This window comes from Pseudomonas sp. o96-267, assembly GCF_003935465.1.
Classification (GTDB): domain Bacteria; phylum Pseudomonadota; class Gammaproteobacteria; order Pseudomonadales; family Pseudomonadaceae; genus Aquipseudomonas; species Aquipseudomonas sediminis.
The window spans coordinates 113,897-207,701 of sequence record NZ_RHQP01000004.1; the positions used below are offsets into that span (position 1 = coordinate 113,897).

Annotated in this window: 84 protein-coding genes, 3 pseudogenes and 3 riboswitches (1 of these 90 only partly in view); of the genes and pseudogenes, 30 read left to right on the forward strand and 57 right to left on the reverse strand. The window is 62.8% G+C overall.

Features of this window, described 5'->3' with window-relative positions; genetic code table 11:
- The 9 genes from EGJ86_RS03970 to cbiE all read right to left on the reverse strand — a co-directional run.
- Positions 1-289, reverse strand: the 5' end (the start) of a protein-coding gene (locus EGJ86_RS03970) for a DUF692 domain-containing protein (protein ID WP_125834144.1). It extends 557 nt beyond the left edge of the window; 289 of the gene's 846 nt are visible here — the first part of the coding sequence; its start codon is at positions 287-289; its stop codon lies beyond the left edge, outside the window.
- Positions 290-345: 56 nt separating this feature from the next.
- Entirely contained in the window at positions 346-603 is a 258-nt protein-coding gene (locus EGJ86_RS03975) for a hypothetical protein (protein ID WP_099525107.1), read from the reverse strand.
- Between the two features lie 114 nt (positions 604-717).
- Positions 718-1,725, reverse strand: a complete 1,008-nt coding sequence (locus EGJ86_RS03980; RefSeq protein ID WP_125834145.1) for an iron ABC transporter permease — start codon at positions 1,723-1,725, stop codon at positions 718-720.
- Complete coding sequence (locus EGJ86_RS03985) at positions 1,722-2,693, reverse strand: ABC transporter substrate-binding protein (protein ID WP_125834146.1); 972 nt, start codon at positions 2,691-2,693, stop codon at positions 1,722-1,724. Before EGJ86_RS03985 ends, EGJ86_RS03980 begins: the two co-directional genes overlap by 4 nt.
- Entirely contained in the window at positions 2,693-3,460 is a 768-nt protein-coding gene (locus EGJ86_RS03990) for an ABC transporter ATP-binding protein (protein ID WP_125834147.1), read from the reverse strand. Before EGJ86_RS03990 ends, EGJ86_RS03985 begins: the two co-directional genes overlap by 1 nt.
- Entirely contained in the window at positions 3,460-5,568 is a 2,109-nt protein-coding gene (locus tag EGJ86_RS03995) for a TonB-dependent siderophore receptor (protein ID WP_125834148.1), read from the reverse strand. Before EGJ86_RS03995 ends, EGJ86_RS03990 begins: the two co-directional genes overlap by 1 nt.
- 333 nt (positions 5,569-5,901) lie before the next feature.
- Positions 5,902-6,096: riboswitch (cobalamin riboswitch) on the reverse strand.
- A 118-nt stretch (positions 6,097-6,214) separates the two neighbouring features.
- A complete protein-coding gene (locus tag EGJ86_RS04000) occupies positions 6,215-6,907 on the reverse strand; it encodes a ferredoxin (protein ID WP_125834149.1) in 693 nt (230 codons plus the stop codon).
- Positions 6,908-7,074: 167 nt separating this feature from the next.
- Positions 7,075-7,794, reverse strand: coding sequence for a cobalt-precorrin-6A reductase (locus EGJ86_RS04005; protein ID WP_106734101.1), 720 nt, complete (start codon positions 7,792-7,794; stop codon positions 7,075-7,077).
- Positions 7,791-8,993 carry a precorrin-6y C5,15-methyltransferase (decarboxylating) subunit CbiE gene (cbiE, locus tag EGJ86_RS04010; protein ID WP_125834150.1) on the reverse strand — a complete coding sequence of 401 codons (1,203 nt, stop codon included), beginning with the start codon at positions 8,991-8,993 and terminating at the stop codon, positions 7,791-7,793. The genes EGJ86_RS04005 and cbiE overlap by 4 nt, the downstream gene beginning before the upstream one ends.
- A gap of 56 nt (positions 8,994-9,049) precedes the next feature.
- A riboswitch (cobalamin riboswitch) is annotated at positions 9,050-9,255 on the forward strand.
- Positions 9,256-9,347: 92 nt separating this feature from the next.
- Between cbiE and cobG the strand changes: the two genes are divergently transcribed.
- The 6 genes and pseudogenes from cobG to EGJ86_RS04040 all read left to right on the forward strand — a co-directional run bounded on the left by cobG (position 9,348) and on the right by EGJ86_RS04040 (position 15,669).
- Positions 9,348-10,661 (forward strand): precorrin-3B synthase, encoded by a 1,314-nt coding sequence (gene cobG / locus EGJ86_RS04015; RefSeq protein WP_125834151.1) that lies wholly within the window; start codon positions 9,348-9,350, stop codon positions 10,659-10,661.
- Entirely contained in the window at positions 10,654-11,280 is a 627-nt protein-coding gene (locus EGJ86_RS04020) for a precorrin-8X methylmutase (RefSeq protein WP_059391055.1), read from the forward strand. The genes cobG and EGJ86_RS04020 overlap by 8 nt, the downstream gene beginning before the upstream one ends.
- Complete coding sequence (locus tag EGJ86_RS04025; RefSeq protein WP_125834152.1) at positions 11,280-12,020, forward strand: precorrin-2 C(20)-methyltransferase; 741 nt, start codon at positions 11,280-11,282, stop codon at positions 12,018-12,020. Before EGJ86_RS04020 ends, EGJ86_RS04025 begins: the two co-directional genes overlap by 1 nt.
- A 298-nt stretch (positions 12,021-12,318) precedes the next feature.
- Positions 12,319-13,974, forward strand: a complete 1,656-nt coding sequence (cobJ, locus tag EGJ86_RS04030) for a precorrin-3B C(17)-methyltransferase (RefSeq protein WP_125834153.1) — start codon at positions 12,319-12,321, stop codon at positions 13,972-13,974.
- Positions 13,975-14,164: 190 nt separating this feature from the next.
- A pseudogene (locus EGJ86_RS04035) lies at positions 14,165-14,999 on the forward strand (AraC family transcriptional regulator).
- A 64-nt stretch (positions 15,000-15,063) separates the two neighbouring features.
- Positions 15,064-15,669, forward strand: coding sequence for a LysE family translocator (locus EGJ86_RS04040; protein WP_177432765.1), 606 nt, complete (start codon positions 15,064-15,066; stop codon positions 15,667-15,669).
- 6 nt (positions 15,670-15,675) lie between these two features.
- Here EGJ86_RS04040 and EGJ86_RS04045 read toward each other — a convergent pair whose 3' ends face one another.
- Entirely contained in the window at positions 15,676-16,659 is a 984-nt protein-coding gene (locus EGJ86_RS04045) for a GlxA family transcriptional regulator (protein WP_125834155.1), read from the reverse strand.
- Positions 16,660-16,753: 94 nt separating this feature from the next.
- Here EGJ86_RS04045 and EGJ86_RS04050 point away from each other — a divergent pair, with 94 nt between their 5' ends.
- Positions 16,754-17,365 (forward strand): LysE family translocator, encoded by a 612-nt coding sequence (locus tag EGJ86_RS04050; protein WP_125834156.1) that lies wholly within the window; start codon positions 16,754-16,756, stop codon positions 17,363-17,365.
- Positions 17,366-17,377: 12 nt separating this feature from the next.
- Here the strand turns inward: EGJ86_RS04050 and EGJ86_RS04055 are convergent, their stop codons facing one another.
- Entirely contained in the window at positions 17,378-17,947 is a 570-nt protein-coding gene (locus tag EGJ86_RS04055; protein ID WP_125834157.1) for a flavin reductase family protein, read from the reverse strand.
- An 83-nt stretch (positions 17,948-18,030) separates the two neighbouring features.
- Positions 18,031-18,774 (reverse strand): SDR family oxidoreductase, encoded by a 744-nt coding sequence (locus tag EGJ86_RS04060; RefSeq protein ID WP_125834158.1) that lies wholly within the window; start codon positions 18,772-18,774, stop codon positions 18,031-18,033.
- Between the two features lie 141 nt (positions 18,775-18,915).
- Between EGJ86_RS04060 and EGJ86_RS04065 the strand changes: the two genes are divergently transcribed.
- The gene (locus EGJ86_RS04065; RefSeq protein WP_125834159.1) at positions 18,916-19,827 is read left to right on the forward strand and encodes a LysR family transcriptional regulator; all 912 of its coding nucleotides are present in this window, start codon (positions 18,916-18,918) and stop codon (positions 19,825-19,827) included.
- Between the two features lie 101 nt (positions 19,828-19,928).
- The gene (locus EGJ86_RS04070) at positions 19,929-21,233 is read left to right on the forward strand and encodes an MFS transporter (RefSeq protein WP_125834160.1); all 1,305 of its coding nucleotides are present in this window, start codon (positions 19,929-19,931) and stop codon (positions 21,231-21,233) included.
- 4 nt (positions 21,234-21,237) lie between these two features.
- Here the strand turns inward: EGJ86_RS04070 and EGJ86_RS04075 are convergent, their stop codons facing one another.
- Genes EGJ86_RS04075 through EGJ86_RS04085 form a run of 3 tightly spaced genes read right to left on the reverse strand, consistent with a single transcriptional unit; the run spans position 21,238 to position 25,124 of the window.
- Entirely contained in the window at positions 21,238-23,499 is a 2,262-nt protein-coding gene (locus EGJ86_RS04075; protein WP_177432759.1) for a TonB-dependent receptor, read from the reverse strand.
- 22 nt (positions 23,500-23,521) lie between these two features.
- Positions 23,522-24,751 carry an MFS transporter gene (locus EGJ86_RS04080; protein ID WP_125834161.1) on the reverse strand — a complete coding sequence of 410 codons (1,230 nt, stop codon included), beginning with the start codon at positions 24,749-24,751 and terminating at the stop codon, positions 23,522-23,524.
- Positions 24,735-25,124 carry a hypothetical protein gene (locus EGJ86_RS04085; protein WP_125834162.1) on the reverse strand — a complete coding sequence of 130 codons (390 nt, stop codon included), beginning with the start codon at positions 25,122-25,124 and terminating at the stop codon, positions 24,735-24,737. Before EGJ86_RS04085 ends, EGJ86_RS04080 begins: the two co-directional genes overlap by 17 nt.
- Before the next feature lie 146 nt (positions 25,125-25,270).
- Between EGJ86_RS04085 and EGJ86_RS04090 the strand changes: the two genes are divergently transcribed.
- From EGJ86_RS04090 to EGJ86_RS25065, 4 genes are all read left to right on the forward strand, one after another.
- Positions 25,271-26,224 (forward strand): AraC family transcriptional regulator, encoded by a 954-nt coding sequence (locus tag EGJ86_RS04090; RefSeq protein ID WP_125834163.1) that lies wholly within the window; start codon positions 25,271-25,273, stop codon positions 26,222-26,224.
- Between the two features lie 118 nt (positions 26,225-26,342).
- Positions 26,343-26,831 carry a carboxymuconolactone decarboxylase family protein gene (locus EGJ86_RS04095; protein WP_125834164.1) on the forward strand — a complete coding sequence of 163 codons (489 nt, stop codon included), beginning with the start codon at positions 26,343-26,345 and terminating at the stop codon, positions 26,829-26,831.
- A 178-nt stretch (positions 26,832-27,009) separates the two neighbouring features.
- On the forward strand, positions 27,010-29,169 hold the full coding sequence (locus EGJ86_RS04100) for a TonB-dependent receptor domain-containing protein (protein ID WP_125834165.1): 2,160 nt from the start codon (positions 27,010-27,012) through the stop codon (positions 29,167-29,169).
- A 70-nt stretch (positions 29,170-29,239) separates the two neighbouring features.
- On the forward strand, positions 29,240-29,527 hold the full coding sequence (locus EGJ86_RS25065) for a DUF3800 domain-containing protein (protein ID WP_177432763.1): 288 nt from the start codon (positions 29,240-29,242) through the stop codon (positions 29,525-29,527).
- Positions 29,528-29,553: 26 nt separating this feature from the next.
- Here the strand turns inward: EGJ86_RS25065 and EGJ86_RS04110 are convergent, their stop codons facing one another.
- Positions 29,554-30,417, reverse strand: a complete 864-nt coding sequence (locus EGJ86_RS04110; protein ID WP_125834166.1) for an AraC family transcriptional regulator — start codon at positions 30,415-30,417, stop codon at positions 29,554-29,556.
- Between the two features lie 129 nt (positions 30,418-30,546).
- Positions 30,547-31,512, reverse strand: coding sequence for an XdhC family protein (locus EGJ86_RS04115; RefSeq protein WP_125834167.1), 966 nt, complete (start codon positions 31,510-31,512; stop codon positions 30,547-30,549).
- Between the two features lie 76 nt (positions 31,513-31,588).
- On the opposite strand from EGJ86_RS04115, the gene EGJ86_RS04120 reads away from it, so the two are divergent.
- Positions 31,589-32,365 (forward strand): alpha/beta fold hydrolase, encoded by a 777-nt coding sequence (locus EGJ86_RS04120; RefSeq protein ID WP_125834168.1) that lies wholly within the window; start codon positions 31,589-31,591, stop codon positions 32,363-32,365.
- Positions 32,366-32,554: 189 nt separating this feature from the next.
- Here EGJ86_RS04120 and EGJ86_RS04130 read toward each other — a convergent pair whose 3' ends face one another.
- The 7 genes and pseudogenes from EGJ86_RS04130 to EGJ86_RS04160 all read right to left on the reverse strand — a co-directional run.
- Positions 32,555-33,796: a benzoate/H(+) symporter BenE family transporter gene (locus tag EGJ86_RS04130; RefSeq protein ID WP_125834169.1), complete on the reverse strand. Its 1,242-nt coding sequence runs from the start codon at positions 33,794-33,796 to the stop codon at positions 32,555-32,557.
- Positions 33,797-33,879: 83 nt separating this feature from the next.
- Positions 33,880-34,683 carry an enoyl-CoA hydratase/isomerase family protein gene (locus EGJ86_RS04135; protein ID WP_125834170.1) on the reverse strand — a complete coding sequence of 268 codons (804 nt, stop codon included), beginning with the start codon at positions 34,681-34,683 and terminating at the stop codon, positions 33,880-33,882.
- A gap of 24 nt (positions 34,684-34,707) precedes the next feature.
- A complete protein-coding gene (locus EGJ86_RS04140; protein WP_125834171.1) occupies positions 34,708-36,237 on the reverse strand; it encodes an AMP-binding protein in 1,530 nt (509 codons plus the stop codon).
- Entirely contained in the window at positions 36,230-36,754 is a 525-nt protein-coding gene (locus EGJ86_RS04145) for a (2Fe-2S)-binding protein (protein WP_125834172.1), read from the reverse strand. The genes EGJ86_RS04140 and EGJ86_RS04145 overlap by 8 nt, the downstream gene beginning before the upstream one ends.
- The gene (locus EGJ86_RS04150) at positions 36,738-37,565 is read right to left on the reverse strand and encodes a xanthine dehydrogenase family protein subunit M (protein WP_125834173.1); all 828 of its coding nucleotides are present in this window, start codon (positions 37,563-37,565) and stop codon (positions 36,738-36,740) included. Before EGJ86_RS04150 ends, EGJ86_RS04145 begins: the two co-directional genes overlap by 17 nt.
- Positions 37,562-40,537 carry a molybdopterin cofactor-binding domain-containing protein gene (locus EGJ86_RS04155; protein ID WP_125834174.1) on the reverse strand — a complete coding sequence of 992 codons (2,976 nt, stop codon included), beginning with the start codon at positions 40,535-40,537 and terminating at the stop codon, positions 37,562-37,564. Before EGJ86_RS04155 ends, EGJ86_RS04150 begins: the two co-directional genes overlap by 4 nt.
- Before the next feature lie 221 nt (positions 40,538-40,758).
- Positions 40,759-41,077: pseudogene (locus EGJ86_RS04160) on the reverse strand (precorrin-6A synthase (deacetylating)); the annotation flags it as partial.
- A 126-nt stretch (positions 41,078-41,203) separates the two neighbouring features.
- Between EGJ86_RS04160 and EGJ86_RS04165 the strand changes: the two are divergent.
- From EGJ86_RS04165 to EGJ86_RS04175, 3 genes are all read left to right on the forward strand, one after another.
- Positions 41,204-41,635: a UPF0158 family protein gene (locus EGJ86_RS04165; RefSeq protein WP_125834175.1), complete on the forward strand. Its 432-nt coding sequence runs from the start codon at positions 41,204-41,206 to the stop codon at positions 41,633-41,635.
- A 78-nt stretch (positions 41,636-41,713) separates the two neighbouring features.
- Entirely contained in the window at positions 41,714-42,283 is a 570-nt protein-coding gene (abiEi, locus tag EGJ86_RS04170) for a type IV toxin-antitoxin system AbiEi family antitoxin (RefSeq protein WP_125834176.1), read from the forward strand.
- The gene (locus tag EGJ86_RS04175) at positions 42,270-43,166 is read left to right on the forward strand and encodes a nucleotidyl transferase AbiEii/AbiGii toxin family protein (RefSeq protein ID WP_125834177.1); all 897 of its coding nucleotides are present in this window, start codon (positions 42,270-42,272) and stop codon (positions 43,164-43,166) included. The genes abiEi and EGJ86_RS04175 overlap by 14 nt, the downstream gene beginning before the upstream one ends.
- Before the next feature lie 60 nt (positions 43,167-43,226).
- Here EGJ86_RS04175 and cobF read toward each other — a convergent pair whose 3' ends face one another.
- From cobF to cobW, 5 genes are all read right to left on the reverse strand, one after another.
- A complete protein-coding gene (cobF, locus tag EGJ86_RS04180) occupies positions 43,227-43,994 on the reverse strand; it encodes a precorrin-6A synthase (deacetylating) (RefSeq protein WP_125834178.1) in 768 nt (255 codons plus the stop codon).
- Positions 43,991-44,758 (reverse strand): VWA domain-containing protein, encoded by a 768-nt coding sequence (locus EGJ86_RS04185; RefSeq protein ID WP_125834179.1) that lies wholly within the window; start codon positions 44,756-44,758, stop codon positions 43,991-43,993. The genes cobF and EGJ86_RS04185 overlap by 4 nt, the downstream gene beginning before the upstream one ends.
- Positions 44,683-45,684, reverse strand: a complete 1,002-nt coding sequence (locus tag EGJ86_RS04190; RefSeq protein ID WP_125834180.1) for an ATP-binding protein — start codon at positions 45,682-45,684, stop codon at positions 44,683-44,685. Before EGJ86_RS04190 ends, EGJ86_RS04185 begins: the two co-directional genes overlap by 76 nt.
- A 349-nt stretch (positions 45,685-46,033) precedes the next feature.
- On the reverse strand, positions 46,034-49,780 hold the full coding sequence (gene cobN / locus EGJ86_RS04195) for a cobaltochelatase subunit CobN (protein ID WP_125834181.1): 3,747 nt from the start codon (positions 49,778-49,780) through the stop codon (positions 46,034-46,036).
- Positions 49,781-49,871: 91 nt separating this feature from the next.
- Positions 49,872-50,921 (reverse strand): cobalamin biosynthesis protein CobW, encoded by a 1,050-nt coding sequence (gene cobW, locus EGJ86_RS04200; RefSeq protein WP_125834182.1) that lies wholly within the window; start codon positions 50,919-50,921, stop codon positions 49,872-49,874.
- A gap of 94 nt (positions 50,922-51,015) precedes the next feature.
- Positions 51,016-51,211, reverse strand: a riboswitch (cobalamin riboswitch).
- 86 nt (positions 51,212-51,297) lie between these two features.
- On the opposite strand from cobW, the gene EGJ86_RS04205 reads away from it, so the two are divergent.
- The 3 genes from EGJ86_RS04205 to cobM are packed head-to-tail and all read left to right on the forward strand — an operon-like array spanning position 51,298 to position 53,074.
- Positions 51,298-51,723, forward strand: coding sequence for a cobalamin biosynthesis protein (locus EGJ86_RS04205; protein ID WP_092379009.1), 426 nt, complete (start codon positions 51,298-51,300; stop codon positions 51,721-51,723).
- A 15-nt stretch (positions 51,724-51,738) separates the two neighbouring features.
- Entirely contained in the window at positions 51,739-52,284 is a 546-nt protein-coding gene (locus tag EGJ86_RS04210; RefSeq protein ID WP_092379012.1) for a hypothetical protein, read from the forward strand.
- Between the two features lie 34 nt (positions 52,285-52,318).
- Positions 52,319-53,074 carry a precorrin-4 C(11)-methyltransferase gene (gene cobM, locus EGJ86_RS04215; protein ID WP_090335903.1) on the forward strand — a complete coding sequence of 252 codons (756 nt, stop codon included), beginning with the start codon at positions 52,319-52,321 and terminating at the stop codon, positions 53,072-53,074.
- 233 nt (positions 53,075-53,307) lie between these two features.
- Here the strand turns inward: cobM and EGJ86_RS04220 are convergent, their stop codons facing one another.
- A complete protein-coding gene (locus EGJ86_RS04220) occupies positions 53,308-53,538 on the reverse strand; it encodes a hypothetical protein (protein WP_074677152.1) in 231 nt (76 codons plus the stop codon).
- 174 nt (positions 53,539-53,712) lie between these two features.
- Here EGJ86_RS04220 and EGJ86_RS04225 point away from each other — a divergent pair, with 174 nt between their 5' ends.
- The 4 genes from EGJ86_RS04225 to EGJ86_RS04240 all read left to right on the forward strand — a co-directional run bounded on the left by EGJ86_RS04225 (position 53,713) and on the right by EGJ86_RS04240 (position 57,677).
- Positions 53,713-53,925: a ParD-like family protein gene (locus tag EGJ86_RS04225; protein WP_090335904.1), complete on the forward strand. Its 213-nt coding sequence runs from the start codon at positions 53,713-53,715 to the stop codon at positions 53,923-53,925.
- Positions 53,922-54,701, forward strand: coding sequence for a type I methionyl aminopeptidase (map, locus tag EGJ86_RS04230; protein ID WP_090335906.1), 780 nt, complete (start codon positions 53,922-53,924; stop codon positions 54,699-54,701). The genes EGJ86_RS04225 and map overlap by 4 nt, the downstream gene beginning before the upstream one ends.
- A gap of 697 nt (positions 54,702-55,398) precedes the next feature.
- Entirely contained in the window at positions 55,399-57,252 is a 1,854-nt protein-coding gene (locus tag EGJ86_RS04235; protein ID WP_090335907.1) for a DEAD/DEAH box helicase, read from the forward strand.
- On the forward strand, positions 57,249-57,677 hold the full coding sequence (locus tag EGJ86_RS04240; protein ID WP_055986080.1) for a hypothetical protein: 429 nt from the start codon (positions 57,249-57,251) through the stop codon (positions 57,675-57,677). Before EGJ86_RS04235 ends, EGJ86_RS04240 begins: the two co-directional genes overlap by 4 nt.
- Positions 57,678-57,951: 274 nt before the next feature.
- On the opposite strand, the pseudogene EGJ86_RS04245 reads toward EGJ86_RS04240, so the two are convergent.
- Positions 57,952-58,134 (reverse strand): annotated as a pseudogene (locus tag EGJ86_RS04245) (ATP-binding protein); the annotation flags it as partial.
- Between the two features lie 95 nt (positions 58,135-58,229).
- On the opposite strand from EGJ86_RS04245, the gene EGJ86_RS04250 reads away from it, so the two are divergent.
- Positions 58,230-59,324, forward strand: coding sequence for an efflux RND transporter periplasmic adaptor subunit (locus EGJ86_RS04250; protein ID WP_055986078.1), 1,095 nt, complete (start codon positions 58,230-58,232; stop codon positions 59,322-59,324).
- Positions 59,325-62,393, forward strand: a complete 3,069-nt coding sequence (locus EGJ86_RS04255) for an efflux RND transporter permease subunit (RefSeq protein WP_055986075.1) — start codon at positions 59,325-59,327, stop codon at positions 62,391-62,393.
- A 44-nt stretch (positions 62,394-62,437) separates the two neighbouring features.
- On the opposite strand, the gene EGJ86_RS04260 is transcribed toward EGJ86_RS04255, so the two are convergent.
- From EGJ86_RS04260 to rpmH, 24 genes are all read right to left on the reverse strand, one after another.
- Positions 62,438-63,205, reverse strand: coding sequence for a YoaK family protein (locus EGJ86_RS04260; RefSeq protein WP_055986072.1), 768 nt, complete (start codon positions 63,203-63,205; stop codon positions 62,438-62,440).
- A 33-nt stretch (positions 63,206-63,238) separates the two neighbouring features.
- Positions 63,239-63,469, reverse strand: a complete 231-nt coding sequence (locus EGJ86_RS04265) for a hypothetical protein (protein ID WP_055986069.1) — start codon at positions 63,467-63,469, stop codon at positions 63,239-63,241.
- A 10-nt stretch (positions 63,470-63,479) separates the two neighbouring features.
- Positions 63,480-65,342 (reverse strand): glutamine--fructose-6-phosphate transaminase (isomerizing), encoded by a 1,863-nt coding sequence (glmS, locus tag EGJ86_RS04270; RefSeq protein WP_125834183.1) that lies wholly within the window; start codon positions 65,340-65,342, stop codon positions 63,480-63,482.
- 10 nt (positions 65,343-65,352) lie between these two features.
- Positions 65,353-66,123: a DeoR/GlpR family DNA-binding transcription regulator gene (locus EGJ86_RS04275; protein WP_045733556.1), complete on the reverse strand. Its 771-nt coding sequence runs from the start codon at positions 66,121-66,123 to the stop codon at positions 65,353-65,355.
- 73 nt (positions 66,124-66,196) lie between these two features.
- Complete coding sequence (locus EGJ86_RS04280) at positions 66,197-66,808, reverse strand: LysE family transporter (protein ID WP_125834184.1); 612 nt, start codon at positions 66,806-66,808, stop codon at positions 66,197-66,199.
- A 56-nt stretch (positions 66,809-66,864) separates the two neighbouring features.
- Positions 66,865-68,223: a bifunctional UDP-N-acetylglucosamine diphosphorylase/glucosamine-1-phosphate N-acetyltransferase GlmU gene (glmU, locus tag EGJ86_RS04285; RefSeq protein ID WP_125834185.1), complete on the reverse strand. Its 1,359-nt coding sequence runs from the start codon at positions 68,221-68,223 to the stop codon at positions 66,865-66,867.
- Between the two features lie 123 nt (positions 68,224-68,346).
- Entirely contained in the window at positions 68,347-68,781 is a 435-nt protein-coding gene (locus EGJ86_RS04290) for a F0F1 ATP synthase subunit epsilon (RefSeq protein WP_017676260.1), read from the reverse strand.
- Between the two features lie 79 nt (positions 68,782-68,860).
- Positions 68,861-70,237 carry a F0F1 ATP synthase subunit beta gene (gene atpD / locus EGJ86_RS04295; protein ID WP_064493638.1) on the reverse strand — a complete coding sequence of 459 codons (1,377 nt, stop codon included), beginning with the start codon at positions 70,235-70,237 and terminating at the stop codon, positions 68,861-68,863.
- 30 nt (positions 70,238-70,267) lie between these two features.
- Positions 70,268-71,131 carry a F0F1 ATP synthase subunit gamma gene (gene atpG / locus EGJ86_RS04300; protein ID WP_072425164.1) on the reverse strand — a complete coding sequence of 288 codons (864 nt, stop codon included), beginning with the start codon at positions 71,129-71,131 and terminating at the stop codon, positions 70,268-70,270.
- A gap of 48 nt (positions 71,132-71,179) precedes the next feature.
- On the reverse strand, positions 71,180-72,724 hold the full coding sequence (atpA, locus tag EGJ86_RS04305) for a F0F1 ATP synthase subunit alpha (protein ID WP_021487437.1): 1,545 nt from the start codon (positions 72,722-72,724) through the stop codon (positions 71,180-71,182).
- A gap of 15 nt (positions 72,725-72,739) precedes the next feature.
- On the reverse strand, positions 72,740-73,276 hold the full coding sequence (locus tag EGJ86_RS04310; RefSeq protein WP_074677173.1) for a F0F1 ATP synthase subunit delta: 537 nt from the start codon (positions 73,274-73,276) through the stop codon (positions 72,740-72,742).
- A gap of 12 nt (positions 73,277-73,288) precedes the next feature.
- Complete coding sequence (locus EGJ86_RS04315; protein ID WP_072425161.1) at positions 73,289-73,759, reverse strand: F0F1 ATP synthase subunit B; 471 nt, start codon at positions 73,757-73,759, stop codon at positions 73,289-73,291.
- A gap of 86 nt (positions 73,760-73,845) precedes the next feature.
- Positions 73,846-74,085, reverse strand: a complete 240-nt coding sequence (atpE, locus tag EGJ86_RS04320) for a F0F1 ATP synthase subunit C (RefSeq protein ID WP_224490516.1) — start codon at positions 74,083-74,085, stop codon at positions 73,846-73,848.
- A gap of 54 nt (positions 74,086-74,139) precedes the next feature.
- Positions 74,140-74,958, reverse strand: coding sequence for a F0F1 ATP synthase subunit A (gene atpB, locus EGJ86_RS04325; RefSeq protein WP_059391032.1), 819 nt, complete (start codon positions 74,956-74,958; stop codon positions 74,140-74,142).
- Positions 74,959-74,982: 24 nt separating this feature from the next.
- Positions 74,983-75,372, reverse strand: coding sequence for a F0F1 ATP synthase subunit I (locus EGJ86_RS04330; RefSeq protein ID WP_045733559.1), 390 nt, complete (start codon positions 75,370-75,372; stop codon positions 74,983-74,985).
- 130 nt (positions 75,373-75,502) lie between these two features.
- Entirely contained in the window at positions 75,503-76,372 is an 870-nt protein-coding gene (locus tag EGJ86_RS04335; protein WP_125834186.1) for a ParB/RepB/Spo0J family partition protein, read from the reverse strand.
- A gap of 11 nt (positions 76,373-76,383) precedes the next feature.
- A complete protein-coding gene (locus tag EGJ86_RS04340; RefSeq protein ID WP_125834187.1) occupies positions 76,384-77,172 on the reverse strand; it encodes a ParA family protein in 789 nt (262 codons plus the stop codon).
- A gap of 11 nt (positions 77,173-77,183) precedes the next feature.
- The gene (rsmG, locus tag EGJ86_RS04345; protein WP_177432767.1) at positions 77,184-77,831 is read right to left on the reverse strand and encodes a 16S rRNA (guanine(527)-N(7))-methyltransferase RsmG; all 648 of its coding nucleotides are present in this window, start codon (positions 77,829-77,831) and stop codon (positions 77,184-77,186) included.
- Positions 77,828-79,720 carry a tRNA uridine-5-carboxymethylaminomethyl(34) synthesis enzyme MnmG gene (gene mnmG / locus EGJ86_RS04350; RefSeq protein ID WP_125834189.1) on the reverse strand — a complete coding sequence of 631 codons (1,893 nt, stop codon included), beginning with the start codon at positions 79,718-79,720 and terminating at the stop codon, positions 77,828-77,830. The genes rsmG and mnmG overlap by 4 nt, the downstream gene beginning before the upstream one ends.
- A 712-nt stretch (positions 79,721-80,432) precedes the next feature.
- The gene (gene mnmE / locus EGJ86_RS04355) at positions 80,433-81,800 is read right to left on the reverse strand and encodes a tRNA uridine-5-carboxymethylaminomethyl(34) synthesis GTPase MnmE (RefSeq protein WP_125834190.1); all 1,368 of its coding nucleotides are present in this window, start codon (positions 81,798-81,800) and stop codon (positions 80,433-80,435) included.
- Positions 81,801-81,957: 157 nt separating this feature from the next.
- Entirely contained in the window at positions 81,958-83,703 is a 1,746-nt protein-coding gene (yidC, locus tag EGJ86_RS04360; protein ID WP_125834191.1) for a membrane protein insertase YidC, read from the reverse strand.
- Between the two features lie 2 nt (positions 83,704-83,705).
- Entirely contained in the window at positions 83,706-83,951 is a 246-nt protein-coding gene (gene yidD, locus EGJ86_RS04365) for a membrane protein insertion efficiency factor YidD (protein ID WP_061238809.1), read from the reverse strand.
- Positions 83,944-84,348 (reverse strand): ribonuclease P protein component, encoded by a 405-nt coding sequence (gene rnpA, locus EGJ86_RS04370; RefSeq protein ID WP_166432402.1) that lies wholly within the window; start codon positions 84,346-84,348, stop codon positions 83,944-83,946. Before rnpA ends, yidD begins: the two co-directional genes overlap by 8 nt.
- Before the next feature lie 13 nt (positions 84,349-84,361).
- Positions 84,362-84,496, reverse strand: a complete 135-nt coding sequence (rpmH, locus tag EGJ86_RS04375) for a 50S ribosomal protein L34 (protein WP_002551315.1) — start codon at positions 84,494-84,496, stop codon at positions 84,362-84,364.
- 519 nt (positions 84,497-85,015) lie between these two features.
- On the opposite strand from rpmH, the gene dnaA reads away from it, so the two are divergent.
- Genes dnaA through gyrB form a run of 4 tightly spaced genes read left to right on the forward strand, consistent with a single transcriptional unit; the run spans position 85,016 to position 91,176 of the window.
- The gene (gene dnaA / locus EGJ86_RS04380) at positions 85,016-86,506 is read left to right on the forward strand and encodes a chromosomal replication initiator protein DnaA (RefSeq protein ID WP_106734038.1); all 1,491 of its coding nucleotides are present in this window, start codon (positions 85,016-85,018) and stop codon (positions 86,504-86,506) included.
- 38 nt (positions 86,507-86,544) lie between these two features.
- Positions 86,545-87,648 carry a DNA polymerase III subunit beta gene (gene dnaN / locus EGJ86_RS04385; RefSeq protein ID WP_125834192.1) on the forward strand — a complete coding sequence of 368 codons (1,104 nt, stop codon included), beginning with the start codon at positions 86,545-86,547 and terminating at the stop codon, positions 87,646-87,648.
- Positions 87,648-88,751 carry a DNA replication/repair protein RecF gene (gene recF, locus EGJ86_RS04390; protein ID WP_125834193.1) on the forward strand — a complete coding sequence of 368 codons (1,104 nt, stop codon included), beginning with the start codon at positions 87,648-87,650 and terminating at the stop codon, positions 88,749-88,751. The genes dnaN and recF overlap by 1 nt, the downstream gene beginning before the upstream one ends.
- A 4-nt stretch (positions 88,752-88,755) precedes the next feature.
- Positions 88,756-91,176: a DNA topoisomerase (ATP-hydrolyzing) subunit B gene (gene gyrB / locus EGJ86_RS04395; RefSeq protein WP_106734034.1), complete on the forward strand. Its 2,421-nt coding sequence runs from the start codon at positions 88,756-88,758 to the stop codon at positions 91,174-91,176.
- A 122-nt stretch (positions 91,177-91,298) separates the two neighbouring features.
- On the opposite strand, the gene EGJ86_RS04400 is transcribed toward gyrB, so the two are convergent.
- Together EGJ86_RS04400 and EGJ86_RS04405 are read right to left on the reverse strand one after the other, a co-directional pair.
- Positions 91,299-92,030, reverse strand: a complete 732-nt coding sequence (locus tag EGJ86_RS04400) for a M48 family metallopeptidase (RefSeq protein ID WP_125834194.1) — start codon at positions 92,028-92,030, stop codon at positions 91,299-91,301.
- Positions 92,020-93,630, reverse strand: coding sequence for a hypothetical protein (locus EGJ86_RS04405; protein WP_218565869.1), 1,611 nt, complete (start codon positions 93,628-93,630; stop codon positions 92,020-92,022). The genes EGJ86_RS04400 and EGJ86_RS04405 overlap by 11 nt, the downstream gene beginning before the upstream one ends.
- Between the last annotated feature and the right edge of the window lie 175 nt (positions 93,631-93,805).

The window sequence follows — 93,805 nt, forward strand, 5'->3', positions numbered from 1 at the left end:
GATCAGAGATCCATGCCGGTTGCACGCGCGTGGCGAGGTGCTTGAGCTGGCGCAGGTAGTCACGGTCCAACTCGTGCGGGCCGCCAATCGACAGCGACACGCCATGCATCACCAGCGGGTATTGCTCGCCGATGGCATCGAGAAAGTAGAGAGCCTTGCCGCCCGCCACCAGGTAATTTTCCGAGACGATCTCGAACCAGTCGATGGCCGGCTGCTGCTCGAGAATGGCTTGGTAGTAGGTGCTGCGCAGGCCCAGGCCGAAACCCAGATTGCCGCGTTGAGCATTCATCGCTGGCTCCTTGCAGGGTGATGCGGGGCAACCGCACGGCGGCCGCCCCGGCTCACTTACTCGCCGACAGTACCTTTGGCGGCATTGCACTCAGCGAGGGTCATCGACTTGAAGCCGTGACCTTTGCAGGCACCCTGGCCTTTGCAGCTGTTTTCGGCGGTTTTGCAGTCATTCTGGCCTTTGCAGGACGTGACGCCGTAACAATGTACTTTGGCTTCCTCAGCCACTGCTACGGTGCTGGAGAAAGCAGCGAACATGCTGGCAGCAGCGAAGGCGATGGCAGCACCAGTAGCAGCGGTGGATTTCATGGTCATGTGCGTATCCTCGGATGATCTGGGTTAGCCGGGCTAAGGTGTTTTGCGTGCCGGCATTGAACTAGAGCAACGAGGCGAACCAGCGTTACAGCAGGATTGAAAAATTTCAGCGCCTCAGCGCCGACGCAGTAGCGCGACGAAGAACACCCCGCCGATGGCGGCAGTGACGATGCCGATGGGGAGGTCCTGCGGCGCCAGCCAGGTGCGCGCGGCGACATCGACCCAGACTAGGAACAGCGCCCCCAGCAGCGCCGCCACCGGCAACACGCGACGATGCTCGGCACCGACCAGAAAGCGCGCCACGTGCGGCAGCATCAGGCCGACGAAACCGATGGCGCCAGACAGCGACACCAGCACGCCGGTAAGCAACGACGCCACCACGAACACCAAAAGGCGCACGCGGCGCGGTTCCAGACCAAGACTCACCGCGCTCTGCTCGCCAGCCATCCGCGCGTTTAGCGCGCGGCCCAGGCCGAGCAGCACGGCCAACGCCAACGCCAGGCACAGCGCCGGCAGCCAGAGCAGCTCCCAGCGCGCCAGACCGCGGCCGCCGAGCATCCAGAACAGCACCGAGCTGGCCGCGTGTGGGTTGCCCAGGTACAGCAGCAGGTTGCTCGCCGCCATCATCACGAACGACACCGCCACTCCGGCCAACAGCAGGCGATCACTCTCCAGCCGCCCACTGCGACTGGCGATGGCCAGCACCAGCAGCATGCTCGCCAGCGCACCGGCGAAGGCTGCCAGCGGCAGGCTAAGCAGGCCGGCGAACTCGCCCAGGTAGAGCACCACCACCACCGCACCGAAGGCCGCGCCGGAGCTGACGCCGAGCAGGTGCGGATCGGCCAGCGGGTTGCGCGTCACCGCCTGCAGCGCCGTCCCCACCAGCGCCAGCCCGGCGCCCACCAGCGCGCCAAGCAGCACCCGCGGCGCGCGCAGTTGCCAGACGATACTGTCCTGGCCAAGGCTCACCGCTGCCTCGGGCACGATGCCGAACAGGTGCTGGCCGAGGATCGCCAGCACCCGCTCGAGCGGCACCTGCGCCGCGCCGAAACCCAACGAGACCGCGCAGGACAGCGCCAGCAGTACGCTCAAACCGAGCAACAACAGACGAAATCGACTCACCGGGCGAAGACCTCGGGATGCAGCGCCGTCGCCAGGGTCTCGATGGCCGTCGCGTTCTCCAGGCTCGGCGTGACGGCCAGGTAGGACAGCACCACGAAGCGTCGTTCGCGGATCGCCGTCACGCCTTGCAAGGCAGGATGCTGCAGGAGGAAATCACGCTTCTGCGCCGCCGTGCGCTCGCCGTAATCGACGATCAGGATCAGTTCCGGGTCCTGCTCGACCACCGACTCCCAGCCGACCTTCATCCAGTTGGCCGCCACCCCATCCATCACGTTGCGCCCGCCGGCCGCCTCGATCAGCGGCTGTGGCATGCCCAGGCGTCCGGCGCTGAAGGGCACGTCCTCGCCACTGTCATAGACGAACACCCGCGGCCGTGTGGGCTGCTGGCCCAGGCGCGCACCGACAGCCGCCACGCGCGCCTGCATGGCGTGCACCAGCGCATCGGCACGCGCCTCGACAGCGAAGATACGGCCGAGGTTGCGCAGGTCGTTGTAAACGTCGTCGAGGCTGGCGACGCGGCCAGGCGTGACGTGCGCGCAGGACTCGCTGAGTTCGTACACCGGAATGCCGAAGCGCTCCAGGCTGGCCGGGGTGACCTCGCCGCCAATGCGCATGCCGTAGTTCCAGCCGGCGAAAAAGAAGTCAGCGCCAGCATCGAGCAGGTTCTCCAACGAGGGGTAACGCGAGGCCAGTTCGGGCAGATCATCAAGATCGGCTTGCAGTTCTGGCGTCGGCGTCTTCCAGCCGCTGACGCCGCTATAGCCGACCATGCGTTCTTTCAGGCCCAGGGCCAGGAGCATGGCGGTCAGGGTGATGTCGTGGCTGACCGCCCGCTGTGGCGGCTGCTCGATGGTTACCTGACGGTCGCAGCTGGTGACGGTGACGGCCCAGGCGGGGCTGGTCAGCAGCAGCGCCGAGAGCACAAACATAGGTAGGAGCGGTTTCAGCCGCGATTTGAACACACTCATCAAACAATCCAGGTAATACGCGGGTAACCCGCCAGTGGATGGGTATCGACCAACGCCTGCACGCCGAACACCTGCTGCAACAGCTCGGCGCTCAGCACCTCGGCGGGCGTGCCGGCGGCCACCAGACGGCCCTGGTCGAGCACGCACAGGCGGTCGCAGAAGGCCGCTGCCAGGTTCAGATCATGGAAGCTGGCCAGGGTCGCCAGGCCCAGCGCCTTGATCTGCCGCAGCAGCTCCAGCTGGTAGCGTGGGTCGAGGTGGTTGGTCGGCTCGTCGAGGATCAACAGTTGCGGCTGCTGCACCAGAGCGCGAGCCAGCAACGCGCGTTGCTTCTCGCCACCGGACAGTCGCGCGAACGGCTGTTGCGCCAGGCCGCCGAGGCCAACGCGTGCCAGCGCCTCGTCGACCAGACGGCGATCCTCGGCATCGTCGCCATCGAACAGGCCCTTGTGCGGCGTGCGGCCCATGGCCGCCACCTCCTCCACACGCAGGCCGAAGTCCTGGGGAAACTCCTGCAGCACCACCGCCACCCGCTGCGCACTCCAGCGCGGCGAGCGCTGCCACAGCGCCTCGCCGTCCAGTTCGACGCTACCCGCACTGGGCCGCTGGAAGCGGTAGGCGCAGCGCAGCAGGCTGGTCTTGCCGCTGCCATTGGGGCCGATCAGGCCGAGCAACTCGCCGTCGCCAACCTCCAGGTCGATGCCGTCGAGCAGCGGCCGCTGGCCGTCGGGCGACCAGGCCAACTCGCGGATGCGCAGGCGCGGCATCAGAAGCTGTAGTCCACAGTGACGAACAACGAACGCGGCGCACCCAGGTACCACTGCTCGCCAGCACTGCCGGCGGTAGTGGCGTACTGGCGGTCGAACAGGTTGTTCAGCTCCACGCCCAGGCGCACGTCGGGCAGCGCCTGCCAGGCGATAGTGGCGTCGACCAGGGTGTAGCCGGGCACCTCGATCTGATTGGCCGTATCGGCGTAGCGCGCATCGACATAACGCGCGCCCATGCCGACATCCACGCTGCTGCCGAGCGCCTTGTTCAGCCACAGATTGGCGGTGCGCCGCGGCACGTTGCTCGGGCGATTGCCGCTGCGGTCACCGCCACCTTCGACGAAATCGTCGTACTCGGCGCGCACGAATGCGGTATTGGCCGATACCTGCCAGCCGTTGCCCAGGGCCAGCTCCAGCGTGGCTTCCAGGCCATCGGAGGACTGCTGGCCGATCTGCTCGGTGGGCGAGGTCGGCGTGGCGCGGCTGAGCAGCTTCTTCTTGACGATATGGTAGGCGGCCAGCGTCCACTCGCCCTGCCCGCCCCAGAACATCTGCTTGAGGCCGATCTCGCTCTGCCTGGCTTCGCTGAGGTCGAACTGCTGCTGAGTCGGGTTGAGGGTCAGCAGGTTGTTCACCCCCTCGGTGCTGGTGGCGTACTGGCCATACAGCGACAGCTCGGGGGTCAGGGCGAAAACCAGCCCGGCGCGCCAATTGTCGCCACTCAGGCTGCGGTCGGCGCTGCTGCCATCGATCAGGTTGTCGCGCTGCAGATGCACCTGATCGCGGCGCACCCCGGTGACCAGCGACAGGCGCTCGGTCAGTTGGGTACGGTTCTCGGCGAACAGCGAGAACTGCCGCGCCAGGTTGCGCTCGCGCGGGCCGTAGCCGAGCGGGTCGGTGCTCTGGTACTGACCGCCGCCGGAGCCGTTCAGCGGCACGCTGTCGCTGAAGCTGCTGGCGAAATCGTGCTGGCGGGCGAAGTGGATGCGGTTGTAATCCACACCGACCACCGTGCGGCTATCGAGGCCGAACAGGGTGTGGTCCAGGGTGAAGGTCTGGCGGTCGCCGACCTGTTCCTGAGTGTGCTTGATCTCATAGAACTCGCCGCGCTCGACCCTATCGCCCGGCTGCCAGCGATAGGCCTCGGCATTGCGCCAGTAGCGCTGGGTTTTGATGTAGTAGAGCTGGTTGCTGGCACTGAGCACGTCGCTGATGCGCCAGTCGGTCACCAGGCGGGTGATCTGGTCGTTGTAGCGAATGTCGGCATTGGCGACGTTGTAGTTACGTTCGCGGATGCTCTCGCGGTACTTGCCGGCCACCAGCGGCGTACCCAGATAGCGCTCGGGGCTCTGGTCACCGTGGTCGTGGGACAGGGTGAAGCTCAGGTCGTCACTGGCATCCCAGCGCAACGCAGCGCTCAGCGCCAGGCTCTCGGAATCACCGCGGTCGACCCAGCCATTGCTGGCCTGCTGATTGAGATTGAAGCGGTAGCTCAGGGCCTCGCTCAGCGAGCCGCCGCTGTCCAGCGCGGCCTGGCGGCGGTCATCGCTGCCATAGCCGAGGCGCATGTGGTTGCGGATGTCACCCGCGAAGGGCTTCTTCGGCACCACATTGATCACCGCGCCGGTTGCACCTTCGCCATAGAGCACCGACGCCGGGCCGCGCAGCACGTCGATGCGCTCCACCGACCAGGTGTCCACCGGGAATGTCACGGTGCCCGCACCGATGTACTGACGCGTGCCGTCGTACAGCTGCATGGTCGAGGCGTGGCCGCTAAAGCCACGCGCCGACAGCGCCGTGCCACCGTTGCCCGGCGTGCCGATGGTGCTGATGCCCGGTGTGCGGGTCACCGCATCCTGCACGCTGCGGTTGTTGCGCTCGCGCACTTCGGCACCGCTCAGGCTGCTGGTGCTCGCCGGGGTTTGCAGGGCCGACAGGTCGAGGCGCGAGCCAGCCGTGGTCGCCGTATGCAGGCGGGTCTCGCCCTCCTGCGCGGCTTGCGCCTGGACGGTGACAGCGGGGAGATCGACAGCGGACTCGTCGGCTAGGGCGGTACCGCCAGCCAAGACCACCAATGGCAGAGAGCAGACGCGAAAGAGGTGTTGCACGTGAACAATTCCGGGGCGTTGAAGAAGCTCGTCGAGTCGCTTCGAGGCGTTGGAATCGGGGCTTGCAACGGCCAGTGACGACCGCGGATGACTCTGGCCTGAAGCGATAATGTTATTGTTATAACATAACAATATCTTGTTTTGCAGGTAGCTGAAACCGAGCCCCGGCCCTTCCTTCAGGCATGACGAAAAGAGGTTCTTGTAGCGGAAATGGCGCGCCATATTGCTTCCATCGCAAAGAGAAAAGGCACGGCAATCCGATGGAAAATGCGCAACAGCAGACAGGGGCACGGGGCGCCCTACTGGAGTCAACGCCCGCCCACCGCGGGTTGCCAGACACAAACGACTCCAGGCCGGTCTCCGGGCTTGCGAGGGTCATGAACGCATCGCCTTCCCATGCGCGTGGCGCACAGTGGCGTATCGATGCGGTCGCTCGCTTACCGTTGCGGGGGCAGCGTCGGACTTGAACCGACTTCCCGTTTCACCTCACGCGCGGCGGCGTGAGACACCTGAAGCGGGGCGGATATGACCACCCGTCTCCGCTCAAGTCAAGGCGCGGGACATGTTGTGGGAGGCGCTTTAACGGCGATTGCTCTTCTGTAGGAGCGGCTGGCCGGCATTGCGCTTCAGCCGCGAAAGGTGGGCGTTAAGCCTGCTCGTCGATACGCAATTCCGGCAACGCCCTACCCGCCACCAGGCGCTCGTCGACCAGACGAATCACCGCCGCCTCGTCCTTGATGCCGTACCACTCGCCCTGTGGATAAAGGCTCGCGGTCGGCCCCAGGTCACAGGGAAACTGGCACTGGCTGCGGGTGATATGCACGCCGCCCTCGCACTCCAGCTTGCCGGCGGCCTTGAGCCGCTGGCGCAAGGTTTTCCACAGGCCCAGCGCGCCCTTGCGCGTGCAGCGCGTGCCGTTGCACAGCAGCAGGCGCTGCGCATGCGGCGGAATCTGCGACCAGGCGTGGTGCTCCGGAACGGGCGGTACGTCGCTGCAGGGGAGATGCGCTTCGTGATGCGCCAGCAGCGCGCCCAGTCCATCGAGCCAGCTGTCTTCCAGCGCCGTGCAGACCACAAACACTGCGGCTCCGTCGCCCCGTTCGGCGATGCACTCGCGCAGCCAGTCGCGGTGCGCGGCATCGGCGCGCGGCTCCAGATCGACCACCAGCAGCGGACGTGGCGCCTCATCGATGGCCAGCCAGAAACCATCCTGCTCCGTGTCGTGCAGGTGCGCTTCACCGAGCAGCATTTCGATGCGCTGCCGCAGACGCTCGGCCGAGGCTCCACGACCCAGGCCGAGGCCGATGAACAGAACGCGGGCGTAGGGAGTTTGGCTCATGACAGTCTCCAGAACGGTCCGGCAGTCTAGCAGCGTGCGTAGGGTGGACGTCGCTTTTCACGTCCACCAAAGCGGTGGATCGATAAAGCGCGATGCAACCGCCGCGACGATCGCAAGCGTAGGGCGGGTGCAACCCGCCAGACCGGCGTTGGCGGGTTTCACCCGCCCTACAGGGACAGCGCCTCGTAGAGAGCGTCCAACTCCGCGAACTCCCGCGTTACCGCCGGCAACTGCGGCCGACGTAATAGCAACACCGGCAATCCAAGCTCACGGGCGACTTGCAACTTCGGTTCGGTGGACGCGCTGCCGCTGTTCTTGCTCACCAGCACGTCGCAACACAGGCGGGCGAACAGGGCGCGTTCCTCGTCCAGCGAGAACGGCCCGCGCGCACCGATAATCTCGGCGCGCGGCGGCGCCGGCTCGGCCTGCAGGCAGCGCACCGTCCAGTGCTGGTGTTCAGGGATTTCATGCAGATGCGCCAGCGGCTCACGCCCGGAGGTGAAGAACGGCCGTTCGAATGGCGCCAATGCGCGGATCAGCTCATCCCAACCGTCCACTTCGCGCCAGTCGTCATCCGCGCCGGCCTGCCAGCCAGGGCGACGCAATGCCCAGCACGGCACGTCTGCGATTTCTGCGGCGCGGGCCGCGTTGTGGCTGATCTGCACCGCATAGGGGTGGGTCAGGTCCAGCAGCAGTTCAATGCCTTCGTCGGCGATAAAGGCTGCCAGGCCCTCGGCACCGCCGAAGCCGCCGACGCGCACGCGGCAGGCCAGGTCGTCCGGCACCCGACCAAGACCGGCCAGGCTGTACACCGTCTCCGGACCCAGCCGACGCGCCAGACGCAGCGCTTCGGTAGTGCCGCCAAGCAGCAGGAGTCGCGCGCTCACGGCTTGCGCACAGTCAGCAGGGTGATCGGCAGCGCCGCACGCCAAGTGTCGAAGCCGCCCAACGGCTGCGCCTGGGCCACGGTCAGACGCAGCAGCTCACCGCCGTGCTGCTCACGGAAGGCGACCAGCGCCGCCTCACTCTGAATGGTCACGGCATTGGCCAGCAGACGCCCGCCCGGCTTGAGCGCGGCCCAGCAATCATCGAGCACGCCTGGCACGGTGACGCCGCCGCCGATGAAGATCGCATCCGGTGCCGGCAGTCCATCCAGTGCTTCGGGCGCATGTCCAGCGACCAGTTGCAGACCGGGCACGCCGAGGGCATCACGGTTGTGGCGGATATGATCCTGACGCCCTTCGTTGGCCTCGATGGCAATGGCCAGGCAGGTCGGATGGGCGCGCATCCATTCGATGCCGATGGAGCCGCAACCGGCGCCGACATCCCACAGCAACTCGCCAGGCAGCGGCGCCAGCCGAGCCAGGGTGACGGCGCGCACGTCGCGCTTGGTCAGTTGCCCGTCGTGGCGGTAGGTCTCGTCCGGCAGGCCGCAGGTCGGTGGCAGCAGTTGCGCGCCGGTGTCGGCCAGGCACTCTACGGCCAGCAGATTGAGATCGGCACCGCGTGGCAGGTTCCAGCTCGCGGCCAGGCCCTCGATGCGGCGCTCGTCAGGCCCGCCAAGGTGCTCCAGCAGGGTCAGGCGGCTGGCGCCGAAACCACGTGCGCACAAGGCTTCGGCGACCTGCGCAGGGGTGTCACCATCAGCGCTCAATACGAGCAGGCGCGTACCGGGATAGAAACGGGCATTGAGCGTGGCCAGCGGCCGGCCGACCAAGGAGACCACCTCAGCCTCCTGCAACGGCCAGCCCAGGCGCGCCGCCGCCAGCGACACCGAGGACGGCGCCGGCAATACCTGCAACTCGTCGGCCGACACCTGGCGCGCCAGACTGGCACCGACGCCGTAGAACATCGGATCACCGCTGGCCAGCACGCACACCGCCTCGCCGCGTCGGGCCAGCAACGGCTGCAGATCGAACGGGCTCGGCCAGACTTCCCGTTCGCCACTGATGCACGGCGGCAGCAAGGCCAGCTGGCGCGGCGCACCGACGATGCGCGTGGCCGCCAGCAAGGCGCGACGCGCGGCCTTGCCCAGGCCGGGATAGCCGTCTTCGCCGATGCCGACCAGGGTCAACCAGGGTTTCATCCAATGTCCTCGCACAGGCCCGACGGACCGCCTGTCCGCGCTCCGGGCAAAGCGGGCATAATAGCGCCTTCGTCGGTGCCCTTGAGTCGATACGACTCAACAGCGGGCCTAAGAGGGAATCCGGAGCGATCATTGATCGCGACCGAGCTGCCCCCGCAACTGTAAACAGCGAGTCCAACGCAATCGGCCACTGGGTAACCGGGAAGGCGCGGCGGATGAAGACCTGTTAGCCAGGAGACCTGCCGACGAACGCTGGTCGCGAGTGCCAACATCGGGCGGGGTGTACCGATGCCATGGAGTCCCCTATGGGATTTCGCTGGTTCGGTCGCCGCGTCGTTATCCACAGGTGACCGTTTGAACGCCTCCATCCGCCCTTCCGCCTGCCCCGGCCTGCTGCGCATCGTGCCTGCGCTGGACGGTGGCATCTGCCGGGTCAAGCTGCCCGGCGGCGTGCTGCGCAGCGCCCAGGCGCGGGCGCTTGCCGAGGCGGCGCGGCGCCATGCCAGCGGCGTGCTGGAGCTGACCAACCGCAGCAACCTGCAGATCCGTGGCGTGCTGCCCGGCCAGGAAGCACCGCTGATCGATGCCCTGCTCGGCGCCGAACTCGGCCCGCGAGTGGCCGCCGCCGACGATGTGCGCAACCTGATGCTCAGTCCCGCCGCCGGCCTCGACCCGCAGGCGCGGATGGACGTGCGTCCGCTGGCCGGCCAATTGCTCGACCTGCTGCAGGACACCCCGGCGTTGCATGCCCTGTCACCCAAGTTCGCCCTGCAACTGGACGGCGGCGAAGCCCTGGCCATGCGCGAACACCCCCACGACCTGTGGCTGGCCGCCGAAGACGACCAGCACCTGCTGCTGGGCCTGGCCGGCTGCCCCGGTGACGAACCACTGGCTCGCATCGAGGCGACGCAGGCGCTCGACGTGGTGCGTGAACTCCTGTTGCTGTTCCTCGAACAGGCCACACCCGAACAGTCGCGCATGCGCCAGTTGCTGGCACACATCGCCCCTGGCGACCTGCTGCAACGCCTGCAAGCTCGACTGGATTTCCCTCTGCAACCGGCACCGGCCAACTGGCAGCCCAGCGCGACGCTCATGCGCCCACCGGCAGGTATTTATCCACAAGCGCAGAGAAGCCTGTGCATGGTCGCAGCCGGCGCTCAGTTGGGCCGTCTGCATGCAGAGCAACTCCTCGCCCTCGCCGATCTGAGCGAGCAGCATGGCGACGGCGAGCTGCGCCTGACCCCCTGGCAAGGCGTGCTGCTGGGCAATGTGGCGGAGGAACAGGCCGACGAATTGCTGGCCGCGCTGGGTGAACTGGGCCTGTTGAACCATGCCGACGAGCCACTGCTCGGCCTGGTCGCCTGCACCGGTTCGGCGGCCTGCGCCCGCGGCCTGGCCGATAGCAAGCACCACGCCCTGCACCTGGCCGACCTGCTGCGCGAAAGCGGCGCCCGCCCCCAAGTGCACCTCAGCGCCTGTCCGCGCAGTTGCGCCAGCGCCCGCGTGCAGCCCTATACCCTGCTGGCCAGCACGCCCGACCACTACCAACTCTATCGACGTACGCCCGAGGCGCCCGGTTTCGGCCGCCTGCTGGCGCCGGCCATGACCATCGACGAGGCCGGCGCCTGGTTCGCCCGCCAACACCCCGCAGGAACCCCCGATGCTTGATTACATCCGCGACGGCCAGGAAATCTACCGCCGCTCCTTCGCCACCATCCGCGCCGAAGCCAACCTCGATGGCATCCCCGCCGACCTGGAAAAACTCGCCGTGCGGGTGATCCACGCCTGCGGCATGGTCGATGTGGTCGAGGATCTGCGCTTCTCCCCCGGCGCTGGCGCTGCTGGCCGCGCCGCGCTGCTGGCCGGCGCGCCGATCCTCTGCGATGCACGCATGGTCGCCGAGGGCATCACCCGCCCGCGCCTGCCGGCTAACAACCAAGTGATCTGCACCCTGCACGACGCCGGCGTACCGGAGCTGGCCCGCGAAGTCGGCAACACCCGCTCGGCGGTGGCCCTGGAACACTGGCGTGAACATCTCGAAGGCAGCGTGGTGGTGATCGGCAATGCGCCCACCGCGCTGTTCTACCTGCTGGAAATGCTCGACGCTGGCGCGCCGAAGCCGGCGCTGATCATCGGCATGCCGGTGGGCTTTATCGGCGCAGCCGAGTCCAAGGACGCGCTGGCCGCAGACAGCCGCGGCGTGCCCTACGTTATCGTCCGTGGCCGCCGTGGCGGCAGCGCCATGGCGGTAGCGGCGGTCAACGCCCTCGCCTCGGAGGTGGAGTGATGGCTGGCCGTCTGCTTGGTCTGGGCGTCGGCCCCGGCGACCCAGAGCTGCTGACCCTCAAGGCCCTGCGCCTGCTCAAAGGCGCGCCGGTAGTGGCCTATTTCGTGGCCAAGGCCAAGCACAACGCCGGCCATGGCGGTAATGCCTTCGGCATCATCGAAGAGCACCTGAACGTCGCCCAGCAGCGCCTGCCGCTGGTCTACCCGGTGACCACCGAGAAGCTCGCCCCGCCGCTGTCCTACGAGGATGTGATCGCCGATTTCTACGACACCTGCGCGCAGCAGATCGCCCAGTTGCTGGATGCCGGTCAGGACGTGGCAGTGATCTGCGAAGGCGACCCGTTCTTCTACGGCTCCTACATGTACCTGCACGACCGCCTGGCCGACCGCTACGAAGTGGAAGTGGTGCCCGGCGTGTGCTCGATGCTCGGCTGCGCCTCGGTGCTCGGCACCCCGCTGGTCTACCGCAACCAGAGCTTGAGTGTGCTCTCCGGCGTGCTGCCGGAAGACGAGCTGGAACAACGCCTGCGCGACGCCGAAGCGGCGGTGGTGATGAAGCTCGGGCGCAACTTCGAAAAGGTGCGCCGCGTGCTGCGCAAGCTCGGCCTGGACGACCGCGCCCACTACGTCGAACGCGCGACCATGGCCAGCCAGAAGATCGTCGCGCTGGACGAGGTGGAGCCGATGGATTCGCCATATTTCTCGATGATTCTGGTGCCCGGCCAGAAATGGCGGGGGTGAACGAGCTGCTGCGCGTCGGCCCTACGGCGTTAAAAACAGGCTCGGAATGCTCATGTACAAAAGTACACTCCGCTTCCTCCCCTGTTTTTGCCTTGTAGAGCTCTAGCTCGCGAGCTCGTTCGAATCAGTTTGCAGGGTGCACGGTCATTGTGGGAGGGGCTTCAGCCGCGACAGTCGCCGCTGAAGCGCCTCCCACAGATGGCAGCCGGGTGGCCCGGATGTAATCGCTCGAACGTAGCCCGGATGCAATCCGGGAAACCCATTCCCCGGATTGCATCCGGGCTACAGGATTTACCGTATGAACATCGTCATCCTCGGCGCCAGCGCGCTGGCCACTGCACAACGTCTCAAGACGCTTTATCCACAGGCCGTGATCCATGGTCTGCGCGGGCGTGCCGATGGCGCCGAGCGCCACTACGACGAGTTCGGTGAACACCTGCGCGCCCTCTACCGCGCTGGCCAGCCGCTGGTGGTGCTGTGCGCCGCCGGTATCGTTATCCGCAGCCTCGCCGCGCTGCTGGCGGAAAAAGGCGCTGAACCGCCGGTACTGGCCCTGGCCGAAGACGGCAGCGCCGTGGTGCCGCTGCTCGGTGGCCTGGCCGGGGTCAATCGCCTGGCCCGCGAGATCGCCGCGCACCTGGGAGTGGCGCCGGCCATCACCACCAGCGGCGAGCTGCGCTTCGGCACCTGCCTGCTGGAGCCACCGGCCGGCTACGCCCTGGCCGACCTGCAGCAGGGCAAGCGCTTCGTCAGCGACCTGCTCGGCGGCGAGACGGTACGCATCGAAGGCCAAGCGCCCTGGCTGGAAGCCGCGCAGTTGCCTGTGGATAACGCCGCCAGCCGGGTCATCCATATCACCGCGCAGGCACGCCCGGCCCAGCCCGATGAGCTGCTGATTCACCCACGCTGCGCCGCTGCGCTGATCGAACGCCCCGATGCCGATCTACCGGGGCGCCTGCAGCAGGCGCTGAGCGATGCCGACCTGGCACCACAAACACTGGCGGTGCTACTCGCGGACAAAAGCTGCATGGCCAACGCCGACTTGCACGCAGCAGCGCAGGCACTGAACCTGCCACTGCGCTTTATCCACAACACCACCGAACTGCCGCCCGAGCACCATGCCGGCGGTGGCCTGCGCCTGCTGCTGAGCAAACGGCCGCTGGATATCGAGCGCCTCGGCCAGCGTCGCGGCCGTCTCAGCGTGGTCGGCCTCGGCCCCGGCGCCGCCGAGCACATGACCCCGGCCGTACGCCGCGCCCTCGACGAGGCCGAAGACCTGCTTGGCTACGACACCTACGTGAAGATGGCCGGCCCGCTGCGCGCCGATCAATGCCTGCACCCCAGCGACAACCGCGAGGAACTGCAGCGCGCCGCCCACGCCTTCGAACTGGCTGCCAGCGGCCGCCGCGTGGTGATGATTTCCTCGGGCGACCCTGGCGTGTTCGCCATGGCCGCCGCCGTGATGGAGGCGCTGGAAACCCCGCAGAGCGAGGCCTGGCACGGCGTCGAACTGGAGGTGCTGCCGGGCGTCTCCGCCGCCCTGGCCACCGCTGCCAAGGCCGGCGCGCCGCTGGGTCATGACTTCTGCCTGATCTCGCTATCGGACAACCTCAAGCCCTGGGCGGTGATCGAAAAACGCCTGGCGCATGCCGCCATCGCCGACCTGGCCATGGCCTTCTACAACCCGATTTCCAAATCCCGCCCCTGGCAGCTTGGCCGCGCGCTCGACTTGCTGCGCCAGCACCGCACGCCGGAAACCCTGGTGGTACTCGGCCGCGACATCGGCCGCCCCGCCGAGACACTGCGCAGCCTCACCCTCGGCGAGCTGACGCCGGAGATGGTCGATATGCGCACCCTGGTGATCATCGGCTCCAGCCAGACCCGTCGCTTCCCGCGTGCCGACGGCGGCGAGTGGGTGTATACGCCTCGCTGGTATCCCGCCCAGGCCGACTAGGGCATCGCTCGCAAGCCGGATTGCCAAGCGTTTGCAGGAGCGGATTTATCCGCGAATTTCGCGGCTGAAGCCGCTCCTACGGATCAGCGATTGGTTTTATCCACAGCCCCAGCCATCTGCACAAACGTTCTAGGCATACCCGACAAACGGGTTAAGCTCAGGCGTTCCATTTTCCACTGTGAGCCGGGCGATGAACGCGCAATCATGGGTCGACCTCAAGCAGGATGCCGATACCGGCATCGAGGTGATCCGCGCGCATTTCGAGGGCCACGCCTACGACCCGCACTGGCACGACAGCTACCTGATCGGCTTCACCGAACAGGGCGTGCAGCAGTTCCATTGCCGCCGTGCGCTGTTCAGCAGCGTCGCCGGGCAGACCTTCTTCCTCGAGCCCGGCGATATCCATGACGGGCATGCGCCGGCGCCAGGCGGTTTCACCTACGCCACGCTCTATCTCGAACCGGCCTGGCTGGAGCGCGCGTTGCCGGCGTTGTTCGAGCAGGCCCCGGCTGACTGCCCGGCGTGCCGCGCACACAGCCGGACGACCCCGGCCTGCTGCCGTGCATAGCCAACGCCTTACAGGCATTGAGCGACGGAGAGCCGCGCATGGTGCGCGACGCGGCACTCGACGCGCTGCTGGAGCGGATCTCGCGCAGCCTGCACTGGCGCCAGTGTCTGCCGGGTAACCGCAGATTCCCCGCGTAGCCCTGCGCGCCCGCGACTACCTGCATGCGCATTTTCAGCAGAACATCGGCCTCGACGAGCTGGCGCGTGCCTGCGGCGTCGACCGCTTTCGCCTCAGCCGCGCATTCAAGGCGGCCTTCGGCATCGCCCCGCATGGCTATCTGATCCAACTGCGCCTGGTGCGCGCCCGCCGTCTGCTGGCCCTCGGTACGGCGCCAGCGGATGTCGCCAGTGATCTGGGCTTCGCCGACCAGAGCCACCTGGGCCGCTGGTTCCGCCGCGCCAATGGCCTGACCCCAGGCGCCTACCGCAACCGCTGCACAAAGCTTCAAGACCACTGAGCGAGCCCTTCGGACAATCGCGCCATAGCTTCGATATGGAGCGATGCCAATGCCCTTCACCGCCATGAACCAGTGGCTGCCCTTTATCCTGTTCGCCTCGGTGGCGTCGATTACCCCCGGCCCGACCAACCTGCTGATCCTCGGCAGTGCTGCCCGCTTTGGCCTGTCCATTGCCCTGGCCATCGCGGTCGGGGCGAGCCTGAGCGCCAGCCTGATGCTGCTGGTGGTCGGCCTGGGTCTCGGCGAACTTCTGGCCCACGCCCCGCTGCTGCAGACGACGATGAGCTGGGCCGGCGCCGCCTGGATCAGCTGGATGGCCTGCAAGCTGATGCGCGCCGAAGCGGCTGGCCTGGACGAACGCAGCGTGGACCGGCGCCAGGGCTTCGTTCAGGGCGCCGGCCTGCAATTGATCAACCCCAAGACCTGGCTGATGACCGTATCGGTCACGGCGATCTTTCTCGACGGCCAGGCTTCGTTCGGCGCGGTGGCAAGCTACGCGACGCTGTTCCTGCTGGTGTCCACGCCCTGCCTGCTGGCCTGGGGCCTGCTCGGCATCGGCAGCGCACGGCTGCTGCGACAACCAGCCAGGCTGCTGTTGTTCAACCGCTGCATGGCCCTGTTGCTGCTGGCCTCGGTATGGGTGCCGCTGCTGTCCCAGCTTCGCGGCTGAAGCCACTTACGCCGTAGGTTTGGTTTGGCGGCGCATCGCCCCAGGCGTGGTACCGAAGCGCTGGCGGAACAGCTTGCCCAGATGGCTGGCATCGCTGACGCCGATCTCGTCGGCAAGTTGCGCCAGGCTGTGGCTGGAGTTGAGCAGGCGCCAGCGCACGTGCTGCAGGCGCAGTTCGTTCCAGTATTCGCGCGCGCTCATGCCCTGGCTGGCCTGAAACAGGCGATCGAGCTGACGCCGGCTGATGCCGACACTGGCCGCCAGCTGCTCGATGCCATCGGCACTGGCCAGGCCGTGGCGCATCAGGGCGATGGCGCGGTCTACATGGCGCGCGCCGCTCGATGTCGTGTGCAACGAGCGCAGCGCGTGCTGGCCGCTGCGCGTTTCGTCCACCAGCATATCGGCCAAGCCCTTGAGCGCCCGTGCCCGGCCGCTGCCCTGAGCCAGCAGTTCCACCGCCAGATCGATGGCTGCGGTGCCGCCGGCGCAGGAAATCCGCGCACCATCAAGGCAATACAGACGCTCGCGAGCCAGGCGCAGCTGCGGAAAGCTGGCACGGAATTCCGCTTCATGGCGCCAGTGCACCGCCACCCGATAACCGTCGAGCAGGCCGCAGGCGGCGAGCAGGAAGCTGGCATTGTCGATCGCCACCAGCTTCACCCCAGCGCGAGCTGCGCGACGCAGCAGCTGCTGATAGGTCGGCGCCAGCGCGGCAGTGGCCTGTGCGTTGCGCCCGCCGAACAGCACCAGATAGTCGAAGTCAGCCAGATCGAGTTGCTCGGGTGTGGCCTCGATCCGCAGCGCAGCACCGCTGCTGGACAGCACATGCCCTGGTTGCAGGCCGAGAATCGTCCAGGTGCAGTAACGTTGGCGACTGTAGTCCTCGTCGTCGGCGCTAAAACGCAACTTGTCGAGAAAGCCACCAAACGGCAGCAGGGCGAACTCCGGCAGGGGCAACAGGAGAAAACGCAGGTCGGGGCTTTCGGCCATGTCATGTCCAGAATCAACTGCTAGATAGCCAGAATCTACCTCATTCAAGTACCTGCCGCTGACTAGACTGGCTACGCCCAAACAGGAGACCCGCATGGCCCTAGAACTCTGGCTCGTCTACTTCGTCGCCACCCTTGGCCTGGCGCTGACACCCGGCCCCAACAGCCTTCTGGCGCTGACCCACGGCGGGCTGTACGGCGCGCGCATGGCACTGGCCACCATCCTTGGCGGTGTGGTTGGCTTCAGTACCTTGATCGCACTGGCCATGTTCGGCCTCAGTGCGCTGCTCAAGACCGCGCCCAACGCGCTGCTGGCGCTCAAGTGGATCGGCGGCGCCTACCTGATCTGGCTGGGCGTGCAGCTGTGGCGCTCGCCACCAATGAACCTGACCCTGGCCGACAGCGTTGTGCGCCCCAGCGCCAGCCGGCTGTTTCGCCAAGGCCTGCTGTCGGCGCTGTCGAATCCCAAGGTGATCCTGTTCTACGGCGCCTTCCTGCCGCAGTTCGTCGATCCGCAGCGTGGCCTGGCCGTGCAGTTCGTGGTGATGGCAGCGACCTTCGCCGTGGTCGAGTTCCTCGTCGAGCTGCTGCTGGCGTTGCTGGCCTTCCGCGTACGGCCCTGGCTGCAACGCGGCGGCCGCACCTTCAACCGCAGTTGCGGCGTGCTCTTCGTGCTGATCGGTGTAGCGCTACCGCTGGCGCGCTGAGCACGCCCGACATCAGGCCTTGAGCGCCTCGCCAATCGCGTAGTAGTGCCCGCCCGCGACGTGATGCAGGCTGCGCAGGCTCGGGTCGGCCGTTTCGAAATGCCAGCGACCGTCGCGGAACACGCGCTCGTCGGCCCAGGCCGCGATCACCTCGCCGATGAACAGGTCGTAGGCCTGCTGGTTGTGCGGCTCATCGATCAGCCGACAGACCAGCCAGGCCGAACAGCCCGCCACCAGCGGCACATCGTGGCCTGCCATCTCGAACAACTCGATCCCGGCATGCGCCAGCTTCGCCGGATCATCGGCCAGGCTAGCGTTGCCCACCGCCTGAGTCAGTTGCAGTTGCGCCACGGTCGGCACCTGGATGGCGAACAGGCCGCTGCCCTCGATCAGCGCGCGGGTACGAGTGGCCTTGTCGATCACCACGGTGAGCTTCGGCGGGTCGAAATCCAAGGCGCAGCACCAAGCTGCCGCCATGACGTTATCCACAGCCTGATGACGGGCCGACACCAGCACGGTCGGCCCGTGGTTGAGCAGACGGTAGGCCTTGGCCAGGTCGACGGAATGGATGGGCGCACTCATGCAGGCTCCTGAAAGCGAAAAAGGCGCCCGCATGCTGGCTCGGGTGAACCAGCATCGCAAGCGCCTGCAACAGCGGTTATGGATCAGAACTCCTGCGTGGTCGGGCGCAGGACGATCTCGTTGATGTCGACATCGGCCGGCTGCTCGATGGCGAAGGCGATGGCGCGTGCCACCGATTCCGCCGGAATCGCCTGCTTGTAGAAGTCGACGACGAAGTCGCGGCTCTGCTGGTGAGAGCTGCCGAACTTCAGCTCCGAATCCACCGCACCCGGCTCGATGGTGGTGGTGCGGATGCTGCCGCCGACCTCATGACGCAGCCCTTCGGAGATGGCCCGTACGGCGAACTTGGTGCCGCTGTAGACGGTACCGCCCGGGCTGAACACCTTGATCCCGGCCACCGAGGCGATGTTGATGAAATGCCCGGCGTTCTGTTGCTGGAACACTGGCAACGCTGCGGCGATGCCGTACAGCACGCCCTTGATGTTGATGTCGATCATGCGCTCCCACTCCTCGACGCGCACATCACTCAGCGGCGCGATGGCCATGTAGCCGGCATTGTTGACCAGCACATCGACGCGGCCGAAGGTGTCCAGCGCCCCCTGGATCAGCGCCTTGACCTCATCGGCGCGGGTCACATCGGTGGTGTAGGCCACGGCCTCGCCGCCAGCGGCAACCAGCTCGCTGACCAGTTGTTCGAGACGCTCCTTGCGCCGTGCAGCCAGCACCACCTTGGCGCCCAGCTTGCTCAGATGACGCGCAGTCGCTTCGCCCAGGCCGCTGCTGGCGCCAGTGATGACCACGACCTTGCCGGAAATGTTGTTGCTCATGGTGATGCCCTCTATCGATTGGTCGGAGTGTCCGGCGTCGCTCGCTGGACATGGGCTCACGTTAGAGGCGATTTAAGTTTCAATGAATGGAAGAGTTTGGATTAGGCTATTCCACATTCTGGAATACAGAGGCATCCCGACATGCTTAATCGCATGGAGATGGTCCGCATCTTCTGCAGCGCAGCCGACTGCAACAATTTCCGCGAAGCAGCCACTCGCCTGGGGGTTTCGCCGCAGGCGGTGACCCGCGCGATCAAGGCGCTGGAGGAGGAGCTGGGCGAGATCCTGTTTCACCGCAACACCCGCCAGGTGCATATCACCGCCTTCGGCGAGGCCTATGCGCTGCGCGCCCGGCAGATGCTGGATGACTTCGATGCGCTGTTTCGCGGCCATCGCGCCGAGGCCGAATCGGCCATCGCCGGGCGCATCGGCATCACCGCGCCGCAGGCCATTGGCAAGCGCTTTCTGGTGGGTTTCCTGCAACCCTTGCTCAAACAGCACCCGCAGCTGGTCCTGAACCTGCGCCTGGAGGACGAGATCACCGACGCGGTGGAAGCGCAGATCGACATCGGCATCCGCGTCGGCTTTCTGCGTGATAGCCGCTACGTCGCGCGCGCCTTGGCGCCGGTACCGTTGCAGGTGGTGGCCACGCCGGAACTGATCGCTGCCAGCGGCGCACCGCGTGACCTCGACGAGTTGCAACAGCGGCCGCTGTCGGTGCTGATCGACCGCAAGAACGGTCGTCCCTGGCCGTGGACCTTCGCTCACGGCCCCAGCCTGCATCCGCCCGCGCCAGCGCTGGTCTGCGATGACCAGGAAGCAGAGCTGGAGGCGGTGCTCGCCGGCCTGGCCTACGGCCAGTTACCCGCCTATCTGGCGCAGCCCTACCTGGAGAGTGGCCGCCTGCAGGCGGTGCTGACCGAGCAGGCACCCGATCCCTGGCAGCTGTTCATCTACCGCCCGCAGCAAGGCCCGGTGCCGCCAAGGGTACGCCTGGTGTTCGATCACCTGCGCGCCTGCTTCTGCGACCCGGCGCAGTTTCCCCAGGGCTGAGGTCGCTCACGGCAACGCCACTGTCGCCTGCGAAGCGCCCGCCCCGCACATCGCTCCGTAACCTGCCTGAAGCCGTCTAAATCAGGGATCAGGAGCGTTACATGAATGCCATCCACACGGGCCAGCAGGTCAGCCCGGCCACCTTGCACAAGGTGATCGCCGCCTCGGCCATCGGTAACTTCGTCGAGTGGTTCGACTTCGCCGTCTACGGCTTTCTCGCCGTGACCATCGCTTCGCTGTTCTTCCCGCCGGGCAACCCGACCTTGGCGCTGCTGCAGACCTTCGCCGTGTTTGCCGTGTCGTTCGCCCTGCGCCCACTAGGCGGCATAGTCTTCGGCATCCTCGGCGACCGCATCGGCCGCAAGCGCGTGCTGTCGATCACCGTGCTGCTGATGGCCGGCGCCACCACACTGATCGGCCTGCTGCCGACCTACGCCAGCATCGGCCTGTTCGCCCCGCTGCTGCTGGCCGTGGCGCGTTGCCTGCAAGGTTTCTCCGCCGGAGGCGAATACGCCGGCGCCTGCGCCTTCGTCATGGAGCACGCGCCCACCGAGCAGAAGGCGCGTTATGGCAGCTTCGTGCCGGTCTCGACCTTCATGGCGTTCGCCTGCGCCGCCGGCCTGGTATTCGGCATGGGCTTCTGGCTGGACGAAGCGCAGATGCAGGCCTGGGGCTGGCGCGTGCCCTTCCTGATCGCCGCGCCGCTGGGCCTGGTCGGCTTGTACATGCGCCTGCGTCTGGACGAATCACCGGCCTTCCAGGCCCTGGCTGCGCAACCTCATCCCGAACATTCACCGCTGCGCGAAACCCTGCGCGAGCATGGCGGCACCGTGCTCTGCCTGTCGGCGTTCATCTCCGCCACGGCGCTGTCGTTCTACATGTTCACCACCTACCTCACCACCTATATGCAGGTGGTCGGCGGCGCCGCGCGGCCGACCGCCTTGCTGGCCAGCCTGATCGCGCTGTTCTTCGCGGCCCTGCTGTGCCCCTTCGTCGGGCGCTATTCGGATCGCGTCGGGCGCCGCCGCACCATCCTCACCGCCGGGGTGGCGTTGATCGTCGCGGTGTATCCGGCCTTCACCCTGGCCGCCTCGGGCACCCTGCTGGCTTCAGCCCTGGGCGCCATGCTGCTGGCAGTGGGTGCGGTGATCTGTGGCGTGGTGACGGCGGTGCTGCTCTCCGAGCAGTTCCCCACCCGGGTGCGCTACACCGCCTCGGCCTTCACCTACAACCTGGCCTACACCATCTTCGGCGGCACCGCGCCGCTGATCGCCACCTGGTTGATCGAGGCGACCGGCAACCGCATGTCGCCGGCCTACTACCTGATCGCCATCGCCCTGCTGGCCCTGGCCGGCGGCCTGGCACTGCCGGAGTCGTCGAAGCGGCCGCTGAGCTACCAGCACTGAGCGATCAGTACTGCACCGAGTAGCTGAGGCCAAAGGTGCGCCCCGCCGCCGGCAGGCTGGAGATGGCGCCGTAGGTGGCCTCGGCCTGCTGACCGTAGACGGTCTTGTAGTCGCGGTTGGCCAGGTTGTAGACGCCGAAACCAACCTCGCCGCCCAGCCAGGGCGCGTGAGCGATCAGGTCGACCACGGTATAGCCCTGGATCTTGGTCGCCGGGGTGGCGCGGATGGTCGGGCTGATCGCGGCGGACTGAGCGTCGTCATAGGCGCGGTCACTGCCGCCCACGGTGAGCGCCTGCAGGCGCACGCCATAGCCATCGAGGAAGCGCCAGTCACTGTAGACGGTGGCCTTCAGCGGCGAGACGCGGAAGGCATTGAGCTCGCGCCAGTTGCCGGCAGCGTCCTTGTACTGGCCACGGGTGTAGGCCAGGGTACCGCCCAGCGTCCAGCCCTCGACCACCGGCACCTGCAGGTTGCCTTCGGCGCCCCATACGCGCTCGTCGGTGTCGGCCACCGAGACGCTGAAATCGCGGTTGAACTGCACCACCTTGTCGGAGGTGTTGTAGAACGCCGTCACCCCGGCGTTCAGGCCGCTGGCATCGCCCAGGCGCCAGCCCAGTTCGTAGTTGTTGACCTTGATCGAGTCGATGCTGCTGCTATCGATGACGAAGCTGGCCGGCACGTCGCGCAGCATGCGCTGGGTGTCGGGCAGGCTGAAGCCCTGGGAGAAGTTGGCGAACAGCTGCTGAGTGTCGGTCAGCTTGTACACCGCGCCTAAGTTGAACAGGGTTTCGCTGTGGCGCACGTTGCCGCCTTCCAGGGTGCGCGCCTGGTAACCGGCCACGGTGGCGGCGGTGACCGCCTCGCCATAGGGGATGGAGTCGTCCACTTCGTTGCGGATGGTTTCGCGGCGAACGCCGGCCTGCAGACTGAGGCGTTCGGTGAGCTGGTAGTCACCCTGCAGGAACGCGCCGGTCTTGCTCACTTCCACGTCCGGGCCCATCGAGGAACTGTAGGTCTCGCGGTAGTTCAGGCCATTGCTGGTGAAGAAGCTGTTGAAGTCGTAGAACTGGCCGTCCTGACGATCCTGCTCGCGCTCGTGATCGAGACCATAGGTCAGTTGCAGATCGCGGCCGGCCAGCTCGAAGCCCTTCTGCAAGGCGGTGCGCACGCCCCAGACATCGATGTCGGTGCTCGACTGCAGCACCACGTTGGCCACCCCACCGGGCAACGCGGCATTGGCCGCACGACTGGCGAACGGGAACCAGCGCGATTTTTCCTTGCGGTAGTAGGCTTCGGCGGTCAATTGCTGGCCACCCAGCAAATCGCGGTTGAGGTATTGCACATTGGCGCCGTAATGACGGGTGCGCGGCCGGTCGTCGAGCTGCAAACCGTCCACCGCGTTGTGGCTGGGCTGGTAGTTCGAGACCAACAACGCCGACAGGTTGGGGCCGTAGTCCGGGCCGTAGTCGCTGTCCTGCTCGTCGTTGTAGTAGCGCACGCCGGCGCTCAGTTGCTGGTCATCGTCCAAGTGCCAGGTCAGGCGACCGTTGAAGTCGAAGCTGGTGGTGTCCTGGCGGTCGGTCTGGGAGATTTCCGGGCCGATGCGATCACCATGGGCATCGCGGATCTCGCCCTGCTTGGTGAAGCTCAGGCCGGCGAAACCGCTGACCGCGCCCTGGTGGAAGGCAGCGGTCTGCGAGGCCTCGTAGGCCATGGCGTCACGCGCGGCCTTGCCGGGGGTACGCAGGCCGATGCGGCTGCTGAAGTCACTGGTTTCGTCATCGGCATTGCGGGTGATGATGTTGATCAGGCCGCCGGTGGCACCGGCGCCATAGATGCTGGTGGCACCGGAGATCACCTCGATGCGCTCGATCATCGCCGGGCTGATGCTGTTGAGCTGGCGCGAGCCGTCACGCGAACCAGTCAGCGGCACACCGTCGATCATCACCTGCACGGTGCGCCCGCGCATGGTCATGCCGTAGTTGCTGGTGGTGCCGCTGCTCGGCGCCAGCGAGGGCACCAGTTGGCCGAGGATATCGGCGGTGGAACGGCCAGCAGCGGCCTGCTCTGCGACCTGCGTGCGGTCGATGCTGTACACCGTGCCGGCGATCTCGGCGATGCTCTTGGCCGAACGCGTGGCGGTGACCACCATCGGGCCGAGCTCCTTGAGCTGGCTGGTCGTGGTGTCGTCGGCCTGCGCGTGGAGCGCGCCGCTCACTGCCAGGCTGAGCAAGGTGACCTGCATGGATGCCGAAAGATGCCTCATGGTTTCCCCCAGAGAAAGCGCGTCAATGATTGTCGGTGCCGGCCTGGATGCGCCGGACGATAGGTTTGCAGAGCAGGACGCTGAGCACTGACAGCACGCCCAGCAGCAGGTAGTAGGTTTCGTAGCCCAGGCCCTTGGCGAGGAAGCCCGACAGCGAGCCACCGACGAAGAACACCAGCAGCTCGAAGCACACCAGCACGGTGAAGTCGGTGCCGGCCTGCTGCCGCGAGCACAGCTGCATGAACAGGGCGTAGAGGCTGGTCATCGCCAGGTAACGGATGGCCAGGAGCACCAGCACCATGGTGCCGAGCCACAGCGGTGAGCCGTCGGCCAGGCCGCTGAACAGCAGCCCGGCGACCGCCAGATAGGCCAGGCTGCGCAGCCAGCCGGCACGCAGCAGCAGGGTCGCCGCACGCTGGCGCAGCAGCAGACGCGCAGCCGCCACGGCGGCGAGCAGCCCGACGCTGGCGCCGGCCCCCGACATCAGCAGGCCGATCTGCGTCAGCGACCACTGCCGATCCACCAGCATCGGCGTGAGCATGGCCATGGCCGGCGCCTCGACCAGGCGATAGACCAGAATCAGCAACAGTGCCCGGCGGATCTCCGGGCGCTTGAAGGTGGCGATGAAGCCCGGCTTGGCCGCCTCGGCCTGCGCCGGCAGGCGATCATCGACCCGCACCACCGCCAGCATGGTCAAGGCACTCAGGCCGGCCAGGGTCAGAAGCGCGCTCTGCCAGCCGACCACCTGGTACAACCACAGCACGCCGGCACCGCCGAACATGCTGCCCAGCGCCACGCCGATGCTTTGCGCCATGCTGCCCAGGCGATGATCCTCGCTGGCCAGCGACTCCACGGTGTAGCCGTCGATGGCGATGTCCTGGGTGGCGGCGAAGGTGGATATCCACAGGCTCACCAGCACGAACAGCAACAAGCCGTGCTCCAGGCCGGTCAGCGCCAGCACCAAGATGCCGGCCACCAGCGCCGCCTGGGTCAGCCACAGCCAGGTACGGCGCCGGCCGAGGCTGTGCAGGTAATGCCGGTCGACCAGCGGCGCCCAGAGAAACTTGAACGCCCAGGGGACATACAGCAGCGAAAGCATGCCGATCCAGCGCAGGTCGACACCCTGGCTACGCAGGATGGCCGGCATCGCCACGTTGAAGAAGTACAGCGGCAGCGCGTGGGCCAGGTACAGCACCACGATCACCGCCAACGCCAGCCGGGTCACCGGCACCTGCTCAAACGGGCGCTGCATGATCCACCATGCGCTCGGCGATCCAGCGATAGCCGTGCGTCCTGTCCAGGGTGACGAAGTAGGGCACGCCCCAGGCGGCATGCAGCGCCGGAGTGTCGAGCCGGGCCTGCTCCTCGGCGTCACAGGCGATGCGCACCAGCCCCTGGCAAACCTCGCGGAACGCCGCCTTGTGCTGCTTGTACCAGACGCCCTGGATGGCCCGGTAATCCTCGGCGAAGGTGCTGCCCTCGCGGGTACTGGAAATGAAGAAGAACGGCTGACGGCCTTCGATCAGATGCTCGATGCCGTCCAGCCACTGGCTTATCTGCGCCGCGTCGACATGGTCATGGAAGACCGCCTCGACCACCGTCGTTTGCGTGAGGAGCAAACCCATCGCTGTGTGATTCCCATGATCGTTGGTAACGCAATCAAGACGATTGCGACCTCATTGCACATGAGAATAATTCTGAACAATGTTGCGCGCTTAGGGGAAAAGAAGGAAAAATTAGCCGCAACGAAACTTCCATCGGTCAAGCCAGCATGACGGTCTTCACCTGCGGTCAGCTCAGCGATGTCGCCCACACCTTGGGCGGCAACCTGCATTTCCAGCGCGAGCTACCGGGCGAACAGCCAGTGCTCGACGGCGAACAACAAGTGCAAGTGCTGAGCGAAGGCCTGGTGCTGTACTTCAGCCATAGCCGCGATCTGGTCGACGCCAGCAGCGACAACCGCCTGGCGCCGGGCATCACTGCCGCCTTCCTGCTGCAAGGCGAAGCCGAAGTCAGCCTGCCGCGCCAGCGCCTGCACTTCGATGCCCGCCCTGGCGGTCAGCGCGCCATGCTGGTCAACCTGACCGATAGCGACCAGTTCCAGCGCCACTGGCGCAGCGGCCGCGAAGAAACCAAGGTATGCCTGAGCATCACCCCGGACTGGCTGCAGCAGTTCGCCCTCGACAGCCAGCTGCGCAGCGACGCCCTGATGCGCTTCAGCCGCAGCCACTGGCACAACCTGCCCTGGCAACCCTCGGTGGACATCCTCCAACGTGCCCACCAGTTGCTCGAACGTGACGCGAGCCTGCCGCCGTTGATGCAACGCCTGCAACGCGAGAGCTTCGCCCTGGATCTGGCCTGCGACATCCTGCGCGGCATCGATGCGCCGCCGGAGAAACGCCTCGGCAGCCATCTCGAACGCTGCCTGGCGCGCCTCAAGGAATGGCTCGACAGCAGCGAGGCAGATGCCCTGAGCATCACCGACATGGCGCGCCAGCTCGGCACCAACCCGGTCGACCTGCAGAATGCCTTTCGCAGCCGCAACGGCACCACCATCGCCGCCTACCTGCGCCGCCAGCGCCTGGCCCGCGCTTATCAGGCCATGCGCCAGCAGGGCCTGTCAGTGGAGGATGCCGCCAATCTGGCCGGCTACGAGCACCTCAGCAGCTTCAGCGCCGCCTTCAAGCGCGAGTATGGTTTTCCGCCGTCGCAAGCCCGACGCTGAGCGAAGTGGATCAATCCGAATCTGCACAATTGGATCTATGTGACTGGGCCACCTCTGCGTAGATTCACCGCTACCGGGGCAGGCCGTCACGCCATCGCGCCCCTCAACGCGGATACGGATGATCACCATGAGCCAGCGCCTCGACTACTTCGCCCTCTCCCCCAAGGCTTCCGGCAAATACGCCGAGTTCTCCATGCTGCTGACCCGCAGCCCGTTCCTCGCGCCGCTGGCCCACCTGGTTATGCTGCGCGCCTCGCAGATCAACGGCTGCGCCTTCTGCGTCGACATGCACGTGAAGGAAGCGAAGATCCATGGCGACCGCGAACTGCGCATGCACCATGTCGCCGTGTGGCGCGAATCGCCGCTGTTCTCCGCGCAGGAGCGCGCCGCGCTGGAGTGGACGGAAGCCCTGACCCAGCTGTCGCCGCACGGCGTGTCCGACGCCATCTACGCCAGCGTGCGCGAGCAGTTCTCCGAGCAGGAACTGTCGGAGCTGACTTTCCTGGTGGTCGCCATCAACGGCTGGAACCGCCTCAACGTGGCCTTCCGCACCGTGCCCGGCTCCGCCGACAAGCAGTTCGGTCTGGACAAGGCCGGCCTGGCCTGAGGGTTATCCACAGGGGCGGTCACCAGTCGCGCGGCCGCCCTGCTTCTCCCTGAGCGGCCCGCTGCACAGCACGGGCAAAACCGGCATGATGTGCCCCCGCGCCAGCACCGCGCTGGCGTGACGAATCCTCGTCGGCCTCCATCAGACACACTCGCCGCCCGCTCAACGGAGCCCTTGCATGCTGCCCCTGCCGTTTTCCCGTCCTCCTGCCCGCATCACACTGCTCGCCCTCGCCTGCCTGAGCGGCCACAGCGCCTTCGCCGATGAGCCCGTGCAACTCGATTCACTGCAGGTCACCGGCGAACAGGTAAGTGAAGTAGAGGCCGCGCGCGAGGAGCTCAAGCGCGTCCCTGGGGCCACCAATGTGGTGGATATGGCCAAGGTCGAGCAGGGCCGCGTGGCCGGCGTCGCCGACGTACTGGCCTACCAGCCCGGCGTCTACGCACAGTCACCCGGCAACGAAGGCGTGAAGATCAGCGTGCGTGGCTCGGGCATCAACCGTGGCCCCGGCTCACATGCTTCCGGCACCCATATCATGCTCGACGGCCTGCCACTGACCGGCCCCGGCGGCACGCCCTACGAACTGCTGGAACCGCTGTGGATAAGTCGCGCCGAAGTATTACGCGGCGCCAACGGCTTCGACCGGGGTTCGCTGGCCCTGGGCGGCGCCATCGACTACATCACCCACACCGGCTACACCGCGCCCAAGCTGCAACTGCGCTATGAAGCAGGCAGCCGTGGCTACCAGAAGCGCAGCATCGCCTCCGGCCAGGTGCTGGGCGATTTCGACTACTACTTCGCCCTCACCGACAGCGAAACCGACGGCTATCAGGATCATTCCTCAGGCAAGGGCAAAGGCGTCGCCGCCAACTTCGGCTACCGCCTCAACGAGAACCTGGAGACGCGCTTCTACCTGCGTTACCGCGAAACCGAGCACGAAGTACCGGGCCGCCTGACCAAGGCGCAGATCGAGCATAACCCACGTGCCGCTGCGGCCAACAACCTGCGTATCGACGCTTACCGCGATCAACCTGGCAGTACCTGGCTGGCCAACAAGACCACCTGGCAGATCGACGACGACTCGACCCTGGTGGCGGGCCTGGCTTATCACCACTACCCGATGGATATCGTCGAGAACAGCTCGCCGAATGGAAACACCTACCGCGTCCGCGTGGACTACAGCGACGTCAGTGGCACGCTGAACTACACCCACCGGCACACCCTGTTCGGCTTGGACAGCACCACCACCATCGGCTGGCGCACCACCACCACGCTGCCCAGCAGCAAGTCGAAGGAAAATGCCGCATTACCGATCACAGTGACACCTGTTGTCGGCGCTCGGGTGAACTACCCGGCCGGCACGCTGATGCGCGCCTACGAACACCTGGGTTCGGACACCGTGCTGCATATCGGCAACGAGCTGGAGCTAACGCCCGACCTGTGGCTGACCAGTGGCCTGGCGCTGATTCATACCCGCCGCGAAGTGCAGGTAACCTGGCCAGCCACCGACGACAAGCTCGACGAAAGCACCTGGGACTACGCACCGCGCATCGGCCTGCGCTACCAGCTCAACCCCGATGTGCAGCTATTCGGCAATATCAGCCGCTCGGTGGAACCGCCACATGCCTGGTCGATGATCTGGAGCTCGCCACTACGCTTCCCGGCCAGTAACCAGCCGTACGCGTCCCGCCAGCGCGCACCGATCTCCATGGACAACCAGACCGCCACCACCTTCGAAGTCGGCGGGCGCGGTGATTCCGCACTGGGCCAGTGGGAGCTCACCTACTACTACTCGCAGGTACGCCACGAGCTGCTCACCGTCGAGATCGAGAACAACGTCTTCGCCGAATCCAACGCCAGCCCCACCGTGCATCAGGGCATCGAAGCCGGCCTGACCAGCCCGCTGTGGCAAGGCGGCGCGGCCGGCGCCTTGAGCCTGCGCCAGGCTTACACCTTCAGTGATTTCCACTACCGCGATGACGACGAATTCGGCAGTAACCGCCTGCCCGGCTTACCGCGCCACTACTACCAAGCCGAGGTGCGCTACGACCACCCGAGCGGCTTCTACGCCGGCCTCAATACCCAGTACGCCTCCAAGGTCGCGGTGGACTATGCCAACAGCTACTACGCCGATGCCTACGCCACCTTCGGCGCCACCCTCGGCTATGCCTCGCCAAAGGACGACTGGCAGGCCTGGCTCGACCTGCGCAACCTGACCAACAAACGCTACGCCGCCACCGTGACGCCGGGCTATAACGACAAGGGTGCGGACGCGGCGCGCTCCACACCTGGGGAAGGGTTTGGGGTGTATACGGGAATGTCTTGGAGTTGGTTGTAAGCGGCTGAGACAAAGTCATCCGTTACACGACTGCTACTATCGAGTTAACCATCGTATAAGCAGGCCAAGGATGACGGATAAAAACGATCAGGTATCAATCTCTCCACTGCCAGGGCAGTTGCCGCTATTCCCCGGTTCAGTAGATACGCCAAGTGTGCCGGCCGAACGAGAATTGCCGGAGAAGCAGTTCAGCAAATATGTCGTTTATGTAGACGAAAGCCGCGATCACGGGCTGGAAAGTATTGATCCCAATTACCCGGTTTTCGTTCTCACTTTCTGCGCTTCCACAAAAATCACTATGCGCAGCGTGTCGTGCCCTCAATCGACGGCCAGGACAGATACCTGCATCTGCCGCTGAAAAATGAGCTCATCACTGCATCGTCCTCACTCCCTGAGACTCGGATTGTAGCTATCGACTACCCGCCGATACTGGCTTGGGGATGCGCCGATATGCTGCCTGAAGAACCGCGTGAAGTGACCCTGCTCGGAAAAACCAAGGCTCTCGGCGAGCTGGCCAAGGGTGCCGCTTCGCTCGCGCTCCAACCAGAGGAAAGCGCGGCGCATACGCGCATCGTTGAGCATCAGAGCGGGCGTCATGCCGGTATCCTTGCGAAACAGCGTGAAGAAGTGCGCACGGGACAACCCCGCAGTCTGTGCCGCGTTGCCAATGCAATCGGGATCATCGAGATGACTTTGCAGATAGTCACAGGCGCGGCGAATACGCGTATCGCGAAAACCCTGGAACACCTGGGCGCCAAGACGGCGTAGCTGCCGCCATTGCGAGTAATCCTCGATCAGTCCGATAAGGAAATCGAACAGCAAGAACTCGATGCGTTCACGCGGCACCAGCCCGACACTGCAGGCCTCTGCGATCAACTGATCAGCCATTGCCCGGTTCTTGCTACTCAGCTCGATGCATGGCTGCACGAAAAAGCCCGGGTGCGCGCTCAATGCCAAGGATTGCTGCGCCTCGGCCAGCCAGGCAGGTTCAATATAGAGCGCGAGGATCTGTGTCTGCTCAGCGCCCGATTGAAAGTCGTAATAATGAGGTTGCCAGGCATTGACCAGCACCGCGCAGCGATCGGTCAAAGGCACCTGACGGCCATTGACGTTGAAGAAGGTATCCGCGCCGGATGCCTTTATCAGTACATGGCACTCATGATGTGAGTGAGTGACCAGAGGGCGATCCATGTCAAGCAGAGCGACCCGACCGAATTTGCCGTGAAAGACCCGCTGTGCGACAGACATTGCTAACTCCTTCCGACTCGATGGATCGACGGCGTGCTGGGTGACTCACAGTAACTCACATTAGCGATGCGGTGGTTATCCGTCTGGATACCGGCTGCAGCACTCACGGATCGACAAGGATCAATTGCTTCAGAGTTCATCGCGCGCCTTGCCATGGTATACCCGCAAGACATCGGCAATCACCGAGAGCGCGATCTCGGCCGGAGTCTTGCTGCCAAGGTCGAGACCTATAGGCATATGGATACGCGCAATCTGCTCCTCGTTCAAGCCACCCACCCGAGCCAGGCGTTCAGCACGACGGGCGGACGTCTGCCGCGAGCCCATGGCTCCGATATAGAACGCTGGCGTGCGTACCGCCTCCATCAGGGCCAGGTCATCGATACGCGGGTCATGAGTGAGGGCGACCACCGCGGTGGCTTCATGGCAATTCCCGGCGGCAATGAATTCTGATGGCGTCCGCGGGTAGAACCGGGCGCCCTGGGGAGCATGCCCGCTCATCTCCTCCCGTGGGTCACAGGCGATCACCTCGCAGCCAATGGCGCGAGCGAAGCTGGCACAGTACTCGGCCACGGGCGACAGACCGGCCAGCACCAGGCGCAGTGCTGGGCCGACACGGACACGCACTTGTTCCGCGTGCACCTGAGTAGCTTCACCCCCCAGATCGAGCGCCAGTGAGAATTTACCGCTCGTGAGATCGAGCTCGCGAACCAGCCGACGCTGGCCAAGCAGAGCAGCACTGACATCCTGCAGATGATTAAGCCAGTGCTCGTCAGGCAGCCGATGTTCGACCAGAACCTGAAGGATGCCGCCGCACGGCAGTCGTAAGCGCTGACGCTCGTCGTCGCTCTCGCCATAGCGAACGATCTGTGCCGGCGCCTGCAGCTCACCGCGTGCCAGCGCTTCGAGAAAAGCCTCCTCAACGCAACCACCGGACAGCGAGCCGACGAACTGGCCGTCCGCGCGTGCCACCAACATCGCACCGGGCGCCCGTGGCGCCGAACCATAGGTGGAAAGCACAGTACACAACCAGAGCGGATGCCCATCGCGCGCCCACTGCAAGGCGCTATCCATCACGTGAAGGTCAAGCTGGCGCATGTTCAACGCTCCCTCGCCGGACCCAGCGTGAAAATCGGTTAACCTTCGCCTCTTCAGTCAGACAGGCTTCCACGTAATGACGCATCGGCAGTTTCTCCAGACCCGCATATCCCGTCTTGAATACCAGCTTCTGCGGCCAGCAGATCAGGGACCTGTGCTCGTGTTGCTGCATGAGGGGCTTGGCAGTCTTGACCTGTGGAAAGACTTTCCAGCGCAACTGGCCGATGCCTGTGCCGCGCCAGTACTGGTCTACAGCCGGCAGGGCTATGGTCGCTCGAGCCCGGTGAGGCTGCCGCGTCCACTCGACTACCTGAGCCAGGACGGGCCGCAGGAACTCGAACATGTGCTTGATGGCCTGGCACTCGATCAGGTGATTCTGGTCGGTCACAGCGACGGAGCCTCCATCGCCCTCGCCTACGCGGCTCGCCAGGACCCACGGGTGAAGGGCGTCGTGGTACTGGCACCGCATGTAGACGTCGAGCCTGCCAGCGTCGCTGGCGTGCGCCGCACGGTCCAGGCATACACCCGCGGCGACCTGCACGAACGTCTGCGTGCCTACCACGGCAGCAACCTCGAGGGCGCCTTCCACGGCTGGAGCGACACCTGGCTCAACCCGGACTTCGCCACCTGGAATCTCCACACGGCCCTGCCTCTCATTCAAGTGCCCGTACTCGCCATCCAGGGTGATAACGACGAATTCGCCACCCCGGCCCAGTTGCAAAACCTCGCGTCCATGGTAAGTGGCCCATGCCGCACGCTGCTGCTTGAACACTGCCGGCACTTTCCGCAGAACCAGGCCCGCGCTCGCGTGCTGGAGCTGATCGATGAGTTCCGGGCAACGCTGGATCGCTGAAGCACCCAACGCCTAACGAATGACCACGGCGCTCATGTTCATCAGCGCTCACAGGTGCTCGCCTCGACTTCGTCGAGGGCGGGCAGGTATTCCGGCGTTTCGCGCCAACATTTGACCACGCCGAGCTCGATATCGAACATACTTTAAGACGTGCGCGGTGTGTCGTTACTCGACGACGGCAGCGCGACTTTAGGCGGCCTGCTCACGGTGCAACTCGCCGAGCACCCAGGACACCGCCACGCCGATCACCAGCGCCCAGAACGGCGCGCTGATACCGAACAGGCTGAACTTGCTCATGGCCACCACTAGGGCGACAAATGCACCGATCTGGCAACCGGTATCTTTGTGGAAGGCCTGCTGCAACGAGCTGAGCAACACGCCGATCATCGCCAGGCCGGCGACCACCAGGATCAACTCACGCGGCAAGGTGAGGATGAACGGCACGGCGATACCGGCGAATACGCCAAACAGGGCGAACAGCACGCCATTGACCAGGGTCGCCCCGTAGCGTTGACGCGGATCGTCGCCGGCCTGCTCGGAACCGCAGATCGCCGTCATCGGCCCGGCGATATTGGCGTTGTGTCCGCCCAACAGCCCGGCCAGCATGCCGCCCACGCCGCTCACCACGGTCATCGCATTGACCGGAGGCTTGTAGCCCTCGACCATCAGTACACCGGTGGCCTGGGCATTCTCGGCACCGATTACCAGCGCCGCCAGCGGCACCGATATGGCAAAGAAGGTCTCCAGGGTGAACATGGGCGCGGTGAAAGCCGGCATTACGAAGGCGATGTCCACATCCGCCGGTTTCAGCAGGCCCAGAGCCAGGGCCGCGGCGAAGCCCACCAGCCCGGCAGCCAGCACCGGCGGCACCGCCTTGAAGAAGCGCATGACCAGGAAGTAGGTCAGCGCCGCCAGACCGGCCATTAGCGGAACGCTGCCGACCGCTTCTACCGCACCGACGCCGAAGCGGATCATCGCCCCGGCGATCATCGCCATGACGATGGGCATCGGCAGCCAGCGCATCAACTTGCCGATCACCCCGCTCAAGCCGAGCAGCAAGACCAGCGCGCCGCTCATGATGAAAGCGCCGACCGCCTGGCGAAAATCCAGACCGGCAAGTGCCGCGATCATGATCGCCGCGCCAGGAATCGAATAAGCGCCGCAGATCGGCTGGCGGTAGCGCAGCGCCATGCCGATGCTGATCAGTCCGCCGAGCACGTAGATGGCGAATAGCCAGGCAACCGTCTGGCCATTGCTCAATTGGCCGGCTTCGGCGGCGCTGATGACGATCAGCGCCGGCCCGGAACAGCCGAACAGCGCGGCTACTACCCCGGCGCTGACCGACTTGAGGTTGATTGCCTCTCGGATTGAGTAGCCCGATGAGGCGCCGGAAGTTGGTGCAGTATCAGTGTTTGCTTGTTTGCCAATCATGACCCGTTCTCCGCGATTGTTGTTGTAATGCGGTACAGCCATTGTCTGCCGAGGCCTGCCGCAGGCAAGCCCCGACGGGAAGGTTACTCGCCGCGGAATACCGCCGGGCGCTTGCTGTGGAACGCCTCGACGCCTTCCTTGAAGTCATGCGAGCTGCGCAGGCGGCTGTAGCAGTGGCCCTCCATCTCGATGGCCACCTTCAGCGGTGCGTCCTCGTTGTCGTTGATCAGCTTCTTCGCGGTGCGCTGGGCCAGCGGTGAGAAGCGGCGCAGCTCGTCGACCAGCGCGTCGACCGTGCTTTCCAGCTCGGTGTCCGGTACGCATTCGGTGACGAAGCCCCAGTCATAGGCCTGCTGACCGCTGACACGTTTGGCACGCATGACCATGTGCTTGGTGCGGGTGATGCCGATCATCTTCTGCAGACGCGCCGAACCGCCGGAGCCCGGGATCTGCCCGAGATTCTGTTCCGGTAGCGCGTAGCGCGCGGTTTCCGAAGCGATGCGGAAGTCGCAGGCCAGCGACAACTCGAAGCCCACGCCAAAGGTGTAGCCACGGTTGGCAACGATCACCGGCTTGCTGCAGCGTTCTGGCGCGGCGACGTTCCAGGCCAGCTTGGAAACATGCTCCGGCGATGCTTCCAGGAAGCCCTTGATGTCGCCGCCACTGGAGAAATGCTCGCCCTGGGCGCGCAACACGATCACGCGAACGCCAGGATGCGCATCCAGCGCCTCGAATACCTGGCGCAGCGTTTCGCGCTGGCTCATGGCAATGACGTTGTACGGTGGGCGGCCGAGGATGATGTCGGCACGTTCACGAGCGGTGTCGACCTCAACGTTGAAGCCGTCGAATGGGTTGTTCAGGAACTGCTCAATCTCGGTGGTATTCATGGTCTTTCCTCTCGTCTAATGGGGTCAGCTGTCAGCCTTGAGCTCGCCGTACTGGGCGAGCAGTACGCGGCGCAGGATCTTGCCGACCGGGGATTTTGGAATCTGCTCGATGAATTCGTAGCGACGCGGGCGCTTGAAACGGGCCAGGCCGGAAGTGACGCAGTGGGTGTCTAGTTCTGCTTCGCTGACCGGGTGGCGCAACTTGATGAAAGCGGCGATCAGCTTGCCCCATTGCTCGTCGGGCAACCCGACCACCGCGACTTCCTCTACTGCTGGGTGCAGCGACAAGACGTTCTCGATTTCCGCCGGGCTGACGTTCTCGCCACCGGTGATGATCAGGTCATCAACACGACCGGTGACGAACAGGTCGCCTTCCTCATCGAAGAATCCGGTGTCACCGGTGAAGTACCAGCCGTCACGCAGCGACTTGTCATCCGCGTCGGGACGCTTCCAGTACCCCTCAAAGGCCTCGTCGCTGGCCAGGTCGGCGATGATCTGGCCCTCCTCGTTGGGCCTGGCGACCTCGTCTGGTGAGCGAGCGTCCAGACCGACCACGCGAATCCGCTGATTCAATGCGCAGCGGCCGGACGAACCTGGCTTGCGCGCCGCATTCTGGTCGATGGTGAATGTGTAAATCTCCGAGCTGCCGTAGTGATTGACGAACAGCTCCGGCTGAAACGCTGCCTCGACCCGACGCATCAGACCGTCGCTCATCGGCGCTCCCGCAAAGCCGATCTTGCGCACGCTGGCGACCCGTTGAGGGCTGAACTCCGGGTGCTCGATGAGCATGTGGTACAGCGTCGGTACCAGATAGAGGTTGCTGATTTTCTCGCGCTCGATGGCATCGAGCGTGGCCTGAACGTCGAACTTCGGTACGCAGACGAAGTGGCCATCGATCAGCGTCATGGACAACAGCGAGCGCACACCCATGGTGTGGTACAGCGGCATCACCCCCAGCGTGCACTCCTCGTGGCCGTAGAGGTTCTGCGCCACATGCGCCACGGCTGCCGCACGTTCGACACGGTGCCGACGCGGTACGCCCTTGGGCCGGCTGGTGGTGCCTGAGGTATAGAGCATCAGCGACCAGTCTTCCGGGCTGGCGCGCAGAATGGTCTGCGCCGGCGCCTCGGCGCATAGCTGTTCGAAACTCAGGGCGCTCTCGTCTGCCAGTTCGCCAACGCTGACGCAGGGAATTCGCAGCTGGCCAGCGCCACGTACAGCCTCGACCGAGGAATCGTCGTGGATCAGTGCCCGGGCATCGGCATCCTCCAGACACCAGCTCAGATCATCCGCCGTGCAACGCCAGTTCAGCGGCGTCATGACGATGCCACTGAACTGGCAGGCCCAGTGCAACGTCGCCATCTGCCAGTTGTTCTGCATCACTGCCACCAGACGATCGCCCTTGGCGAGCCCGAGACGCTGCAGCCCGTGGGCGGCACGCTGAATGTCGGCAAACCATTGTTCGTAGGTTTTTCTCAACGCGCCGTCGCTGATCGCAATCGCACCCGGGCGGCGCTCGACTGCGGCAAGAAAGCTGCGTCCTAAATCAAACATGGGTGTTCTCCAAGGCTTCTTGTTGTTGTAAGGCCTGGCGCTGCAGCGCCACCTCCAGCACGGCCTGAACCATTCCCGTGTAACCGGTACAGCGGCACAGGTGGCCGGACAGCATGTCGCGTACTCGAGCCTCATCGGGCTGGGGCACGCGTTCGAGGAACTCCACGCAGGACATCAAGATGCCGCTGGTGCAGAAACCACACTGCAGCGCGTGGTGGCGGCTGAATGCCTGCTGCAGATCGCTCATCACCTCATCGCGCGCCAGCGACTCGACAGTGTCGATGCTCCGTTCGTGCGCCTGCACCGCAAGCATCAGGCAGGAGCGCGAGGCAACGCCGTCGACCAGCACCGTGCATGCACCGCAAACACCGTGTTCGCAGCCGACATGCACGCCGGTGGCGCCGAGCTCGTGGCGGAGGAAATCGCACAGCTGCATGCGCGGCTCGGCATGCCCCTGGCGCATACGCCCGTTGAGTTGCAGGCGAACGGGAAAACGTTGGTCAACTGGCGCGCGCATGGTCCTGTTCCTCGATGAGTTGGCGGCCGAGCTCGCGTACCAGATGACGTCGATACGCCGCGCTGGCATGTACGTCGTCCTGTGCGCCGAGCGACCAGGCGAAGGCGTTGAGTGCCTCGGGCAATTGCGCACCGCGCGGCAGGTGGCGCAGCACCGGGCGGTCGGAAACACCCCCGACGCCAAGCTCGACGCTGTCTTCGCGGATGCAGGCGGCCAGGGCCACCAGGGCGAAGTCGCCATGACGCATGGCCACTTCACGGAAGCGATAGCGCACTTGCGGATCGGCCAGCGGGAAGCGCACCTCGCTGACCAACTCGTCCGCACGCCGCGCGGTGGTCAGCACGCCCTGGAAGAATTCCGCCGCCGCTATTTCGCGGCGCTTGCCCTTGAGCGATTCGAGCACCACAAGGCCGCCGAGGGTGACCAGGCACAGCGGGATCTCAGCGCTGGGGTCGGCATGCGCCACAGAGCCGCACACAGTGCCACGGTTACGGGTCTGGAAATGGCCGATCCAGGGCAGCGCGCGGGCCAGCAGTGGCACCTCGTCGGCCAGGCTGGCGCGGTCCATCAGCTCGACCTGGCGCACCGCAGCACCGACGCACAGGTGGCCGCGCTCGACGTTGAGGTGGTGCAGGTCACCGGCGTGGTTGATGTCGACCAGCACTTTTGGCTGCGCCAGGCGCATGTTGAGTACCGCCATCAACGACTGGCCGCCGGCGATGATTCGGGCCTGCTCACCATGCTCGGCAAGGATTTCCAGGGCTTCGCGCTTACTGGCGGCGCGAACGTATTCGAATGCGGCCGGCTTCATTGCCCACCTCCGTTGCCGAACAGCTGGAGCAGGCGCTGCCATAGCCCAAGGCGCATCGGCGCTCCGCTCAGGCGCTGTGCCAGGCGAGTGAAGATTTGCCCGATGATGACTTTCGAGGCGCTCTGCAACATGCGCCCACCGACCGCGGCGACCTTGCCACTGACCGCCGCCTCGTATGCGTATTCGAGACGGGTATGGCCGTTGTCCAGTTCGATGAAACGTACCTTCGCACTGCCGGTGGCCGAGCCCATCGGGCTATTGCCAGAGCCAGACAGCTTCAGCGAATGCGGCGGATCGAGATCGGTCAGCCCGACCTTCGCGGCAAAGCGCGCGCGGATCATGCCGACGCCCACGGTAACGTCGGCGCGGTAGTGGTTCTCGCCTTCCACCTCCAGGGCGTGACAGCCAGGAATGATCGACTTCAAGGTGTCCGGGTCGAGCAGAGCGTCGTATACCTCTTGTGGCGAGGCGGGAATTTCCACCGAATCCTCGGCCTGCAGCGTCGAGCCGCCGGCCACTTTCGGCGTATCCAGCGTCATTCCCTCGGGTGCAGCCGGCTCGTCGATGCCGATCATGCTGCGCACCCGTGACGGCGTGAGCGGCAGGCGGATATCGGAACGGCCGAGCGCATCCGCCACCGCGTTGGCGATGCATACCGGGGTGCTCATGTTGTTGCCTTCACCGACACCCTTGGCACCCAGCGGGGTGAAGGGGGATGGTGTCTCCATGTGCAGGATCACGGGCTCCACCGCTTCGGGAGCCGTGGGCACCAGATAATCGGCGAAGGTACCGGAGAGGAAACTGCCGTCACTGGCGTAGGCGAATTCCTCCATCAGCGCGACGCCCAGAGCCTGGGTGAAGCCGCCACGGATCTGGCCATCGACCAGCATCGGATTGAGAATGCGCCCGGCATCGTGGCAGGTCACGTAGCGGTCGATGTGGACCTCACCGGTGATGCGATCGATCTCCACCGCGCAGATGTCGAAGATGAAGCCGTAGCACAACGAGCTGTTGATGCAGTCCTCATCACTCGGCGCAGTCAGCTGAGGCGGGCTCCAGAATGCCGTCTCGCGCAAGCCACCACGCTCACCCTCGGGCAGCAGGCCGGGAGACCAGTGGGTAGCGCCCGCAATACGATGGAATGCCTGGCTCGGCCCACCCTCGACGAATACCTTGCCACCAGCGAAACGCACATCCTCGGCTTGCACCTGCCACATCGATGCGGCGATGCCTGCCATCCGCTCGCGAATACGCATCGCGGCGTTGTATACCGAACCGGCGACGGCACCGGCGAAGCGGCTCGAATAATTGCCAGAAGCGATCGACCAGGCATCCTTGCCAGTGTCCAGCTCCACATTGACACTGATCCCCTCGAGCGCCACACCCAGCACCTCAGCGACGACCTGCGCGACAACGGTCTGGTGCCCCTGCCCCTGTGGCGTCGAAGACACGTGTACGGAGACATCACCGAGCGGGCCAACACTGACCGTGGCCGTGCTCACCGCGCCGTTCTTCGGGCCCGCCTTGCGCCGCTCCTCGGGCGTCATCGCCGTGGTGATATAGCCCATATTGGAGATCGACGGTTCCACGGCCGCGGTATAACCGATGCCGTAGATGCGCCCCTCAGCCCGCGCCTGGTCACGACGGCGCAACAGCTCATCCAGCCCACCATCGCGTACTGCAAGATCGACTGCTGCCGGATAGTCGCCGGAATCGAGCAATGCTCCGGCGGCAGCGCGATAGGGAAACGCGTCCGCCGGCACCAGATTGCGCCGGATCACATCGAGCGGGTCTAGCTCCAGTTCGACGGCAATCTGGTGCATCACACGCTCAAGCGAAAAATACACCTGGCCGCCGCCGAAGCCGCGGTTCAGGCCACTCGGCACCTTATTGGTCAGCACCACGCGATTGCGTACCAGCAGATTGCGAATCGCATAAGCCCCCGTCAGGTTGCCGTGCATGCGATAGAACGTGGCCGGCTCCGGCGCGCGCAGGTAACCACCGCAGTCGTCGATCTGATCGTACTTGAGCGCCAGCACGCGACCGTCAGCCTCTACCGCTGCCTCGATCTCGCAGACCCGGTTGGTGGCGCTGGAGGAGGCCTGCAGATGCTCGAGACGATCTTCGACCCACTTCACCGGAGCGCCCACCTTGCGCGCCGCCAGCCCCATGAGCACGACGTAGGGAAATACGCCCTGCTTGATGCCGAAACTGCCGCCCGAGTCCGGCGGAGTACGCATACGCAGGCGATTGCCGGGCACGTTCAGCGCGCGCGCCATCACCGAGTGCAGGGCATAAGGCCCCTGGAAATTGGAGAGCACTTCATAGGTGCCGGTCGCTGGCTGGTACTGCCCAAGAACGACATAACACTCGATTGGCGTGCAGGAGTTACGCGGGAAATGAACCTTGATCGAGACCCGCCGCGCGGCCTTGGCGAAGGCTTCCTCGGGCTCGCCGTAGCGGAAGTGCCGCTCGTTGACCACGTTGCTGCCGACCGCCTCGTGCAGCACCGGCGCGTCCTCGGCGGTGGCCGCTTCCGGATCGACGACCGCCGGCAGCGGCTCGTATTCCACCTGCACCGCGTCCAGCGCGTCCTCGGCCAGGTAGCGGTCTTCAGCGATCACCACGCAGACCGGCTCGCCGACGTAGCGAACCTTGTCCACGGCCAGACACCAATGCTCCATGGGCGCACGCACGCCAACCGGGAACGGGTTGGCCCAACGCTTGACGTCCTCGCTGGTCAGCACACCGTGCACACCGGGCATGCTCAAGGCTGCCGAGGCATCGACCGAAAGCACTCGGGCGTGGGCATGAGGCGAACGAACGATAGCGGCGTGCAGCGTACCTGGTGGCGTCGCCATATCGTCGGCATAGCGACCCAGACCACGCAGCAGGGCAGCATCTTCAACGCGGGTCTGACTGCGTCCGATATGGCAGGTGACGGGTTCGGCGTCGCTCTGGTGCATGTTCATGGGCAAGCTCTTGTTCTTATGTGTGAAGCGATTGCCCTCGATTCTCTGCAAGCGCCCCGCGAAGCGCCTTGCCCAGCGCTACTCGTTTATGCGTTTGAGTCGGAAAATTTGCCTTTGAGTCTGATTGAAAGCTCAACCGAGATGATTTCGGCCATGAATAAGAAGCGTCGAAACAAACCTACAGGGCGGACAGGATTCCTCTCGCCTACAGACCCAGCGCTTCACTGCCCCGCTGAACCTTCCTTGCGCAGCAGATAACTATCCATGATCCAGCCATTACGCTCACGCGCTGCGGCACGGGTCATGACGATGCGTTCGGCCATCTCATCCAGCGAGCCGGCAATGAGGATTTCATCGGCCGTACCGACGTATGCCCCACAGTAGATATGCAGCCCCTGGCCGACGAAGCGACGGTAGGTGTCCTTGGCGTCAAGCATCACCGCCACGCTGTCCACACCCTGTGGCCAGCTTTCGGCGGGCAGTGGTGATTTCCACTGCGCGGCCGATGCTGTTGAGCAGGATGCGGTAACACGCGTGCAACTTCACGCCGCCTCCGAGCGCTCCACCATCTCTGGATGCTGCCCGACCAAGCCTCGAGCCTCGGTTCATAGACTGATCGATCTTCGCTACGCTATTGCCCGCAGATTTCTTTCGAGGCACAACAGCATGCCAACGACAATCCTCTACAGTGATTTGGAAAACGCCTTTTTCTGGTCATCATCAGCCACTCGGCTTCAAGCCGAAGCCTTCATCTGCCTTGCAACCGGCAAGACCTACTTTCGCGGCGATGATGAGCTGGATGAGCTGCCAGACGATATCGAGGACGGCTCCAGGTACGTCCTGGTTCCCGGCAAGAATGATCTCGATCTGGGCCGGGCTTTGGTCATGCGCTTCACCTACCGCAACGCCCCACACTTGGAAGACCGCATTCTGGACATCTTCCGGCGCAAAGGCGCCTATTCGCGCTTCAAGGATCTTCTGCTCGCCAACGACTTGCTCGATAGCTGGCATGAATACGAGAACCAGGCCGTCCGAGAAGCTCTGGAAGAATGGGCGTCAGAAAACGGCCTTGCGGTGCGCCACGGCACACTGGATTGAACACCCATCGCGTCTCGTATGATTGCGATAACTCAACACTAAGTTACACTTATCGTCACTTACCGTTGAGACGACCTCATGAATCAAGGCCGTGAAACAGTCCAGCCTATACGCCGCCTCTATGACGGCTTGAGCAGCTTGGCAACTCCTGAGCGCTACCTCTTCACACCTTCGGATATGCGCGCCCTGGTCCCGGACATTTCCGCTGAGGCCTACCGCGCATTGCTCAGCCGCGCGGCTCGGGACGGCAAGTTGGAGCGCATCTGCCGTGGCCTCTACTTCTATCGCCCAGCCAAATCGACAACCGGCCTGTTGCTGTTTCATGCTGCCGCACGTCTGCGCGCGCATGAGTTCAACTACATAAGCCTGGAAACAGCGCTGAGTGACGCGGGCATCATCTCGCAGATACCAATGAACTGGATCACGCTGATGTCATCGGGCCGCAGCAGCCTGATCAAATGTGGCTCGTGGGGCACCATCGAATTCGTTCACACCGCACAGAAAACCGAGACACTCTCGGGGCAACTCGATTACGACAGCAGGTGCCGGATGTGGCGAGCCAGGCCCGCACTGGCCATCCGTGATATGCGAGTGGCGAAAAGGAATCTCGACCTGATCGACTGGAGCATCGCCAATGAGTTTGTTTGACCAATTGGTAGACCAGGCCATCGGCAACCACGCCGAGCTGACCAACCTGCGCGTCGTGATAGAAAAGGAACTGCTGCATCACGACATCATGCTGGTGCTGAGCGAGGCCGGTCTGCTCGCGAAGCTCTGCTTTATCGGCGGAACCTGCTTGCGGGCCTGCTATGGCTCCAACCGCTTGAGCGAGGATCTGGACTTCACTGGCGGCGCCGATTTCAACCGTGACGATTTCGCTCAGTTGAGGGCCATCCTGATAGAAAGGCTGCAGACGAAATACAGCCTGCAGGTAGACGTCAGCGAACCGAGCAAAGAGTCCGGCAATGTCGATACCTGGAAGCTGAGGGTACAGACACGCCCGGACGCACGGCACCTGCCTGCCCAGCGCATTCATATCGATATCTGCGCCATCCCCAGCTACATGAGCACGCCCAGAACGCTTCTCAACCCCTATGGCGTGGACATGGGCACCCAGAGCCTGATCCTCAACGCAGAAGCACTCGAGGAAATCTATGTCGACAAGATTCTCGCCTTTGCTCTCAGGCAGGGGCGAATCAAGAGCCGTGATCTCTGGGATCTACTCTGGTTGAAGCAGCAGAAAATCGAGCCCGCATTGAACCTACTTGCAGCCAAGCTCAACGACCACAAGGTAGTGGCACAAGTCTTTGTGGAAAAAGCCATGCAGCGCTCATCCTCATTGGTGAACGACCCGCAGGTAAAGACGGATTTTCGCAATGAAATGCAGCGTTTCCTGCCAGCCCAACTCGTTGAACAGACGGTAAACGAGGAGCGATTCTGGGCTTATCTGACCGATGAGATTCCGCGCTTGATACGCCGCGCGCAAAACAGCCTCAGTCCCGAAGAGGACACCGGCCCCTTCATGATGTAAGCGGCTGTTCTTGAGCAGGCGTAGGCTGGACAACGCTCTTCTTGTCCACCGCTTCTAACCTCAATCCCCCGCCGCCCCCTCCTTCCTCAACAAATAACTATCCATGATCCACCCGTTACGCTCACGCGCCTCGGCGCGGGTCGTGGCAATACGTTCGGCAACCCCATCCAGCGGGCCGGCGATAAGAATTTCATCAGCAGTTCCGACATAGGCGCCCCAGTAGATATGCAGGCCCTGGCCGACGAAGCGGCGGTAGGTGTCCTTGGCGTCGAGCATCACCGCCACGCTGTCCACGCCGTGCGGCCAGCCTTCGGCGAGCAGGCGGCCGGTGGTGATTTCCACGGAGCGACCGATGCTGTTGAGCGGGATGCGATGGCGCGCGGTCAGCGCCTGCAGGCTGGTGATGCCGGGGATCACGTCATAGACGAAATCGCTACGCCGCGCGGCGATGGCCTCGATGATGCGGATGCTGCTGTCGTACAGCGATGGGTCGCCCCAGACCATGAATGCGGCCACTTCGCCGTCGACCATCTGCTCGTCGATCAGGCGCTCGAACACCGCCTGCTTGTCACGGTTGAGCTCGTCGACGCTGGCGCGGTAGTCCGCTGCCTCGCGTTCGCGCTCCGGTTGCAGGCCTTCGGCGAAACGCGGGGTGTGGCCGTCTAGAAAGCGTGCGCAGATTTCCCGGCGCAGGGCGTTGAGCTTGTGCTTGGCCGCGCCCTTGTCCATCAGGAAGATCACGTCGCTGCGGCGCAGTGCCTTGATCGCCTGGTAGGTGATGTAGTCCGGGTCGCCGGCGCCGATGCCGACCAGCAGCAGGGTTTTCATGAGGTTCTCCAGGTGCGCCCTGGCACGCCGGGCGCCAGGTCGTCGATATGTTGGTAATCGGCCTGCAGCGCCTGCGCCAATTGACGCGCGCGACCCAGACGGATGGGCGCGCGCTCGGTGTCGAGCAGCAGGGTTGGGCACGGCAAGGGCGTCAGCGTAGGCAGATCACGCAAGCGGCCATCGGTGAGGATCAGCAGGCGCTGGCGTTCGCTCGGTTTCGCTCGTTGCCGACGCAACAGCCAGTCGTTAGCCTGTTGCAACGCATCGAGCAGCGGCGTGCCGCCACCAGCGCCGAGTTCCTGCAACCAGCGGTACAGCTCGGCGCTGGCCTTGCGCCCCTGCCACAGCCATTGCGCTTCGCCGCCACCGGCTTGCAAAACGGCCAGGCGCGCGCGCTGGCGATAGGCGCTGTCGAACAGCTCGGCGAGCACGCCCTTGGCCAGGCTCAGCGCGCCGTGGCGACGGGTCGAGGCGGAGGCATCCACCAGCACCAGCCACAGCTCGTCGGCCTGCTGGCTGCGCGGGCGCAACACCAACTGCTCGCGACGTTGTGGTCGTCCCTGGCGCAGGGACGCCGGCCAATCGATTCGCCCGTCCGCGCTGCTGCGGGCGGCGCCACGCCGGCCGCCGCCGAGTCGTCCGGGCCGGTTGCGGGCATCCGCGCCTGTGGCTGTGCGCGGGCGGATGCTCAGGGCTTTTTTGGCCCGCGCGGCGGTACGCGCCGCTCGCCCATGGCCTGCGGCTGCGCCGGCAGCTCGCCCCACTGGCCTTCGCCCTGGCTCTGCTCGGATGCCTGCTGCGGCGCCTGGCTCTGCTCGGGCGGCGTGGCAGCCGGCGGTTGTGGCTGGCGACGGCGATGGCGCAGGACGAAGTCCTCCACCGCTTCGATATCCACAGGCTCGATGCCCAACCCGCCCCGCCAGGCCGCATGAGCACGGGCGGCACGCAGCCAGACCAGGTCGGCGCGCAGACCATCGACGCCAGCGGCGAAGCAGCGCTGGCTGATCTCGCCCAGGGCGGCGTCATCCAGAGGGATATCGGCCAGGCGCTGGCGAGCATTGCGGCAGCGTTCGGCGAGAGCTTCCTGCTCGCTCTGCCAACGTTGCAGGAAGGCCTCTGGGCCGGCAGCGAAGGCAAGGCGGCGGCGGACGATCTCGGCGCGCTCGGCCGGCTGCGGCTGGCCATCGAGCGCCAGGTTGAGGCCGAAGCGGTCGAGCAGTTGCGGACGCAGTTCGCCTTCCTCGACGTTCATGGTGCCTATCAGTACGAAGCGCGCGGCATGGCGGTGGGAGATGCCGTCACGCTCGACGTGGTTGACCCCGCTGGCGGCGGCATCGAGCAGCAGGTCGACCAGATGATCCGGCAGCAGATTGACCTCATCGACATACAGCACACCGCCATCGGCACGGGCCAGCAGGCCAGGGGAAAACTGCGCGCGGCCTTCGCCCAGCGCAGCGTCCAGATCCAGGGTACCGACGATGCGCTCCTCACTCGCCCCCAGCGGCAGGGTGACGAAGCGTCCACCGTCCAGCAGGTCGGCCAGGCCACGGGCCAGGGTCGACTTGGCCATGCCGCGTGGGCCTTCGATCAGTACCCCGCCGATAGCCGGATCGATGGCGGCCAGGCACAGAGCCAGCTTCAGCGAATCGGCGCCGACCACGGCGGCGAGGGGGAAGTGATGTTCGGTCATGATGGTGATCCGTGGAGGTGAGCGGTCGCGCCTGGCGTTTGTGGGAGGGGCTTTAGCCGCGAGCATGTCGCCGCTAAAGCGCCTCCCACAGTGAGTGCATCGCAACCGTAGGGTGGGTTAGCGGCGCAGAACGTTGATCGTGCAGACGCGCAGGAGCGTAGCGCGCCGCGTAATCCACCAGGCGATATATCGCGTGGCATCACTGGTGGGTTACGCCGCACCCGCTTCGGAGAGAAACCTGTGCATTGCAGCAGGCGGCTGACCCACCCTACGGGCTCGGCGGTGCCGAATGAACCCTCTCCCCCGGCCCCTCTCCCATAAATGGGAGAGGGGAGAAAAAACGCTCGCATCAGCTTTCCTCGCTATCGAGCAGCAGATTTTCCAGCGCTTCGCGGTACTCGCCGGGATTCTCCCACAGGCCGCGCTGCTGGGCTTCCAACAGGCGTTCGAGGATATCGTTGAGCGCACCGGGGTTGTGCTGCTGGATAAAGTCGCGGGTATCTCTGTCGAGCAGGTAGGCATCGGTCAGCAGCGCGTACTGGTGGTCGTCCACCAACTCGCTGGTGGCGTCGAAGGCGAACAGGTAGTCGATGGTCGCGGCAAGCTCGAAGGCGCCCTTATAGCCGTGGCGCTTCATGCCTCCGATCCACTTGGGATTGGCGGCGCGGGCACGTACCACGCGATTGAGTTCTTCCTTCAAGGTGCGAATCCGCGGCGTATCCGGCTGGCTGTTGTCGCCAAAGTAGCTGGCCACCTTGAGCCCGCGCAGGGTTTCCACCGCCGCCAGCATGCCGCCCTGAAACTGGTAATAGTCGTTGGAATCGAGGATGTCGTGCTCACGGTTGTCCTGGTTGTGCAGCACCGCTTGCATCTGCTCCAGGCGCTCGACGAAGCGCTGCCGCGCCGGCGCACCCTCAGCGCCGCTGCCGTAGGCGTAGCCGCCCCAGTTGAGGTAGACCTCGGCGAGATCCGCGCGGCTCTGCCACAGGCGCTCCTCGATGGCGTTCTGCACGCCGGCGCCATAGGCGCCCGGTTTGGCGCCGAACACTCGCCAACCGGCTTGGCGGCGCGCTTCGGTTTCATCCAGACCGCCGTCCTTGAGCGCCAAGGATTCGCGCCAGACCCGCGCCGACAGCGGGTTCATGTCTTCCGGCTCGTCCAGCTCGATCACCGCCTGCACGGCCTCGTCGAACAGGCGAATCAGGTTGCTGAAGGCATCGCGGAAGAACCCCGACACGCGCAGGGTGACGTCCACCCGTGGCCGACCGAGCTGTTCCAGCGATAAGACCTCGAAGCGTTCGACACGCTGACTGCCCGGCTGCCATACCGGGCGCACGCCCAGCAGTGCCATGGCCTGGGCAATATCGTCGCCGCCGGTGCGCATGGTCGCCGTGCCCCACACCGACAGGCCGAGCTGGCGCAGGTGGTCGCCTTCGTCCTGCAGATGGCGCTCCAGCAGGCGATCCGCAGCCTGCACACCGAGGCGCCAGGCAGTGGGTGTGGGCAGATGGCGCACATCGACGGTAAAGAAGTTGCGCCCGGTGGGCAGCACATCCAGACGCCCGCGACTGGGCGCGCCACTGGGTCCGGCAGGGACGAAACGCCCCTCCAGCGCCGCCAGCAGGCCGTCCATCTCGGCGGCGCCGCAGGCATCGAGCAGCGGTGCGATATGCTCAGCCAGGCCGTCGAGGATCAAGGCCACCTCGGCGCCGAAAGCGTCGATACGCTCGCCCGCCAGGCGCCGTTCGATCAGCCTCAGCGCCAGCAGCTCCAGACGCTCGCGGGTATCGCCGATGGTACGCCAAAGACTGTTATCCACAACCTGCAACGCCTGTGGACGCAGCCCCTCCCAGGGCTGGCCCATATCACAGTCCAGCGGATCAAGGCCCAGCTCCAAGCCACGGGCCAGGGCACGCAGCAAGCTGGCATTGGCGCCCTGTCCATCGCCACGGGGGATGCGCAGCAGCGCCAGCAGGGTGTCGCGGCGCAGTTGCCCAGCCGGCGACTCACCGAACACATGCAGGCCATCGCGGATCTGCGACTCCTTGAGGTCGCACAGGTAGGCGTCGAGCTGCGGCAACCAACTGTCATCGTCATCATTGAGTTGCAGGCCCAGCTCGCGGTCGAGGCTGGCCTCGCGCACCTTGGCCAGAATCTCGCCACGCAACTCCACGGCGCGGCTCTGGTCGAGCTGGCTGGCCTCGAAATATTCGTCGGCCAGGCGCTCCAGATCGCGCAGCGGGCCATAGCTCTCGGCGCGGGTCAGCGGCGGCATCAGGTGATCGATGATCACTGCCTGGGTGCGGCGCTTGGCCTGCGCGCCCTCGCCCGGATCGTTGACGATAAAGGGATAGACGTTGGGCAGCGGGCCGATCAGCGCCTGCGGCCAGCAGCCTTCGGAGAGGCCAACGCTCTTGCCCGGCAACCATTCCAGGTTGCCGTGCTTGCCGACGTGGATCAGCGCATCGGCAGCGAACGCTGTACGCAGCCAGGCGTAGAAGGCGATATAGCCGTGTGGCGGCACCAGGTCGGGGTCGTGGTAGACCGCCGCCGGGTCGAGCTGATAGCCCCGCGCCGGCTGGATGCCGACGAAGGTCAGGCCGAAACGCAGGCCGGCGACCATCATGCGCCCACTGCGGAACATCGGGTCGGCCTGCGGCTCGCCCCAGCGCTCGCGCACCGCCTGCTGATTGGCCGCCGGCAGGCTGTGGAAAAACGCCAGATAGTCATCCAGTGCCAGGCTCTGCGCGCAGGGCCGTGTGTCGAGGCCGTCGAGATCGTTGGTGACGCCACCGAGCAGGCTGTGGACAAGTGCGGTACCGCTCTCCGGCAGGTTATCCACCGGATAGCCCTGCTGTTGCAGCGCATGCAGGATATTCAGCGCGGCGGCCGGCGTATCCAGGCCCACGCCATTACCAATACGACCATCGCGGGTCGGGTAGTTGGCCAGAATCAGACCGATTCGCTTCTGATCGTTGCTTTTGATCGCCAACTGACACCAGTTACGCGCCAGTTCGGCGACGTAGGCCATACCCGGCTCGTGCGCCTGGTAGCACACCACATCGCTCTGGCTGCGCTCGCTGCGCCAGGCCAGGCCCTTGAAGCTGATGGCGGGCCCGATCAGCCTTCCGTCCAGCTCGGGCAGTACCACATGCATGGCCAGATCACGCGAGCCCAGGCCCTGGGCGCTGGCCTGCCATTGCGCCTGGTTGTCCAGCGAGCAGATGGCCTGCAGCACCGGAATGTCGCGGCGGAACACCCGCGCCTGCGGCGCCTCGGGGTTGGACAAGGCGAAGCCGGTGGTGTTGATGATCAGCGCGGCGCTCGTCTCGTCCAACCAGGCCTGCACCTGATCCAGGCAGGCCGGCTCCTTGAGGCTGGCCACCGCAATCGGCAGCGGGTTGAGGCCCTGGCGGACAAGGTGCTCACAGAAGGTATCGACGAAGGCGGTATTCGCCGACTGCACATGGTTGCGGTAGAACAGCAGCGCCACCACCGGTGCGCCTTGCTGCCACTGAATCTGCCAGTCGGCAAGCCGGGCCGGGCTGGCGCTGGGGTGATACAGGCCCACGCGCGGCAGCGGCTGCGGCTCTTGCCAGGTGTCGATGCGCCCCAGCCAGCGACTGCCGATGCAGCGGAACAGCTGGCGCGCGTTATCCAGCCCGCCCTGGCGCAGGTACTGCCAAAGGCGCTGGCTGTCTTCTTCGCTAACGTTGCCAAGGGCACTCAGCTCCGGGTCAGGCTTGTCGTCGCCGGGCACCATGATCACCGTGGCGCCGCGCGCGCCCAGCTCCACCAGGCGTTCGACACCGTAGCGCCAGTAACTCACCCCGCCATGCACCGAGATCAGGATGACCTTGGCGTGCTGCAGCACCTGCTCGACGTAGAAGTCCACCGAGGCGTTGTTGCTCAGTTGCGCCGGGCTGGCCAGGCGCAGGCTGGGGTAGTCCTCCGGCAGTTGCCGGGCGGCTTCAGCCAGCAGGGCGAGGTGCGAATCACCCGTGCACAGGATCACCAGCTCGGCAGGCGTCTGGCCAAGGTCGGCAATGCTGTCGGCCGGCAGTTGGGTGCCAGGCTGGGTACGCAGGAGATGCATGTTCGCTCCGAGGAAGGCGCGAATCGTGGGAGGGGCTTTAGCCGCGACTATCCGCGAATTGGATCGCGGCTAAAGCCCCTCCCACAATCACTCAGGCCAGCGCTGCTTGCAGCTCGGCTTCTATAGCCGCGCGGTCGAGCTGCTGGCCGATCACTACCAGGCGGCTCACTCGCGGCTCGTCGGCTTGCCAGGCGCGGTCGAAGTGGCGATCGAAACGCTGACCGCCACCTTGCACCAGCAGACGCATCGGCTTGCCAGGGATGGCAGCGAAACCTTTCACCCGCAGGATGCCGTACTTGGCCACCGCATCCTTCAGTGCGGCCAGCAGACGCGCCTCCTCGGCTTCCGGTAGTTCCACGTGGAACGAGTCGAATTCCTCGTGATCGTGGTCTTCGTCTTCATCATCGTGATGGGTGCGGCGGCTGTCGATATGCAGCTCGGTTTCGCTGTTCAGGCCCAGCAGCACATCCAGCGGCAGCTCGCCGCCGTGCGCCTCGATCACCTTGACTGCCGGCGGCAGCTCCTCGGCCACCTCGGCGCGCACCGCGGCCAGCGCCTCGGCGTCGAGCAAATCGGCCTTGTTGAGGATCACCAGGTCGGCGCTGGCCAACTGGTCGGCGAACAGCTCGTGCAGCGGCGATTCATGATCGAGGTTGGGGTCGAGCTTGCGCTGCTCGTCCACCTGATCCGGGAAGGCGGCGAAGGTGCCGGCGAGCACCGCCGGGCTGTCGACCACGGTAATCACCGCATCGACGGTGCAGGCGTTGCGGATTTCCGGCCAGTTGAAGGCCTGCACCAGCGGCTTGGGCAGCGCCAGGCCGCTGGTCTCGATAAGGATATGGTCAAGGTCGCCACGGCGCGCCACCAGCTCACGCATCACCGGGAAGAACTCTTCCTGCACCGTGCAGCACAGGCAGCCGTTGGCCAGTTCGAAGACGCGGCCGTTGGCCTCCTCCTCGCTGCAACCGATGGAGCACTGCTTGAGAATCTCGCCGTCGATCCCCAGCTCACCGAACTCGTTGACGATCACCGCGATACGGCGGCCGCCGGCGTTAGCCAGCAGATGGCGCAGCAGGGTGGTTTTACCAGCACCGAGAAAACCGGTGACGATGGTGACAGGCAGTTTGGCGAGGGTTTTCATGAATGGCCCCGTGGCGTCGGTAAGTTCGGCGGACGGGTACGCGCAGGCGGGCACGCAGGTGCGTGCTGGCCCCGTCGGATCACCCCGTCCGAGCAAATGGCTGGTCAGTCGAGGCAGGTCTCCTGGCTCACGGTCTGCGCATTGCGCGCCCTTCACCTTCCCGCCTGACGGCAGTGGTGTACGAAGGGTTTAAGACCGTTCACAGTTGCGGGGGCAGCCAGGGCATCGACCCTGTTCCCTCTTAGCTCCCCGGCGCCGTACCGGGAAGAACCTCGAAAGCGAGAAGGCTACGCAGGCCGCGGCGGCCGGTCAATCGCGGTTGACCGGTGGGATGCGCCATGTTGAGCTACGCCGCTGCACAGCACGAGCGCCCTTGATGATGCCTAGCCCCTTGAATCCCAGCCCTGACGCCTCGCCCATGGTGGTGGCTGGGCTTGGTTGCAGGCGCGACTGCCCCCAGCAAGACCTGCTCGCCCTGCTCATCCACAGCCTGGCCCAGCATGAGTTGACTGTGGATAACCTCGTTGGACTGGCCAGCATCGCCCACAAACGCGACGAGCCGGGGCTGCATCAACTGGCAATCCACTTGAATCTGGAGCTGACGTTCTTCCCCCCCGAAGCACTCACCCTCTACCAGCCGGAAAATGCCGACAGTGCCCTCATCCGATCCGTAACAGGCAGCCCCGCTGTGGCTGAACCCTGCGCCCTGGCTCTGGCCACGCAACTGGGCAAGGCAGCTCGCCTGCTGGGCGAGAAAACCCGCACAGCCAACGCCACCTGTGCGTTGGCAGGACTTCAATAGTTTGAGCATACAGCCTTGGATTACTTCGAAAGCGTTATTAAGACTTTGCTTGAAGGTGAAGGGTATTGGGTTCGACAGTCGTTCAAGGTCAACCTGACCAAGGAAGAAAAAAGGCAGGTGGGTAAACATTCCATTCCACGCCCGGAAATCGACCTTCTCGCTTACAAGCCCAGCGAAAATAGACTTCTCGCCTTTGAAGCAAAATCCTTCCTCGACTCTCCCGGTGTCCGACTGTCATGTCTTAGCGAAATCCATGACATTCCCGAAGGCAAATACAAGCTGTTTACTTGCGAAAATTACAGGTCGATCGTTTTCCAACGACTCAGACAGGATCTTATCGATTGTGGAATGGGTGACAGTACTACCGAAATAGTTCTGGGACTCGCTGCCGGTAAGGTCTATCAATCCAGGAATGCTGAAATCAAGGAGTTGTTCTCGCGAAACGGCTGGCTGTTCTGGTCACCGGAAGATATCCGCAACAAAGTGATCGCCCTCGCCAAGCGCGGCTATGAAAACGAGCCCGCCATCATCACGGCCAAAATTCTGATGCGCCAACCATGAACAGCGCAAACTCCCCCCTGACAAGGCACACCTCATGACCGTCTACTTTATCGGCGCCGGCCCCGGCGATCCCGAGCTGATTACCGTCAAGGGCCAGCGCCTGATTCGTTCGTGCCCGGTGATCCTCTATGCCGGCTCGCTGGTGCCCGCAGCAGTCCTGCACGGCCACAACGCGGAGCAGGTAATCAACACGGCCGAGCTGCACCTGAGTGAGATCATTACGCTGCTGAGCCAGGCCCATGAGCGCGGCGAGGATGTGGCCCGCGTGCACTCCGGCGACCCTTCGCTGTACGGCGCTATCGGCGAGCAGATTCGCGAGCTGCGTGCTCTGGGCATCCCTTTCGAGATCATCCCCGGCGTCACGGCCACCGCCGCCTGCGCGGCCTTGCTGGAAAGCGAGCTGACCCTGCCGGGCATCGCCCAGACCGTAATTCTCACCCGCTACGGCACCACTTCGCCGATGCCCGAGGGCGAGCAACTGCAGGATCTGGCGCGGCACCGCGCAACCATGGCCATCCACCTCGGCGTGCGCCAGCTGCCGGCCATAGTCGGCGAACTGCTGCCGCACTACGGCGCCGACTGCCCCATCGCGGTTATCCACAGGGCCAGTTGGCCGAATCAGGACTGGGTGCTCGGCACCCTCGCCGATATCGAGACCAAGGTCGCAGCCAAGGGCTTTCGCCGCACGGCACTGATTCTGGTCGGGCGAGTGCTCGATCCGGGTGTCTTTGCCGAGTCAGCGTTATATGACTCGGCGCATCGCCATCTTTATCGCCCTGGCAACGACTGAGCCATCCGTCATCTGGCGAGAAACTGCGCAAAGCGCTGAAAGCCCCGTGATAGCTGACGCCTGATAACTTATCAACAAGATAGGCCGAAGTTTATCCAGAGCTATTGTGAATAACGATGCGACAAGGATCAGTTTTTGAACAACAGGCTGATTAGCCCGGTTTATCTGGGCTTCAGCCTGGTATCACAAGGATATCCACAAGATGATCCACGGCAACTGTTAGCAACTCACCCTCAGAGCTGCACCTCGACCCGCTTGATACCCAGAGCCCGCAGCTCCGGCATCAACTCATCCAGGCTGGCAAAGGTCTCGACCTGCTCGGCCTCATCAACCAGAAAGAAGCTACGCCCTGCGCCTTTCTTGAAAAATACGATCCACTCAGCGGTATTGGCCGGATTGACCATGACCTGGGTATCGAACACAACCCCCTCGCTCGTTCTGCGTTTCACATCCGCGCGCTTCATCCTCTCTCCTGTTCCAGCGTGACTCAGATGATCCCACTGCCTGCATACGGCAGCGGATACGGCTCATAGTGTAAAGGATGAGGTGAGCACGCCTTGCTCACTGATGATCGGTGAGTGAAATCAGTCCCATAGTTATATATGCTTCATATACGAATCATATATAAGGAGGTATCCATGGGCATCGTCAACATCGATGACGAGCTGCATGACCAAATCCGCCGGGCGAGCAGCGTCTCGGGCCGTTCGATCAATGCACAGGCGGGTTTCTGGATTCGCATCGGCATGCTCTGCGAGATGAACCCGACGCTGAGCTTCAATGAGCTGATGTCCGCCGAGATGCGTGCAGCCGGCGTGGTGGTTCCGCCAAGAATGGCGGATGCCTCATGAGCAAGACACCGCAACAGATCGCCCTGATGGCGGAATCCGGCAGGTTGCTGGCGTCCGTGTTCGGCTACCTGGATCGCCTGGATCTGCTCGGCATGTCGACCCTGCAGGTCAACGACCTTGTGGATAACTACATCGTGGGTGAACTCAAGGCGCGCCCGGCGAGCAAGGGCCAGTATGGTTTCGCCTACGCCATGAACACGTCACGCAACGAGGTGGTGTGCCATGGAGTCCCCAGCGCCGACGATATCCTGCGCGATGGCGATCTGGTGAATTTCGATATCACCCTGGAGAAGAACGGCTATATCGCCGATTCGAGCAAGACCTACCTGATCGGCAAGGTGTCGGACCAGGCTCGTCAGCTGGCCGAAGTCACCTATGAGGCGATGTGCAAGGGCATCGAAGCCGTCAGACCCGGCGCCCGCCTCGGCGATATCGGTCATGCCATCGAACGCCATGCCCGCGCCCATCGCTACTCGGTGGTCAGGGAGTATTGCGGCCACGGCATCGGCCGGGAAATGCACGAGCCACCCGAAGTACTGCACTGGGGCAAAGCCGGCACCGGCCTGACCCTGCGCGAAGGCATGACCTTCACCATCGAACCCATGCTCAACCGGGGAACGGCGGACGTGCGTACGCTGCGCGACGGCTGGACGGTGGTGACCCGCGACGGCCAGCTCTCGGCGCAATTCGAACATACCGTGGCGGTCACCCGAGACGGCGTTCGCGTCCTTACGCTGCGCCCCGAAGAGCTGCACCTGAGCAGGATTTCGGCGTGATGGAAACGCAAAAGCCCGTCCAGATGGACGGTGGATACCCAGAATATAGTTTGACATAGAGGGCCGCAAAATCCGCTAGCTTCAGCGCTAGGGCCTGCCACAACAACCGAAACATAGTTTGACACAGCCTAACGCGCCCGCCCAAAAAGCCCCACCGCAGCCAAGAATAAAGTTTGACACAGCCAGCCCCCGCCTCACACGTGCCCTACACACATGCCGCGTGCCATAAACAAGGATCGCAGCCCACTGCCGCTGGATCGAGATACCGTCCATTGAATTGGCTTAAGGGAGTACCGCGTGGGCTTGGTGATCCAGATATGGGGCCCATCATGATGGTAGTCAGCGGGTGCCAGAACCCTGAGACGGCTCAGGGGTGCCATCACTGACCACCCCTTGGACATCCTAGTGGCGATGAACCTTGTCGTTGGCTACAAAGCTCAGCATTGAATTGTCCACGCACACGATGGCGTGTGGGTATTCTCAAGAAAGTCAGGCGCCAAAGCGTGATGTCACTAGGCTACAATCAGTCGTAGTGCACACGCTCGACCATCATCAGAATCTCGTGATGCCCAGCCCGAAATACGGATATTTCAATGCCACGTCCGCCGCACCTCAACTACCTCTGTCCCCGTCGCCGAGTGCTTGTCCAGCGAGCAGGCACCTTGGCGCGCGTCGCCGATAGGAATCTCGACTGTCTATGAATTATTTCACCGAAACGGCAGCCAATATCCTTGGCAATAAAAAGCTGCGTAGCCCCCAGATCGAGGCCTATATCAAGGCGCAGGAGCATTTCGAGAACTCCAACGAGGATGCACTAATCGTCCTGCCGACAGGGACGGGCAAAAGCGGGCTGATCTCCATCGTACCTTTCGGCCTGGCAAAGGGACGTGTGTTGATCATTACACCAGGCCTGGTCACCAAGCAGAGCATTCGACGGACACAGGAGCTGCTAGAAGACAACTTCTGGATCAATTTCGATGTGATTTTCAGTGCCGAGGATCTGCCGGTCACATGCGAATTTACGTCTGATACCCATCAGGCCAGCCTTGAGCAAGCCCACTTCGTCTATTCGAACATCCAGCAGGTATACAACGAGCGCGGACAGTCACTGACGAAGCGGGTGCCGTCCGACTTCTTCGACCTCATCATCATTGATGAGGGGCACCATGCGCCGGCACGTAGCTGGCAAAAGACCCTGGCCCACTTTTCCAAGGCTAAGAAGATCTTTGTGACTGGTACGCCGTTCCGCGGCGACAACCAAGAAGTGCCAGGAAAACTGATCCATAAGACGCCTCTCTCCGAGGTGATGCGTGATCGGTATGTTAAGTGGCTGAGGAAAGAGACCGTAAATGCTCATGAGCTTTACTTCACCGTCACCGAGCAGCCAGGTGTTCGGCTCTCCAAAGAGCAAGTCCTCGAATTCAAGGACCGAGAGTGGGTAGAGCGCAGCGTAGCCTTGTCTCCAGAATGCTCAATGGACGTAATCAACCTAAGCATTCAGAAACTGGATGAGCTCCGGAAAACCTCTCCGGACGTGCCACACAAGATTCTCGCTGTCGGTTGCAGCATCACCCACGCCGAGGACCTGCGCACCTGGTATCAATCCAAGAACCTGACTGCAGCTGTAGTGCACAGCGACATGGAGTTAGCAGATATCGATGCGGCATTCCGGGTAATCGATAACCACCAGTGCGATGTCGTTATCTCCGTGAACATGTTGATGGAAGGCTACGACCATCGTTACCTCACTGTTCTGGCCCTCTTCCGTCCCTACCGAAGCGAAAATGCCTTCGCACAAATTGTGGGCAGGGTTTTGCGGGCGATCCCAGCCGACGAGATCACGGCTTTTGAGATCGATAACAACGCCGTGGTGATCTATCACCAGGAGACCGGCTTGGATTCGATGTGGACTGCCTTCCAGACTGAGGTTGATCGGGCCAAACACCAGCGCACCCGCGACTACACAATCACGGACGAGGACTACACGCGCAAAGAGCAGAACCTGGGTGGTGTTTCCAGCTCCGAAGCATTTGTGAGTGACCGTGACTCCTACCTTGGAGATCTGGACTTCAACAAGATATTTTCGGAGAAACGGGCCGAAGTCGAGTCCATCGCAACGCAGAAGGTCCAGGCGCTTCCGGGGATTGAGGGCTATGACGCGGATGTTCTTGCACAGCTCAAGAACGTCTTCCTGAGTGCTGAGACAAAGAAAGCAGCTCAGATCATAGACCCCAACCTCGTGGAGAAGCGGCCTGAAATCGCGCGTAAGCAACTCCGCGAGATCCTTACCAAGAAGGCTCAGGACGAGGTCGCAACATTGCTCAGCGATCTGCAAATCGAAGAAAAAGCTTCTACCCTTTATCCGATATTCAAAAACCACCTACCGATGGCGAAACCCAACATGCCTAACGACGGTATACTGGTGAGCTTTATCTACACCAAGCTGGTGAAGAAATTCGGTAGGGTTGCTGACCGTGACAACAGCTCACTGACCAAGTCGATTGAGTACGTGGTAGTGATCATCGATGAATTAAGGAGAATGCTGAAATGAGTCTAGAATCCATCAGAATACTGGTTGATGAGCTCTCGACTCTCCACGTAACCCGTGGCGTTCAGCCCAGCGAACTTATCGACAATCTCTTCGAAGATGACTACGTCGAGTCCTCGGCGCGAAAGACATCGCAGGGGCTGGTGTTCGAGCTGGTCTTCTCGGAGCAAGATGAAGACGGATCGTCGAGCAAGGTCACCATGCGCTATACCTACGATCGCAGCCGTTATCTGGTACTTGTCGAGCAGAAGATGACGGCCAAGCGGTTCAGTACTCAATGGGATCGTACCCACGCCGTCCTGGAGCGGCTCGGCAAACTTGAAGCGCTGCTCGCTGACCAGCTACCGCGAGAGAAAGTCGCCGCAATCCTATCAACCATGCCCCAAGACTACCTTGCCCTTGCCCCGCAACTGCGGCTGGTGGCCTAACCCTAGCCAGTCATTCCACTGCGACCGATGCTCAACCAGCCATGATATCGCCGCAGTGAATCTGCTCGACATACTTGTACTGTTGGCGCTGATGGAAAATTGACCCACCCTGCCGATTGAAATTTGACCCAGGGCGGATTGCTGATTTTGTTACCAGCAACTGTGGATAAGTCTACCAGCGCAGCTGCTTTTGAACCCACTCCCTCGCTGTCCCAGTTCAGCTGTTGAAGACCTGCCACATGCAGCCATGCAGCAGGCCGTCGTCACCATGAAATCAGAACGACTCATCGTCCTCCGGTTCCTGGCCGCCCTTACGCTTTCGCTCCCGTGATTTGATCTTGGCCTGGGCCGCCAAGCTACTGTGTTGCAGGCGATAGGACTCGTTACCGGTTTCGACGATGTGGCAGTGGTGGGTCAGCCGATCCAGCAGGGCGGTGGTCATCTTGGCGTCGCCGAACCCATGGAGATCGCAGCAATTACCCCCTAAACTCTCGGCCATACGCACTCGATTGGGTGCGACCTTCTATTGTGTCGTTATCAGGGATAGTCATCTTGAACCTACGCCCCCTCCTCTGTCTGTGCCTACCGGCCAGCCTGCTACTGGTCGGCTGCGACCAGGCACCCGCCCCCCAGGAACAGGCACCGCGCCTGGTCAAGCTGTTTACCGTGGAAGACCCCGCCAGCGAGCGCCTGCGCGAATTCCCCGCCCGCCTCAAGGCCACCGAGGAAGCCGAGCTGTCCTTTCGCATCGGCGGCCAGCTGAAGACGCTGGAGGTGCGGCAGGGCCAGCCGGTCAAGCGCGGCCAGCTGATTGCCAGCATCGAAGACACCGACCAGCGTCTGCGGGTACGTGATCGCCAGGCCAGCTTCGACCTGGCCAACGCCCAGTTCAAGCGCATTGCTCAACTGCTTGAGCGGCAGATGATTTCCCGCTCCGAATATGACCAGCGCAAGGCCGCCCTCGACTCGGCCAGCGCTGCCCTGAGCCTGGCTCGTCAGGAGCTGGACTACACCCGCATCCTCGCACCCTTCGACGGTGTAGCGGCCAACACCCATGTGGATAACTTCCAGGTGGTGCAGGCCAAGCAACCTATCGTCACCTTGCAGAGCGGCGACAGCCTGGATGTGCTGTTCCAGATGCCGGAAAACCTGCTGACCAACCTGCGCAGTCGTGAAGACAGCGTGGGCTATCACCCCAGCGTGATTCTCGACAGCCTGCCGGATCGCGAATTCGAGGCGGTGTACAAGGAACACAGCACCCAGCCAGACCCCAAGACCCTGACCTATCAGGTCACCCTGTCCATGCCTCGCCCCGAGGAGCTCAACCTGCTGCCGGGCATGAGCGCCACGGTCAAGATCGATTTCGCCAAAATCAGCCGCAACCCGGACAATCGCCTGCTGGTGCCGGTGGAGGCGGTATTCAGCCCGGATAGCGTCGCCGCCGAAGTCAAGCAGGTATGGGTGGCGCGCGAGCAGGACGGCACGTTGCGCCTCACCGCGCGCCAGGTCGAAGTCGGCCAGCTGACCCGTAACGGTATCGAAGTGCTCAGCGGCATCGAGCCCGGCGAGCAGATCGTCGCCGTCGGTGGCGCCGAACTGGAGGAAGGCCAGGCAGTGCGGCCCTGGGTACGCGAGCGGGGGCTGTAAATGGATATCGCCGGTTATTTTATCCAGCGCCGCGTCACCAGCTGGCTGGTCACCCTGGTGCTGGGCATCGGCGGGTTGATGGCCTTTCTCGGCATCGGCCGCCTGGAAGACCCCTCCTTCACCCTGAAAAACGCCATGGTCATCACCAGCTACCCCGGCGCCTCGCCGCAGCAGGTGGAAGAGGAAGTCAGCTATCCCCTGGAAAACGCCATTCAGCAGCTGCCCTCGATCAAGAAGGTCACCTCCATCTCCAGCGCCGGGCTCTCGCAGATCAGCCTGGAGCTGCACAGCCAGTACAAGGCCGAGCAGATCCCGCAGATCTGGGACGAATTGCGGCGCAAGATCAACGACCTGCAGCCCAGCCTGCCACCGGGAGTCAACCCGCCGCAGATCCGCGACGACTTCAGTGATGTATTCGGCTTCTTCCTGCTGGTCACCGGCGAAGGCTACAGCGCCCAGGAGCTGCGCGACTTCGCCGACTACCTGCGCCGTGAACTGGTGTTGCTGCCTGGCGTAGGCAAGGTCAGCCTGGCCGGCGCCCGCCAGGAGCAGGTGCAGGTGGAAATCTCGCGCAGCAAGATGAGCACCCTGGGTATCGCCCCGCAGCGCCTGGCCCAGGTGCTCAGCCAGCAGAACGTGGTGTCCAACGCCGGGCGCATTCTGGTCGGCAGCGAGTCGATCCGCCTGCACCCCACTGGCGAGCTGCAGGATGTGCGCGAGCTGGAGCGCCTGATCATCAGCGACCCGGGCAGCGCGCAGCAGGTCACTCTCGGCGATATCGCCCAGGTCAGCCGCGGCTTTAGCGAAACACCGGGCAACCTCTACCGCATGAACGGCCAGCCGGCCCTGACCCTGGGCGTTTCCTTCGCACCCAAGGTCAACGTGGTGGATGTCGGCGCGACGATCAACGCGCGCCTGGCCGAACTGGACGCCCAGCGCCCGGCCGGTATGCAGTTGCAGGTGTTCTACGACCAGGCCGCCGAAGTGCAGGCCTCGGTGCAGGGTTTCGTGATCAACTTCGTCGCCTCGGTGGCCATCGTGATCGTCGTGCTGCTGATCTTTATGGGCCTGCGCAGCGGCCTGCTGATCGGCCTGATCCTGGCCCTCACGGTGCTCGGCAGCTTTATCTTTATGCGCCTGCTGGGCATCGAGCTGCAGCGCATTTCCCTCGGTGCCCTGGTGATCGCCCTGGGTATGCTGGTGGACAACGCCATCGTTATCGTCGAAGGCATTCTGGTCGGCCGTCAACGCGGCCAGAGCACCCTGGAGGCAGCGCGGGGCATCGTCCGCCAGACCAATCTGCCGCTGCTCGGCGCCACCCTGATCGCCATCATCGCCTTCGCCCCCATCGGCCTGTCGGACGACTCCACCGGCGAGTTCTGCCTGTCGCTGTTCCAGGTGCTGATGATCTCCCTGCTGCTCAGCTGGGTGACTGCCATCACCCTGACGCCGTTCTTCGCCAGCCTGTTCTTCCGCGATAACCAGACCCTGACCGGCCAGGATCAGGGCGACCCCTACGGCGGGGTGATCTTCACCAGCTACCGGCGCCTGCTCGACTTCGCCCTGCACCGCCGTAGCCTCACTCTGGGCATGCTGGTGGTATTGCTGGTGGTGGCCATTGCCGGCTTCGGCAAGGTGCGCCAGAGCTTCTTTCCGCCGTCCAATACGCCGATGTTCTTTATCGACCTGTGGCTACCCCAGGGCACTGATATCCGCTACACCGAGCAGCTGGTGGCCGAACTGGATCAGCATGTACTGGAGCAGGAAGGGGTGACCACGGTCAGCAGCACAATCGGTCAGGGCGCCCTGCGTTTTATCCTCACCTACTCACCGCAGAAGCAGTACCCCAACTACGCTCAGCTGCTGGTGCGCACCGACAACCTGGAGCGCATCGAGCCGCTGATCAACCAGTTGGAACTGCATGTCGCCGAGCAGTACCCGCAGATCAAGCCCAAGTTCAAGCAACTGATGCTCGGCCCCGGCAACGACAGCAAGATCGAGGCGCGCTTCAGCGGCCCCGACCCCGACGAACTGCGCCGCCTGGGAGGCGAGGTCAGCCGTCTGATGCGCCAGGACCCGGTAGCCAATGCAGTGATGCACGACTGGTATGAGCGCACCAAGCTGGTCCGCCCGCAATTCGCCGAGGCCCGCGCCCGCGAACTGGGGGTGGACAAGAGTGAGCTGGATGACCTGCTGCGCATGAGCTTCTCCGGCATGAATGTCGGCCTGTACCGCGACGGCACCCGCCTGCTGCCAATAGTCGCGCGCACCCCGGACAACGAGCGGCTGAATGCCGACAGCCTGAGTGACCTGCAGATCTGGAGCAACGCCCGGGGCGGCTACCTGCCCATCGAACAGGTGCTGCTGGGCTTTAACACCGAGTGGGAAGACCCGCTGATCATGCGTCTGGATCGCAAACGCACGCTCACCGTACAGGCCGATCCTTCCCTGCTCAGCGGCGAAACCGCAGCCCAGCTGTTCCAGCGCCTCAAGCCGCAGATCGAGGCCATCCCCCTGCCCGAGGGTTACAGCCTGGAATGGGGCGGCGAGTATGAAAGCTCCCGCGATGCGCAAGGTGCAGTGTTCGGTAGCCTGCCGCTGGGTTATCTGGTGATGTTTATGATCACCATTTTGCTCTTCGACTCGTTCAAGCGCGCCACCGTGATCTGGCTCACCGTGCCCCTGGCGATGATCGGCGTGACCCTGGGCTTTCTGCTGACCGGCATCCCCTTCGGCTTTATGGCCCTGCTCGGCCTGCTTAGCCTGAGCGGTATGCTGGTGAAGAACGGCATCGTCCTGGTGGACGAAATCCAGCTGCAGCTGGCCAGCGGCAAGGATGCCCTGCAAGCCGTGGAAGACGCCTCGATCAGCCGCGTGCGCCCGGTGGCCATGGCCGCCCTGACCACCATCCTGGGCATGAGCCCGCTGCTGACCGATGCCTTCTTCCAGAGCATGGCGGTGGTGATCATGTTCGGCCTGGGCTTCGCCACCCTGCTGACGCTGGTGGTGCTGCCGGTGCTGTATTGCGTGTTCTACGGGATCAAGGAGCAGGGCGCGGCAGAGGCTTAAGAAGGTGGACAACGCGCAGTTGTCCACCCGCTCTCAAGGTCGACTCAACCCTGCCGGGCGCGTCTAAAACGGCGCCACCCCGAGCGCAGATCATCCACCGCTGGCACCAGAGCCAGGCCTACCAGCAACAACGCCAGCGGTAGGGTGGCGATATAGCCCAGGCCGTTGAAGCCAAAGGCACCGGCAATCCCACCCATAAAGAAATACAGCGCCAGCAGGCTCAACACCTGCAGGCGCTGACGGTCGACCTGGACCCGACCGTGCCTGTCGCCATGGCGGTTCCAGTACAGCAGCTTGCCCAGTTCGATACCGATATCGGTGACGATGCCGGTGATATGGGTGGTGCGGATTTCTGCCCGCGACAACTTGGTGATCAGGGCATTCTGCAGCCCCATGATGAAGCACAGCAGCATCACCGTCAGGGGCACGAACAGCCCCTCGATGGTTGCCAGGGTGGCGCCAAGCAGACCGAAGCACAGCAGCAGTGCCGCCTCACAGAGCAGCGGCAGGGCGTTTTCGCTGTGCAGGCGGCGGCGCTTGGAGTAATTGACCATCAGGGTCGAGGCGATGGCACCCAGGACAAACGACAACACCCCACCCAGCCCACCGAGCACCAGATCATAGGCACCCAGGGCGATATGGTCGGCCATGGCCGAGACAATCCCTGTCATATGCGAGGTGTACTGCTGCACCGCAAGAAAGCCCCCGGCATTGATTGCCCCGGCGACAAAGGCCAGGGCGTAACCCAGATGACGGTTGGCCACGACACTGCGTTTGCGCCCGGTCAGGCGTCGGGCATAGCGGATCGGCATAGGGCACCTAGGTGACGAAGTGGCGCGAGAGACTCACAGATGAATCTCCGCACCTTTGATGCCGAGTTGCCGCAATTCCTCGATCAGACCATTGAGGTCGGCAAAGCACTCCACCTCATCCTGCTCGTCGATCAGAAAGTAGCTGGTACCCGCATCCTTCTTGAACAGCACGATCCACTCCCGGGTATTGCCCGGGTTGGGCATCAGATGGGTATCGAACTGCACGCCAGCGGCGCTTCTGGCCCTTATATCTTCACGTTTCACAAGCGCCCCCTCACTCCACCGTAACGCTTTTTGCCAGATTGCGCGGCTGGTCGACGTCGGTGCCCTTGAGCACGGCAACATAATAGGACAGCAGCTGCAGCGGGATGGTGTAGAGGATCGGCGCCAGCAGGTCGTGAATATGCGGCATGTTCACCACATGGGTGCCCTCGCCGTTGCGCATACCGGCCTGCTGGTCCGCAAAGACGATCAGCTCACCACCACGGGCGCGCACTTCCTGCAGGTTGGACTTGAGCTTCTCCAGCAATTCGTTGTTCGGCGCTACTGTGACCACCGGCATATCGCTGTCGACCAGGGCCAATGGCCCGTGCTTGAGCTCGCCGGCCGGGTAGGCCTCGGCGTGGATATAGGAGATTTCCTTGAGTTTGAGCGCCCCTTCCATGGCCACCGGGTACTGGGCACCGCGACCGAGGAACAGGCTGTGGTGCTTCTCGGAAAACAGTTCGGAGATTTTCTCCACCGTCTTGTCCATGGCCAGGGCTTCGCCCAGGCGGGTTGGCAGGCGCCGTAGCTCTTCCACCAGCTCGGCTTCCAGGGCCTTGTCCAGGCTGCCGTGCACCTGACCCAAGGCCAGGGTCAGCAGCATCAGGCCGACCAATTGGGTGGTAAAGGCCTTGGTCGAAGCTACGCCGATTTCCGGGCCGGCCTGGGTCAGCAGGCACAGGTCGGATTCACGCACCAGCGAGCTGGTGCCGACGTTGCAGATCACCAGGCTGGCCAGATAGCCGCCCTGCCCCGGCGCCTTCTCCTTGGCGTTGCGCAGCGCGGCCAGGGTATCGGCGGTTTCCCCGGACTGCGACACGCTGACGAACAGGGTGTCGGGCTGCACCACCACCTTGCGGTAGCGGAACTCGCTGGCCACCTCGACCTGGCAGGGAATCCCGGCCAGCTCTTCCAGCCAGTAACGGGCGACCATGCCGGCGTGGTAGCTGGTACCACAGGCGACGATCTGCACGTTCTTCACCTTGGTGAACAGCTCGGCAGCCTGCGGGCCGAAGGCCTGCACCAGCACGTGGTCGCTGCCCAGGCGACCTTCCAGGGTGCGCTGCACCACCTTGGGCTGCTCGTGGATCTCCTTGAGCATGAAGTGGCGGTATTCGCCCTTGTCCGCTGCCTCGGCACCTTCGTGGTACTGCACGGCTTCACGCTGCACCGGCTGGCCGGCGGCATCCCAGATCTGCACGCCGTCGCGACGGATTTCGGCGATATCTCCTTCTTCCAGGTACATGAAACGGTCGGTGACCTGGCGCAGGGCCAACTGGTCGGAGGCGAGGAAGTTTTCGCCCAGGCCCAGACCAATCACCAGCGGGCTACCGCTGCGCGCGGCGAGCAGGCGATCCGGCTGCTTGGCACTGATCACGGCCAGGCCATAGGCGCCATGCAGTTCCGGGATGGCGGCCTTGAGCGCGGCGCTGAGGTCGCCGAGCTGCTGCAACTTGTGATCGAGCAGGTGGACGATGGTTTCGGTGTCGGTATCGGAACTGAAGACATAGCCCAGGCCCTTGAGGCGTTCACGCAGCTCTTCGTGGTTCTCGATGATGCCGTTGTGCACCACGGCCAGCTCGTGCCCGGGCTCTTTACCAGAAAAATGCGGATGAGCGTTGCGCTCGCTCGGCGCACCGTGGGTGGCCCAACGGGTGTGGGCGATGCCCAGACGCCCGGCCAACGGCTCGGCCTGCAGCGCGGCCTGCAGTTCGCTGACCTTGCCAACGCGGCGGCGGCGATCCAGTGCACCCTGCTCGGTCAGCAGCGCCACACCGGCGCTGTCATAGCCGCGGTATTCCAGGCGCTTGAGGCCTTCCACCAGAACAGCGGTGATATTGCGCTCCGCGATGGCGCCTACGATTCCACACATGGTTGTCTCCTCAAGTTTCCAGCGGCGCGAGGATCAGCTGGATGCCGCGCGCGCGTATTTGTTCGGCCGCCTGGGCATCCAGGCGCTCGTCGGTGATCAGGGTATGCAGGCTGTTCCAGGGCAGTTCCAGATTGGGAATGCGCCGGCCAATCTTGTCGCTCTCGACCATGACGATGACTTCACGGGCCACCTCGGCCATCACCCGCGATAGACCGAGCAGCTCGTTGAAGGTGGTGGTGCCACGCTCCAGATCGATGCCGTCGGCGCCAATGAACAGTTGGTCGAAGTCGTAGGAACGCAGCACCTGTTCGGCCACCTGGCCCTGGAAGGATTCCGAGTGCGGATCCCAGGTGCCGCCGGTCATCAGTAGCACCGGCTCGTGTTCGAGTTCGCGCAGGGCATTGGCCACGTTGAGCGAGTTGGTCATCACCACCAAACCGGGCTTGTGGCCGAGCTGCGGGATCATGGCAGCCGTGGTGGTGCCGCTATCGATGATGATGCGTGCGTGTTCGCGGATGCGTGCCACGCCGGCACGGGCAATCGCCTGCTTGTAGGGAGAAATGGGCTGCGTCGGCTCGCTGATCAGCTCCTGCGGTACAGGCACCGCGCCGCCATAGCGACGCAGCAGCAGGCCGTTCTTTTCCAGGGCAGCGAGGTCCTTGCGAATGGTCACTTCGCTGGTGGCGAAGTGCTGCGCCAGGGCGTCCACGCTCACTTCGCCCTGCTCGGCGAGCAAGGCGAGGATGGTATGGCGACGTTGCGGCGTGTTGCGCTTCGACATCTTTAAGTTTCGATTCGAAAGATAGTGGCGCGAATCAAAACATATGATCGAAAAGCCCGCAAGCGCCCGCTGGTCAGTTCAGTGTCAGCTTGACCCCGAAGCCAACCAGACACAGCCCCGCCAATTTCTCCAATCCCCGCGCAATACGAGGGTTAGCGCGCATGCGCTCGGCGAGAAAGTGCGTCAGCAGCACGATCAGCAGGCCGTAGAGAAAGGTCAGCGCCATGATGGTCACGGCCATGAAACCGAAAGTAATCAGACCCTGATGGCGCTGCGGATCGATGAACAGCGGAAAGAACGCCATGTAGAAGATGATGGCCTTGGGGTTGAAGACGGTGATCACCAGGGTTTGCCACAGGTATTGGCGCGGCTTGATGTCCAGCGTCGGCGCCGCCCCCGGCTTGGCCAGGATCATGCGCAGGCCGAGGTAGACTAGATAGCCGGCGCCAAGCCACTGCACCAGATGGAAGGCTGCCGGATAGGCCTTGAGCAACGCGGCGACGCCGGCCACCGCCAACCACAGCAGTACCTGATCGCCAAGCATGATCCCCAGGGTAGAGGCCAATCCACCACGAATCCCGCCTTTGCCGGTGGACAGGATCAGCGCCAGGTTACCTGGGCCAGGAATAGCCAGCAGGATGATGAAGGCCACCACGAAGGCGGCGTAATCCGTCACACCGAACATACAGGACTGCCTCCGGCAGGTTATCCACAGGCCTGGTCACCCAGGCTGGATCGGGTTCACTTCTTGGTGGGGCGCTTCCAGCCTTCGATATTGCGCTGCTTGGCCCGACCCACTGCCAGCGTATCTGCCGGCACATCGCTGGTCACTACCGAACCGGCGCCCGTGGTCGCACGGTCACCCAGCGTTACCGGTGCGACCAGGGCGCTGTTGGAGCCGATGAAGACGTCCTCGCCCATTACCGTGCGGAATTTGTTGGCACCGTCGTAATTGCAGGTGATGGTGCCGGCACCGATATTCGTCCGCGCACCTATCTGGGCATCGCCCAGGTAGCTCAGGTGGCCGGCCTTGGCGCCCTCGCCCAGCACGGCATTCTTCAGCTCGACGAAGTTACCCACATGGGCCTTGGCACCCAGTTTGGTCCCTGGACGCAGGCGAGCGAACGGGCCGCAATCGGCGCCCTCGCCCATCTCGGCACCTTCCAGGTGGCTGTTGGCCTTGACGATGGCACCCCTGCGCAGAACCGAGTCCTTGATCACGCAGTTCGGACCGATCTGTACATCATCCTCGATCACCACCTTGCCTTCGAGGATGACGTTGATGTCGATGGTCACGTCGCGGCCAACGCTCACCTCGCCGCGTACATCGAAGCGATGCGGATCGCGCAGGGTGACGCCTTGGGCCATCAAGCGGCGGGCCAGGCGCTGCTGGTAATGGCACTCGAGCTGAGCCAGCTGGATGCGGTCGTTGGCACCCAGCACTTCCATCTCGTCGGCGGCGCGCTCGGTGGCCACCACTAGGCCATCGGCCACGGCCATGGCGATCACGTCGGTCAGGTAGTACTCACCCTGGGCATTGCTGTTGGACAGGCGGCCCAGCCAGTCGGCCAGGCGCTTGCCCGGTACGGCGAGGATGCCGGTGTTGCCCTCGCGGATCTGCCGCTGCGCTTCGCTGGCGTCCTTGTGCTCGACGATGGCCTGCACCACGCCATCGGCGTCACGAACGATACGGCCATAGCCCGTCGGGTCAGCAAGCTCGACGGTAAGCAGGCCCAACTGATCATCGCTGACCAGGGCCAGCAGGCGCTGCAGGGTGGCCGTTTCGATCAGCGGCACATCGCCATAGAGGATCAGCACGCGCTCGGCGCTTAGCTGCGGCAGGGCCTGGGCCACGGCATGGCCGGTGCCGAGCTGCTCGGCCTGGATGACGAAATTCAGGTCATCGGCGGCCAGCCGTTCGCGCACCTTGTCGGCGCCATGCCCGATCACCACCTGGATGCTCTGCGGCTGCAGGCTGCGCGCGGTGTCGATGACATGCCCGAGCATGGGCTTGTCGGCAACCGGGTGCAGCACCTTGGGCAGCGCCGAACGCATGCGCGTGCCCTGGCCAGCGGCAAGAATGACGATATCCAGACTCATAGAAAGCTCCTTGCTGGGCAAGAGTTGGCCGCGGCCAGAGAGCCGCGCGAAGAAAGCGCTATTTTGCCAGAAACGCAAAGGGGCGACCTAAGTCGCCCCTTTGCGTGATACCGCGATACGCGATCAGCGGCTGCGGCCGCCGAACTTCTTGCGCATCTCTTCGATGGTGCGCAGCTGGGCAGCAGCCTCGGCCAGGCGTGCCGAAGCACTGCCGTAGTCGAACTCGGTACCCTTCTCGCTCAGCGCCTTCTCGGCAGCCTTGCGCGCCTCGATGGCAGCGGCCTCATCCAGGTCGCCGGCACGAACGGCGGTGTCGGCAAGAACCTTCACCATGCTCGGCTGGACTTCCAGGAAGCCACCGGAGATGTAGAACACCTCCTCGGTGCCACCCTGCTTGATCACTCGCACCGGACCCGGCTTGAGATCGGTCAGCAGCGGGGTGTGGCCCGGCAGGATACCCAGGTCACCGAGGTGACCGTGGGCGATGACCATTTCCACCAGCCCCGAGAACAGCTCTTCTTCCGCACTGACGATATCGCAGTGGACTGACATAGCCATAACAATGCCTCGGTTGAGAGGCCGGATCGGGCTGCTGCCCGCTCCGGCCTGGACGCCCTCTAGAGGGCGCACCCGTTACTTACAGTTTCTTGGCTTTCTCGATGGCTTCGTCGATGCCGCCTACCATGTAGAACGCTTGTTCCGGCAGGTGGTCGTAGTCGCCTTTGAGAATGCCGCTGAAGCCGGCAATGGTGTCCTTCAGGGACACGTACTTGCCCGGGGCACCGGTGAAGACTTCAGCCACGAAGAACGGCTGGGACAGGAAGCGCTGGATCTTACGAGCACGCGATACCAGCTGCTTGTCGTCTTCGGACAGTTCGTCCATACCCAGGATCGCGATGATGTCCTTCAGCTCCTTGTAGCGCTGCAGAACATACTGAACGCCACGAGCGGTCTCGTAGTGCTCCTGACCGATCACGTTCGGGTCCAGCTGACGGCTGGTGGAGTCCAGCGGGTCAACGGCCGGGTAGATACCCAGGGAAGCGATGTCACGGCTCAGTACGACGGTGGCGTCCAAGTGGGCGAAGGTGGTCGCCGGGCTCGGGTCGGTCAGGTCGTCCGCAGGTACGTATACAGCCTGGATCGAGGTGATCGAGCCTTTCTTGGTGGAGGTAATACGCTCCTGCAGAACGCCCATCTCCTCGGCCAGGGTCGGCTGGTAACCTACTGCCGACGGCATACGGCCGAGCAGTGCGGATACTTCGGTACCGGCGAGGGTGTAACGGTAGATGTTGTCGACGAACAACAGAACGTCACGACCTTCGTCACGGAACTTCTCGGCCATGGTAAGGCCGGTCAGTGCTACGCGCAGACGGTTGCCTGGTGGCTCGTTCATCTGACCGTAGACCAGGGCTACCTTGTCGAGAACGTTGGAGTCCTTCATCTCGTGGTAGAAGTCGTTACCCTCACGAGTACGCTCACCCACACCGGCGAACACGGAATAACCGCTGTGCTCGATGGCGATGTTACGGATCAGTTCCATCATGTTCACGGTCTTGCCGACACCGGCACCACCGAACAGACCGACTTTACCACCCTTGGCGAACGGGCAGACCAGGTCGATAACCTTGATGCCAGTTTCCAGCAGCTCGTTGGAGCCAGCCTGTTCGGCATAGCTCGGCGCAGGGCGGTGGATTTCCCACTGCTCTTCTTCACCGATGGGGCCGGCTTCGTCGATCGGGTTGCCCAGCACGTCCATGATCCGGCCCAGGGTCGCTTTACCGACCGGTACGGAGATGGCCTTGCCAGAGCTGTTGACGTCCAGGCCACGCTTGAGGCCTTCGGTCGAACCCATCGCAATGGTACGTACCACACCGTCGCCCAGCTGCTGCTGAACTTCCAGGGTGGTTTCGGCGCCAACTACTTTCAGCGCTTCATAAACACTCGGCACCTTGTCACGCGGGAATTCCACGTCGATGACGGCGCCGATGATTTGAACGATACGTCCGCTACTCATCTTTGGTTCCTCTGAATATTTGAACCGTTCTTAAACCGCGGCAGCGCCGCCGACGATTTCCGAAATTTCCTGGGTGATCGCTGCCTGACGTGCCTTGTTGTAAACCAGCTGCAGGTCTTTGATGAGCTCACCGGCGTTGTCGGTTGCGTTCTTCATCGCGATCATCCGCGCAGCCTGTTCGCACGCGCTGTTCTCGACCACGGACTGATAGACCTGCGACTCGACGTAGCGTACCAGCAGCGCATCCAGCAATTGCTGGGCGTCCGGCTCGTACACGTAGTCCCACAGACCTTTCTGTACGCCTTGCGCATCGCTCGCGGCCAACGGCAACAACTGCTGCACTTCCGGCTTCTGCGTCATGGTGTTGACGAACTTGTTCGACACCAGATACAGACGGTCGATACGGCCCTCGGCGTAGGCATCCAGCACGACCTTGACGCTACCGATCAGGTCGTTGATGGACGGCTCTTCACCCAGCTTGCTGATGGCGGCAACCACGTTGCCCCCGTTGCTGCGGAAGAAGCTCGCGCCCTTGCTGCCCACCACGCAGAAATCAGCCTCGACCTTCTGGTCGCGCCATTCCTTCAGGCTTCTGAGCAGCGCCTTGAACAGGTTGATGTTCAAGCCACCACACAGACCACGGTCCGAGGTCACCACGATATAACCGACGCGCTTTACATCACGCTCCACCATGAACGAGTGGCGGTATTCCGGGTTCGCCTTGGCCAGGTGACCAATCACCTGACGAATACGCTCGGCGTAGGGGCGACCGGCAGCCATGCGCTGTTGAGCCTTGCGCATTTTGCTGACCGCCACTTTTTCCATGGCGCTGGTGATCTTTTGCGTGCTTTTGATGCTCGCAATCTTGCTGCGAATCTCTTTTGCGCCTGCCATTTCACACCTTTTGGTTCAAGCAGGCGGGGGCCGAAGCCCCCGCTGCGGTTACCAGGTTTGGGTGGCCTTGAACTTCTCGATACCGGCTTTCAGGCCAGCGTCGATTTCGTCGTTGAAGTCACCCTTCTCGTTGATCTTCGCCATCAGGTCGGCGTGATCACGCTTGAAGAAGGCGATCAGGGCCTGCTCGAAGCTGATGATCTTGGCGACTTCGACGTCCTGCAGGAAGCCACGCTCGGCTGCGTACAGGGACACCGACATTTCGGCAATGGACATCGGCGCATACTGCTTCTGCTTCATCAGCTCGGTTACGCGCTGACCATGCTCGAGCTGCTTGCGGGTGGCTTCGTCCAGGTCAGAAGCGAACTGGGCGAATGCTGCCAGTTCACGGTACTGAGCCAGAGCGGTACGGATACCACCGGAAAGCTTCTTGATGATCTTGGTCTGTGCAGCACCACCCACGCGGGATACCGAGATACCGGCGTTGACGGCCGGACGGATACCCGAGTTGAACATGGCCGATTCCAGGAAGATCTGACCGTCGGTGATCGAGATCACGTTGGTCGGAACGAACGCGGAAACGTCACCGGCCTGGGTTTCGATGATCGGCAGAGCGGTCAGGGAACCGGTCTTGCCCTTCACGGCGCCATTGGTGAACTTCTCGACGTACTCTTCGGAAACGCGGGAAGCGCGCTCCAGCAGACGGCTGTGGAGATAGAACACGTCGCCCGGGTAGGCTTCACGGCCTGGCGGACGGCGCAGCAGCAGGGAGATCTGACGGTAGGCAACGGCCTGCTTGGACAGGTCGTCGTACACAATCAAGGCATCTTCACCGCGGTCGCGGAAGTATTCACCCATGGTGCAACCGGAGTACGGCGCGAGGAACTGCAGGGCAGCGGATTCGGAAGCCGAAGCTGCAACCACGATGGTATTGGCCAGGGCGCCAGCTTCTTCCAGCTTGCGTACCACGTTGGCAATGGTCGATTGCTTCTGACCAATGGCGACGTAGACGCAACGGATGCCGCTGTCTTTCTGGTTGATGATGGCGTCGACGGCCAGAGCAGTCTTACCGATCTGACGGTCACCGATGATCAGCTCACGCTGACCACGGCCTACCGGGATCATGGCATCGACCGACTTGTAACCGGTCTGCACCGGCTGGTCGACCGACTTGCGCCAGATCACGCCCGGCGCAACCTTTTCAACGGCGTCAGTAGCGGCGGCGTTGATCGGGCCTTTGCCATCGATCGGGTTGCCCAGTGCGTCAACGACGCGACCCAGCAGCTCCGGACCAACCGGAACTTCCAGGATGCGACCGGTGCACTTGGCGCTCATGCCTTCGGCGAGGGTCAGGTAACCACCCAGTACTACGGCACCTACGGAGTCTTGCTCCAGGTTCAGGGCCATGCCATACACGCCACCAGGGAATTCGATCATCTCACCGTACATGACGTCGGCGAGGCCGTAGATGCGCACGATACCGTCGGAAACGCTGACGATGGTGCCTTCATTACGGGCTTGAGCGGATACATCAAGCGACTCAATGCGCTGCTTGATGATTTCGCTAATTTCGGAAGGATTCAATTGCTGCATGCCAGTTCCCTCAAATCAGGATTTCAACGCTTCGGCCAGCTTGTTCAGCTTGCCGCGGACCGAACCGTCGATGACCAGGTCACCTGCACGAATGACAACACCGCCGATCAGGGCGGGATTGACCACGGGCGTGGGCTGGACGGTGCGATCGAGCCGCTTGGAAAGGGCGGCAGCCAGAGTTTGCAATTGCTCAGCACTGAGCTCGAAAGCCGACTCGACCTCGACATCGAGGGCGCGTTCGGCTTCAGCCTTCAGCACAGCGAATTGTTCGCGTACTACCGGCAACAGCGACAGTCGGTCGTTGCTGCCCAGCGAGCGCAGGAAGTTGCTGAACGAAGCATCGATGTGACCGGCACAGAGCTGCGCCAGCACATTGACTTTCTGCTCATCGGTCAACGCCGGGTTGACCAACTGCTGAGCCATGGCCGGCGCTTGAACCGCGGCCGCGGACAGCGACAGCATGTTCAGCCAGGCATCGGCCTGCTGTGCAGCACTGGCAAACTCAAACGCAGCTTTCGCGTAGGGCCGAGCGAGCGTGTTGGTATTGATCATCGCGAGCCTCGCTTAGAGTTGAGAGGCCAGTTTTGCGACCAGATCGTTGTGCGCAGCGCCGTCCACGGAGGACTGCAGGATCTGCTCGGCGCCGGTGACAGCCAGAGCTGCTACCTGCGAACGCAGTTGATCCTTGGCACGGTTCACTTCCAGATCGATTTCGGCTTTGGCGCCAGCGATCAGCTTTTCACCTTCGGAGCGGGCCTGGGCCTTGGCTTCTTCGACGATTGCGTTGGCGGTCTTGTTCGCCCGATCGAGAATCTCGGCAGCTTGCTCTTTGGTTTCACGAAGCATCTGGGCAGCGCGTTCCTGGGCCAACTGCAGATCGCGCTCAGCGCGCCCGGCAGCATCCAGACCTTCTGCGATTTTCTTCTGGCGTTCCTGCATGGCCAGCGTCAGCGGCGGCCATACGAACTTCATGCAGAACCAGACGAAAATAGCGAAGGCAATCGTTTGACCGAACAGGGTCAGGTTAATGTTCACAGCGATTTACCTCGTGCTATCTCGTGTTCAGGGAAGAAAAGCCTGAAGAGGCAGCACTCATCATGCTGCCTCGAACTCAGGAACTCTTAACCCGCGACAACGAAGATCAGGTACATCGCGATACCAACACCGATCATCGGAACGGCGTCGAGCAGACCGGCCATCAGGAAGGTCTTGGTTTGCAGCTGCGGGCCCAGCTCAGGCTGGCGAGCGGTGGATTCCAGCAGCTTGCCGCCCAGCAGGGCGAAGCCGATACCGGTACCCAGGGCACCCAGACCGATCATGATGGCAGCGGCGATGTAGACGAGTTCCATAGTTAGCTCCAGAGTTTTTAGAGGTTAAGGTTACGAGTTAGGGGTTTTCGGGTTTTTCGATGTTGATCAGTGGTGATCTTCGTGCGCAGCACTCAGATAAACCACGGTCAGCACCATGAAAATGAACGCCTGCAGCGGAATGACCAGGATGTGGAAGATAGCCCATGGCACGTTGAGACCCCACTGAACGTAGAAGGGCAGCAGCGCGATCAGGATAAACACCACTTCACCGGCATACATGTTGCCGAACAGACGCAGGGCCAGGCTCAGCGGCTTGGTCAGCAGGCCGATGATTTCCAGGAACAGGTTGAAAGGAATCAGCGCCCAGTGATTGAACGGGGTGAACGACAGTTCCTTGGTAAAGCCACCGATGCCCTTGACCTTGATGCTGTAGAAGATGATCAGCAGGAACACGCCCAGGGAGATACCGAAGGTACCGTTAGGGTCGGCGGTGGGGACGATCTTGAAGTACGGCAGGCCCATGGCATGTGCCAGGCCCGGAATGTAGTCGACCGGGATCCACTTCAGGCTGTTCATCAAAAACACCCAGACGAAGATGGTCAGGGCCAGCGGCGCAACCAGCGGGTTCTTGCCGTGGAAGGTGTCCTTGACGATGCCCTGGACGAACTCGATGCACATCTCGGCCATGTTCTGCAGACCGGTCGGTACGCCGGTAACAGCGCGCTTGGCGGCAATGCGGAACAGGGTGATGAAGATCAGGCCCATGAACAGGGACCAGCCCAGAGTGTCCACATGGACAGCCCAGAAGCCCATTGCTTTAACCTCTTCCGGGGTCTGGGCAATGATCCAGCCCTTATCCGGGTGAGCGCCGTAGACCAGGTTCTGCAGGTGATGCTGGATATATTCTGCTGGGGTATCAGCCATAAACGCCTCAAACGGTCCAATGCTTCAGAAAACTTTCATGAGTAGGGGGGCACAGGCTGCAGCCAGAAGGCCAAGCAGATAACCGATGAACAGCTGCATCGGTGCAAGTGGTTCAACCCCTACGAACGCCAGTGCAAACAGCACTGCCGTGATAATCCATTTACCCATGGCCCCGGCCCAGATCGACTGGACGATGGCTCGAGCCGAACGCGCGCCAAAGTAACGAAAGGCCTTGAATGCGAAATACGCGTTGGCCAGCAGGGCGATCAGCCCTCCCAGCAATGCCGAATAGGCCGCGACCCATCCGCCACTGACGGCAAAAATCACTGCAATCACAGCCGTCACGATGGCCTGAAGAATCAGGATCGGAAAACCTGGCTGACGATGAAACGGGACCTTACTGGGGATGCCCATCGACCTCTCCCTGCAAGGTGCCGAAACTCGGCCCGTAGCCGACAAAATTGCGCGGGGAGTATAGGGTTCAGCCTGCGCCCGATCAACCGTGCTGTAGTAGGAGTGAAGTAGGACTACAGACTGAATTGTTTCAACGAATGTGCGCCAGTACACCCTGCAATTCGTCGAGGGAGCTGTAGCGAATCACCAACTGCCCCTTGCCCTTGCTGCCGTGCTTGATCTGCACGGGCGAGCCCAGACGCTCTGCGAGCTTCTGCTCCAGGCGACTGATGTCCGGGTCGGCCTTAGCTTTGGCCGGGGCAGGTTTGGCGCTCAGCCACTGGCGCACCAGGGCCTCGGTCTGACGAACGGTCAGGCCACGTGCGACAACATGTCGCGCGGCTTCGACCTGTTGTTCGAGGGGCAAACCGAGCAGTGCACGGGCATGACCCATCTCCAGATCGCCATGGGCGAGCAGGGTCTTGATCTCCTCCGGCAAGGCGATCAGGCGCAGCAGGTTGGTGATGGTGACGCGGGATTTGCCCACGGCATCGGCGACCTGTTGCTGAGTCAGCTCGAATTCCTGCTGCAGGCGCTGCAGGGCCACGGCTTCCTCGATCGGATTGAGGTCTTCGCGCTGGATATTCTCGATCAACGCCATGGCGATGGCGGCTTCATCCGGCAGCTCACGGACCATGGCCGGAATCTTGTCCTGACCGGCCAGTTGGCTGGCACGCCAACGGCGTTCACCGGCGACGATCTCGAAACGACCACCACCGATGGGGCGCAGGACGATGGGCTGCATCACGCCCTGGGCGCGAATGGAGGCGGCGAGTTCTTCCAGAGCGGTCTGGTCCATGTCACGACGCGGCTGGTACTTGCCACGCTGGATCAACTCCAGCGGCACGTATTGCAGTTCACGCGTGTCGACCTGGGCGGCCTCTTCCTGCAATGTGTTGACGGTATTACCGCCAAGCAGGGCGTCCAGGCCTCGGCCCAGACCTCGTTTCTTCGCAGCCATGCGGATGTTCCTTAAGCGGTAGCGGTTTTCGCGGCGGCGCGCTGACGGCGCACCAGCTCGCCGGCCAAAGCCAGGTAGGCGATGGCCCCACGGGATTGTTTGTCGTAGACCAGCGCCGGCATGCCGAAGCTCGGTGCTTCGGCCAGGCGCACATTGCGCGGAATCACGGCGTCATACAGCTTGTCGCCGAAGTGTTCCTTGAGCTGAGCCGTGACGTCATTGGTCAGGCTGATGCGCGGGTCGTACATGGTGCGCAGCAGACCTTCGATCTGCAGCTTGGGATTGAGCAGTTGGGCGATGCGCTGGATGCTGTTGACCAGATCGGAAAGCCCTTCGAGCGCGTAGTACTCGCACTGCATGGGGATGATCACGCCATCGGCGGCGACCAGGGCGTTGATGGTCAGCATGTTCAGCGATGGCGGGCAGTCGATGAGGATGTAGTCGTAGTTCTCGCGGATCGGCGCCAGGGCATAACGCAGGCGGCTTTCCTTCATCTTCATTTCCAGCAGGGCGACTTCCGCGGCAGTCAGGTCACGGTTGGCCGGCAGCAACTGGTAGCCGCCATGCTCGGAGAATTGCATGGCCTGGCTCAGGTCGCACTCGCCGATCAGCACGTCGTAGATCGAGTGCTCGAGACCATGCTTGTCGACACCGCTGCCCATGGTCGCGTTGCCCTGCGGGTCGAGGGCGATCAGCAGCACGCGGCGCTTGGTCGCCACCAGAGAAGCGGCCAGGTTGATGCACGTCGTGGTTTTGCCCACGCCGCCTTTCTGATTGGCGATCGCGAATACCTTGGCCATCTTCTTTCCCCTTAGACCGAGCGACGCAGTATCAACAGATGGCGCTGGCCTTGGCAACCGGGAACCCGCAACACATGCGTGGCGCTGAGACGGAAGTCCGTCGGCAGGGCCTGCAATTCGTCATCCGGGTGCACGCCTTTCATCGCCAGCCACTGGGTGTCGACGCTGCCGAGGTGGCGCGTCCAGTTGCTGAAGTCCTGCAGGCTGCTGAACGCCCGCGAGCTGATGCCATCGAAAGGCTGCTCGGGGCGATACGCTTCGACCCGGTTGTGGACAACCTCGAGGTTGGCGAGTTTCAGCTCCAGCTTCACCTGCACCAGAAAACGGGTTTTCTTGCCGTTGGAGTCGAGCAGGGTGAAACGCCGCTCGGGGAACATGATCGCCAGCGGCACGCCGGGCATGCCGCCGCCACTGCCGACGTCCAGCCAGTTATCCCCAAGCTCGGCCACGAATGGCACTACCGACAGGCTGTCGAGCAAGTGGCGCGACACCATCTCGTCGGGATCGCGCACGGCGGTGAGGTTGTAGGCCTTGTTCCACTTGATCAGCAGGCCCAGATAGGCAAGCAGTTGTTCCTGCTGCTGCGCGCTGAGTTCGATACCCAGTTCGCGGGCACCCTGCAGCAGTTCTTCGGCGTGACGCTGAGTGACCGACATCAGGCGCTCTGCTCCAGCTTCTGTCCCGCGCTGCGTTTTTTCAGATGAATCAGCAGCAGGGAAATAGCCGCCGGAGTGACCCCAGGGATACGTGAGGCTTGACCGAGTGTCGCCGGGCGAGTGTTGCCGAGCTTGAACTGGATCTCCTTGGACAGCCCGGAGATCGAGGCATAGTCCAGATCATCCGGCAGCTTGGTGTCCTCACTGGCCCGTAGCTTGGCGATTTCGTCCTGCTGGCGGTCGATATAGCCGGCGTACTTGGTCTTGATCTCGACCTGCTCGGCCACCTGGTTATCCACAAACGGCGCGTCGGTCAGCTCGACCAGGGTGGCGTAGTCGATCTCGGGGCGGGCCAGCAGGTTGAGCAGGTTGTATTCGTGGGCAAGCGGCGTGCCGAAACGTGCGGCGATGGCATCGCCCTGCGGCGTGCCTGGGCGCACCCAGGTGCTTTTGAGGCGCTGCTCTTCCTGCGCGATACCTTCACGCTTGGCCTCGAAAGCGGCCCAGCGCTCGTCGTCGATCAGGCCCAGCTCGCGGCCTTTCTCGGTCAGGCGCAGGTCGGCGTTGTCCTCACGCAGGATCAGCCGGTACTCGGCACGCGAGGTGAACATGCGGTACGGCTCCTGGGTGCCCAGAGTGATCAGGTCGTCGACCAGCACGCCGATGTAGGCTTCGTCACGACGCGGGCACCAGGCCTCCTTGCCCTGCGCGCGCAGGGCAGCGTTGCAGCCCGCCAGCAGGCCCTGGGCGCCGGCTTCTTCGTAGCCGGTGGTGCCGTTGATCTGGCCGGCGAAGAACAACCCGCCGATGACCTTGGTTTCCAGGCTGTACTTCAGATCGCGCGGATCGAAGTAGTCGTACTCGATGGCGTAGCCCGGCCGCACGATATGCGCGTTTTCCATGCCACGGATGCTGCGCACGATCTCCAGCTGCACGTCGAACGGCAGCGAGGTGGAGATGCCATTGGGATACAGCTCATGGGTGGTCAGGCCTTCCGGCTCGATGAACACCTGGTGGCTGTCCTTGTCGGCGAAGCGATGGATCTTGTCCTCGATCGACGGGCAGTAGCGCGGGCCAACGCCTTCGATCACACCGGAGTACATCGGCGAGCGGTCGAGGTTGGCGGCGATGATCTCGTGAGTACGCGCGTTGGTATGGGTGATCCAACAACTGATCTGCTTGGGCTGATGCTCACGCTTGCCGAGGAAGGACATCAGCGGCGTGGGTGTATCACCCGGCTGCTCGGTCATCACCGAGAAATCCACGGAACGACCGTCGATGCGTGGCGGCGTGCCGGTCTTCAGGCGACCGACGCGCAGTGGCAACTCACGCAGGCGATGGGCCAGGGCGATGGAGGGCGGATCGCCGGCACGGCCGCCAGAGTAGTTCTGCAGACCAATGTGGATAAGTCCACCGAGGAATGTGCCTGTGGTCAACACCACGGAGTCCGCATGGAACCTGAGCCCCATCTGGGTAACAACGCCTTTGACCTCGGCGTTTTCCACAATCAGATCATCGGCTGCCTGTTGAAAAATCCACAGATTGGCCTGGTTTTCCAGAATCTCGCGTACCGCGGCCTTGTACAGAACACGGTCAGCCTGCGCGCGCGTGGCACGAACGGCTGGGCCTTTGCGGCTGTTGAGAATACGGAACTGGATACCACCCTTGTCGGTAGCGGTGGCCATGGCGCCGCCGAGGGCATCGATTTCCTTGACCAGATGGCTCTTGCCGATCCCGCCGATAGCCGGGTTGCAGCTCATCTGGCCGAGGGTCTCGACATTGTGGGTGAGCAGCAGGGTCTTCACGCCCATGCGTGCTGCAGCCAGAGCTGCTTCGGTACCGGCATGACCGCCGCCGATCACGATCACGTCAAAACGGGAAGGGAAATCCACCACGCACCTCGTGCCTGTTGAGAAAGGGGTCAGAAAGAAAGGCGGCAAGTATAGGGACTTAAGCCTGCTGAATGAAGCCTTCTGCACAAAAAATAGCCAACTGTTTGGCCGTGGTCGCTCGCACGATTTCCATTACCCGATCACCCTTGTCCTGAAAAAACGCGCTCAGGCTTATAAAGAATAGAAAGAGAGAATTTTTATAAAGCTTGTTCTTTATGTTTATATATAGAGCAGGGCTTTTCTGTGGATAACAGTCTACAGGTCAGGATATACGTGATGTACAGAGAATGATAAGCCTGTGTCGTTCCTGCTCGGATCCACTTAGAAAGCTGCTGAACCACTGTGGATGGAAGTGCCAGTTACCCACAGGGGTGGTTACGCCCAGCTTTGTCATAGGGTTATGGGCAGGGTTCAGGTGCGGTTTTCCACAGGGTTTATTTTGGCCTGAATAACTCAGTAAATGCGCAGCAGCCCATTCATTGGTGATCCAGCAAGCTCATTTGTGGGGAAATCTGCCCGGCGCGTAAATCCAGTCAGATGTGTGAAGGAGTGGATGCCCCGCCGCGAATCAAGACGACGCGCAAGGGTTCTTAACCCGGGTGAAAGCCCGGGAATGACAAGGAGGGGAAAGATTGATGGCGGGCACGCATGCGCTTTCGCGGATAAATCCGTTCCTACAAGAGCCCTATAGGCAAGAGCATGGAGGAAGGTTTCACTTGCCGATGCAGAAGCTGGAGAAGATCCGCCCCAGCAGGTCGTCGCTGCTGAAGGCGCCGGTGATCTCGCCCAATGCCTGTTGCGCCATGCGCAGATCCTCGGCCAGCAGCTCGCCAGCGCCCATCAGGGTGAGCTGGTTGCGGCCGTGTTCGAGGTACTGCTCGGCCTGGTGCAACGCTTCCAGGTGGCGGCGGCGGGCGCTGAAGCCGCTTTCTGCAGTCTGTTGATAACCCATGCAGGCTTTCAGGTGTTCGCGCAGCAGTTCCAGGCCTTCTGCGGATTTGGCCGACAGGCTGAGGGTGACGTGGCCATCGGCGCTGGTTTCCAGCGCGACTGCTTCGCCGGAGAGGTCGGCCTTGTTGCGGATCAGGGTGACCCGTGCTGGATCCGGACGCTGCTCCAGAAACTCTGGCCAGAGAGCAAAGGGATCGGCGGCTTCCGGCGCAGTGGAGTCCACTACCAGCAACACACGGTCAGCCTCACCGATGGCCTTGAGTGCACGCTCTACACCGATGCGCTCCACCTGATCGTCGGTATCACGCAGGCCGGCGGTGTCGACCACATGCAGAGGCATGCCGTCGATGTGGATATGTTCGCGCAACACGTCGCGGGTGGTGCCGGCGATATCGGTGACGATAGCGGCTTCACGCCCGGCCAGGGCATTGAGCAGGCTGGACTTGCCGGCATTGGGTCGGCCGGCGATGACTACAGTCATACCGTCGCGCAGCAATGCGCCCTGGCCAGCCTCGTGCAGTACTGTGGATAAGTCTGTACGCACGCCGTCCAGTTGGTTCAGTACATGGCCATCGGCGAGGAAGTCGATTTCCTCCTCGGGGAAGTCGATGGCGGCTTCGACGTAGATGCGCAGTTGGATCAGCGATTCGGTCAACGCATGCACGCGTTTGGAGAACTCGCCCTGCAGCGAACGCAGCGCATTGCGAGCGGCCTGCTCGGAGCTGGCCTCGATCAGGTCGGCAATGGCTTCGGCCTGGGCCAGGTCGAGCTTGTCATTGAGGAAGGCGCGTTCGCTGAACTCACCAGGACGCGCCAGGCGTGCCCCCAACGCCATGCAGCGGCGCAGCAGCAGATCGAGCACCACCGGGCCGCCGTGGCCCTGAAGCTCCAGTACGTCTTCACCAGTGAAGGAGTTGGGGCCGGGAAAATAGATGGCCAGCCCCTCATCCAGCGTCAGCTCGCTCTCGCCATAGAACGGACCGTGATGAGCGAAGCGCGGCTTCAGCTCGCGACGGCAGATGGCCTGAGCCAAATCGCCGGCCAGTGGACCGGATACCCGCACGATGCCCACGCCACCACGACCCTGGGCGGTAGCGACGGCGGCGATGGTGTCTCGGGCGTGGTTCATGGCGGTTTACTCGATGTTTATGGGGCTAGTAGGCGCGCGGAAGAAGAACTGTGGATAACAGCGATTCGCGAGCAGAGCTCGCTCCTACGTTAAATGCTCGGATAGCAAAACGCCCCAATCATGGGGCGTTTGCTTGATGCTTGGAAGCCTTGGCGAATCAGGCGTTGGCCGCTTTCGTTGCTGCTTCGATCCGGCGAGTAATGTACCACTGCTGGGCGATGGACAGGCAGTTGTTGACTACCCAGTACAGCACCAGACCGGCAGGGAACCACAGGAAGAAGAAGGTGAAGATGATCGGCATCAGCTTCAGCACGCGGGCTTGCATGGGGTCCGGCGGCGTCGGGTTGAGCTGCTGCTGGATGAACATGGTCGCGCCCATGATGATCGGCAGGATGAAGAACGGATCCTTGATCGACAGGTCGGTGATCCAGAACATCCACGGGGCCTGACGCATTTCGACCGATTCCAGCAGTACCCAGTACAGGGCGAGGAATACCGGCATCTGCACCAGGATCGGCAGGCAGCCGCCCAACGGGTTGATCTTCTCTTTCTTGTACAGCTCCATCATCGCCTGGGACATCTTCTGGCGATCATCACCGTGCTGCTCTTTCAACGCCTGCAGTTTCGGCGATACGGCACGCATGCGCGCCATCGAGCGGTAGCTGGCAGCAGACAGCGGGAAGAAGATCAGCTTGATGATGATGGTCAGGACGATGATCGACCAGCCCCAGTTACCGAGTACGCCGTGGATCACTTCCAGCAGCCAGAAGATCGGCTGGGCGAGGAACCACAGGAAGCCGTAGTCCACGGTGAGCTCCAGGCCTGGCGACAGGGTGCCGAGGTGCTCCTGCAGCTTGGGACCAGCGTAGAGGATCGCACCAGTCTCGCCCTGCGCGCCGGCAGCAACCTGCACGGACGGGCCGGTGAAGCCGACGATGTAGTTACCCTGGCTGTCCTTGCGGGTTTGAATCAGGTTGGTGCTGTCCTTGCTCGGCACCCAGGCGGTGACGAAGTAGTGCTGCAGCCAGGCAACCCAGCCGCCCTGCACGGTTTCCTTGAAGGACTGCTTGTCGATGTCCTTCATCGACACCTTTTTGTACGGCTCGTCGGTGGTCCACAGAGCGGCGCCAAGGTAGGTCGCGGTGCCGGTAGCGGTGGTCGAGGACGGGTCGCCGCTGTTATCGCGCTTGAGCTGGGCAAACAGGTTGCCGTTCCAGACTTGCTCGCTCTGGTTGTCGATCAGGTAAAGCACGTCGACCTGATAGGCGGACGGATCGATGCAGCCAGGCTTCTTCAGTTCCTGCTCACGCGCGGAGCATTGCGGGTTGAGGCCGCGCTTGAAGCTGTAGCGCTTGATGTAGTTGACGCCGTTCTCGCTGAACGTGAGATCGACCACCAGGCTGTCCTGGCCTTCGGCCAGTTCGTAGCTCTGCTTCTCGCTGCTCCACAGGGAACGACCGCTGGATTTGTCCGGAGCGTTCTGGCCGATCAGGCCGCTCTGCGCGAGATAGGTGCGCTCGTTGCCGTTGTCGAACAGCTGGAACGGAACGTCCGGGCGGTCCTGACGGCGCGGGTACTGCGGCAAACGCAGTTGCACGACATCACCACCACGCGGGTCGATGGCCAGGTCCAGCACATCGGTCTTGACGCGAATCAGCTCATCGCTGGTAGCGGCAGTAGGCGCGACAGCAGCTGCAGTAGGCTCGGCCACGGCAGTTGGAATGTCGTCGCCGCCAGTGTTGGCGGTTACAGCAGGTGTGTCGGGCAGGGCAGGCGTCGCCGCGGTCGAGGTACTAACCTCGGCTGGCATAGCAGCCTGGCCATAGTCCTCGTTCCATTGCAGGACCATGAGGTAGGACACGACTGCCAGGGCGACGATCAGGATCGAACGTTGGATATCCATGATTATTCGGCCATCGAAGGAGAACGGGATGTTTTAACGGGTGGAACCGGATCGAAACCGCCGGCATTCCATGGGTGACAGCGACCGAGACGGCGCGCCGTCAGCCAGCCACCACGCAGGAAGCCATGTTGTTCGATGGCTTCGTAGGCATAGCAGGAGCAGCTGGGGTAGAAACGACAATGACTGGCCATCAGCGGGCTGATGGCGTAGCGATAAACCTGGATACAGGCTAGAGCCGCTTTACGCATGGGGATTGTCGCTTGTCCCGGGGGATAAGTCTGCGTCGCGACTGGGCCGGCTTCGGGCCAAGCGTTTCCAGAGTTTGCCGAACTGCTGGGCAAGTTCGCCATTCTCCAGATCACCTAGCCCTTTGCGGGCGACCACCACGATGTCCCAGCCTGTCAGGTTGACCTGATTGAGGCGAAAGGACTCGCGGATTTGACGCTTGATGCGGTTGCGCTCGACGGCGAGCTTGACGCTCTTCTTGCCGATCACCAGACCTAGGCGGGGATGATCAAGCTGGTTATCGCGCGCTAGCAACAGGACACTTTTGCCCGGAGCTTTACCGCTTGGGGAGTCGAAGACTGCCTTGAATTGCCGGGGAGTCAGCAGTCGCTTTTCCCGGCCGAAGCCTCGACTCACCACCTGTCTGTATTAATTAGACAGCAAGACGCTTGCGGCCCTTGGCGCGACGACGCGACAGGACGGCACGGCCGTTCTTGGTGGCCATGCGGGCACGGAAACCGTGGGTGCGAGCGCGCTTGATGGTGCTGGGTTGGAAAGTGCGTTTCATGGTGCGTTACCTGGGTGATCGACTAGGGTCGGTATGACCCCGGTTTTAAGAGACCGGCAATTCTAGAGAAAGCCGCGCGGTAGGTCAATTTCCAACCAACCTTATTCGCTAGATAGATATAGAAAGAAGGAAAAGGGTTTAAAGCTCTTTTTCTATGTTTATGTTGAATGGTGCTGCCCAAACCTGTGGAAAACCCGCTGGCTGCCCCATTCCAACTGCTCATGCGGCGATGATAAGTCTGTCCAAAAGGCGTGGTTGATCTGTGCGTGTCCTGCATACAGCCTGAGGATAGAAAGCAGAGTTACCCACAATGCAGTTATCCGCCCGTTCATCCCCAGAGTTTTGCAGAAGGTTATTGGGCGCTTATCCACAAGTCTCATGGGCTGCTGATAAGTCTGATGAATATAAGTAAGACTTTGATTTTACTTGGCCATCTAATCCCTGCTGTGTGGATAACTCGGTCGTTGGCCGTTACAATGGCGGCTGTTTTTGCATCGCCGCCTGGATAGGGGATAGTCAGTGTCAGTGGAACTATGGCAGCAATGCGTCGAGCTTTTGCGCGACGAGTTGCCGGCCCAGCAATTCAACACCTGGATACGTCCTCTGCAGGTCGAAGCCGAAGGCGACGAGCTGCGTGTCTATGCGCCGAATCGCTTCGTACTCGATTGGGTCAACGAGAAGTATCTGAGCCGTTTGCTAGAGCTTCTGGGTGAGCGCGCCGGCGGTCTGGTCCCTGCGCTTTCCTTATTAATAGGCAGCAAACGTGCAGCGACTGCCCGCGTCGCGCCAACGGCCCCTTTGCCTGCTGCCGCACGTGCTGCTCAGGTTCAGGCCGCCGCAGCCGTCAGCAAGCCGGTTCCGCCGCCTGCACAGCAAGAGCCGTCGCGTGCCAGCTTCGACTCCATGGGGGGCTCCGCGCCACAACCGCCGACTCCTGCCGTGGCGCCACGCACCGAACGTACCGTACAGGTCGAAGGTGGCCTCAAGCACACCAGCTACCTCAATCGCACCTTTACTTTCGATAACTTCGTCGAGGGCAAGTCAAACCAGTTGGCGCGCGCTGCAGCCTGGCAGGTGGCGGACAACCCCAAGCATGGTTACAACCCGCTGTTCCTGTATGGCGGTGTCGGCCTGGGCAAGACTCACCTGATGCATGCTGTGGGTAATCACCTGCTGGCGAAGAACCCCAACGCCAAGGTGGTCTACCTGCACTCCGAGCGCTTCGTCGCTGACATGGTCAAGGCGTTGCAACTCAACGCGATCAATGAGTTCAAGCGCTTCTATCGCTCGGTGGATGCGCTGCTGATCGATGACATCCAGTTCTTCGCCAAGAAGGAGCGCTCCCAGGAGGAGTTCTTCCACACCTTCAACGCCCTGCTTGAAGGGGGTCAGCAGGTGATTCTTACCAGCGACCGCTACCCGAAAGAGATCGAAGGCCTGGAAGAACGCTTGAAGTCGCGTTTCGGCTGGGGGCTGACGGTGGCAGTCGAGCCGCCAGAACTGGAAACCCGCGTGGCGATCCTGATGAAGAAGGCCGACCAGGCCAAGGTCGATCTGCCGCACGATGCTGCGTTCTTCATCGCTCAGCGCATTCGCTCCAACGTGCGTGAACTGGAAGGCGCGTTGAAGCGGGTGATCGCTCACTCGCACTTCATGGGCCGCGACATCACCATCGAGCTGATTCGTGAGTCGCTCAAGGATCTGCTGGCCCTGCAGGACAAGCTGGTAAGCATCGACAATATTCAGCGCACCACCGCTGAGTACTACAAGATCAAGATCACCGATCTGCTATCCAAGCGTCGTTCGCGCTCGATCGCCCGGCCACGTCAGGTGGCCATGGCATTGTCGAAGGAACTGACCAATCACAGCCTGCCGGAAATCGGTGTGGCCTTCGGCGGCCGTGATCACACCACGGTGTTGCACGCATGTCGTAAGATTGCTGAACTTAGGGGATCCGACGCGGACATCCGCGAGGACTATAAGAACCTGCTGCGTACCCTGACTACCTGATCAAATCAATGCAGCTCCACGAGGCAAGGGACTAGACCATGCATTTCACTATTCAACGCGAAGCCCTGTTGAAACCCCTGCAACTGGTCGCCGGTGTCGTGGAACGACGCCAGACGCTGCCGGTTCTGTCCAACGTCCTGCTGGTGGTCGAAGGCCAGCAGTTGTCGCTCACCGGTACCGACCTTGAGGTCGAACTGGTTGGCCGCGTCACGCTGGAAGACGCGGCCGAGCCGGGTGAAATCACCGTGCCGGCGCGCAAGCTGATGGACATCTGCAAGAGCCTGCCAAGCGACGCGATGATCGACATTCGTGTCGATGACCAGAAGTTGCTGGTCAAGGCCGGTCGCAGTCGCTTCACCCTGTCGACGCTGCCAGCCAACGATTTCCCCACCGTTGAGGAAGGTCCAGGTTCGCTAACCTTCAACTTGCCGCAAGCCAAGCTGCGCCGCCTGGTCGAACGGACCAGCTTCGCCATGGCTCAGCAGGATGTGCGCTACTACCTCAACGGCATGCTCCTGGAAGTGCAGAGCGGCCTGCTGCGCGCTGTCGCTACCGACGGCCACCGTCTGGCCATGTGCTCGATGGAGGCTGCCATCCAGCAGGAAGGCAAGCACCAGGTCATCGTGCCGCGTAAAGGTATCCTCGAGCTGGCTCGCCTGCTGACCGAGCAAGACGCCGAAGTCGCCATCGTTCTCGGCCAGCACCACATCCGTGCCAACACCGGTGAGTTCACTTTCACTTCGAAGCTGGTGGACGGCAAATTCCCGGATTACGAGCGTGTGCTGCCGCGCGGTGGCGACAAGCTGGTGCTGGCGGATCGTCAGGGCTTGCGCGAAGCCTTCAGCCGCACCGCGATTCTGTCCAACGAGAAGTACCGCGGTATTCGCCTGACCCTGGCTTCTGGTCTGCTGAAAATTCAGGCCAACAACCCGGAGCAGGAAGAGGCCGAGGAAGAAATCGTTGTCGACTATTCGGGCAGCGGCCTGGAGATTGGTTTCAACGTCAGCTATCTGCTGGATGTGTTGGGCGTGATGGGCACCGAGCAGGTCCGCCTGATTCTCTCCGACTCAAATAGCAGTGCTCTGCTGCAGGAAGCCGATAACGACGACTCTGCCTACGTTGTCATGCCGATGCGTCTTTAATGTCCCTGAGCCGTATCACGGTCACCGCGGTGCGCAACCTGCACCCGGTGACCCTCTCTCCCTCCTCCCGCATCAATATCCTTCACGGCGCCAACGGCAGCGGCAAGACCAGCCTGCTTGAGGCGATCCATCTGCTTGGCCTCGCCCGCTCCTTCCGCAGTACACGACTGCAGCCGGTCATTCATTACGAACAACCAGCCTGTACCATTTTCGGTCAGGTGCAGTTGGCCGAAGGCGGCTCCAGTAATCTGGGCATCTCTCGCGACCGTCAGGGCGAGCTGCAGATTCGTATCGATGGGCAGAACGCTCGCAGTGCTGCGCAGCTGGCTGAGCTACTGCCACTGCAGGTGATCAACCCCGATAGTTTTCGCCTGCTTGAAGGCGCACCGAAGATTCGCCGGCAGTTTCTCGATTGGGGTGTGTTCCACGTGGAACATCGCTTTCTTGGTGCCTGGCAGCGCCTGCAGAAAGCCCTGCGGCAGCGGAACTCGTGGCTGCGCCATGGTACACTTGACGGTGCTTCGCAGGCCGCGTGGGACCGCGAACTGTGCAGCGCGAGTGAGGAAATCGACACCTATCGGCGTGCCTACATTCAGGCCTTGAAGCCGGTGTTCGAAAAGACACTGGCTGAGCTGCTGGAGCTGGAAGGGCTGACCCTGAGTTACTACCGAGGGTGGGACAAGGATCGTGAGCTGAGCGAAGTGCTCGCTACCTCCCTCCTCCGCGACCAGCAACTCGGGCATACCCAGGCCGGGCCGCAGAGAGCTGATTTGCGTCTTCGGCTTGCGGGGCATAACGCGGCAGAAATCCTGTCGCGAGGACAACAGAAACTGGTCGTGTGCGCGTTACGCATCGCCCAGGGTCACTTGGTCAATGAAGCCAAGCGTGGCCAATGTATCTATCTGGTAGACGACCTACCGTCGGAACTGGATGAGCAGCATCGCCAGGCATTGTGCCGGTTGCTGGAAGATTTGCGCTGCCAGGTGTTCATCACCTGTGTAGATCATGAATTGTTGAGGGAAGGCTGGCAGACGGATACGCCGGTTGCCATGTTCCACGTGGAACATGGCCGTATCACCCAGACCCAAGACCATCGGGAGTGAAGGCATGAGCGAGAACCAAACGTACGACTCCTCCAGCATCAAGGTGCTGAAAGGACTGGACGCCGTACGCAAACGTCCCGGGATGTACATCGGTGACACTGACGATGGTAGTGGTCTGCACCACATGGTGTTCGAGGTGGTCGATAACTCGATCGACGAAGCGCTGGCAGGCTATTGCAGCGAAATCACCATCACCATCCACCCCGATGAGTCGATCAGCGTGCGTGACAACGGCCGTGGTATTCCGGTCGACATGCACAAGGAAGAAGGCGTCTCGGCGGCCGAGGTCATCATGACCGTGCTGCACGCCGGCGGTAAATTCGACGACAACAGCTACAAGGTATCCGGCGGCCTGCACGGCGTGGGTGTCTCGGTGGTCAATGCCCTCTCCAAGGAGCTGGTGCTGACCATCCGTCGTAGCGGCAAGATCTGGGAACAGACCTACGTGCATGGCGTACCGCAAGCGCCTCTCGCCGCTGTTGGTGATACCGACGGTACCGGCACGCAGATCCACTTCAAGCCGTCCGAAGAGACCTTCGCCAACATTCACTTCAGCTGGGACATCCTGGCCAAGCGTCTGCGTGAGCTGTCCTTCCTCAACTCCGGCGTAGGCATCCTGCTGCGTGACGAGCGCACCGGCAAGGAAGAGCTGTTCAAGTACGAGGGTGGTCTGAAAGCCTTCGTCGAATACCTAAACACCAACAAGACCGTGGTCAACCAGGTGTTCCACTTCAACATCCAGCGCGAAGAAGACGGCGTGGGTGTCGAAGTAGCCCTGCAGTGGAACGACAGCTTCAACGAGAACCTGCTCTGTTTCACCAACAACATTCCACAGCGCGACGGTGGTACTCACCTTGCCGGCTTCCGTTCCGCCCTCACCCGCCACCTGAACAACTACATCGAGGCCGAAGGCCTGGCGAAGAAGTTCAAGGTTTCCACCACTGGTGACGATGCCCGTGAAGGCCTGACTGCGATCATCTCGGTCAAGGTGCCGGACCCGAAATTCAGCTCGCAGACCAAAGACAAACTGGTATCGAGTGAGGTGAAAACCGCAGTCGAGCAGGAGATGGGCAAGTACTTCTCCGACTTCCTGCTGGAGAACCCCAACGAAGCCAAGGCCGTGGTCGGCAAGATGATCGATGCTGCACGTGCCCGCGAAGCGGCTCGTAAAGCCCGTGAAATGACTCGCCGTAAAGGTGCGCTGGACATCGCCGGCCTGCCCGGCAAGCTGGCCGACTGCCAGGAAAAAGATCCGGCGCTGTCCGAACTGTACATCGTGGAGGGTGACTCCGCGGGCGGTTCTGCCAAGCAGGGCCGTAACCGCAAGACCCAGGCGATCCTGCCGCTCAAGGGCAAGATCCTCAACGTCGAACGTGCACGCTTCGATCGCATGATTTCCTCGCAGGAAGTCGGCACGCTGATCACTGCGCTCGGTTGCGGTATCGGTCGTGAGGAGTACAACATCGACAAGTTGCGTTACCACAACATCATCATCATGACCGATGCTGACGTCGACGGTTCGCACATCCGTACCCTGCTGCTGACCTTCTTCTTCCGTCAGCTGCCGGAGCTGGTCGAGCGTGGCTACATCTATATCGCTCAGCCGCCGTTGTACAAGGTGAAGAAAGGCAAGCAGGAGCAGTACATCAAGGACGACGAGGCCATGGATGAATATATGACTCAGTCGGCCCTGGAAGACGCCAGCCTGCACGTCAACGAGAACGCCCCAGGTCTCTCTGGTAGCGCGTTGGAGAAACTGGTCGGCGACTACCGTGGCGTGATGAAGACCCTTGATCGCCTGTCGCGCGTCTACTCCAAGGACATCACAGAGCACTTCGTCTATCTGCCGCGTATTTCGGTGGAGCAGCTCGCGGACCAGGCGTTCATGCAGAACTGGCTGGAAGGCTTTGCGGCACGTCTGAAGACTACCGAGAAGTCTGGCCAGACCTACAGTGCCAGCCTGCGTGAAGACCACGAACGCCACCTGTGGCTGCCGGAAGTGGAAGTCAGATCGCACGGTCTTTCCAGCTACACCACCTTCAACCGCGACTTCTTCGCCAGCAACGATTACAAAACTGTCACCAGCCTGGGTGATCAGCTGAACAACCTGCTGGAAGAAGGCGCCTACGTGCAGCGTGGCGAGCGCAAGAAGCCGGTCAACACCTTCAAGGAAGCGCTGGACTGGCTGATGACCGAAAGCACCAAGCGCCACAGCATCCAGCGATACAAAGGTCTCGGTGAGATGAACCCGGATCAGCTGTGGGAAACCACCATGGACCCGGAAGTGCGCCGCATGCTCAAGGTGACCATCGAGGACGCCATCGCTGCCGACCAGATCTTCAACACTTTGATGGGCGACGCCGTGGAGCCGCGCCGCGACTTCATCGAGTCGAATGCCCTGGCGGTATCGAATCTGGACTTCTGATGCGTGTTGTCTAGGCGCACATTAAGTGTCCGAAATGGGCGGGTTAATGTCCGCTGAAAAAACAAAACCCCGGTTTTTAGCCGGGGTTTTTTCTTTATATAACAGATAGATAGTGATACTTGCTAACGATCCCAGCGCTCGTCGGCCAGCGCACTTGAGTTGAGTTGATCACGATACGTCCGCCATTGTGGTAGGTGCTGATCGAGTAGGCCTACGAATCGATCGTTATGATGGCGCTCGTGTAGGTGAGTCAGTTCATGCACCAGGATGTACTCAAGGCATTGCACGGGCTTCTTGGCCAGCTCCAGGTTGAGCCATATGCGCTGGGCTTCGATGTTGCAGGTGCCCCACTTGGTCTTCATGCGTTTGATGCCCCACGCGCGCACTTCAACACCTAGCTTTGGTTGCCACTTTTCCAGTAGCTCCGGCACCAGGCGCTTCAACTCTGCACGATAGAAGTCCTGAAGCACCTGTTCGCGTCGCTCGGCAGTTGTCTCTGAGCGCACGAACAGATCCATGCAGGCCTTCCCGCGCAGCGCTAAATGCAGAGCTGTGCCGCTGGTCTCATGCACGCGTAGGCGATACCGCTGCCCCAGGAAGTAATGGCTTTCACCACTGACCATGCGTCGCTCGGATTGCCGAGGTTGGGCCAGAAATTTGGCCCTTTGGCGCTTGATCCAGCCCAGCTTGCCCACCACCGCCAGGCGCACGGCTTCGTCATCTACTGCCAGAGGCGCGGCCACACGCACACGTCCTTGCGGCGGATAAACGCCCAAATGCAGGTTCTTGATCGGCTTGCGCACGACCTCCACAGTCAAACCGCTGACCGTGATGTTGCGGGACTCAATACTCATGCTGATGCTTAACCAGTTCCAGCAAGGCATCCAGCCGTTCGTTGTCCTGTCCTGCTGAATAGTCTCCCAAGGCCTCAGCGGCGTCTTTGCCCCACTGATCCAGCACATGCTTGATCGCCAGGCGCACGCGTTTGATCTTCATGGTATTGCCGCGCCAGTCGTCCTGCCGGCTGTCCAGCACAGCGGCATCCACAGCCAATGCCAGGCCGGCATTCTGACTCAGGTTGTCATACAGCGCTTTGCGGGCAGCGCTATTGATCGAGCCTGGATAGTTTGTCGAGCTGGTTGGGTTCTTGGCCTGCTGAGCCAGCTTTACCACCTCATTCAGGTATTCCTGGTAGCTGATGGCGTCTTCCTTGCGCTTGGCGATTAGTGCATCGAGAAGCGAAGACATGGTCTCGTAGTACTTCGGGTTGATCGGCGACTCATCGATGATCAGCTTGCGCACGTTATTCTCGATGGTCTCGGCGACGGCTTCCTGGCTTTCACGAATGCCCTTGGGCAACGCATCCACAGCACCGACACCGCGTTCCACGATCAGCTGGATCAGCGACATATCGTCGAAGGCGGAGATCTTCTCGCTATCTTCGGCACGGATGTAGGTGTCGATCAAGAAGCGCATGTCCGGCTCGTAGGCCTTCAAGTCGATGTAATCGCCACTGGCGAGCTTCACCTCGTCGCGCACCTTGGTGAAGTGATCGACCTCATCCTTGATCTCGTTGATTTCCCTGGTGCTATAGCCTGCCTCTTCCAGCTCATTGGCCAGATTGCCGAAGCAGCGAATCAGCGCTGAGGTCATCTTGTACAGGTTCAGGCGCTTCGGTTCGTTGGCTTTGAGCACCTCGGCGTTACCTGAGTCGGTGCCACAGAAGAAGCGGATATAGGCAGGCGTGTCCTTGGGCTTCTCGACGGGTTCGCACAGGGCCTTGATCGCCTCGCGGGCTTCATCCAGGTCTTCCTGAGCTTTGCTCAGCCGGTCTTCCAGCAGGCCTGCCACATCGGCCTCGTCGTAACCATCCAGGGCGCCGCTGGTGTAGTCGCCGATGGCGCCCTCCAGCTGCTTGAACAAGTCCTTGTAGTCGATGATGTAGCCGTACTGCTTGTCCTCACCATCTAGACGGTTGACCCGACAGATGGCCTGGAACAGGCCGTGGTCACGCATCTGCTTGTCGATGTAGAGGTAGGTGGCTGATGGCGCATCGAAGCCCGTCAGCAGCTTGTCCACCACGATGAGCAAACGCATCTGCCCTGGCTCTTTGATGAAGCGCTGTTTCACCTCCTTCTCGAAGGTTTCCGGATCTTTGTCGCCCAGCATCTGGTTGTAGATTTCGTACTGGCGCAGCTTCTCGGTCAGACCCTCTCCGGTGGCTTCGCCCTTGATATCCGCTGGTGAAGGCTTGTAGCTGGTGACGATGGCGCACTTGTCGCCCATCCCGGCCTTGCAGAACAGCTCATAGCACTTACAGGCCTCGAAGATACTGCTGGTGACCAGCATCGCATTACCCCGGCCATCGGCCAGGCGGTGTTTGGTGGCCATGTCGAGAAGGATGTCGGCGACGATTTTCTCCAGCCGCGACTGGCTCGACAGTACCTTCTGCAAGGTGCCCCAGCGCTGCTTGAGCTGAGCTGTTGGCGCTGATGGAAAATTGACCCACCCTGCCGATTGAAATTTGACCCAGGGCGGATTGCTGATTTTGATACCAGCAACTGTGGATAAGTCTACCAGCGCAGCTGCTGTTGCCCCCACTCCTTCGCTAGCCCAGTTCAGTTGTTTA

Excerpts from the sequence above, each read along its gene's own strand:
- EGJ86_RS03975 (WP_099525107.1), bottom strand. The coding sequence starts at position 603 with ATGACCATGAAATCCACCGCTGCTACTGGTGCTGCCATCGCCTTCGCT.
- EGJ86_RS03985 (WP_125834146.1), bottom strand. The coding sequence starts at position 2,693 with ATGAGTGTGTTCAAATCGCGGCTGAAACCGCTCCTACCTATGTTTGTG.
- EGJ86_RS03990 (WP_125834147.1), bottom strand. The coding sequence starts at position 3,460 with ATGCCGCGCCTGCGCATCCGCGAGTTGGCCTGGTCGCCCGACGGCCAG.
- EGJ86_RS04000 (WP_125834149.1), bottom strand. The coding sequence starts at position 6,907 with ATGAGCCAAACTCCCTACGCCCGCGTTCTGTTCATCGGCCTCGGCCTG.
- cbiE (WP_125834150.1), bottom strand. The coding sequence starts at position 8,993 with ATGAAACCCTGGTTGACCCTGGTCGGCATCGGCGAAGACGGCTATCCC.
- EGJ86_RS04020 (WP_059391055.1), top strand. The coding sequence starts at position 10,654 with ATGCTTGATTACATCCGCGACGGCCAGGAAATCTACCGCCGCTCCTTC.
- EGJ86_RS04025 (WP_125834152.1), top strand. The coding sequence starts at position 11,280 with ATGGCTGGCCGTCTGCTTGGTCTGGGCGTCGGCCCCGGCGACCCAGAG.
- cobJ (WP_125834153.1), top strand. The coding sequence starts at position 12,319 with ATGAACATCGTCATCCTCGGCGCCAGCGCGCTGGCCACTGCACAACGT.
- EGJ86_RS04040 (WP_177432765.1), top strand. The coding sequence starts at position 15,064 with ATGAACCAGTGGCTGCCCTTTATCCTGTTCGCCTCGGTGGCGTCGATT.
- EGJ86_RS04045 (WP_125834155.1), bottom strand. The coding sequence starts at position 16,659 with ATGGCCGAAAGCCCCGACCTGCGTTTTCTCCTGTTGCCCCTGCCGGAG.
- EGJ86_RS04050 (WP_125834156.1), top strand. The coding sequence starts at position 16,754 with ATGGCCCTAGAACTCTGGCTCGTCTACTTCGTCGCCACCCTTGGCCTG.
- EGJ86_RS04055 (WP_125834157.1), bottom strand. The coding sequence starts at position 17,947 with ATGAGTGCGCCCATCCATTCCGTCGACCTGGCCAAGGCCTACCGTCTG.
- EGJ86_RS04060 (WP_125834158.1), bottom strand. The coding sequence starts at position 18,774 with ATGAGCAACAACATTTCCGGCAAGGTCGTGGTCATCACTGGCGCCAGC.
- EGJ86_RS04065 (WP_125834159.1), top strand. The coding sequence starts at position 18,916 with ATGCTTAATCGCATGGAGATGGTCCGCATCTTCTGCAGCGCAGCCGAC.
- EGJ86_RS04070 (WP_125834160.1), top strand. The coding sequence starts at position 19,929 with ATGAATGCCATCCACACGGGCCAGCAGGTCAGCCCGGCCACCTTGCAC.
- EGJ86_RS04075 (WP_177432759.1), bottom strand. The coding sequence starts at position 23,499 with ATGAGGCATCTTTCGGCATCCATGCAGGTCACCTTGCTCAGCCTGGCA.
- EGJ86_RS04080 (WP_125834161.1), bottom strand. The coding sequence starts at position 24,751 with ATGCAGCGCCCGTTTGAGCAGGTGCCGGTGACCCGGCTGGCGTTGGCG.
- EGJ86_RS04085 (WP_125834162.1), bottom strand. The coding sequence starts at position 25,124 with ATGGGTTTGCTCCTCACGCAAACGACGGTGGTCGAGGCGGTCTTCCAT.
- EGJ86_RS04090 (WP_125834163.1), top strand. The coding sequence starts at position 25,271 with ATGACGGTCTTCACCTGCGGTCAGCTCAGCGATGTCGCCCACACCTTG.
- EGJ86_RS04095 (WP_125834164.1), top strand. The coding sequence starts at position 26,343 with ATGATCACCATGAGCCAGCGCCTCGACTACTTCGCCCTCTCCCCCAAG.
- EGJ86_RS04100 (WP_125834165.1), top strand. The coding sequence starts at position 27,010 with ATGCTGCCCCTGCCGTTTTCCCGTCCTCCTGCCCGCATCACACTGCTC.
- EGJ86_RS25065 (WP_177432763.1), top strand. The coding sequence starts at position 29,240 with ATGACGGATAAAAACGATCAGGTATCAATCTCTCCACTGCCAGGGCAG.
- EGJ86_RS04110 (WP_125834166.1), bottom strand. The coding sequence starts at position 30,417 with ATGTCTGTCGCACAGCGGGTCTTTCACGGCAAATTCGGTCGGGTCGCT.
- EGJ86_RS04115 (WP_125834167.1), bottom strand. The coding sequence starts at position 31,512 with ATGCGCCAGCTTGACCTTCACGTGATGGATAGCGCCTTGCAGTGGGCG.
- EGJ86_RS04120 (WP_125834168.1), top strand. The coding sequence starts at position 31,589 with ATGACGCATCGGCAGTTTCTCCAGACCCGCATATCCCGTCTTGAATAC.
- EGJ86_RS04130 (WP_125834169.1), bottom strand. The coding sequence starts at position 33,796 with ATGATTGGCAAACAAGCAAACACTGATACTGCACCAACTTCCGGCGCC.
- EGJ86_RS04135 (WP_125834170.1), bottom strand. The coding sequence starts at position 34,683 with ATGAATACCACCGAGATTGAGCAGTTCCTGAACAACCCATTCGACGGC.
- EGJ86_RS04140 (WP_125834171.1), bottom strand. The coding sequence starts at position 36,237 with ATGTTTGATTTAGGACGCAGCTTTCTTGCCGCAGTCGAGCGCCGCCCG.
- EGJ86_RS04145 (WP_125834172.1), bottom strand. The coding sequence starts at position 36,754 with ATGCGCGCGCCAGTTGACCAACGTTTTCCCGTTCGCCTGCAACTCAAC.
- EGJ86_RS04150 (WP_125834173.1), bottom strand. The coding sequence starts at position 37,565 with ATGAAGCCGGCCGCATTCGAATACGTTCGCGCCGCCAGTAAGCGCGAA.
- EGJ86_RS04155 (WP_125834174.1), bottom strand. The coding sequence starts at position 40,537 with ATGAACATGCACCAGAGCGACGCCGAACCCGTCACCTGCCATATCGGA.
- EGJ86_RS04165 (WP_125834175.1), top strand. The coding sequence starts at position 41,204 with ATGCCAACGACAATCCTCTACAGTGATTTGGAAAACGCCTTTTTCTGG.
- abiEi (WP_125834176.1), top strand. The coding sequence starts at position 41,714 with ATGAATCAAGGCCGTGAAACAGTCCAGCCTATACGCCGCCTCTATGAC.
- EGJ86_RS04175 (WP_125834177.1), top strand. The coding sequence starts at position 42,270 with ATGAGTTTGTTTGACCAATTGGTAGACCAGGCCATCGGCAACCACGCC.
- cobF (WP_125834178.1), bottom strand. The coding sequence starts at position 43,994 with ATGAAAACCCTGCTGCTGGTCGGCATCGGCGCCGGCGACCCGGACTAC.
- EGJ86_RS04190 (WP_125834180.1), bottom strand. The coding sequence starts at position 45,684 with ATGACCGAACATCACTTCCCCCTCGCCGCCGTGGTCGGCGCCGATTCG.
- cobN (WP_125834181.1), bottom strand. The coding sequence starts at position 49,780 with ATGCATCTCCTGCGTACCCAGCCTGGCACCCAACTGCCGGCCGACAGC.
- cobW (WP_125834182.1), bottom strand. The coding sequence starts at position 50,921 with ATGAAAACCCTCGCCAAACTGCCTGTCACCATCGTCACCGGTTTTCTC.
- EGJ86_RS04205 (WP_092379009.1), top strand. The coding sequence starts at position 51,298 with ATGATGCCTAGCCCCTTGAATCCCAGCCCTGACGCCTCGCCCATGGTG.
- cobM (WP_090335903.1), top strand. The coding sequence starts at position 52,319 with ATGACCGTCTACTTTATCGGCGCCGGCCCCGGCGATCCCGAGCTGATT.
- EGJ86_RS04220 (WP_074677152.1), bottom strand. The coding sequence starts at position 53,538 with ATGAAGCGCGCGGATGTGAAACGCAGAACGAGCGAGGGGGTTGTGTTC.
- EGJ86_RS04225 (WP_090335904.1), top strand. The coding sequence starts at position 53,713 with ATGGGCATCGTCAACATCGATGACGAGCTGCATGACCAAATCCGCCGG.
- map (WP_090335906.1), top strand. The coding sequence starts at position 53,922 with ATGAGCAAGACACCGCAACAGATCGCCCTGATGGCGGAATCCGGCAGG.
- EGJ86_RS04235 (WP_090335907.1), top strand. The coding sequence starts at position 55,399 with ATGAATTATTTCACCGAAACGGCAGCCAATATCCTTGGCAATAAAAAG.
- EGJ86_RS04240 (WP_055986080.1), top strand. The coding sequence starts at position 57,249 with ATGAGTCTAGAATCCATCAGAATACTGGTTGATGAGCTCTCGACTCTC.
- EGJ86_RS04255 (WP_055986075.1), top strand. The coding sequence starts at position 59,325 with ATGGATATCGCCGGTTATTTTATCCAGCGCCGCGTCACCAGCTGGCTG.
- EGJ86_RS04260 (WP_055986072.1), bottom strand. The coding sequence starts at position 63,205 with ATGCCGATCCGCTATGCCCGACGCCTGACCGGGCGCAAACGCAGTGTC.
- glmS (WP_125834183.1), bottom strand. The coding sequence starts at position 65,342 with ATGTGTGGAATCGTAGGCGCCATCGCGGAGCGCAATATCACCGCTGTT.
- EGJ86_RS04275 (WP_045733556.1), bottom strand. The coding sequence starts at position 66,123 with ATGTCGAAGCGCAACACGCCGCAACGTCGCCATACCATCCTCGCCTTG.
- EGJ86_RS04280 (WP_125834184.1), bottom strand. The coding sequence starts at position 66,808 with ATGTTCGGTGTGACGGATTACGCCGCCTTCGTGGTGGCCTTCATCATC.
- glmU (WP_125834185.1), bottom strand. The coding sequence starts at position 68,223 with ATGAGTCTGGATATCGTCATTCTTGCCGCTGGCCAGGGCACGCGCATG.
- EGJ86_RS04290 (WP_017676260.1), bottom strand. The coding sequence starts at position 68,781 with ATGGCTATGTCAGTCCACTGCGATATCGTCAGTGCGGAAGAAGAGCTG.
- atpD (WP_064493638.1), bottom strand. The coding sequence starts at position 70,237 with ATGAGTAGCGGACGTATCGTTCAAATCATCGGCGCCGTCATCGACGTG.
- atpG (WP_072425164.1), bottom strand. The coding sequence starts at position 71,131 with ATGGCAGGCGCAAAAGAGATTCGCAGCAAGATTGCGAGCATCAAAAGC.
- atpA (WP_021487437.1), bottom strand. The coding sequence starts at position 72,724 with ATGCAGCAATTGAATCCTTCCGAAATTAGCGAAATCATCAAGCAGCGC.
- EGJ86_RS04310 (WP_074677173.1), bottom strand. The coding sequence starts at position 73,276 with ATGATCAATACCAACACGCTCGCTCGGCCCTACGCGAAAGCTGCGTTT.
- atpB (WP_059391032.1), bottom strand. The coding sequence starts at position 74,958 with ATGGCTGATACCCCAGCAGAATATATCCAGCATCACCTGCAGAACCTG.
- EGJ86_RS04330 (WP_045733559.1), bottom strand. The coding sequence starts at position 75,372 with ATGGGCATCCCCAGTAAGGTCCCGTTTCATCGTCAGCCAGGTTTTCCG.
- EGJ86_RS04335 (WP_125834186.1), bottom strand. The coding sequence starts at position 76,372 with ATGGCTGCGAAGAAACGAGGTCTGGGCCGAGGCCTGGACGCCCTGCTT.
- EGJ86_RS04340 (WP_125834187.1), bottom strand. The coding sequence starts at position 77,172 with ATGGCCAAGGTATTCGCGATCGCCAATCAGAAAGGCGGCGTGGGCAAA.
- mnmE (WP_125834190.1), bottom strand. The coding sequence starts at position 81,800 with ATGAACCACGCCCGAGACACCATCGCCGCCGTCGCTACCGCCCAGGGT.
- yidC (WP_125834191.1), bottom strand. The coding sequence starts at position 83,703 with ATGGATATCCAACGTTCGATCCTGATCGTCGCCCTGGCAGTCGTGTCC.
- yidD (WP_061238809.1), bottom strand. The coding sequence starts at position 83,951 with ATGCGTAAAGCGGCTCTAGCCTGTATCCAGGTTTATCGCTACGCCATC.
- rpmH (WP_002551315.1), bottom strand. The coding sequence starts at position 84,496 with ATGAAACGCACTTTCCAACCCAGCACCATCAAGCGCGCTCGCACCCAC.
- dnaN (WP_125834192.1), top strand. The coding sequence starts at position 86,545 with ATGCATTTCACTATTCAACGCGAAGCCCTGTTGAAACCCCTGCAACTG.
- recF (WP_125834193.1), top strand. The coding sequence starts at position 87,648 with ATGTCCCTGAGCCGTATCACGGTCACCGCGGTGCGCAACCTGCACCCG.
- gyrB (WP_106734034.1), top strand. The coding sequence starts at position 88,756 with ATGAGCGAGAACCAAACGTACGACTCCTCCAGCATCAAGGTGCTGAAA.
- EGJ86_RS04400 (WP_125834194.1), bottom strand. The coding sequence starts at position 92,030 with ATGAGTATTGAGTCCCGCAACATCACGGTCAGCGGTTTGACTGTGGAG.